This is a genomic window from Pelomonas aquatica (genome assembly GCF_026712205.1).
Lineage (GTDB): Bacteria > Pseudomonadota > Gammaproteobacteria > Burkholderiales > Burkholderiaceae_C > Pelomonas > Pelomonas aquatica.
Genome location: NZ_JAPPUW010000014.1, coordinates 1 through 110,798, shown reverse-complemented (window position 1 = coordinate 110,798; position 110,798 = coordinate 1). Strand labels below are relative to the sequence as shown.

The window sequence follows — 110,798 nt, the reverse complement described above, 5'->3', positions numbered from 1 at the left end:
GGCCAGGTGCAGGTCGTCGACGGGCTGGCGGTCGTCGGCCACCAGCCGGTGCTGGCGCCGGGCCAGAGCTTCCAGTACAGCTCCTGGGCCCAGATCGGCACGCCCCAGGGCACGATGCGCGGGCGCTTCCTGTGCGTGACCGAAGGCTGCGAGGTCTTTCATGCCGAGGTCGACGAGTTCCTGCTCGCCGACAGCGCCTCCCTGCATTGAGCTGGGACCTCACCGCCCTGCTCAACGCGGCCGATCCTCAGGCCGCGCTGGCCGAGCGCAACCTGTGGCTGGTGCGGCTGCTGGAATGGCTGCGCCATGCCGCGCCGCGCGAGCAGATCCCGTCGGGCACGCTGCGGCCGGTCGTGCGCCTCAAGCATCTGCTCAACGTGCTGGAGCGCCACCCCGACCACGCCCGCCGCTTCTCGGCCGTCATCGCCGGCGTCTGGAACGACGTCGACGCGGTCAGCCTGTTCGCCGAGGTCGGCTTTGCGCCGCGCATGGCGCTGTGGCATGAGTTCCTGGGCCGGCTGCGCCGCCGCCTGCTGCCGGCCACCACCGACACGCGCGACCTCGCGGCGCTGTTCGAGCTGCTGTTCGGCGACCGTGCCGACGAGGACTGGATCGCCGCCATCGACGACGAGCTGCTCGGCCGGCTGAGCCTGCTGTTCGCCGCCACGCCGGACGACGGCTGGCGCGTCGAGGCGCGTGCCGCGGTCACCGTGCTCGTCAGCAGCGTGCATGCGGCCGGCCTGTCCGGGATGCTGCGCGTGCGCATGGACGAGCCGCTGCTGCAGGACCGGCCCTTCCACCAGCTGCCGGCGGCCTGGGAGGCCGTCGAGCGCGCGCTGCAGCCGGGCGCGGCCGACGCGCCCGGGCCGCCGCTGCAATACCTGCGCGCGCTGCTGGACCGCTGCCGTGCCGCCGCGCTGACCGTGCCCGAGCACCTCGAGACCCATGGCGTGTCGGTGGACCTGATGTTCACCGTCGAGCAGCTCACCGCGCGGCTGGACCGCATCGAGGCGCTGCTGGCCTGCCTGGTGTCGCGCGAGCCGCAGCGCGAGCTGCTGCGCCTGGTCGCCGGCCTGGTGCGCGTCGTGCACGAGCGGCGCAGCCTGCGCACGCTGTTCGCGAGCCACTACTCGCTGCTGGCGCGCAAGCTGGCCGAGCGCAGCGCCGAGACCGGCGAGCACTACATCACCCGCAACCGCGACGAATACCGCGACATGCTCGGGCGCGCGGCCGGCGGCGGCGCCGTGATCGCCGGCACCACCTTCGTCAAGTTCTTCATCGCGCTGCTGGGTTTCACGGCCTTCTGGGGCGGCTTCTGGGCCGGCGTGAACTACGCGCTCAGCTTCGTCCTCATCCACCTGCTGCACTGGACCGTGGCCACCAAGCAGCCGGCCATGACGGCGCCGGCCATGGCCCACAAGCTGCTGCACATCGAGCGTGACGACAACCTGCAGGGCTTCGTCGACGAGGTGGCCCACCTCGTGCGCTCGCAGGTGGCCGGCATCGTCGGCAACCTCGCGCTGGCGGCGCCCGTCGTGCTGGCCGTGCAGCTGATCTGCCGCGCCGCCTTCGGCGCGCCGCCGGTGGGCGAGAGGGAGGCCCACTATGTGCTGCAGTCGCTGAGCCTGGCCGGCCCCTCGCTGCTGTTCGCGGCCTTCACCGGCGTGCTGCTGTTCGCGTCCAGCCTGATCGCCGGCTGGGTGGAGAACTGGTTCGTTTTCCACCGCCTGGACAGCGCCATCGCCTGGAACCCGCGCATCGTCGCCACGCTCGGCCGCGCCCGCGCGCAGCGCTGGTCGCGCTGGTGGCGGGCCAATATCTCGGGCCTGGCGGCCAACACCAGCCTGGGCCTGATGCTGGGCCTGGTGCCGGCGCTGACCGGCTTCTTCGGCCTGGCCCTGGAGGTGCGCCACGTCACGCTGGGCACCGGCCAGCTTGCCGCGGCCGTCGGCGCGCTGGGTTTCGGCGTGATGACGACCTGGGCGTTCTGGTCCTGCGTGATCTGCATCGCCGGCATCGGCGTGCTCAACGTCGGCGTCAGCTTCTTCTGCGCCTTCAAGGTGGCGCTGCGCTCGCGCGGCATCCGCCTGGCCGACCGGCGGCGCGTCAATGCGGCGATCCGGGCGCGGCTGTGGCGCGAGCCGCTGAGTTTCCTGATTCCGCCGCGCTAGTCCTCGCGGCGCTCGCCCTTGTCGCGGCCGGAGAACATGGTCCACCAGACGATGAACACGAAGATCAGCAGCGCGCCGAGGGCTTCGAGGGCGAGGAGCAGCATGGGGTGGTGGGCGCGTGGGGGACTGGCCGCGATTCTAGGAAGCCTGGCGGCCTGTTCGTCGCCGCCGCTGCAGGCACCGCCCGCGGCGGCGCCCATGCCGCGGGCGAGCGCGGCGCGCTGGGCCGCCGTCGACTGGCGGGACCTGCCCGGCTGGGGCAGCAGCGACGACCTGCTCGCCGCCTGGCCGGCCCTGCTGGCCAACTGCCAGCGCCCCGCGCCCGGCTGGGCCGAGTTCTGCGCCCGCGCCGCACAGCAGGCGCCGGCCGACGCGACCGAGGCCACGCTCTTCCTGATGAAGCATCTGCGCCCCTGGCGGCTGGCCGCCGACGGTGGCGAGGCGACCGGCCTGCTGACCGGCTATTTCGAGCCCCAGCTGGTCGCCAGCCGCGTGCGCCAGGGCGTCTTCCAGTGGCCGCTGCTCGCGCTGCCCGCAGACCCCGCGCTGCGCCGCCTGCCGCGCCGCGACAGCGACGCCGACCCGCGCTTCGCCGCGCTGGCCTATCTCGACGACCCCTTCGCGCTGCTGCAGCTGCAGGTGCAGGGCTCGGGCCGCCTCGTCATGCGCGACGCGAACGGCGGCGCCGAACGCGTCAGCCGCGTCGCCTTTGCCGGCCACAACGACCAGCCCTTCCAGTCGGTCGTGCGCGCGCTGCTGGAGCGCGGCGAGGTCGGCGATGCGACGCCGCCCAGCCTGCGCGACTGGGCGCGCCGCAACCCGGGCCGGGTGCGCGACGCGCTGGCCGTGAACCCGCGCGTCGTCTACTTCCGCGAGGAGGCGCTGGCGGACGCGTCGCAAGGCCCGCGCGGTGCCCAGGGCCTGCCGCTGGTGCCGGGCCGCTCCGTCGCGGTGGACAGGGCCGTCATCGGCCTGGGCACGCCGCTGTGGCTGGACAGCACCGAGCCCTGGTCGCCGGGCGCCGCCGCCGCGCCGCTGCGCCGCCTCGTGCTGGCCCAGGACACCGGCGGCGCCATCCAGGGCGCCGTGCGCGCCGACCTGTTCTGGGGCTGGGGCGACGATGCCGCGCTGCGCGCCGGCCGCACCAAGCAGCCGCTGCGGCTGTGGGCGCTGCTGCCGCAGGGGCTCACTCCGTGACCTTGACGCCCTTCCAGAACGCGTAGCGGCCCTTGATCTCGGCCGCCGCGGGCAGCGGGTCGGGGTAGTACCAGACCGCGTCCGGGTTCATCTCGCCGTTGATCAGCAGGCTCAGGTATTTGGCCTCGCCCTTCCAGGGGCAGCGGCTGACGTGGTTGCTGAACGTCGTGTACTGCTTGTTCAGCGCCTCGGCCGGGAAATAGTGGTTGCCTTCGACGACGACGGTGTCGCTGCTCTCGGCCAGGGTCACGCCGTTCCAGACTGCCTTCATGGCGGGTCTCCTTGAAAATGAAGTCGATGAAACGCTACCACTCCCACCTCGGCCGCGACATCGTCATCACCGGCGGCAGCGCCCGGGATCTGCTGCCGGGCCAGTTCGGCGTGCTCGCCATCGACGGCGGCGCGGGCGGCTGGTCCGTCGTGCACAAGGGGCCGGACGGCGACGTCGTCGAGCTGAACAACGAGATGCACTTCGAGCTGCCGGAGGAGGCGCTCGCCTTCGCCAAGGAGCTGATCGGCCTGATGACGCCGGAAGGCGATGAAACTGCCCCTCGCCCAATCTCGCCACGCTGAACGCGGGCGAGCCTGGTCGGTCCCCCGCGGGGACAAGGCTGTTTGCGGCATTGAGCCGCAAACAGCCTCAGGCGGGCCGGCTTGGGAGCGGCCCGGCGCTCGGCCCGAAATACTCCCGTTCTATCCGTTGCGGACCTCAGGCCGCCGCCACTGCCCTCGCCGCCAGCTCGGGAATCAGCGCGGCGCGGTAGTCGGCCGTGCCGTGCAGGTCGTGGTTCAGCCCGGCGGCATCGACCTTGACGGCGCGCGCGGCGGCCGGGCTCCAGTCGCGGGCCAGCGCCGTCTCCAGTTCGCGGCAGCGAAACACGCCCGGCCCGGCGCCGGTGACGGCCACGCGCACGCCGGCGTCGAAGCGGGCGACGAACACGCCCACCAGCGAGAAGCGCGAGGCCGGCTGCTTGAACTTCTGCCAGCCGGCCGCCTTCGGGCAGGGGAAGCTGACCGCGGTGATCAGCTCGCCGTCTTCCAGCGCGGTCGTGAACAGGCCCTGGAAGAAGTCGTCGGCCGCGAGGTCGCGGCGATTCGTGTGGACGGTGGCGCTCAAGGCCAGCACCGCGGCCGGGTAGCAGGCGGCCGGGTCGTTGTTGGCGAGGCTGCCGCCCAGCGTGCCGGCATTGCGCACCTGGCGGTCGCCGATGCGGCCGGCGAGGTCGGCCAGGGCCGGGATGGCCCGGCCCACGTCGGCCGATGCGGCCACCGTGGCATGCGTCGTCGCGGCGCCGATGCGGACGGCGCCACCACCCACCGTGATGCCCTGCAGCTCGGGCAGGCGGCGCACGTCGACGAGGCCGGCCGGTGCGGCCAGGCCCAGCTTGATCGCGCCGAGCAGCGACTGGCCGCCGGCCAGGAATTTGTCGTCGGCGCCCAGGCGGGCCGCGGCGACGGAGGATGCGGCTTGGTAGTTCATCGTCATCTCCTCAGTTGGCCGTCTGCAGGGCCGTCCAGACCGTGCAGGGCGTGGCCGGCATGGGCAGGTCCTTCACGCCGATGGCGTCGCAGATCGCGTTGACGACGGCGGCCGGCGAACCGATGGCGCCGGCCTCGCCGCAGCCCTTCACGCCCAGCGGGTTGTGCGTGCAGGGCGTGCCCTTGGCGGTCTGCACATTGAAGCTGGGCAGGTCGTCGGCGCGCGGCATCGCGTAGTCCATATAGCTGCCCGACAGCAGCTGGCCGGATTCCGCGTCGTAGACGCCGTGCTCCAGCAGTGCCTGGCCGATGCCCTGGGCCAGGCCGCCGTGCACCTGGCCCTCGACGATCATCGGGTTGACGATGTTGCCGAAGTCGTCCACGGCGCTGAAGCGGTCCACGCGCACGACGCCGGTGGCCGGGTCCACCTCCACCTCGCAGACATAGCTGCCGGCCGGGTAGGTGAAGTTGCTGGGGTCGTAGAAGGCGTTCTCGTTGAGGCCCGGCTCCAGCTTGTCGAGCGGGTAGTTGTGCGGCACATAGGCCGTCAGCGACACCTGCGCGAAGGGCACGACGCGGTCGGTGCCGGCGACGCGGTATTCGCCGTTGCTGAACTCGATGTCGCCCTCGCCGGCCTCCAGCAGGTGGGCCGCGATCTTGCGGCCCTTGGCGATGACCTTGTCCACCGCCTTCAGGATGGCCGTGCCGCCCACGGCCAGCGAGCGGCTGCCGTAGGTGCCCATGCCGAACAGCACCTTGCCCGTGTCGCCGTGCTGGATGTCGACGTCGTCCAGCGGGATGCCGAGGCGGTCGGCCACGACCTGGGCGAAGGTGGTCTCATGGCCCTGGCCGTGCGAGTGGCTGCCGGTGAAGACGGTGACCTTGCCGGTCGGGTGCACGCGCACCTCGCCGGCTTCGAACAGGCCGGCGCGCGCGCCCAGAGCGCCGGCGATGTTGGACGGCGCCAGGCCGCAGGCCTCGATATAGGTCGAGTAGCCGAGGCCGCGCCGCAGGCCCTTGGCGGCGCTCACGGCCTTGCGCGACGCGAAGCCGGCCACGTCGGCGATCTTCTGCACCTGGGTCAGCGTCGCGTCGTAGTCGCCGGTGTCGTAGGTCAGGCCCACGGGCGTGGCGTACGGAAACTCCTTGATGAAGTTGCGGCGGCGCAGCTCGGCCGGGTCGATGCCGAGCTCGTGGGCGGCCGTCTCCACCAGGCGCTCGACGACATAGGTCGCCTCGGGCCGGCCGGCGCCGCGGTAGGCGTCCACCGGCGCGGTGTTGGTGAACACGCCGGTGACCTCGGCGTAGATCCTGGGCGTCTTGTACTGGCCGGCCAGCAGCGTCGCGTAGAGGATGGTCGGCACGCAGGACGCGAAGGTGGACAGATAGGCGCCCAGGTTGGCCGTCGTGTGCACGCGCATCGCGAGGAAGGCGCCGTCCTTGCCGGTGGCCAGCTCGGCCGTCGTGACATGGTCGCGGCCATGGGCGTCGGACAAAAAGCTCTCGCTGCGCTCGGCCGTCCACTTGATCGGCCGGCCCAGCTTCCTGCTGGCCCAGACCAGCGCCGTCTCCTCGGCGTAGAGGAAGATCTTGGAGCCGAAACCGCCGCCCACGTCGGGCGCGACGACGCGCAGCTTGTGCTCGGGGATGCCGAGCACGAAGGCGCACATCAGGAGGCGCTCGACGTGCGGGTTCTGGTTGGCGACGTAGAGGGTGTAGGCGTCGTCCGCCGGATTGTAGCTGGCGTTGGCCGCGCGCGGCTCGATGGCGTTGGGGATCAGGCGGTTGTTGCGGAACTGCAGCCGCGTGACGTGGGCGGCGCCGGCCATGGCGGCGTCGGTCGCGGCCTTGTCACCGCAACCCCAGGTGTAGCAGCGGTTGTCCGGCGCCTCGTCGTGCACGCGGCCGGCATGGCCGGCGGCGGTGGCAGTGTCGGCCACGGCGGGCAGCTCGTCGTAGTCCACGTCCACCAGCGCCGCCGCGGCCTTGGCCTCGGCCAGGGTCTCGGCCACGACCAGGGCCAGCGCGTCGCCCACGTAGCGCACCTTGCCGTCCGCCAGGATGGGGTGCTTGGGCTCCTTCATCGGCTGGCCGTCGGTGCTGGTGATGAGCCAGCCGCAGGGCAGGCCGCCGACGGCGCGGAAGTGCTCGCCGGTGTAGACGCCCAGCACGCCCGGCGCGGCCTGGGCGGCGGCCGTGTCCACGCGCCTGAGCCGCGCATGCGCGTAGGCGCTGCGCACGAAGACGCCATAGGTCTGGCGCGGCAGCACGATGTCGTCGGTGTACTGGCCGCGGCCGGTCAGGAAGCGCGCGTCCTCGCGGCGCTTGACGCTCTGGCCGATGAGGCCGGTCTTGTCGGGCGCGTTCATGCTCAGGCCTCCTTCATCGCCTGTGCGCCGGCCTGCACGGCCCGCACGATGTTCTGGTAGCCGGTGCAGCGGCAGAGGTTGCCCTCCAGCCCCTCGCGGATGGCGGCCTCGCTGCCGCAGTCGTGGTGCTGCACCAGGTCCACGGCGCTCATGACCATGCCCGGCGTGCAGAAGCCGCATTGCAGGCCGTGGCAGTCCTTGAAGGCGGCCTGCATGGGGTGCAGCGCGCCGCCGGCGGCGGCCAGGCCCTCGATGGTGGTGATGCCGGTGCCGTCGGCCTGCACGGCCAGCAGATTGCAGGCCTTCACGGCGCGGCCGTCGAGGTGGACGGTGCAGGCGCCGCACTGCGCGGTGTCGCAGCCGACATGGGTGCCGGTCAGGGCCAGGTCTTCGCGCAGCAGCTGCACCAGCAGCCGGTCGGGAGTCACGTCGCGGCTGACGGCACGGCCATTGACCGTGAGCTGGATCTTCATCGCTGGTCTCCGTGGTTGTGGGGACGATGCTGGCCCGGCCGGCAAGGCTTGTGATTGCCGATTACCCTAGTGGAAATACATGCTGGGGATAAGCAAGCCATGGACAACCTCGATCTCGGCGTGCTGCGCACGGCCGCCGGCTGGCGGGCCGAGGCGCGCGGCGTCGTGCTGGGCACCATCACCCGCACCTGGGGTTCGGCGCCACGGCCGGTGGGCTCGCTGGTGGCCGTGCGGGACGACGGGCTGATCGCCGGCTCGGTGTCCGGCGGCTGCATCGAGGACGACCTCGTCGCCCAGCTGCGCGCCGGCAGCCTGAAGCTGGACAGGCCCACGCCGCTGCGCTATGGCGTCGGCGCCGAGGAGGCGCGCCGCTTCGGCCTGCCCTGCGGCGGCACGCTGGAGCTGATGCTGGAGCCGCTGGGGCCGCAGTCGGCCGTCGACGAGCTGCTCGCGCGGCTGGAGCACGGCGAGCGCGTGCGGCGCATGCTGGATCTCGCCAGCGGCGCCGCCACGCTGGCCGACGCCGAGCCGGGCGCCGACGCACTGGTGCTGACCGCCACCCGACTCGTCAGCCACCATGGCCCGCAATGGCGGCTGCTGGTCATCGGCGCCGGCCAGATGACCGACTACCTCGCGCAGATGGCCCTGGCCCTGGGCTATGGCGTGACGGTCTGCGACCCGCGTGCCGAGTACGCCGACGGCTTCGTGATCGCCGGCGTCACGCTGACGCGCGACATGCCGGACGACGTCGTCACCGCCTTCAAGCCCGACGGCGCGACCGCCATCGTGGCACTCACCCACGACCCCAAGCTGGACGACCTCGCGCTGATGGAGGCCCTGCGCGGCGCGGCCTTCTACGTCGGCGCCATCGGCTCGCGCGTGAACCAGGCCAAGCGGCGCGCGCGGCTGGCCGAGCATTTCGGGCTGACGGCCGAACAGCTCGACCGCCTGCACGGCCCCGTGGGCCTGGACATCGGCGCGCGCACGCCGCCGGAGATCGCGCTCAGCATCCTGGCCGAGATGACGGCGGTGCGCTATCGCGCGGCCGGCGCTCGGCCCGAGGCCGGCTGCGCGGTCTAGCGGGCTGGCCGTGAATGGTGCCGCGTAAAGTCCGTTGCTTTTACGCAAGCCCGCCATGATCGAACTGCACTACTACCCCAGCAACGCCAGCTTCGCGCCCCATCTGCTGCTTGAGGAGATGGGCGTCCCGTTCACGCTGCGCAAGGTCGAGCGCGACAGCGGCGAGCACAAGTCGCCGGCCTATCTGAAGCTGAACCCGAACGGGCTGATCCCGGTGCTGGTGGACGGCGACCTCGTGCTCTACGAGACGGCCGCCATCCTGATGCACCTGGCCGACTGCCATCCGGGCTTTGCGCCGGCGCCCGGTACGGCCGAGCGGGCCCAGTATTACAAGTGGATGGTCTGGCTGACCAACACGCTGCAGGCCATGCTGATCCACTACTTCTACCCGGACCGCATGGCCTCGGACGCCGCCGAAGTGAAGGCGCGCGCCGAGGCCCAGGTCGCACCGATGCTGGACCAGATGGACGCCGAGCTGGCCCGCCACGGCGGCCCCTGGTTCCTGGGCCAGCACTACACGGCGGTGGACCCGCTGGCCTTCATGCTGTGCCGCTGGACGCGCATGCAGGCCCACCCGGCCAAGGCTCGGCCGGCTCTGGGCGCCTACCTGGCGCGCGTGTTCGAGCGGCCGGCGACGCAGCGCGTGGTGGCCAAGGAGAAGTTGCCGGACCCGGTGTATTGAGATCGGTGCCGGGTTGGGGTGCTTTTGCGGGAAGCCCCCTAACCCAACAACTTCAAGGCGCCCCGCACAGGCAGTGCACCGCGGCCGCCCGCTCCCAGTGCCCCTGCGCCGACATCTTCGCCAGCTCCTTCAGCGTGGACAGCTCCTCGACGACCGGCGCCGGCAAGGCGGCCAGCCCCAACGACTGCACGAGTGACGGCGCCAGCGTGTCGCTCAGCGAGGCGAGCAGGCGCTCGCTGCGGCTGAGGTCGCGCTCGACATAGCTCAGGCGCGGCTTCTCGCCGGCCTTGAGCTCCAGCTTGGCCAGCCTGGCGGCCGCCTGCACGGCGTCGTCGAAGCTGCCCAGGCGGTCCACCAGGCCGCGCGCCTTGGCCTGGGCGCCCGTCCAGATGCGGCCCTGGGCCACCGTGTCGATCTGCTCCGGCGTGCTCTTGCGCGCCTGCGCGGCCAGGCCGGTGAAGCGGGCGTAGGTGCTGTCGATGCCCGACTGCACGGCCGCCTGCAGCCGCGGGTCCAGCGGGCGGCGCGGGTCGTAGCCGCCGGCCAGCCAGGTCGTCGTCACGCCGCCGGTGTGCAGCGAGAGCTTGTCCATCAGGCCCTCGGCCGTCGGCAGGATGCCGAAGACGCCGATGCTGCCGGTGACGGTGCCGGGGTCGGCGATGACGGCGTCGCTGCTCATCGAGATCCAGTAGCCGCCCGAGGCCGCCACGTCGCCCATGGACACGACCACCGGCTTGCCGGCCCGGCGCGTCAGCTCCAGCTCGCGGCGGATGACCTCGGACGCGAAGGCGCTGCCGCCGGGCGAGTTGACGCGCAGCACGACGGCCTTGATGGCGTCGTTCTCGCGGGCCTTGCGGATCAGGCGCGCCGTCGAGTCGCCGCCGATGCGGCCCGGGCCCACGTCGCCGTCGACGATCTCGCCCTCGGCCACGACGACGCCCAGCCCCGGCTGCAGCCCGTTCGGCGTGCCGGCGTCCTTCACATAGGCCAGGTAGTCGGCCAGCGAGACCTGGCGGAAGCTCTTGCTCTGCTCATCCCGGGCGCCTTTGGCCGTCAGCAGCTCGCGCATCTGGTCGCGCGTCTTCAGCCCGTCCACCAGCCTGGCCTGCAGGGCCAGCTGGGCCGGGTCGCCCTTGACCGCGGCGAGGCGCTGCGGCAGCTCGGCTATGCCCTTGGCGATGCTGCCGGCGTCGAGCTTGCGCGCGGTCTCGATGGCGGCCGTGAAGCCGCTCCACAGCTCGCCATAGACCAGGCCCTCGGCCTCCTGCGTCGCGGCGCTGGGGCCGTTGGCCGTGTAGGGCTCGGCAAAGCTCTTGTAGGTGCCCACCTTGAGGACGTGGGCCGTCACGCCCAGGCGGTCCAGCGCGTCCTTGTAATAGGTGCGCCAGCGGCCGAAGCCCTCCAGCATGACCATGCCCATGGGGTGCAGATAGACCTCGCCGGCCTGGGCGGCCAGGAAATAGCCGCGCTGGCTGTAGTTGTCGGCATAGGACAGCACCGGCTTGCCGCTGGCCTTGCGGAAGCGCTGCAGCGCCGCGCCCACCTCGTGCAGGCCGGCCTGGCCGGCGCCCTGCAGCTCCTCCACGTCCAGCAGCACGGCGCCGATCTTGTCGTCGCGGGCGGCCGTGTCGAGCGCGGCGAGCACGTCGCGCAGCCGCGTCTGCTTCGGCATCCCGCGGCCTTCGGCCTGGGCCACCAGCTGCTCGCGCGGGCTGCCGGAGAACTGCTCGACGAGATCGCCGTCGAGCTTGAGCACCAGCGTGGTCTTGTCGGCGAGCGGCCTCGGGCCGCGCGACAGCAGGGCCGCCGCGACGGCGACGACGAGCAGCAGCACGAGCAGGTTCATCAGCGCCCGGCGCGTGCCGTCGAGCAGCCACCAGGCCTTGGAGAACAGCCAGCCCATCGCGGAGAACACGGATTTCATCGGACCTGCCTTGCGGGATTGATGCGGGCCGATTGTGCAGACTCCTCGCTTAGCATCCGCCGGTCATGGTTTGCGAGGACGCCTCATGCTTGCTTGGCCCGGTTGGTTGCGACGCCTCAACGAGCACTTGCCGCTGCGCTATCTGACCTGGATGTGCTGCGGCGCGCTGGCGCTGTACTTCGCCGCCAGCTGGACGGCCGGCATCGGCGACGGCCTGTTCGCGCTGCTCTTCCTGGCGCTGACGCTGCTGGGCCTGCGCGACGCACGCCAGACGCGCCACTCCATCCTGCGCAACTACCCCGTCATCGGCCATCTGCGCTTCCTGTTCGAGTTCATCCGGCCCGAGATCCGCCAGTATTTCGTCGAGGGCGACAACGACGCCGCGCCGTTCTCGCGCGCCCAGCGCTCCATCGTCTACCAGCGCGCCAAGGGCGACCCCGACCAGCGCCCCTTCGGCACCCAGCTCGACGTCGGCGCGCGCGGCTACGAGTGGATCAACCATTCGCTGGCGCCCACCCACCTGCTCGGCCACGACTTCCGCATCACCATCGGCGCCGGCCGGGCCCAGCCCTATTCGGCCAGCGTCTTCAACATCTCGGCGATGAGCTTCGGCGCGCTCAGCGCCCGCGCCATCCTGGCGCTGAACAAGGGCGCCAAGATCGGTGGCTTCGCCCACGACACCGGCGAGGGCTCGATCAGCGTGCACCACCGCGTGCACGGCGGCGACCTGATCTGGGAGATCGGCTCGGGCTATTTCGGCTGCCGCAACGATGACGGCTCCTTCAGCGCCGACAAGTTCCAGGCCGCCGCGGCCGACCCGCAGGTCAAGATGATCGAGCTCAAGCTCAGCCAGGGCGCCAAGCCCGGCCACGGCGGCGTGCTACCCGGCCCCAAGGTCACCGCGGAGATCGCCGCCGCGCGCGGCGTGCCGGCCGGCCAGGCCTGCATCTCGCCGGCCCGCCACAGCGCCTTCTCGACGCCGATCGAGATGATGCAGTTCATCGACCGGCTGCGGAACCTGTCGGGCGGCAAGCCCACCGGCTTCAAGCTCTGCATCGGCCACCCCTGGGAGTGGTTCGCGCTCTGCAAGGCCATGCTGGAGACCGGCATCACGCCGGACTTCATCGTCGTCGACGGCGCCGAGGGCGGCACCGGCGCGGCGCCGCTGGAGTTCACGAACAACGTCGGCGCGCCGCTGCAGGAGGGCCTGCTGCTGGTGCACAACACGCTGGTCGGCCTGAACCTGCGCGACCAGATCAAGATCGGCTGCGCCGGCAAGGTCACGACGGCCTTCGACATCGTGCGCCTGATGGCCCTGGGCGCCGACTGGTGCAACGCGGCGCGCGGCTTCATGTTCGCCCTCGGCTGCATCCAGGCCCAGGCCTGCCACACCGGCCACTGCCCCACCGGCGTGACCACGCAGGACCCGCAGCGCCAGCGCGCCATCGTCGTGCCCGACAAGGCCCAGCGCGTCGCCAACTTCCACCAGGGCACGCTGAAGGCGCTGAAGGAGCTCGTCGAGGCCGCCGGCCTGTGCCACCCGCAGGAGATCACGGCCCAGCACATCGTGCATCGGCTCGACAAGCACGAGGTGAGGCTGCTGGCCAATCTGCTGCCCTTCGTCGAGCCCGGCGCCGTGCTGCGCGGCGAGCTGCCGCACAACACCTTCCGCGTCTACTGGCCGCTGGCCAGCGCGCACAGCTTCTCGCCCCAGGGCCGCATCGAGCGGGCCGCCTGAGACCTTGAACAGGTTCTGCCCCCGCCGGGATGCGGGGGGTGGCGCCTACGAACTAGGGGGGAGAGGGCCGGAACGCGCACAATGCGCGGCGGTCCCCAGTGCCGCTCCCGCCATGCCCACCGTCTACCTCCTCCGCCATGGCGAGCCCGTGCTGCAGCGCACGCGCTCGCTGCTGTTGCAGGCCGGTGGCGTCCGGCTCTGCGGCAGCAAGGCCCTGCTGGCCGATGCGCTGGACGAACTCGCCACGCTGGCGCCCGACATCGTCGCCAGCGACCTGCGTCTGGTGGACAGCCATGCGATGCGCGTAGCCCACGAACTCGGCCGCCTGCCGGTGCGGCCCCAGCTGCTGCTGCTGACGCCGACGGCCGACGACCTGCAGCTGTTCGCGGCGCTGAGCGCCGGCGCCAACGCCTATCACGTCGACGACGGCAGCGGCAGCAGCCTCGCGCAGGCGCTGGCGCGCCTGCACGAGCGCCGCGCGATGCTCAGCCCCCAGCTCGCGCGCCAGGCGCTGGCCGCCTTCGGCATCGAGCGCAGCCCGCTGGCCACCGCGCGCCAGGCCGCGGCCGCGCTGGACGCCAGCCCCGCCGGCCGCCAGATCGACCAGGCCAGCCGCCATCTGCTGACGCTGCTGGCCCAGGGCCTGCTGCTGGCCGAGATCGCGATGCTGTGGAAGCTGGAGGTCGCCGAGATCGAACGCCGCATCTGGCGCCTGGTGCGCCTGCTGCACGTCCGCTCGCGCGAACTGCTGATCGCCTGATCAGGCCGGTATGGGCGCCGATGGCGCCGTGTCGATGAAGCTCTGGCGCTGCGAGAGCTTGTCCATGTGGCGGGCCAGGTTGGGGTGGGCCTCGCGCCAGCCGATCTCGGGGAAGCGGAACTCCAGCCAGCCCAGCGCGCAGCCGACGGCGATGTCGGCCAGCGAGAAATGGTTGCCCGAGCACCAGGCCTTCTCGCCCAGGCCCTGGCTCATCGCGGCCAGCGCGGCGTTCACCTTCACGACATGGCGGTCGATCCAGGCCTGGCTGCGCTGCTCCGGCGGGCGCTGCGCCCAGGTGCGCTCGAGGCGCACGAGGACGGCGGCGTCCACCAGGCCATCGGCCAGGGCCTCCCAGGTGCGCACCTCGCAGCGCTCGCGGCCGCGCTCGGGGATGAGCTTGCCCACCGGCGACAGCGTGTCCACGTATTCGACGATGACGCGCGAGTCGAACACGGCGCCGGTGATCGAGTCCTGGCCCTCCATGACCAGGCAGGGCACCTTGCCCAGCGGGTTCATCTTCAGGATGGCGTCGCTGCCCCAGACGTCTTCGAGCACCAGCTGGTAATCGAGCTTCTTCTCGGCCATCACGATGCGCACCTTGCGCACATAGGGGCTGGCGAGAGATCCGATCAACTTCATCGCGGTCATAGAGGCAAACAACGGGGTCACAGGTCGAAACGATTCTAGCCAGCGGCCCCCTTCGGACCGGCCGTGAAAAAGCCCTGTCGGGTCGGGCCGACAGGGCCTGGGAAGCAGGGGTTGCCAGTCACGCGCGGCACCCCCAGAGTGTCGGCCGGTCCGTCGCGATCCCGACGCATCCGGCCGACGAAGAGCGGGCCAAGTTCCCCAGCGAACGCCAAAAACTAGAATCGCGGGTTTTCCACGATCCGCCCGGCTGCCATGACCACCACCGACTTCAACCCGATCAGTGCCCTGTCGCCGCTGGACGGCCGCTATGCCGCCAAGGTGAGTGCGCTGCGCCCGCTGCTGTCCGAGTACGGGCTGATGCACCGCCGCGTGCAGGTCGAGGTGGAGTGGTTCATCGCGCTGTCGGACGCCGGCTTCAAGGAGTTCAAGCCGCTGAGCAGCGCCGCGCGCGCGCGCCTGCGCCGCCTCGTGAAGAAGTTCAGCGAGGCCGACGCGGAGGAGATCAAGGCCATCGAGCGCACGACCAACCACGACGTGAAGGCGGTCGAATACTGGATCAAGCGCAGCTTCGAGGGCAATACATCCGTGCACGGCGAGCTGCTGACGGCCTCGGAGTTCGTGCACTTCGCCTGCACCAGCGAGGACATCAACAACACCAGCCACGCGCTGATGCTCAAGGCCGCGCGCGACGAGGTCATGCTGCCGGCGCTGGACGGCATCGTCGCGACGCTGCGCAGGATGGCCCACCAGTTCGCCGCCGTGCCGATGCTGAGCCGCACCCATGGCCAGACGGCCAGCCCGACGACGGTGGGCAAGGAGATCGCCAACGTCGTGGCCCGCCTGCAGACGGCGCGCGCTCGCATCGCGGCCGTGAAGCCGCTGGCCAAGATGAACGGCGCGGTCGGCAACTTCAACGCCCATCTGTCGGCCTGGCCCCGCCACGACTGGGAAGCCTTCTCCAAGGCCGTCATCGAGAAGCAGCTGAAGCTGACGTTCAACCCCTACACGATCCAGATCGAGCCGCACGACTACATGGCCGAGCTGTTCGACGCGTTCACGCGCGCCAACACCATCCTGATCGACTGGGCGCGCGACGTCTGGGGCTATATCTCGCTGGGCTACTTCAAGCAGCGCACCAAGGCGGGCGAGATCGGCAGCTCGACGATGCCGCACAAGGTCAACCCCATCGACTTCGAGAACGCCGAAGGCAACTTCGGCCTGGCCAGCGCGGTGCTGACCCACCTGAGCCAGAAGCTGCCCGTGAGCCGCTGGCAGCGCGACCTGACCGACTCCACCGTGCTGCGCAATATGGGCGTGGGCCTGGGCTATGCGCTGCTGGGCTATGACTCGCTGGCCAAGGGCCTGGGCAAGCTGGAGGTGAACGAAGCGGCCCTCGCCGCCGACCTCGACGCCGCCTGGGAAGTGCTGGCCGAGCCCATCCAGACCGTCATGCGCCGCTTCGGCCTGCCCAACCCCTACGAGCAGCTCAAGGAGCTGACGCGCGGCAAAGCCATCACGCAGGAGTCCATCCGCGCCTTCATCGAGGGCCTGGACCTGCCCAAGGCCGAGAAGGCCCGGCTGCTGAAGCTGACGCCGGGCGGCTACACCGGCCTGGCACAGGAGCTGGCCAGGCGAATCTGAAGGCTTTGCGGGACAGACCGATCGAGCGCAGCGAGTAGCTCTGTCCCCAACTGACTACAGCGCCAGCTTGAACACCCTCGACGGCTCGTTGTAGCCGTCGAGTTGTTCCTGACCCTGTTCGACGAAGCCCAGCTTGCCCAGCAGCGCGATGCTGGGCGGGTTGTCGAGCGCCGTGATGGCCATCAGCGTCTGCCAGCCCAGCATGGCCTTCGCATGTGCCACGCAGCCGCGTGCCGCTTCCAGCGCATAGCCGCGGCCCTCGTGCTCGGCCAGCAGCGCATAGCCGAGGTCGGGCTCGGGCAGGGCCGGGCGCTTGAACAGGCCGCACATGCCGACCAGCATGCCGTCCTCGCGCCGCACCACGGCCCAGAAGCCGTGACCGAGTTCACGGTAGGCCGTGAACAGCCGGCCCTCGGCCCAGGCCAGCGCGTCGTCGACGCTGCGCACGCCGGGGTCGTTGATGTTGCGGATCCAGCCCGGTTCGTTGACCAGGCGCAGCAGGAAGGGCGCGTCTAGCGGTGTGAATTCACGCAGCGACAGGCGTTCGGTGTCCAGGATGTGCATGGAACCACACAATAACCGGTCAACCTTCCGGCCCGACATCCGACTGCCTGCCGCCCCTCCGCGACATGAGTTCCGCGCCCCCTTCCAGCACCAACCCCGCGCTCAGCCAGGCGCTGCGGGAGCTGGACGTCATCCTGGCCAATGCCGGCGTGGGCATCGTCTTCGTGAAGGCGCGCAAGCTGGTGCGCTGCAACCAGCGCTATGCCGAGATCTACGGCTTCGACAGCGCCGAGGCCGCCGTCGGCCACAGCAGCGTGGAGCTCTATGCCACCGCGCAGGAGGCCCGCGGCCTGGGCGCGCGCGCCTACCCGGTGCTGTCCAGCGGCGAGACCTTCCGCGGCGAGCAGATGATGCGGCGCCAGAACGGCGACATGTTCTGGGCCCACCTGACGGGCCGCCTCATCAACGCCGACGACCCGGCCGACGGCTCGATCTGGATCGTCGACGACATCAGCGAGCGCAAGCTGGCCGACGCGGCCCTGGCCGACCTGCATGCCGAGCAGCAGCTGATCTTCGACCACGCGATGGTCGGCATCGTCTTCCTGCGCGGCCGCCGCGTGACGCGCTGCAACCGCGCCTTCGAGCAGCTGTTCGGCTACGGCCCCGGCGAGCTGGACGGCCAGCTGTCGCGTGCCTGGTATCTGAGCGACGAGGACTGGAAGGCCGCCGGCGATCTCTGCTACGAACCGCTGTCGCGCGGCGAGTCCTTCCACGCCGAGATGCTGCTGGGCAGGAAGGACGGCACGCCCGTCTGGTGCGAGGTGCGCAGCAAGGCCATCGACCGCAGCGACCTGTCGCGCGGCTCGATCTGGATCACGCAGGACATCACCGCGCGCAAGCGGGTCGAACAGGAGCTGGTCAACGCCAAGAGCCAGCTGGAGGCGCTGGTGGAGCAGCGCACCCAGCAGCTCAGCCAGACCGTCGCCGCGCTGGAGCAGAAGGTGGCCGAGCAGCAGGCCGCCGAGGCCCACATCCAGCGCCTGGCGCTGTTCGACGGCCTGACCGGCCTGCCCAACCGCCATCTGCTGGCCGACCGCGCCAGCCAGGCCATCGACATCGCGCGCCGCAACGACGAGCCGGTGGCCGTGCTCTTCCTGGACCTGGACCACTTCAAGAACGTCAACGACTCGCTGGGCCACCGCGTCGGCGACTCGCTGCTCATGCAGCTCGCGTCGCGGCTGCGCGGCACGGTGCGCGAGCAGGACACCGTGGCCCGCACCGGCGGCGACGAGTTCGTCCTCGTGCTGCCGCAGACCGACGTCGCCGGCGCCGCCCACCTCGCCGCTAAGCTGATGGCCCTGGCCAGCGCGCCCTTCCAGGTCGACCAGCAGGAGCTGACCGTCACGCCGTCGATGGGCATCGCGATGTTCCCGACCGACGGTGACGATTTCGACACGCTGTGCAAATGCGCCGACGCGGCCATGTACCGCGCCAAGCGCGACGGCCGCAACGCCTACCGCTTCTTCACGAGCGAGATGCAGGCCCAGTCGGCGCGCGCGCTGCTGCTGGAGAACGCGCTGCGCCGCGCGCTGGAGCGCCGGCAGCTCAGCCTGCACTACCAGCCGCAGTTCGCGCTCGACGCCGGCGGCGCGGCCCGCATCGTCGGTGCCGAGGCGCTGCTGCGCTGGCAGCACCCCGAGCTGGGCTGGGTGTCGCCGGTCGAGTTCATCCCCATCGCCGAGGCCTCGGGCCTGATCCTGCCCATCGGCGAGTGGGTGCTGCGCGAGGCCCTGTCGCAGCTGCGCCGCTGGGACGAAGCCGGCCTGCCCCAGCTGACCATGGCCGTGAACCTGTCGGCCGTGCAGTTCCGCCACGACGACCTGCCCGAGCTCGTCGGCCGCGTGCTCGCCGGGACCGGCGTGCCGGCCTGGCGCCTGGAGCTGGAGCTGACCGAGGGCGCCGCGATGGACAACCCCGCGATGGCCATCGCCGTCATGAACGAACTGGACGCGCGCGGCGTGCGCCTGTCCATCGACGACTTCGGCACCGGCTACTCGTCGCTGAGCTATCTGAAGAAGTTCCGCGTCGGCAAGCTCAAGATCGACCAGTCCTTCGTGCGCGACCTGACCGAGGACGCCGAGGACCGCGCCATCGTCGACGCCGTCATCCGCATGGCCGGCGCACTGGGCCTGCAGACGCTGGCCGAGGGCGTCGAGACCGAGGGCCAGCTGGCCTTCCTGCGCCGCCAGGGCTGCCAGGCCGTGCAGGGCTATCTGTTCAGCCGGCCGCTGCCGGCCGATGCCTTCGCCGAGTTCGCGCTGGCGCGGACCATGGTGTCCGTTTGAACCCGCCCCGGCCGAGGGCAAGCGGCAATGCCGCTGTCGCGAGCCAAGCCCGACAATCCCGCGCCATGACCTTCACCGCCCAGCTCCAAGCCCTCTCCCATTCCCGCCTGTGCGTCGGCCTCGACCCTGAACCGGCCAGGCTGCCGGGCGCCTGGGCGGGCGACGCGGCCAAGATCTTCGACTTCTGCGCGGCCATCGTCGACGCGACCCACGACCTCGTCTGCGCCTTCAAGCCGCAGATCGCCTACTTCGCCGCCCACCGCGCCGAGGACCAGCTGGAGCGGCTGATCGACCACATCCACGCGGTCGCGCCCGGCGTGCCCGTCATCCTCGACGCCAAGCGCGGCGACATCGGCTCCACGGCCGAGCAGTACGCCCGCGAGGCCTTCGAGCGCTACCGGGCCGACGCGGTCACGCTGTCGCCCTTCATGGGCTTCGACTCGGTCGAGCCCTATCTCGCCTACGAGGGCAAGGGCGCCATCCTGCTGTGCCGCACCTCCAACAAGGGCGGCGACGACTGGCAGATGCAGCGCCTGGCCGACGTGCCGGGCCAGCCGCGGCTGTTCGAGCACCTGGCCCGGCTCGCCGAGACGCAGTGGAACCGCAACGGCCAGCTCGGCCTCGTCGTCGGCGCGACCTATCCCGGCGAGATCGCCCGCGTGCGCGAGCTCGCGCCCACGCTGCCCCTGCTGGTGCCCGGCGTCGGCGCCCAGGGCGGCGATGCCGCGGCCGTCGTGCAGGCGGCCGGCCGCACGGCGCCGCTGGTCGTCAATTCGTCGCGCGCCGTCCTCTATGCGAGCAGCGGCGCCGACTTCGCCGCCCGCGCCCGCGCCGTGGCCGAAGCCACCCGCGCCAGCCTGATCTGAGCATGCCCCGCGGCGGCGACGACGACCTCAGCAGCCTGGTCGGCCACGCGGAGCCGCCCGAGCAGCAGCGCGCCCGCCTCGCGACCAGCATGCGCTGGCATGCGGCGCGCATCTTCCTGCTGGCCTGCGGGCCCGTCTTCCTGCCCGTCGCCGGGCTGCTCTGGGCCACGCGCCAGCCGGGCGAGTGGCTGGACGGCTGGCTGCCGCCGCTGCTGTCGTTGCTGATCTCGCTGCAGGCCTTCGCGCGGCTGCTGGTGCTGGCGCGCAGCCCGCGCCGCGAGGCCGGCCAGGCCGTGGCGCTGCTGACGATGGCCCTGGTCGTCGCGCTGCCGGTGGCCGTCGCCGTGTCGCGCGACGTCGGCCTGTGGGCGCTGTGCCTGGCGCTGGCGGGGCCGGTCGTCGCCTTCGCCACCGGCATGCTGGGCCTGCGCTCCGGCCTGGTGCTGACCCTGCTGGCCGGCGGCGCGCTGGCCGGCCTGGCCGGCGCCGAGGCCCTGGGCTGGGCCACCCACCCGATGGCCTCGAACAGCCTGCTGCTGCGCGCCGTCATGCAGTTCGGCCTGCTCGGCGCGGGCCTGATCGCCGGCTTCGGCCTGCTGAAGATGCTGCAGCGCTCGCTGGCCGAGGCCGACGAGCGCACCGCGCGTTTCCGCGGCCTGCTCGGCATGGCCGCGGACTGGTACTGGGAGATGGACCGCGAGTTCCGCTTCACCCACATCGCCGAGGAGAGGGCCGGCAGCTCGGGCCTGGACCTGGGCTCGCGCATCGGCAAGACGCCGTGGGAGATCGACGGCATGGGCCTGAGCGACGACGAGCTCGACGCCCACCGCGCCGACCTCGAATCGCACCGCCCCTTCCACGGCATGGTGGCGCGCCGCGTCGGCGTGGACGGCACGCCGCGCTGGGTGTCGATCAGCGGCGAGCCGCGCTTCGACGCGCAGGGCAATTTCCGCGGCTACTGGGGCGTGGGCCGCGACGTGACGCAGGAGGTCACCGCCGAGCAGACCGTGCACGCGACCGAGACGCGCTACCGCGAGCTGTTCCGGCGCTCGCCCAGCCCGCTGGTGCTGCACCGCTGGGGCCGCGTCGTCGACGCCAACCCGGCGGCCATGGCCATGTTCGGCTATGCGCAGCGCTCCAGCATGATCGGCCAGGACCTGTTCAGCCACTACGAGCCGGGCGACGACGAGGCCGCGCGCCAGCAGGCCGCGCGCCTGGAGAGCCTGCCGCCCGGCGCGATGCAGCCGGTGACGGAGTACCGGCTGCGCACGCTGTCGCGCCGGCGCCGCCTCGTGCAGGCCACCAGCGTGCGCGTCGAGACCGCCAGCGGCCCGGCCACGCTGACCTTCTTCACCGACCAGACCGAGCAGAGCCGCGCCCAGGACGCGATGCGCCGCAGCGAGAGCCTGCTCTCCCAGCTCGTCGCGATCAGCCCGGACGTCATCACGCTGTCCGAGGCCGAGACGGGCCGTTTCGCGATGGTCAACCCCGCCTTCGAGGCGCTCAGCGGCTGGAGCCGCGACGAGGTGCTGGGCCGCAGCTTCCAGGAGATCGGCCATTGGTCCGACCCCGCGGAACGCCTGGTGATGCGCGAGCTGCTGCAGCGCAACGGCGTGATCCGCAACATGCCCATGACCTTCCGCCGCAAGGATGGCAGCCTGTTGCCGATGCTGATGTCGGTCGCGCCCTTCGTGCTGGACGGGCAGCAATACCTCGTGGCCTTCGTGCGCGACATCTCGGAGAGCGAACGCAGCCGTCTGGTGCACAGCGCCATCCTGGAGAACGCGTCCATCGGCATCGCGCTGACGCGCGACCAGCATTTCGTGCTGGCCAATCCCTGCGTCGAGACGATGTTCGGCTGGACGCGCGGCGCGCTGGTCGGCCAGCACGGCAGCGTCGTCTGGCCCTCGACGGAGGACTGGCAGGCCGTCGGCCGCGACCTCGGGCCGCAGCTCGCCGCCGGCCAGCAGATCGAGGCCGAGCGCAGGATGCGCCGCCGCGACGGCTCCACCTTCCTGGCACGGCTGCTGGCCCAGGCCGTCGACCCGGCCCACCCCAGCCGCGGCGGCACGATCTGGATCATCGAGGACGTCACCGAGCGCCGCCGCGTCGACGCCGCGCTGGCCCAGGCCAAGGACGAGGCCCAGGCCGCCAGCCGCGCCAAGAGCGCCTTCCTGGCCAACACCAGCCACGAGATCCGCACGCCGCTCAACGGCCTGCTCGGCCTGGGCCGCCTGGCCCAGCAGCCCGACATCCCCGAGGCGCAGCGGCGCGAGTTCCTGAACCAGATGATGGACAGCGCCGAGAGCCTGTCCGGCCTGATCTCCGACATCCTCGACCTGTCCAAGATCGAGGCCGGCCGCCTGACGCTGGAGACCCAGCCCTTCTCGCTGCGCGAGCTGCTCGGCTCCATCCGCCTGGCCTATCTGACGCTGGCGCAGGCGCGCGGCCTCACGTTCGCCCTCGAGATCGACCCGGCCCTGCCCGTCTGGGTCTTCGGCGACCCGCTGCGCACGCGCCAGATCCTGTCCAACTACCTGACCAATGCGCTGAAGTTCACCGAGGCCGGCGGCATCACCGTCAGCGTGAAGGCGCTGGCGCGCAACGCCCAGGGCAGCGCCGGCGAGTGGGTGCACATCGAGGTGCGCGACACCGGCCCCGGCATCGCGGCCGAGCAGCAGGCCCGCCTCTTCCAGCCCTTCACGCAGGCCGACGAGTCCACCACGCGGCGCTTCGGCGGCACCGGCCTGGGCCTGTCCATCTGCCGCGAGCTGGCGACGCTGATGGGCGGCGAGGTCGGCGTGCAGAGCCGGCCCGGCGAGGGCGCGACCTTCTGGGCCGAGCTGCCCCTGCCGGCCGCGCCGGCGCCGCTGGCCCACCAGCCGCGCGAGGCCCGCAGCAGCGGCGCGGGCCTGCAGGGCCGGCGCGTGCTGATCGCCGAGGACCACCCGGTCAATATGCTGATCGCCGTGGCCCAGCTGGAGCAATGGGGCATGGAGGTCGCCCAGGCCAGCGACGGCCGCCAGGCCATCGAGGCCGTGCGCGCCGCGGCCAGCGTCGGCAAGCCCTTCGACGTCGTGCTGATGGACGTGCAGATGCCCGTCATGGGCGGGCACGACGCGACCCGTGAACTGCGCAAGCAGTTCTCCGCCGCCGAGCTGCCCATCGTCGCGCTGACGGCCGCGGCCCTGGTCTCCGAGCGCGACGACGCCTTCGCGGCCGGCATGAACGACTTCCTGACCAAGCCCATCGACACGCCCAAGCTGCACCAGACTTTGCTGAGGCTGACCCAGCCGAAAAACGCCTGAGAAGGTGTGAACGGAGCCCGCATGCCACAGGAACCGCGCGTCTTCAAGTATTACGACCTGATCATGGCGGCCTTCGTCTGCGTGCTGCTGTGCTCCAACCTGATCGGCGCGGCCAAGGCGGCCCAGCTGACGCTGCCCGTCGTCGGCACGGTCACCTTCGGCGCCGACCTGTTCTTCTTCCCGATCAGCTACATCTTCGGCGACATCCTGACCGAGGTCTACGGCTATGGCCGCGACCGCCGCGTCGTCTGGGCCGGCTTCGGCGCCCTCGTGTTCTCGGCCTTCATGGCCTATGTCGTCGTGCACCTGCCGCCGGCCCGCAACGACTTCATGGCCGCCTACCAGGGCCATGTCGAGGCGGTGTTCGGCAACACCTGGCGCATCGTCGCCGGCTCGATGATCGCGTTCGCCTGCGGCAGCTTCGCCAACAGCTTCGTGCTGGCCAAGATGAAGGTCGCGACCCAGGGCCGCTTCCTGTGGGCGCGCATCGTCGGCTCCACCGTCGTGGGCCAGCTCGTCGACACCAGCTTCTTCTTCCTGATCGCGTTCTCGGGCATCTGGCCCAACGAGCAGCTGTTCGCCGTCATCGTCACGCAGTACCTCTTCAAGACGATCTGGGAGGCCGCGATGTACCCGGCCACGGCCCGGGTCGTGCGTTTCCTGAAGCGGGTCGAAGGCGTGGACCACTACGACCGCGGCACCGACTTCAACCCGTTCAAGATCAGGGTCTAACTGACAAGCGGCAGGCTGCGCCGGCGCTCGCCGGTCAGCGCGAACCAGGCGTTCGCGATGGCCGGCGCCAGCGGCGGCAGGCCCGGCTCGCCGACGCCCGTGGGCGGGCCGTCGCTGGGCACGAAATAGGTCTCGATGGCCGGGCACTCGGCCAGCGTCACGAGGCCCAGGTCGGGGAAGCTCTTCTGCTGCACGACGCCGGCCGCGATGTCGATGCGCCCGCGCAGCGCCGCGCTGAGGCCGAAGACGACGCAGCTCTCCATCTGGCGCACGACGATGCCGGGGTTGACGACGGTGCCGCAGTCGATTGCGCAGACGACGCGCTTCACGCGCGGCTGGCCCTGCTCGGCAACGACCTCCACGACCTGCGCGACGACGCTGCCGAAGCTCTCGTGCACGGCCAGGCCGCGGCCCGTGCCTTCGGGCAGCGGAGCGCCCCAACCCGACGCCTCGACCGCGCGCCTGAGCACGGCCTGGTGGCGCGGCAGGCCGTCCAGCAGCTTCAGCCGCAGCGTGGCGGGGTCGGCGTGGGCCGCGTGGGCCAGCTCGTCGATGAAGCTCTCGCGGAAGAAGGCGTGGTGGGAATGCCCGACCGAGCGCCAGTTGCCCACCGGCACGCCGCTGCGCGTGGCGACATGGGCCACGCGGGCGTTGGGGATGGCATAGGGCAGGTCGAACAGGCCCTCGGAGGCCGGCTTGTCCGGCGCGTCGCCGGATGCCGTCAGCGCGGCCAGCGCGCGGCCGTCGGGGAAGGCGTTGCGGTTGATCAGATCCAGCCAGGGCGCGCGGCCCGGCGCGATGCGTGCCAGCCAGCGCGGCCCGATGGCGTCGCCCGCGCCGGTGATGGACAGGGCGGTCACGCCGCCGGCATCCACGCCGCCGCGCAGCACGGCCACCTCGGCGGGGCGGTAGAAATCGTGCGTCGTGTCCTCCTCGCGCGACCAGACCAGCTGCACCGGCGCGCCGCCGCATTCCATCGCGACGCGCACGGCCTGGCCGATGAAGTCGATGTCCAGGCGCCGGCCGAAGCCGCCGCCGAGATAGGTCACCTGCAGGTCCACCGCGTCCAGCGCCACGCCGGCCACGCGCGCGGCCAGTTCGCGGGCCAGGCCGGGCACCTGGGTCGGCGCCCAGACCCTGACGCGGCCGTCCTTGACCTGGGCCGTGCAGTTCTGCGGCTCCATCGTCGCGTGGGCGAGATAGGGCGCGCTGTAGACCGCCTCGATGTGCTGCGGGGCCTGGGCGAGGGCCCGCTTCGCGTCGCCCTGGTCCAGGAAGGCGAAGCCCTCGCCGGCGGCATCGGCCGCGCGGGCGCGGCGCTCCAGCGCGGCGTGGATGGCGGGGGTGTCCGGCGCGCCGTCGGGGGGCGCCTGCCAGGCCACGTCCAGCGCCCGGGCGGCTTCCAGCGCGTGCCAGGTCGTGAGTGCGACGACCGCGTAGGCGGCCGTCGAGCCGGCCACCGGCCCGAGGGCCACGACGCGCAGCACGCCGGGCCGCGCGAGCACGGCGTCGACCTTGGCCGGCCCCAGGCCGCCGCCCAGCGCGGGGCAGTGGCGGATGGCGGCGAACAGCTGGCCGGGCTGGCGCACGTCCAGGCCGAAGCGGGCGCTGCCGTCCACCTTGGCGGCCAGGTCCAGGCGCGGCCGGGCCTGACCGATCTGGGTCCACTGCTGGGCGGTCTTCAGCCTGACCTCGCCCGGCGGCGTCTGCGCGGCCTCGGCGGCGACCTCGCCATAGTGGCCGAGCGCGGCGCCGCCATGCTGGATGACGCCGGCCTTGACCGTCAGCTCGGCCAGCGGCAGCTTGTGCTTCAGCGCCGCGGCGCCCAGCAGCTGGGCGCGCGCCGTCGCCGCGGCCAGGCGCAGCGGCTCCCAGGCATCGGCCGTGGACGAGGAGCCGCCCGTCAGGTTGAGCCCCAGCTCGCGCCCGATCTTGGCTGTCAGCCAGGCCGACAGCCGGTAGGCCGGCCTGTCGTGGTCGCGCGGGCCGAAGGGCATATTGCCCAGCACCGCCGCGACATTGCCGTAGATGGCGTCATGGCCCGCCGGCGTCAGGCTCACGCGCGCCAGCGGCACGTCCAGCTCGTCGGCGACGAGCTGGGCCAGCGCCGTGTGCACGCCCTGGCCCATCTCGCTGCGGTTCATCGCCAGCACGACGCCGCCGTCCGCGGCGATCTTGATCCAGCCGTTCAGCGCGACCTCGCCGTCGACCGGCGGCAGCAGCTCCCTGGCGCCCAGGCGCGAGCGCGGCGGCAGCGCGCCCCAGCCGACGATGAGGGCGCCCGCCGCGCCCAGGCCGGTCAACAGCAGCGTGCGGCGCTTCATGCCCTGACTCCCTTGGCCGCCTGCTTGATCGCCGCCCGCACGCGCGGGTAGCTGCCGCAGCGGCAGAGGTTGGTCATCGCGGCGTCGATGTCGGCGTCGCCGGGGTTGCTGTTCTTCGCCAGCAGCGCCGCGGCCGCCATCAGCATGCCGCTCTGGCAGTAGCCGCACTGCGGCACCTGCTCGGCCAGCCAGGCGAGCTGGACGGCATGCGGGTGGCCGGGGCTGCCCAGGCCTTCGATGGTGGTGACGGCCTTGCCCTGCACGCTGCCCAGCGGCGTCACGCAGGACCGGACGGCCTGGCCGTCCACATGCACGGTGCAGGCGCCGCAGGCGGCGATGCCGCAGCCGAACTTGGTGCCGGTCAGCTGCAGGCCATCGCGCAGCGCCCACAGCAGCGGCATCGCGGGGTCGCTCGCGACCTCGGGCAGGGCCAAGTCTTTGCCATTGACGTTCAATTCCATCGGGAGGGGCTCGGTGGCAGAAACCGCCGCAGGATAGCCCGGACGGCCCACAATTCCGCCATGACCTCCCCTGCCGAAGCCGGCCCCACCGACCTGCTCTTCGTGCTGCTGCCCGACAGCGGCATCGCCCCCGACGGCCCCGACACGCTGGCGCCGTTGGCCGCGGCCCTGCAGGGCCAATACCCCCAGGCCGCGACGCTGACCGTGCACCCGCCGTTGCGCGACGCCGAGGGCCGCTGCCGCTGGTGGCCCGGCGAGCAGCCCAGCCCCGACGCGGTGGCGGCCGCGCTGCCGCATCTGCTGGACCGCCTGCGCCTGGAGGCGCGCAAGCTCGACCTGCCCTGGCAGCGCGTGGCCCTGGCCGGCGTCGGCGACGGCGCGCTGCTGGCGCTGGAGGCCGTGCAGGCCGAGGCGGCCCTGGTCGGGCGCGTGCTCGCCTTTGCCGGCGGCTATCTCGCACGGCCCGAGGCCGCGCCGCAGGACGTCTGCGTGCACCTGCTGCACGGGCTGGAGGACAGGCGCTTCCCCTACCGCCACGTCGTCGACGCGGCCCAGGCCCTGGTCGACCTCGGCGCCGACGTGACCGCCGACCTGCTGCCCCACCTGGACCACGGCCTGCACCCGGCGCTGATCGACAAGGCCATGGAGCAGCTGCGCAGCTTCATCCCGGCGCGGCTGTGGCGCGAGGCGCTGCAGGCGGCGCAGGAGAACGAGCGTCCGGTCGGCTGAAGCCCGGGCCTCAGAGCTTGAGAGTTTTGGCGTGCAAGGCGGGCATGGGTGAAAGACTCTCAAGCTCTCAGTCCAGCACCACCTCCGTCCTCACCACCCCCGCCCGCTCCGCGCTCGCGCTCAGCGCCAGCCGCGTGCCCACCGGCGCGCGCACGACCCATTCGGCCACCGCGCGGTCGCCGGTGGCGTGCTTGTCGGGCAGGAAGGCGAGCTGGCTCTGCCTGGGTGCATGGCCTTCGAGCTGGGGGCCTTCCATGCGCTCCTTGCCGCTGACGAGGCTGATGCCGGGCTCGCCCGAGGGCATGTGGATCTCGAACATCACGCCGCGCACGGTCTTGCGCTCCAGCGCGCGCTGCGTCACATAGGCCGGCAGATAGCCGGCGTTGGCGACGGCCAGGCGCACGCGCCACATGTCGGGGCCCAGCGCACGCACCTCGGTGCGGACCAGCTCCAGCTGCGGCAGGCTCATCGCCACCTGGGTCAGCCAGGGCGGGAAGCGCGCGGCCTCGCGCTCGCGCAGGGCCGGCGGCGGGTTGCGCCAGTAGTTCATCTTGTCCCAGCCGCCGATCTCGACGGCGCCCAGCTGCGGATGCTGGAAGGGCGTCCAGTCGACATGGGCCTTGCCGCCGCAGTGCTCGTCGCTCCACTTCAGCAGCTTGAGGTCGTCCTCGACCGGGTGGGTCCGGTACCAGTCGATCCATTTCTCGACCTCGACGCCGGCCTCCCGGTTCGGCGACCACAGCTCGACGACCCAGAACAGCGCGCCCAGGTGCTCGTAGACCCAGTCCTGCGTGCCGGTGACGACGTCCTTGGGGTGGTAGCGGAATTCCTCGTAGATGCTGACGGCCGGATAGCCGCTGTGCTTCTCGCCCAGCGCCGAGAACTGCTGGAACAGCCACAGGTCCTCGGGCGTCATGTCCTTGTCGCTGCGCGTGCCGCAGGGTCGCAGGATGACGCCGCTGTGGGTGTGGAAGCTGATGGCCGCGCCGATGTTGGGGTGGCCGGTGATGAAGTCGACCATCGCGCGCACCTCGGGCTCGCTGGTCGGGTAGGGGCCGGCGCCGAGCTGCTGGTACTCCTGGCGCCATTCGCCGGGGAAGTTGCGGTTCAGGTCCAGGCCTTCGCGGTCGGGGTTGATCTTGAAGCTCAGCCCGTCGTGGTGCTTGATGAAGCCCTCGGGGATCAGGCGGTAGTAGTCGCCGCCCTGCTCGCCGGGTTCGCGCGCCACCATCAGCCGCGGGTCGGCGGGGTGCTTCTTGTAGCCGCCGTGGGGGTCGGGCACGCGCATCGTCAGGATGCGGCCGTCGCCGTCGATGTCCTCGAGGGTCAGGCCGTCGACCGGCTCCTCGGTATAGGGGTAGGGCCGGGTCGAGCTGCGGATGTGGCGCGGCCGGTCGGCCAGGGCCAGCTCGGCGCCGTCGGGGTTCAGGCGCGGCACGAGGTAGACGGTGCGCGTGTCCAGCAGGCGGTTGACCTGGGCGGCCTCGGGCGACGTGCCGCCGTGTTCCTTCAGCAGCTGGTGCAGGTAGTAGAGGCAGGTGGTGGACGCGGTCAGCTCGGCCGCGTGGATGTTGCCGTCCACCCAGAGGGCCGGCTTGTCGAGGTCCATGCCGCTGGCCAGGTTGGTGACGACGACGACCCAGATGTCGCGGCCCTCGTAGCTCTTGCCGATGGAGCGCAGCGACACGAGGTTGGGGCGGGCCTCCGCATAGGCGAAGAGCAGGGCGGTCAGCTCCTCGTAGCGGTAGAAGTGGTCGAAGCGCGGCGCGGGCAGGGGGCTGGACATGGCGGCTGAGCCTCGGGGCGCTCCCGGGACTTGGGGTTGACGGGGCAGGCGGCGATTGTGAAAGCGGCCCGCCGCAGCGTGCTGGCCCACCCCCGGGTTGCGGGGCGGGTTTGCCCTGGCTACTGCCCCTTGAACAGCCCCTGGAACTGGCGCGACACCGGCAGCCTCTCGTCGCGCCCGCGCAGCGTGACGACCATCGTGCCCTCGTCCACGCGGATGGCGCGGGCGATGCAGCGGCTGTTGACGAGCACGCTGCGGTGGATCTGCCAGAACTGCTCGGGGTCGAGCTGGGTCAGCAGCTCGCGCAGCGGCGTGCGGATCAGCGCGTCGCCGCCCTGGTGGACGACGCGGGTGTAGCGCTGGTCGGCCTCGAAGTAGACGATCTCCTCCGGCGGGATCAGCACGACCTCGCGGCCCACGCCGGCCTGGATGGGCCGCGGCGCGGGCCGGGCCGGCGCGAGGCCGGCGAGCAGGCGCGCCAGCGCGGCAGTGTCTGGCGCCGTGGATTGGCTGGTGCGGGCGCGCAGCCGAGCCAGGGTCTGGGCCAGGCGCGCGTCGTCGACCGGCTTGAGCACATAGTCCACCGCGCCGGCCTCGAAGGCCGCGAGCGCATGGTCGTCGTAGGCCGTCACGAAGACGATCAGCGGCGGCGCGGCCAGCGCGGCGAGCCGGCGTGCGACCTCCAGGCCGGTCAGGCCGGGCATGCGGATGTCGAGGAAGGCGATGGCAGGCTCGTGCGCGAGGCAGTCGTCCCAGGCTTCGGCGCCGTTGCTGCTGGCGGCGACGATGGCCAGCTCGGGCCACAGGCGCGCGAGCGCGGCGCGCAGTTGCTCGCGGGGGGCTTCCTCGTCGTCGGCGATCAGGGCGGTGATGGGGATCATTGGTGCACCCTTCGGCCTGCGGCCTGTCCCGCCGAGCGGGAGCGAGCTTGCTTGGGGTGGCCCGGCGCGGCGCTCATAGCGTCAAGGTGGCGAGGCAGCCGGGGTGGGCGTCGGTCAGGGCCAGGGTGGCCGTGGGGTGGGCCTGCAGCAGGCGGCGGCGCGTGTTGGCCAGGCCCACGCCCTCGGCCCAGCCGGGCGCGAGGCCGGGGCCGTCGTCGCGCACCGTCAGCACGAGGCGCTCGCCGTCGCGGTGGGCGGCGATGGCGATGCGGCCGCCGCGCAGCTGCGGTTCGATGCCATGGGCAATCGCGTTTTCCACCAGCGTCAGCACGATGCCCGGCGGCAGTTGTGTCGTGGCATCGGCGGGCACGGCGATGGCGAAGCCCAGCCGCGGCCCGAGCCGGGCCTGCATGATGGCCAGGTAGCGGCGCACCATCTCGATCTCGTCGGCCAGCGGCTGCAGCTCGCGCTCGAACATCGGCAGCGTGGCGCGCAGATAGGCCGTGAAGTCGCGCAGCAGCGGCGCGGCGCGCTCGTCCCGCGTGTCCACCCAGTGCTGCAGCGAGGCCAGCGTGTTGAACAGGAAATGGGGCTGGATCTGCGCGGCGGCCAGGCGGGTGGACAGGCGCAGCGCGGCGTCCTGGTCGTGCAGCTCGCGCAGCCGGGCTTCGATCTGGTGCACGCGAAACACCGTCAGCATCCACCAGGCGCTGAGCACGCCGGTCATGCAGGCGATGAGGGTCACGTTCTCGCGCAGCACCCAGTCGCGAAAGCCGTTCTTGCCCAACAGGATGCCCGCCGCTGCGAGCGTCAGTGCCGTCGCGTAGCAGTACAGGTTCAGCCGGTGCCGCGTTGGCCGCCGCCACAGCGCGCGGGCGATGAGCAGCACGGCGACCGCAAGTGCGCACCACAGCCCCCACCAGAGCGCCTGAGTGGCCCAGCCGGTGCCTTGCCTGGTGAACAGCATCGCCGGCAGCAACACCAGCAGGTTGATGGCCACATAGCTGTCGACCGCCACCGGCCAGGGCTGCATGCCCGCCTGGGCCATCTCCTCGGGCGTGAATACGCGCATCGGGCCGGGGTAGAGCCACTGGCGGCAATGCAGGGCGTTGAGCAGGGAGGGCATGGCGGGCGAGTCTAGGGGTGCCATGTGCGGGCGGGAGCGGCTTGCGGCGAATGGCGGCCTGGGGCGTCCGAATGGCTCAATCGACCGATCGGTCGGGAAAAGTGCAGAATGCCGGGATGCCCTCGTGGACCTCCCTCGATCTCGAACGCCGGGACAGCGGCGTCGCCGTGCTGACGATGAACCGGCCGGCCGTGTTCAATGCCTTCGACGAGACGCTGATCGCCGAGCTGGACGCGGCCTTCGCGCTGCTCGGCGCCGACGCCGGCGTGCGCGCCATCGTGCTGGCCGGCGCGGGCAAGCACTACAGCGCCGGTGCCGACCTGCAGTGGATGCAGCGCGCCGCTGCGGCCTCGCAGGACGACAACCGCGCCGATGCGCGGCGCTTCTCGGCCATGCTGGCGCGCATCGCCGAATGCCCGAAACCGACCTTGGCCCGCGTGCAGGGCGCGGCCCTGGGCGGCGGCGTGGGCCTGGTGTGCGCCTGCGACATGGCCGTCGCGTCCGAGGCCGCGAGCTTCTCGGTCAGCGAGGCGCGCATGGGCATCCTGCCGGCCGTCATCGGCCCCCACCTCGTCAACGCGGTCGGCCTGCGCGAGGCGCGCCGCCTGGCGCTGACGGCCACGCGCATCGGCGCCGACGAGGCGCTGCGCGTGGGGCTCGTGCAGCGCGTCGTGCCGGCCGAGGGCCTGGACACCGCCGTCGAGGCCCTCATCGCCGACCTGCTCGCCTGCGGCCCGAACGCCCAGGCCGAGATCAAGCAGCTCTATGCGCGCTTCGCGGTCGGCCCGGTGACGGCCGAGGTGCGCGAGCTGACCGCGCAGACCATCGCCCGCGTGCGCACGACACCCGAGGCCCGCGAAGGCTTCGCGGCCTTCCTCGGCAAGCGCAAGCCCAACTGGACGCCTCCCGAATGACCCTGAACGACTCCCGCATCCTCGTCGTCGGCGCCGGCCTGATGGGCGCCGGCATCGCCCAGGTGGCCGCCCAGGCCGGCCACGCCGTGCAGCTCTACGACAGCCGCGCCGGCGCCGCGGAGGCCGCCAAGGCCAAGCTGGCACAGACGCTGGACGGCCTGGTGGCCAAGGGCCGGCTGACGGCCGACGCCGCGGCGGCCACGCTGGCCCGCATCACGCCGGTGGACGCGCCCGCGCCGGCCGAGCTGGCCATCGAGGCCATCGTCGAGAACCTGGACCTGAAGCGCGCGCTGTTCGCCGAGCTGGAGGCGCTGCTGCCGCCGGAGGCGGTCATCGCGACCAACACCTCGTCCATCTCGGTCACGGCGCTGGCGCGTGGCATGCAGAAGCCCGAGCGCCTGGTCGGCATGCACTTCTTCAACCCGGTGCCGTTGATGAAGCTGGTCGAGGTCGTGTCGGGCCTGGGCACGGCGCCCGAGGTGGCGCAGGCCGTGTTCGACCTGGCGACGCGCTGGGGCAAGACGGCCGTGCATGCGCGCTCCACGCCGGGCTTCATCGTCAACCGCATCGCCCGGCCTTACTACGCCGAGGCGCTGATGCTGCTGCAGGACCGCGCGGCCGCGCCGGAGCTGATCGACGCCTGCCTGCGTGCCGCCGGCTTCCGCATGGGCCCCTGCGAGCTGATGGACCTGATCGGCCACGACACCAATTTCGCGGTGACGAACTCGGTGTTCGCCGCCAACTTCTTCGACCGTCGCTTCACGCCGTCGCTGGTGCAGCAGGAGCTGGTGGATGCCGGCTTCCTCGGGCGCAAGAGCGGGCGGGGCTTCTACCGCTACCCCGACGGAGCGCCGGCATTGCCGGCCGTGAACCTGCCCCGACCGGCGGCGGCGCAGATCGTCGTGCATGGCCGCGGGCCGGCGGCCGAACGCTTTGCCGCCGCGCTGCCCGAAGCGGTGCGCGAGCTGGACGGCGACTGGATCGGCCTCAGCGTCGACGGCCGCCAGCTGCGCCTGACCGACGGGCGCCGTGCGGCCGAGCTGGCGCGCGGCGCGGCCGTCTTCGACCTGCCGCTGGCCGCATCGGGCGACATCGCCTATGCCGGCGACGCGGCGACCGCGAGCTGGCTGACCCTGCTGGGCCTGACGCCGCGCGCCGTGGCCGACGTGCCAGGCCTCATCGTGGCGCGCACGATCGCGATGCTGATCAACGAGGCCGCCGATGCCGTGCAACAGGGTGTCTGCGACGAGGCCGGCGCCGACGCGGCGATGAAGCTCGGCGTCAACTACCCCGCCGGCCCCTTCGAGTGGCTGGCGCGCTGGGACCGCCGCGCCGTCGTCGCGCTGCTGGACCGGCTCGATCAACACCACCGCGGCGAACGCTATCGCGTCAGCCCCTACCTGAAATGACCCAAGCCTTCATCTGCGACGCCATCCGCACGCCCTTCGGCCGCTACGGCGGCGCGCTGTCCTCCATCCGCGCGGATGACCTCGGCGCCCTGCCCATCAAGGCGCTGATGGCGCGCAATGCCGGCGTGGACTGGGCCCAGGTGGCCGACGTCATCTACGGCTGCGCCAACCAGGCCGGCGAGGACAACCGCAACGTCGCGCGCATGGCGGCCCTGCTGGCCGGCCTGCCGGTGGAGGTGCCGGGCAGCACGGTGAACCGCCTGTGCGGCTCGGGCCTGGATGCCATCGGCACGGCCGCGCGCGCCATCCGCGCCGGCGAGGCCGGGCTGATGATCGCCGGCGGCGTCGAGAGCATGAGCCGCGCGCCCTTCGTGATGCCCAAGGCGGAGAGCGCGTTCAGCCGCACCAATGCCGTCTACGACACGACCATCGGCTGGCGCTTCGTCAACAGGCAGATGAAGGCGCAGTACGGCGTCGACTCCATGCCCGAGACGGCCGAGAACGTCGCCACCGATTTCGGCATCGAGCGCGAGGCCCAGGATCGCATGGCGCTGGCTTCGCAGACGAAGGCCATCGCGGCGCAGCAACGCGGCTTCTTCGAGCGCGAGATCGTGCCCGTGGACGTGCCGCAGAAGAAGGGCGAGCCGCTGCGCGTGCGGCTGGACGAACACCCGCGCGAGACCAGCCTGGAGGCGCTGGCCCGGCTCAAGGGCGTCGTGAAGCCCGAGGGCAGCGTGACGGCCGGCAACGCCAGCGGCGTCAACGACGGCGCCTGCGCGCTGCTGCTGGCCAGCGAGGCCGAGGCCGCGCGCCAGGGACTCAAGCCCCGTGCCCGCGTCGTCGGCATGGCCACGGCGGGTGTCGCGCCGCGCATCATGGGCATCGGCCCGGCGCCGGCCACGCGCAAGGTGCTGGCGCTGACGGGCTTGAGCCTCGCGCAGATGGACGTCATCGAGCTGAACGAGGCCTTTGCGGCCCAGGGCCTGGCCGTGCTGCGCGACCTCGGCCTGGCGGACGACGACGCCCGCGTGAACCCCAACGGCGGCGCCATCGCGCTGGGCCACCCACTGGGCGCCAGCGGCGCGCGGCTGGCGACGACGGCGATCAACCAGCTCGAAGTGACCGGCGGCCGCTATGCGCTCTGCACGATGTGCATCGGTGTGGGCCAGGGCATCGCGATGGTGATCGAGCGCGTCTGACGCCTCATTCGAAGAACAGCCTGGAGAGTCCCTTCAGGCTGACGAGATTGCCGGGATTGCTGGTCTCGTTGAGCACGCCGGCCATGCGCTTGAGCAGCCGCTGGCTTTTCTTCGCGCGCCAGATCAGCAGGTCGGCCAGCCAGGGGTGGGCGTTGACGCGGTTGGCGCGTTCGTAGAGGTCGAACTTGGGCTTGAGCGCGGTCAGCGCGGCCTCGTAGGCGGTCCGTGCGGCCCCGTCGTCCTGGCGGTGAGCCAGGATGGCGTCGGCGGCCAGCATGCCGGTCTCCATCGCCTTGCCGATGCCCTCGCCGGTGAAGGAATAGGTGGAGCCGGCGGCCTCGCCCGTGACGAGCAGGCCCGGGCGCGTCCATCTGGCGCCCTTGAGCGTGCAGCGCAGCGGCGCGCCCTTGAGCTCGCCCACCAGTTCGCCGACGCGCATCAGCTCCGCTGCCGGCGCGTACTTGGCGACGAAGGCGTCGAAGATGGCTCGCAGGTTGACGTCCTTCTTGCGGCCCTTGCCGCCCAGGTCCTGGTGCGAGTCCGTCACGCCGACGCCGATGTTGAAGTGGCCGTCCGGCGCCGGGAAGATCCAGCCATAGCCCGGCCGCACCGACTTGTCCCAGACGACTTCCAGCGCCTTGATCCTGCCGACCATCTGCGGCGCCTTCACATAACCGCGCAGGGCCACGCCGCTGGGCGTGTGGCGCTCGCACATGCCGGCCGCGCTCAGGGCCTTGGGCACGGCGCCGGTCGCCAGCACGACCCAGCGCGCGTGGACCTCAACGATCTCGTCGCCCTTTTTCAGCCGCGCACCGATCACGCGGCCGTCAGCTTCCAGCGGCGCCTCGAAGCGCGCCTGCTCGAAGCGCGCTCCGGCGTCGCGGGCGGCCTGCAGCAGCAGCGCGTCCAGCTCGCGCCGCGGCAGCACGGCCAGCGACCCCGGGACGTCGATGCGCCCGCCGCGCGGCCCGATGCAGCCCACATGGGCCACCGGCTGCGCCCGGCGCATGACCTCGTCCAGCAGCCCGAGGCGGGCCAGCGCCTTGTGGGCGTCGGGGATCAGTCCATCGCCGCAGGTCTTGTCTCGGCCGGGGGGGTGCTGGTCGACGAGCAGCACGTCGATGCCGGCGCGAGCCAGCACACGAGCGCAGGCACTGCCGGCGGGGCCGGCGCCGATGATGAGGATTTCAGCGAGCATCGAAACGAAATGGGTAGGGCGCAGTGGAGCCCGGCATTGTCGAGCAGGCGCCCGTGCCAATGAAAAAGGCCCGCCGAAGCGGGCCTTGGATTACGGCAGCGCGAGACTGCCTCGTCATCAGAAGTTGTAGCTGCCGGAGACGTAGACGGTGCGCAGCATCGGGCTGGCGTAGCGCGGGTCGTAGCCGACCTGGTGGCCGGACGAATCGCGCAGCGTCAGCGGCGGCTTTGCGTTGAACAGGTTGATCACGCCCAGGCGCACTTCCGCGGCCTTGTTGAACTTGTAGATGCCCTGGTAGTCGAACGTGAAGTACTCGGGCACGGTCAGCTGGATGGTCGTGTTCTTGCCCGTGGACAGGTCGCGCACGGTCTGCCGCTTGTCCAGGTAGCCGGAGCGGTACTTGAACGTCAGCGTGTTCGTCAACGCGCCGGTCTGCAGCGAGGTTTGCGCAGTGAAGATGTTGCGGAACGACACGGCACTGTTCTCGCCGTAGTGGCCCATGCTGTCGGTGAAGTCGTCGCTCGTGCCCGGGCGGGTGTACGACGATTCGATCAGGTAGGTGCCGCTCAGCGACGTGGTCAGGCGGCCCAGGCCCTCGATGTTGGTGCGGCCGGCGAATTCCCAGTCGATGCCCTTGTTGATGGCCTTGCCGATATTGGTGGACAGGGCCTCGAACGCATAGAAGGGCTGTTGTTCAGCCGGCTGCTGGTAGGTCGTGAACAGCGAGGCGTACTGCGTTGGGTTGCCGAAGGCCTGATCGGCCGACACGCCACTGACCGCGTCGCGCAGCTTGACTTGCCAGTAGTCTGCGGCCACCGAGAAGTTGCTGGTGGGCTCGAAGCGGAAGCCGATGGTGCCCTGCTTGGACTTCTCGGGCTTCAGATTCTCGTTGCCACCGCTCAGCTGGGTGTACTGGGCCTTGCCGGGCTTGCACGGGGGCGAGCCGCTGCCGTCGCCAGGGAACGGGCAGTCATAGTTGGCGGCGGTCACGCCGTTGCTGACGAGCGGCTGGGCGATGTCCAGCATGTTCGGCGCCTTGAAGCCGGTGCCGTAGGAGCCGCGCAGCAGCAGCCGGTTGGAGACCTGGTAGCGGGCGGAGAGCTTGTAGGTCGCCGCGCTCTCGGTCTTGCCGAAATCGCGGTTGTTCACCGAATCCTTGATCTTGCTGATGGTGTCGTAGCGCAGCGAGGCGTTGGCTTCCAGGCCCTTGATGACCGGGATCAGCGTTTCAGCGAACACGCCGTAGTTGTCGCGCGACAGGTCGTACTGCGGGTTGGCTGAGAAGTTGTAGATCACGCCATTGACCGCGTCGGCGGACGGCGTCTGCTTGTAGTGGTAGTTGCGCAGGTCTGCACCGACGCCCAAGTTGACGGCACCGGCCGGCAGCGTGAACAGGTCACCGGAGGCGCGGATGTCGCCGCCCTTCATCGTCGTGGATGCGGTGCGGATGCTGCCGTGGTAGATCGAGTCACGGATCTGCTGCTGCGTGGCCGCGCTCTGGTTGCCCGAGGGCACGAACGGATCCAGCGCTTGGGAGGCGATCAGGCTGGTGAACTCGGCGGCCTTGAAGTAGCCACCGATGTAGTGCTCGTCCAGCGCGTTCTGCGACCAGGTGACCGCGCCGTTGATGTTCCAGGAGCCGATATCGGCTTCGCCGCCCAGCACGATGTGCTTGGTGTCGGTGATGGTCTGCGAGTTACGCGTGCCGAAGTCCGTAGCGCGATAGCCGGCCGTCACGGTCCTGACGCGGGCCTGCTGGGCCGCCGTCAGATAGGGTTGCGCGTACTTGGCATACAGCGGCGAGGTCAGCGGCACCGCGACCGGCACCGGGTTCGGCGCGATGCGTGCCGTCAGGTCGTAGCGCGCGTAGACGACGTCGGAGAACAGGCGCACAGCGTCGCTGGCCTTGAACTGGCCGCTCAGGAACAGCGAGTCCCGCTTGGATTCGGGGTAGATGTCGATCGTGCTGACGAAGTCAAACGCGCACTGGGCCGTGCCGGCAGTGGCCGTACCGCCCACCGGAATGGTGTTGGCCAGGCTATAGAAGTTGTTCGGCGCGCACTTGCCGTTGACCTTGTTGAAAGGGTTGAACGAGTAGGCGCCGAGCGTGCTGGTGTCGCCGGCGATCTTCTGGAACGTGACCTGCGCGTTGGCCGGATCGGCATAGCTGCTGGTGCGGTCATAGACGTAGTTCTTGCCGTCGAGCGACACCGGCAGGTAGGCAGAACGCGCGAAATCGCGGTCGCCCGACTTCAGCTGCTTCTGCTCGTCGTGGCGGAAGGACGCCATCAGGTTGAAGCGGTCGCGTTCCACATCGCCGAAGCCGTAGGTGACCGAGGCGTTGTACGACCGGCCGCCGCCTTCCGTCGGGCGGTTGTAGGTGGCCGTGACGTTGCCGCCCTGCGCGTTGCGCTTCAGCACGAAGTTGACGACGCCGGCAATGGCGTCGGAGCCGTACAGCGCGGAGGCGCCGTCGGTCAGCACTTCGATGCGCTCGATGGCGCTCATCGGGATGGAGTTCAGGTTCACCACGGAGCCGTCGCCGGTGGGTGCCATGCGGCGGCCGTTCAGCAGCACCAGCGTGTAAGAGGCGCCGATGTCATGCAGCGAGGCGGTCACGATGCCGCCGGAATTGCTGCCGATGGCGATGTCTGCCACCTGGAAGCCCTGCATTGCGGGCAGGCGCTGCACCAGGTCGGCGACGCTGGTGGCGCCGCTGGTGCGGATCTGCTCTGCGGTGACCACTTGGACGGGCAGCGCGCCTTCGCTGGCAATGCGCTTGATGCTGGAGCCGGTGATCTCGACGCGTTCCAGCTGCTGCTGCTGGCCAACTGCCTGCATGGAGGCAAAGGTGAGACATGCCAGTGCTGCTGCGCTGACAGCGTGACGTTTGAACATTGAATGAACTCCTGGTCGACAAAGTACCGCCCGGCCGGGTTTGGAAGGGTCGGCGACAGCGCAGCATCCGGGTAGGGCATGCGCGAAAGCGCGCAAGTGTGAAGGAACGTGTCTGGCGACAATTCCGGGTTCACCCCAATTGAACCTTTGCCTCAGGGTCGAGTGGGGAGGGCCTTCCCCGAAACAAGCCCATCCCTAGCGTTGAAGTCCCAGGAGATTTTTGAAAGGTCGCTGTTTTGCAACGATATTGTGGGCCGGGCGACCTGAAACCGGCTCTCGTACCGCCCAGGTCGATACGGATTAAGAGCGTTGGCTACTGCTGGCAGCAAACGGACGATGATGACCATCACATGAAGTGTGATGGTCGTTTGTATGTTTTTGGCAACGCTCTGCGGATTTTATTTCCCTGTGGAGTTCGTGGCCTTCACCCTCAACCGCCACGCATGCAACAGCGGCTCCGTATACCCGCTCGGCTGGGCCTCGCCCTTGAACACCAGGTCCAGCGCCGCCTGCATGGCCGCGCCTTGCGGGTTGGCGGCGAGTGACTGGTAGGCCGGGTCGCCGGCGTTCTGGCCGTCGACGACCTGGGCCATGCGGGTGAAGGTCTCGCGCACCTGCTCGGCCGACACGACGCCGTGGCGCAGCCAGTTGGCGATGTGCTGGCTGCTGATGCGCAGCGTCGCGCGGTCTTCCATGAGGCCGATGCCGTTGATGTCGGGCACCTTGGAGCAGCCCACGCCCTGGTCCACCCAGCGCACGACATAGCCCAGGATGCCCTGCACGTTGTTGTCCAGCTCCTGCCGGCGCTGCTCGGCGGTCCAGTCGGCCTTGGGGGCGACGGGGATGGTCAGCAGCGCATTCAGGATGCCTTCGCGTTCGGCCGCGAGGTCGACCTTCTCCAGCTCCTGCTGCACGGCGGCGACGCTGACCTGGTGGTAGTGCAGCGCATGCAGCGTCGCGGCGGTGGGCGAGGGCACCCAGGCGGTGTTGGCGCCGGCCTTGGGGTGGCCGATCTTCTGCTCCAGCATGGCCGCCATCAGGTCGGGCATGGCCCACATGCCCTTGCCGATCTGCGCGCGGCCGCGCAGGCCGCAGGCCAGGCCGGTCAGCACGTTGCTGCGCTCGTAGGCCTGGATCCAGCTCGAGGTCTTCATGTCGCCCTTGCGCAGCATCGGGCTGGCGCGCATGGCGCTGTGCATCTCGTCGCCGGTGCGGTCCAGGAAGCCGGTGTTGATGAAGGCGACGCGGCTGGCGGCCGCGGCGATGCAGGCCTTCAGGTTGACCGAGGTGCGGCGCTCCTCGTCCATGATGCCCAGCTTGACCGTGCTGTCCGGCAGGCCCAGCAGCTGCTCGACGCGGGTGAACAGCTCGGCGGCAAAGGCCACCTCGGCCGGGCCGTGCATCTTGGGCTTCACGATGTAGACCGAGCCGGTGCGCGAGTTGCCGCGGCGCTTGAGGTCGTGCATCGCGATGGTCGTCGTGATGATGGCGTCCATGATGCCCTCGGGGATCTCGCTGCCATCGTCCAGCAGGATGGCCGGGTTGGTCATCAGATGGCCGACATTGCGCACGAACATCAGCGAGCGGCCGTGCAGCGTCACGCTGCCACCGGCCGGCGCGGTGTAGACGCGGTCGGCGTTCAGGCGGCGCGTGAAGGTCTTGCCGCCCTTGGCGACTTCCTCGGTCAGCGTGCCCAGCTGGATGCCCAGCCAGTTGCGGTAGGCCAGCAGCTTGTCCTCGGCGTCGACCGCGGCGACGGAGTCTTCCAGGTCGAGGATGGTGGACAGCGCAGCCTCCAGCACGACGTCGGCCACGCCGGCCGCGTCGCTCCTGCCGATGGGCGTCGAGCGGTCGATGCGGATGTCCAGATGCAGGCCGTGGTGCACCAGCAGCACGCTGCTCGGTGCGGCGGCATCGCCCTGGTAGCCGGCGAAGGCGGCCGGGTCCTGCAGGCCGGTCGTCGTGCCCGAGGCGAGCGTGACGAGCAGCTGGCCGCCTTCGACGCGGTAGCCCGTCGCGTCGGCATGCGAGCCCGAGGCCAGCGGCGCGGCCTGGTCCAGCACCTGACGGGCGAAGGCGATGACCTTGGCGCCGCGCACCGGGTTGTAGGCGCCCCCATCAACATTCCTTTGCGTGGCGCCGTCGGTCTCGGGGATGGCGTCGGTGCCGTAGAGGGCGTCGTACAGCGAGCCCCAGCGCGCATTGGCCGCGTTCAGCGCATAGCGGGCATTCAGGATGGGCACGACCAGCTGCGGGCCGGCCTGCCGGGCCAGCTCGGCATCGACGTTGGCCGTCGTCGCCTGCACCTGGGCCGGCGCCTCGACGAGGTAGCCGATGCGCTTCAGGAAGGCCTGGTAGGCCGGCATGTCGGCGATGGGGCCGGGGTGGGCCTCGTGCCAGGCGTCCAGCTCGGCCTGCAGGCGGTCGCGCTCGGCCAGCAGCGCGCGGTTCTTCGGCGCCAGCTCGTGGGCCAGCTTGCTGAAACCGGCCCAGAAGGCCTCGGCCGCCACGCCGGTGCCGGGCAGCACCTCGGTGGCTATGAAGCGGGCCAGATCGGCATCGACCTGCAGGCGGTGGAGCGTGGTGCGGGACATGGGGGCCTCCAGGGAGGGAAGTTGACGGATTGCTGCACATCTTGCCTTCGCGCGAGGCGCGATTCGCATGCGGCGGCGCAAGGAATCTGTGACTGGGGCGCAAAGATCTCGCGTGAAACCGCCGCCTTTGTATTGGTCGGCCGGCACAATCCGCACATGGACAAGCTCAAGCAGATCGAGTCCTTCGTCCTCGTGGCGGCCAAGGGCAGCCTGACGGCGGCGGCCCAGGCCGAGGGCGTCGCGCCGGCCGTCATGGGCCGCCGGCTGGACGCGCTGGAGGCGCGCCTGGGCGTCAAGCTCATGCTGCGCACGACGCGGCGGCTGACGCTGACGCCCGAGGGCCAGTCCTTCCTGGAAGACTGCCAGCGCCTCGTCACCGCGCTGGCCGACGCGGAGGCCGCCGTCAGCGCGGGCGGCCTCAAGGCCAGCGGGCATCTGCGCATCACGGCGCCGGCCGGCTTCGGCCGCCGCCATGTCGCGCCGCTGGTGCCGGGCTTCCTGGCCGGGCATGCGGAGCTGAGCCTGTCGCTGAACCTCAGCGACCGCGTCGTCGACATCGTGCATGAGGGCTTCGACTGCGCGGTGCGCGTGGGCGACCTTCCGGACTCCAGCCTCGTCAGCACGCGGCTGGCCGACAACCGGCGGCTGTGCGTGGCAGCGCCAGCGTATCTGAAGCGTGCCGGCACGCCCAGGCATCCCGACGAGCTCGGCCGCCATGCCTGCCTGACGCTGAGTTCCGAGGCCAGCCAGACGCGCGGCTGGGCCTTCCAGATCGACGGCGCGGTGCAGCATCTGCGCCCCGAAACCCGGGCCCAGGGCCGGCTGGACTGCAGCGACGGCCAGGTGCTGCACGACTGGTGCGTGGAAGGCCTCGGCATCGCCTGGCGCAGCACCTGGGAGGTTGAGGCCGACCTCGCGGCCGGGCGCCTGGTCAGCGTGCTGGACGAGTTCGCGGCGCCGCCCAACGGCATCTACGCGATCTTTCCGCAGTCACGCCATCTGCCGCTGCGGACGCGGCTGTGGGTGGAGCATCTGCGTGCCCACTACGGCCGCGCCGGCTACTGGCGCGGTTGATGTCGGGGGCGTTACGCCCGGCCCGCCCGCTGGACCACGGTCACGTCGTGGCGCAGCACCTCGCGAGACCGCTCCAGCGCGACCTTGATCTCCAGCGGAGCGTGGACGAAGACCTGCGTGCCGGGCCGTGATAGATCCTGGGCGCCGTGGGCGACAGGGCCAACAAAATAGGCATGGCCCGCCTTCAGGCGGAAGGTCGAAACGAAATGGACGCCGTTACCCCAGTCGGCGATGTTGAAGCGCAGCTCGGCGTCTAGCACGGAGGTTGGCTTCTCAAGCGAGAAGAACCCCGAGCCCCACTCGCTGCTGTGCGACCCCCAGGCGCGATACATCACCAGCCCTGCCACTGGTGCGGTCTTCACCTCAGGCGCTGCAGCAAATCCCTTGTCCTTCCAGTCGATGCTAGTGACCATGCGCCCTCCTTCAGGTGAGACTGCCTCATTGTTCCGTTTCGTGTCGTCGAGGCATCCTCAGCGTTGAGGGCCTTCAGTCACCAAACTGCACCTTGGCGCGTTTGCCCACCCAGCCCTCGAACGCGGCCCCGTAGGCCTCATCGACGCGGTTGCGCCTGACCTTGAAGGTCGGCGTGATGAAGCCGTTGTCGACGGTCCAGGGTGTCTTGATGAGGACCAGGGTGTCGAGCTGCTCGTGCGGGTCCAGGCGGGCGTTGACGTCGTCCAGGTGCCGGCTCAGCTCGGCCGTCAGCGCGGTGCGCTCGGCCTCGGTCGTGGCGCGCTGCAGGCCCTGGGGCGACAGCATCGCGAGGCCCAGCGGCTGGCCCATGTTGGCGCCGGCCACGCAGCAGGCCTCGATGTTGGGGTTCATGCCCAGCCTGTCCTCGATGGGCGCGGGCGCGACGTATTTGCCCTTGCTGGTCTTGAACAGGTCCTTCACGCGGCCGGTGATGCGCACGCAGCCGTCGGCGTCCTGGCTGGCCTTGTCGCCGGTGCGCAGCCAGCCGTCGGCGGTGAAGGCCTCGTGGGTCTGCTCAGGGGCCTTGTAGTAGCCCAGCATGACGGCCGGGCTGCGCATCTGCAGCTCGCCGCTGTCGGGGTCGATGCGCACCTGCACGCCCTCGTAGGCCGGGCCCACCGTGCCGCGCTGGTTCCTGCCCGGCACGGTCAGGTGGGACAGGGCCAGGTTCTCGGTCATGCCATAGCCCTCGTTGATGGCCAGGCCCAGACGGGCATACCACTCCAGCAGCGCCACCGGCATGGGCGCGGCGCCGCCGGCCGCGAACTGGCACTGGTTCAGGCCCAGCGCCTTGAGCACCTTCTTGCGCACCAGGCCGCCGATGATGGGCAGGCGCAGCAGCCGGTCGAGCTTGTGCTGCGGCAGCTTGGCCTGCACGCCCTGCTGGAACTTGACCCACAGCCGCGGCACGCTGAAGAACACCGTCGGCAGCGCGCGCTGCAGGTCGGCGGCGAAGGTGTCCAGCGACTCGGCGAAATAGACCCGCATGCCGGTGGCCAGCCAGCCGTGCTCGACCAGCGTGCGCTCCACCACATGGGCCAGCGGCAGATAGGACAGCATGCGGTCGCGGCCCGTCATCGGGATGCGCTTCAGGCCGGCGTCCACCGCCCAGGCAAAGGCGCCGAAGTTGTGCATCACGCCCTTGGGCAGGCCGGTGGTGCCCGAGGTGTAGATCAGCGTGCAGAGCTCGTCGGCCGCGCGCACCACGTCGCCCTTCAGCGGCTCGGTGCGGGCGCAGATGGCGTCCCAGTCCTCGTAGGTGCGGCGCGCGTCGTCGGGCGACAGCGCATAGCTCGCGCCGGGCAGGCCGGCCGGCACGCCGGGCTTCATGCCCTCCCAGCCGTCGAGCTTGCCGATGAAGACGAAGCGCGCCTCGCTGTGCGTGAGGATCTGGTTGACGGTCTCGGGTGCCAGCGTCGGGTAGAGCGGCACGGAGACATAACCGGCCATCCAGATGGCGAGGTCGCTCATCAGCCACCAGGCGCAGTTCTTGGACAGGATGGCCACCTTGGCGTCGGCCGGCCAGCCCTCGGCGGCGCCCCTGGCCTTCAGGAAGGCCGCCATGCGGCGCGCCTGGTCGCCCACCTGGGCCCAGCTGAAGTCCTTGACGACCGAGCCGCCCATCGGCTGGGTCAGCGTCACCGCGCTGGCCGCCGTGCGCTCCCAGTGGTAGAGGCGCTGCAGGGCGAGCTGGTCGGTGGCGATCGTGGCCATGGAGGTCTCCTCGGAGATTCTTGTTCGGGAGCCGCGAACTTAACCGCGCGTCAAGCGCGCCCCGCTACGGGTAAACACCTTGCGGCGTGATGCCTTGCTAGGGTGAGGCCTCTAGAACTGGCCGTCCCAGCCCCAGGCGCGGCCGCGCCTTCGAGTTCGTGGCACGGCCGGTCCAGCGGGTGGCGCAGCGTCGCGGCGTCCGCCAGCACCGCATTGCGCCGCTGCCAGTCCTCGGCCCGCAGCCGGGCTGCATCAGTAGACCGTGTCCGGCGGGTCGCCGAGCAGCTCCTGCAGCAGTGCCCGGGCCTTCAGCAGCTCGCGGTTGATGCTGCGCGTGGACAGGCCGCGCACCGCGGCGACCTCGGCGATGGACAGGCCGGCGAAGCCGATCATCTCGATGAGCTCGTACAGCCCGGCGTCGAGTTCGCGCATCCGCGCCAGGGCCTGGTCCAGGCCAATCAGGTCGACGACCTGGCTCTGCGCGGCGGCCACGTCGCCGGCGGCCGACAGCGTGACCATGACCGCGTCGCCGCCGCGCTTGTCGCGGCCCTCGCCGCGCAGGTGGTCGATGACGACGGAGCGCAGCACGCGGCCGACATAGGCGAAGAACTGGCCGCGCGTCTCGCCCTGCAGGCCCTGCTGGTCGGCCATGCGCAGGAAGCCCTCGTGCACCAGGGCCGTCGTGTCCAGCCCGGCCATGCGACCGCCGGGGCCGCTCTGCGCCAGCCGCAGCCGTGCGACGCGCTTGATCTCCGGGTAGAGCATGGCGTAGAGCTGCTGCAGCGAGGCCGCGTCGCCGCGCGCCGTGCCCGCCAGCAGCTCGGTGATGGCGGGCTGGGCGCTCACGTCAGGCGTCCTGCAGCGCGGCCAGCGCGGCGGCGATGTCGGCTTCCGCGCCCGCGCGCTGCACCGGCGCGCCGGCGGCCAATGCGGCCAGGCCCTCGCGCTTCAGCCTTGCGACCCACTGGCCGGCATCGCGGCCCTGCTCGAAGCCGCTGCTCTGCAGCAGCAGCTCGCCGCCGGCCGACAGCAGCTTGAAGTAGAACCTGCCGTCGGCCTCGCGGTATTGCTTGAAGACCGGCAGCGCCGCCTTCCCGGCCTTGGCCGCGGCCGTCGCCGCGGTGGCCGTGTAGGGCCGCAGGCCCACGGCCGCGCGCAGCTGCTTCAGGAAGGGCGCCGCGATGGCGCGGGCGCGCGCCGCACCGGCCTGCAGGATGGCTTCGAGTTGCTCGGGGTGGGCCATCAGCTCGTCGTAGCGGGCGCGCATCGGGCCGATCTGGCCTTCGATCAGCGCCACCAGCTGCTGCTTGGCCTCGCCCCAGCCCAGGCCGCCGCGCAGGGCCGCGCGGAAGGCGGCGCGCTGCTCGGGCGCTGCGAAGGCGTCGTAGAGGGTGACCAGGGCCTGGCCCTCGGGGTCCTTGGGTTCGCCGGGCAGCTTGCTGTCGGTCACGATGCGCGCGACCGCGTCCTTCAGTGCCGCGCTGCCGCCGTCGAACAGCGGGATGACGTTGTCATAGCTCTTGCTCATCTTGCGGCCGTCCAGGCCGGGCAGCAGCTCCATCTCGGCGTCCACCTGGGCCTCGGGCAGCACGAACGGCTCCCGGCCCTGGCCGAACAAGTGGTTGAAGCGCTGCGCGATGTCGCGCGTCATCTCGATGTGCTGGACCTGGTCCTTGCCGACCGGCACGCGGTGGGCGTTGAACATCAGGATGTCGGCCGCCATCAGCACCGGGTAGCTGAACAGGCCCATGCTGACGTTGGCATCGGGCTCCTCGCCGGCCGCCACGGCGGCGTCCACGGCGGCCTTGTAGGCATGGGCGCGGTTCATCTGGCCCTTGGCCGTCACGCAGGTCAGCAGCCAGGTCAGCTCGGGGATCTCGGGGATGTCGCTCTGGCGGTAGAGCGTCACGCGCGCCGGGTCCAGGCCGGCGGCCAGCCAGGTCGCGGCGATCGCACGGCTGGAGCGGGCGATGCGGTCCGGCTCGTCGCACTTGATCAGCGCGTGGAAGTCGGCCATGAAATAGAAGCTCTCCACCCCGGGCGCACGGCTGGCCTCGATGGCGGGCCGGATGGCGCCGACGTAGTTGCCGAGATGCAGGGTGCCGGTCGTGGTGATGCCGGTCAGGACGCGGTGGGACATGGCTGAGATGAAAAATAACCTGGCCGGATTGTGGCCTCAGCGGCCGGCCGCAGTGCCCGGCGGGACGAGCAGGGTTTGGTCGAGGCCCGTCGGGAACGGGTGCCTGCGCTCAGCCGCGCCGGCGCGAGGCGGGCGCCGCGACCGAGGCGCGCCAGGTCACCGAGATGTCGAACTGCCGCGACACCGGCAGCGCCATGCCGTAGCAGCGGTTCAGCAGCCAGCTCAGGCCGGCCAGCGTGACCTCGTGGCTGGGGATGTGCACCGAGGTGAGGCGGGGTGCGGTGAATGCGGCGCCGGGCGAGTCGTCATAGCCCAGCACCGACACCGCCTGCGGCACCGACACGCCGCGCTCCTGGAAATGCGCGAGCAGGCCGATGGCCGTCTCGTCGTTGGCGCAGAACACGGCGGTGGGCAGGCGCTTGCGCGCCAGCAGCGCGTCGGCGGCGTCCCAGCCGGCCTGGTTGGAGAAGTCGCCCGGCAAGGTGACGATCTTGCTCACGTCCAGCCCGCGCTGCGCCAGCTCGCCCATGAAGCCGGCCAGGCGCACGACGTTGTCGGGCGAGGTGGTGGGGCCGGACACCACGGCGATGTCCTTGTGCCTGTGCTGCAGCAGCGCGCGCGCCGCCTGCACGCCACCCTGCACATGGTCGGCCGTGAAGCACTGCTCCCTGATGCGGTCGAAGTGGCGGTTCAGCACGACCACCTGGCGCTGGGCCGGGCCGAGGGCCCTGATGTCCTCGTCCTGGATGGCGTTGGACAGCACGACGAGGCCGTCGCAGTCGCGGTCGAGCAGGAAGCGCATGCCGTCGTTGGCCTCGACGCGCTCGTCCTCAATGCCTTCGCCGAAGGCCACGACCATGTGCAGGCCCTTGCCGCGCAGCAGGGTGTCGATGACGCGCAGGATGGGCGTGTAGTAGGTGCCGCGCAGGAAGGGGATGTAGACGCCGATCAGCCTGGACGTGCCGGCACCCAGCGAGCGTGCGGTCTGCGAGGGCCGGAACTTGAGCTGGGCGATGACCTTGCGCACGCGCTCGGCCGTGGCCGGCGCGACGGAACCGTTTCCGCTGATGACGCGCGAGGCCGTTCCCACGCCCACGCTGGCCAGCCTCGCCACGTCCTTGATCGTTGCCATTCGCCCTCTAGGTCTGCCGGGGGCGGATTGAATCACAGTGGGCAGATGGGCTGCGGGTCGGCTGGCTCGGGGAGCGGCTTGGTGTTCGCCGGCACTTCCTTGCCGCTCAGGCCGCCGCCGAGCGGCCACCAGGGCCTGGCCTCGTGGCTGCTGAACTGGCAGGGGCCGGCGGGCCAGGGGAAGGGCAGGCGGCCCGTGAACCCGGCCCAGGGCCCGCCATCGGCGGCGGCGACGAGCACGTCGGCCAGGCCGGCGCCCTCCGTGCCCGGCAGCCAGGCGGCGACGAAGGCATCGCTCAGGTTGGCCAGGTCGTTCACGTACAGCGGCCGGCCCGAGTACAGCAGCGTGATGACGGGCGCGCCGCGGCCGGCGACGCGCCGCAGCAGTGCCAGATCCTCGGGATGGCGGCGGCTGTGGCGCAGGTTGTCGGTCATGCGGATGTCGCCCTCGCCCTCGGCATAGGGTTGTTCGCCCAGCACGGCGACGACGGCGTCGAAGCGGGCCGGGTCGCTGTGCGTGCCGTCGGCGTCGAAGCCGACCTGGGCCGCGCCCAGGCGCCGGCGCAGCGCGGCCAGCAGCGTCGTGCCCTGCGGATAGTCGGCATTCGTCGTGTCGCGGCCCTGCCAGGTCAGGCTCCAGCCGCCGCTCTGCAGGGGCAGGCTGTCGGCCGCCGCGCCGACGACCAGCACGCGCGACCGGGCCGGCAGCGGCAGCAGCCCGGGCCTGTGCTTCAGCAGCACCAGGGACTCGCGAACCGCGCGCCGCGCCAGCTCGGGCGCCTGCGTGGCCTCGACGGTGGCGGGTACGGCCGACGGCATGCCGACGCTGAACTTCACGCGCAGGATGCGGCGCACCGCGTCGTCGATGCGGCCCATCGGGATGCGGCCCTGCTCGACGGCCCGCACGGTGTTGGCGATGAAGGGCTTCCAGTGAAAGGGCACCATGACGACGTCGATGCCGGCATTGATGGCGGCGGGGCAGTCCTCGGGGATGCAGCCGGGCAGCTGGGCTATGCCGTCCCAGTCGCTCACCACCAGGCCGTCGAAGGCCAGGCGGTCCTTGAGCACCTCGGTCAATAACGTGCCGTTGCCGTGCATCTTGCCGTGCTCGACGTAGCCGGCACCGTCGGTCCAGCTGCTGAAGGAGGCCATCACGGTCAGCACGCCGGCGTCCAGCGCGCCGAGGTAGCCGGCGCCGTGCACCTGGGCGAGTTCGGCCGGCGTCGCGTGGCTGACGCCCTGGTCGATGCCGCGGCGCGTGCCGCCGTCGGCGACGTAGTGCTTGGCCGTGGCCAGCACGCCGCGGCCGTCCTTGAGCCCGTCCTGCAGGCCCTCGACCTCGGCCTGACCGAGGCGCCTCACCAGGGCCGGGTCGGCGCTGAAGCTCTCGTAGCTGCGGCCCCAGCGCAGGTCCTGCACGACGGCCAGCGTGGGCGCGAAGGTCCAGTGCAGGCCGGTGGCGCGCACGGCGCGGGCCGTGGCGCGGCCGATGTCGCGCACGAGGTCGGCATCGCGCGTGGCGCCCAGCGCGATGTGGTGCGGGAACAGGGTGGCGCCGCGCACGTTGTTGTGGCCGTGCACGGCGTCGGTGCCCCACAGCAGCGGCACGCCCGGCGTGGCCTGCCGGGCCGCGGCCTGGAACTGGTCGGACAGCGCCCGCCATTGCTCGGGCGTCGCGCTGCGGTCCTGGCCCGGCCAGCCGCCGCCGCCGTTCAGCACCGTGCCGATGGCGTAGTCGCGCACCTCGTCGGGCGTGATCGCGCGGATCTCGGGCTGGGTCATCTGGCCGATCTTCTGGCGCAGGCTCAGGTCCTTCAGCGCGGCCTCGACGCGGGCTTCCAGGGCCGCGTCGCGTGCGGGCCGGCGCGCCGGCCAGGCCTGCACGATGGAATCGGTTCCGGCGGCGTTCGCCGGGTGGGCGGCAGCGCTTGCCAGCGCGATCAGGCAGGCCAGCAGGCCGGCGCGAGGGGAGGTGTTGCGTTTCATCGTCGTCTCGGGCTTGAGGTCGCGACGGTAGGTGTTGGATAAATCAAGCGTCAATCCCGGGGCGACTTCGGTTGACAACTCCGAGGGCGCCGAATTAGATTTGCGCCGCACATGGAACCGATTCCATCTTTGCGACCGCGACCCGGCCGACGAGCGAACTGGACGAACCAGGAGGCACGACATGCCCGGCACCGAGCGCAGCGCCGGCGCCGTCACCCGAACGCGCCTTGTTGTCACTTCGATTGCAACCCCGTATGAAACCGCCGGCTTCGCTGCCGGTGCCACCCTGTCCGCCTGATGAGCTCCAGCAAGGCCCCGACCCGTCAAGACTTCCCCGCCGACTTCCGTTGGGGCGTGTCCACCTCCTCGTTCCAGATCGAAGGCGCCGGCCAGGAAGACGGCAAGGGCGAGTCCATCTGGGACCGCTTCTGCCAGCAGCCCGGCCGCATCCGCGATGGCTCCGACGGCCTCGTCGCCTGCGACCATTACCACCGCTGGCCGCAGGATCTCGACATGGCGAAGCAGCTCGGCGTCAACGCCTACCGCTTCTCCGTCGCATGGCCGCGCATCCTCCCGCAAGGTCGCGATGCGGTTAACGAGGCCGGCCTGGCCTTCTACGACCGGCTGGTGGACGGCATGCTGGAGCGCGGCCTCGACCCCTGGGCCACGCTCTACCACTGGGATCTGCCGCAGGCGCTGCAGGCCGGCGGCGGCTGGACCTCGCGCGACACCGTCGCGGCCTATCTCGAATACACCGATGCCGTGACGCGCCGCCTGGGCGACCGCGTCAGGCACTGGATCACGCACAACGAGCCCTGGTGTTCCTGCATGATGGGCTACTGGGAGGGCGTGCACGCTCCCGGCGGCACCAGCCTGGCCGATGCGATGCAGGCCTGCCACCACGTGCTGCTGTCCCACGGCCAGGCGGTTTCCCTGATCCGCCGCAACTCGCCCGGCGCCCAGGTCGGCATCACGCTGAGCCTGCACCCCATCGCCGCGGCCTCCGGCAGCGCCGAGGACGTCGCCGCCGCCGCTCGCCACGACGGCCTGCGCAACCGCTGGTTCCTGGACCCGCTGTCCGGCCGCGGCTACCCCGCCGACACGCTGGCACTGCTGGGCGAGGCAGCACCGCGCGTCGAGGCCGGCGACCTGGCGGCCATCGCCACCGCGACCGACTTCCTCGGCGTGAACTACTACTTCCCCGAGAGGGTCGCCGACGACCCGGCCGGCGGCCCCATGCGCGCCAGACTGGTCGAGCGCGAAGGCGTGGAGCGCACCGGCTTCGGCTGGGAAGTGTCGCCCCAGGGCCTCGTCGACCTGCTGACCCGCATCCAGCGCGACTACGCACCCGCCGCCATCCAGCTCACCGAGAACGGTTCCACCTTCGAGGACGTGCCGACCCCCGAGGGCCGCGTGCACGACAAGGAACGCCTGTCCTATCTGCAGCGCCACCTGGCCGCGCTGCGCCGGGCCATGGACGCCGGCGTGCCGGTCAGGGGCTATTTCGCATGGAGCCTGCTGGACAACTTCGAATGGGCCGAAGGCTATCTGCGCCGCTTCGGCCTGGCCTATGTGGACTATGCGACGCAGCAGCGCACGCTGAAGGACAGCGGCCTCTGGTACGGCCAGTTTCTGAATGAATGATTAACCTATGGATGACTACATTCAAAGGGGAGAGAACAATTTCTAAATGAAAGATTACAGGGTCGTCCCTCAGGCGCAGCCGCGCCCGACGCGAGACACTGCGCGCGCCGCCCCACAAGACCCGGAGACCGGATGAAGCCCCCCCGCCACGCCCTGGCCGCCGCCGCGCTCGCCGCCGCGGCCCTCCTGCCCGCCACCGCGCAGCCGCCGCTGAAGGCCGAGGTCATCCACTGGTGGACCTCGGGCGGCGAGTCCGCCGCCGTCAAGACGCTGGCCGAGGCCTATCGCGCGCAGGGCGGCGTCTGGGTGGACACCGCCGTCGCTTTGGGCGAGCAGGCCCGCTCGGTCGCCATCAACCGCATCGCCGGCGGCAACCCGCCGACGGCCGCGCAGTTCAACACGACGCAGCAGTTCCGCGACATCGTCGACCAGGGCATGCTGAACAACGTCGACGCCGTGGCCCAGCGCGACGGCTGGGACAAGTTCCTGCCCGAGACCGTCCTGCAGGCCATCAAGGTCAAGGGCCACTACTACGCCGCGCCGGTCGACATCCACAACATGACGTGGTTCTGGTACTCCAGAGCCGCGTTCAGGAAGGCCGGCATCGCCGCGGAGCCCAGGAGCTTCGACGAGCTCTTCGCCGCGCTGGACAAGCTCAAGGCCGCCGGCCTCGTGCCGCTGGCCCACGGCGGCCAGCCCTGGCAGGACGGCATCGTCTTCACGGCCACGCTGGCGCACTACGGCGGGCGCGAGCTCTACCTGAAGGTCTTCCGCGACCGCGACCCCAAGGCCATCCTGGGCGAGGACTTCAAGAAGGTGCTGCTGGCCTTCAAGCGCCTGCAGGGCTACACCGACAAGGGCTCGCCGGGCCGCAACTGGAACGACGCGACCGCCCTGCTCATCAATGGCCGTGCCGGCGTGCAGATCATGGGCGACTGGGTCAAGGGCGAGTTCGCGCAGGCCCGGCAGGAGGCTGGCAAGGACTACGGCTGCAGCCCCGGCTTCGGCCCCAACGCGCCCTACATCGTGCAGGGCGACGTGATGGTCTTCCCCAAGACCGACAAGCCCGACCAGATCAAGGCCCAGCAGCTGCTCGCCAGCGTCATCACGCAGCCGGCAACCCAAGTCGCCTTCAGCATCAAGAAGGGCTCCATCCCGATCCGCACCGACGTGGATGCCAGCAAGATGGACATCTGCGCCCAGATGGGCGTGGCCGCGATGAAGGACAAGTCCCGCCAGCTCGGCAACGGCGAGATCTACATCACGCCCGACCAGAACGGCGCGCTGCAGGACGTGCTGACCGGCTACTGGAACCGCAACGTCCCGGTCGAGAAGGTCCAGAAGGACATCGTCAACGCGCTGAAGTCCTGACGATGAAACGACCTTCCCTCGCAGCCTGGGGAGCACTGCTGCCGCTGACCGTCATCGTCGTCGTCGGCTATGTCGGCACGGCGTTGTGGACTGCGAGGACGTCGGTGTCCAGCTCGCGCACCTTCCCGAACAACGACTTCGTCGGCCTGCAGCAGTTCGCGCGCCTGCTCGACAACGAACGCTGGCAGCAGGCCATCCACAACCTCACGGTCTACGGCGTGCTCTACATCGCCGCGGCCATGCTCATCGGCTTCCTGCTGGCCGTCTTCATCGACCGGAAGGTGCGCGGCGAGGGCGCGCTGCGCACGGCCTTCCTCTACCCCTACGCGATGTCCTTCGTCGCGACCGGCCTGGTCTGGCAATGGGTGCTCAACCCCGACAGCGGCCTGCAGAACGCGATGCAGCAGCTCGGCTGGAAGGACTTCCAGTTCGACTGGATCGTCGACCAGGACAGGGTCATCTACACCGTCGTCATCGCCGGGACGTGGCAAGGGGCAGGGCTCGTCATGGCGCTGATGCTGGCCGGCCTGCGCGGCATCGACGAGGAGATCTGGAAGGCCGCGCGGCTGGACGGCGCCCCGACCTGGCGCGTCTACCTCAGCGTGGTGCTGCCGATGATGGGGCCGACGCTGGCCACCGTCTTCACGCTGCTGGCCACCGGCGTCGTCAAGGTCTTCGACACCGTCGTCGCGATGACCCAGGGCGGCCCCGGCACGGCCAGCGACGTGCCGGCCAAGTTCATCATGGACCACCTGTTCGGCCGCGCCAACCTCGCGCTCGCGTCGGCCGGCGCGGTGATGCTGTTGATCACGGTGCTCGCCCTCGTCGCGCCGCTGGCCTATCTGCGCAGCCGCCGGAGAGATCGGGCATGAAGCGCAGGGCCACCCAGACCTGGGCGCGTCTCGGCATCTACGCCTTCCTGATCTGCGCCGCGGCCTTCTTCCTGCTGCCGCTCTATGTGATGCTGGCGACCTCGCTCAAGAGCATGGACGAGATCCGCCTCGGCCAGCTCTTCGCGCTGCCCGCCGCGCCCAGCTTCGACGCCTGGCGCGCGGCCTGGAGCGAGGCCTGCACGGGCGTCAGCTGCGAGGGCATCCGCGGCGGCTTCTGGAACTCGGTCGCCATCACGGTGCCCTCGGTCGTGCTGCCCATCCTGCTCGGTGCCATCAACGGCTATGCGCTGAGCTGGTGGAAGCCGCGCGGCGGCGAGTGGCTGTTCGGCACGCTGATGCTGGGCGCCTTCATTCCCATCCAGGTGATGATCTACCCGCTCGTCAAGCTGGAGGCCGCCATCGGCATCTACAGCAGCCTGCCCGGCATCGTCGTCGTGCACATCGTGTTCGCGATGCCCATCATGACCCTGCTGTTTCGCAACTACTACGCCGGCCTGCCCGGCGAGCTCTTCAAGGCGGCGCGCGTGGACGGCGGCGGCTTCTGGCGCATCTTCGTGCAGCTGGTGCTGCCGATGTCCACGCCCATGCTCATCGTCGCGGCCATCATGCAGATCACCGGCGTGTGGAACGACTACATCCTGGGCCTGACCTTCGCCGGCCGCGACCACCTGCCGATGACGGTGCAGCTCAACAACGTCATCAACACGACGACCGGCGAGCGCCTCTACAACCTCAACATGGCCGCGACCATGCTGACCTCGGCCGTGCCGCTGCTGGTCTATCTGATCTCCGGCCGCTGGTTCGTCCGCGGCATTGCTGCGGGAGCCGTCAAGTGAGTGGCGTCGGCATCCAGGGCCTGGACCTGCAGGCCCGCGCGGCCGGCGTCTTCCTGTTCGACGAGCCCCTGCTGAGCGCCTTCGATGCCGCCGGCGAGCTTCGACCGAGCCGAGCCATGGGGTGGCTCCCTTGGGCGGTGGCGGCCGCCTTCGCCGTGCAGGCGCCGGGGCTCGCGTCGGAGGGGGCATCCTGGCCACGATGCCCCCATGACCGGGTTGTTATTGATCAGCACCAGCCTGATCGCGCTGCTCGGTGCGACGCTGCTGGTGCTGGCCCGTCTGGAGCCGCAGCACCGGCACATCGGCGAATGGGGCTGGAGCCATATCTGCCTCGCGGCCGGCGTGGCGCTCGCCCCGGCCTGCGCGCGGTCGCTGCACTACCGCGCAGGCCGTCGCGGCCACGGCCGTCATCATCGCGTCGCTCGCGCTGCAGCTGGCCGGCGCCGCCCACTAGGCGCGCCGCCCCTGGCCCGCTCCGTGTTCACCCACGTCTTCGGCACCTATGTGCAGGGCATCCTCGCGACGGCGCTGATCCTGCTGCCCGTGCGCCGCGCCCACCGCGAGACCGAGCGCGCCACCGAGGCGCTGCGCCGTCAGGCCCTGCACGACGAGCTGACCGACCTGCCCAACCGCCACGCGGCGCTGGACCGGCTGGCCGAGCTGACGCGCCCCGGCAGCCCGGGCTTTGTGCTGCTGTCGGCCGACCTGGACCGCTTCCAGCTCGTCAACGAGAGCCTGGGTCACGAGGTGGGCGACGCGCTGCTTCAGGCCATCGCGCGGCGGCTGCGCGAGGCCCTGCCCCCGAGGCCCTGCTGGCCCGCCTCGGCGAGGACCAGTTCCTGCTGCCGGAGGCGGCGGGGGCGCTGCTCGTCAGCGCGCCATCCACTCACCCATCCTGATCGCGCCGCCGGGCTGCCAGGCCGGGTTGAACTGCAGGCCGCGGTGCTGGAACAGCATGACGACCGTCGAGCCGAGCAGGAAGCGGCCCATCTCGGCGCCCTGGGCCAGCGTGACCTGGCCGGGCGCGTAGTCCCACGCCCGCACCGGGCCGCCGCGCTTGATGAGACCCTGCCAGACCGTGGCCATGCTGCCGACGATGGCGGCGCCCACCAGCACCAGCACCCAGCGGCCCAGGGCCTCGTCGTCGAACACGCAGACGACGCGCTCGTTGCGCGCGAACAGCCCCGGCACGCCGCGCGCCGTCGTCGGGTTCACCGAGAACAGCTCGCCCGGCACATGCACCATGCGCACCAGGCGGCCGGAGGCCGGCATGTGGATGCGGTGGTAGTCCCGGGGGCTGAGGTAGAGGTTGGCGAACAGGCCGTCCTGGAATTGCGCGGCCAGTTGGGCGTCGCCGCCGACCAGGGCAGCGGCCGTGAAGGCCCGGCCCTTGGCCTGGAAGATCTGGTCGCCGGCGATGCGGCCGACCTGGCTGATCGAGCCGTCCACGGGGCAGACCAGCGGCGCGGTGGCGATGGGCCGTGCGCCGGGCTTCAGTGCCCGCGTGAAGAAGTCGTTGAAGGTCGTGTAGGCGCCGATGTCGGGCTGGGCCGCCTCGGCCATGTCGACGCCGTAGCGCACGACGAAGCGGCGGATCGCCGAGGTCGTGATGCCCCCCATGGGCTTGGCCGCGAAATGGCCGGCGAGGCGGGTCAGCGCCAGTTTCGGCAGCAGGTATTGGGGCAGGACGGCGAGGCGGTCGGACATGGCGCGGCAGTGTACGGGTCGACAATTCGCCCTCATGGCCCTGCTGCACAGCTCCTTCTACCGTTTTACCCCGATGGCGGACCCCGGCGCCTTCGCCGGCTGGCTGCGCGAACGCGGCGCGGCGCTGGCCCTCGGCGGCGTCGTGCTGGTGGCCAAGGAGGGCCTCAGCGCCGCCATTGCCGGCGCGGCCGAGGCCGTGCAGGCCCTGGAGGCCGAGCTGCAATTGCAGCCCGGCCTGGCCGGCCTGCACTGCAAGCACAACGCCTGCGAGCGCCGGCCCTTCAGCCGCTTCAAGGTGTCGGTCAAGCGCGAGATCGTCGCCTTCGGCGTGGCGGGGGTGCGCGGCGACGCGACCGACACCCACGTCGGCCCGCAGCGCTGGCGCGAGCTGCTGGCCGACCCGGACACCGTCGTGCTCGACAACCGCAACACGTTCGAGTTCAGGCTCGGGCGCTTCCGCGGCGCCATCGACCCCGGCGTGGCCCACTTCCGCGACTTCCCGGCCTATGTCGAGGCCCACCGCGAAGAATGGCGGGGCAAGACCGTCGCGATGTACTGCACCGGTGGCATCCGCTGCGAGAAGACGGCGGCCTGGATGCAGGCCCAGGGGCTGCAGATCGCCCAGCTGGACGGTGGCATCCTGAACTTCCTCGAGACCTTCCCCGACGCCGCAGCCGATTGGGAGGGTGAGTGCTATGTCTTCGACAAGCGCATCGCCATCGACGCGGCCGGCCGCGAGACCGGCACGACGGCCGAGGCCGTGTTCACCGACCCGGCCGACGCGTGGCGGCTGAACCGGGCTCGACGGCTGGACCCGGCGGCGGAGGATTGATTCCCACAGATCGGAACAAAGCTTCCGGGCCGCGGCCGATGCGCCGCGCAGCAAACGCCGACAATGCCAACGCGCGCCGCTTGCGCGCACCGAAATTCCCTCATTCGATGTCCCATCTGATCGTCCACGGCGGCACGCCCCTCTCCGGCCGCATCGTCCCCTCGGCCAACAAGAACGCCGTCCTGCCCATCCTGTGCGCGACGCTGCTGACCAAGGCTCCGGTGCGCCTGCGCGGCGTGCCCGAGATCACCGACGTGAAGAAGATCGTCGAGGTCTTCCGCAAGCTCGGCTCCAGGGTCGAGCTGGACTTCAAGACCGGCATCCTCGACGTCCATCACGAGCACACCCGCTTCGACCCCAACGCCGACCGCCTGCCCGAGGAGATGCGCTCCTCCATCATGCTGGTGCCGGGCCTGATGGCGCGCTTCGGCGCGGCGCGCATCGAGGACGACGTCAAGGGCTGCACGCTGGGCGCACGCGAGATCGACCCGCACGTCGAGGTCTTCGAGCGCTTCGGCGCCCAGGTCGAGCGCCTGCCCGACGGCCTGATCCTGCGCGTGCACCGGCCGCTGACGGCCAACGCGCACTGGACGGACTACGCCTCCGTCACGACGACCGAGAACTTCGTGCTCTGCGCGGCCCTGGCCGACGGCGTCTCCACGCTGACCAATGCCGCCAGCGAGCCGCATGTGCAGGAGTTCTGCAACTTCATGTCCATGCTGGGCGCGAAGATCGAGGGCCACGGCACGTCCAAGCTGAAGATCACCGGTGTCGATGAACTCGGCGGCGCCGACTACACGTTCACGGAAGACTTCCACGAGATCGTCACCTTCCTGGCCCTGGGCGCCATCACCGGCGGCGACGTGCGCGTGAAGAACGGCGCGCCGGAGATGTTCCCGCTGCTGGACCGCACCTTCGCGAAGTTCGGCGTGCTGGTCAATCACGAGGACGGCTGGAGCCGCGCGATCACCGACGGCCCGCTGAAGGTCAAGGAGCCCTTCACGCGCACCATCCTGCAGAAGGTCGAGGCGGCGCCCTGGCCCTATGTGCCGGTGGACCTGCTGCCCATCTTCGTGGCCCTGGGCGTCAGGGCCGAGGGCAGCGTGATGTTCTGGAACAAGGTCTACGACGGCGCGATGGGCTGGACCAGCGAACTCGCCAAGTTCGGCGCCCACGCCTTCCTGAGCGACCCGCACCGCATGATCACCTTCGGCGGCAAGCCGCTGAGCCCGGCCGAGGTCGAGAGCCCCTACATCATCCGCGTCGCCATCGCGCTGCTGATGGTGGCCGCCAGCATCCCGGGCCGCAGCGTGATCAGGAATGCGACGCCGATCCGCCGCGCCCACCCCAACTTCGTCGAGCACATCGGCGAGCTGGGGGCGCGCATGGAGTGGGTGGACGGCGACTGAAGATGAATTTCAAAGGCAACCACAGAGGCACGGAGGCACAGAGCAAAGTTCTCTGTGTTTCCTCCGTGCCTCCGTGCCTCTGTGGCTGCATTTCTGCATTTCACTGAAATGCGCTCCGCGCTGGCCCTGGCCGCCTTGATGACGGTCGTCGTCGCGGCTCATGCCGCGCCGCCCGTCGACACCATCCGCTGGGTGGCCCAGGACGTGCCGCCCCACTTCAGCTTCGTGCAGGGCCGTGCGCCGCGCACGGTTGCCGAGCTCGGCGGTGGCGAGGTGGACGGCTTCATGCGCGTGCTGCTGGCGCGCATGCCCGGGTTCCATCACGAGTTCGTCGAGGCCAGCACGACGCGCTACGAGGCCGAGAGCCGCCGCGGCGAGACGCTGTGCTCGGCGCTGCATGTGCGCACGCCGGCGCGCGCCGGCTGGCTCTATTTCTCCCACCTCTATCCGGCACTGGCCTCGCGCGAGATCCACGTCATCGTGAGGCGCGGCGCGCTGGCCCAGCTCGGCCAGGGCAGGCTGCAGGACGGCCGCATCGTGCTGGCCGACCTGCTCGGGCGCCCGGACCTGAGCCTGCTGCTGGCGCGCGACCGCGCCTTCGGCGCCCAGATCGACAACCTGCTGGCCCAGCATGTCGTGCCGCGCCTGGCCGTCGGCGCCCAGCACAGCCACCGGCTGCTGGACATGCTGCGCGCCGGCCGCATGGACTACACGCTGGAGTACCCGGCCGTCGCCGCGGACTACCTCAGGCGGGTCGGCGAACCGGACGCCCTTGTCGCGCTGCCGGTGGTCGAGGGCCTGAGCACGCTGCTGTCCTATGTTTCCTGCAGCCGCACGCCCAGGGGCCGCCGCCAGATCGAGGCCGTCGACGCCGCCGTGCGCGCCCTCGCGCGCGAGCCCGACCGCGCGGCCTGGGTGAGGCAATGGCGCGGCGACAGCGTCGACCCCGCCGACCTGAGGCGCCTGAACGCCTACATGGACGAGCGCGCCCGCGGCGGGCCGCGCATCGAATAGGCTAGGCCATGGCCAGGCCGCCCAAGCCCGCCCTGCCGCTGCGCGATGGCGTGGCCGCCAGCGCCGTGTTCTGCCCGGCCGGCCCGTGGCCGAGCTACAGCGCCTTCCTGAACGAGCGCCTGCCGCGCGTGCTCGACTGGCCCGAGCGCATCGCGCGCGGCGACGTCGTCGACGACGCGGGCCGGCCGCTGCCGGACTCGCCCTACCGCGCCGGCCGACGCGTCTACTACTGGCGCTACCTGGAGGCCGAGCCCGAGGTGCCCTTCGACGCCCGCATCGTGTTCCGGGACGCGCACCTGCTGGTGGCCGACAAGCCCCACTTCCTGCCCGTCACGCCCGGCGGCCTGTATGCGCGGCAGACGCTGATGGCGCGGCTGCGCCATGCCACCGGCCTCGAGGACCTGATCCCCGTGCACCGGCTGGACCGCGAGACCGCCGGCCTCGTCGTGTTCAGCCTGCGGCGCGACGAGCGCGACGCCTACCACCGGCTGTTCCGCGACCGCGCCGTCGCCAAGGTCTACGAGGCCGTCGCGCCGCGGGGCGAGGGCCCCTGGCCGCGCACCGTGCGCCACCGCCTCGCCGAGCCCGACGGCGAGAACTTCATGCAGATGCAGGTCGTCGACGGAGCGCCGAATGCCGAGACCTGGATCGACCTCGTCGAGCCCCTCGCGAGCGGCCTGGCCCGCTACGAGCTGCGCCCGCACACGGGGGTGCGCCACCAGCTGCGCGCACAGATGAACGCGCTCGGCCTGCCCATCGCCGGCGACCGCATCTACCCGCTGCTGCAGCCGCACGAGAACCCGCCGCGCTTCGACGCGCCGCTGCGGCTGGTCGCGCGCGAGATTTCGTTCACGGACCCGGTCACCGGCACGCTGCGCAGTTTTTCACGCAGCGCCGCGACAATGGCGCCGCCATGATCTCGCCGCCCGACACCCAGGCCCAAGTGCAGGAACTGCGCCGCCGGCTGCAGTCGCTGCTGGACGCCGCCCATGCCAACGAGCGCAAGCTGGACCGCTTCGACGCGCTGGAGCGCCGCCTCGTCGCGGTGAGCTCGATGGAGGAGCTGGTCAACCTGCTGCTGGTCGACTGCCGCGCCGAGTTCGGGCTGGACGCCGCCGAGCTCTGGCTGCTCGACCCCGACGACGAGCTGCGCCGCTCGCTGCCGACGCTGCCCATGACCAAGGCGCCGCGCCTGCTCGACGGCCACGGCCCGCTGAAGGAGATGTTCGGCGCCGCGCGCACGACCCGCCTCATTGGCCCCGGCCCGCATTCGGGCCTGCTGGACGGCGCCTTCGAGCCCGACGCCGGCGTGCGCTCGGCGGCCCTGCTGCCGCTGATCCGCCAGGGTCTGCTGATCGGCAGCCTGCACCTGGGCTCGCGCGACCCCGAGCGCTACGACGCCAGCTCCGGCACCAAGTTCCTGGACCGGCTCGCCGCCATCGCGGCCATCGCCATCGAGAGCATGCTCAACCGCGAGCGCCTGCGCCGCGCCGGCATGACCGACGGCCTGACCGGCGTGCACAACCGCCGCTACTTCGACCACCGCAGCCTCATCGAGTTCAGCCAGGCCGTGCGCCACCGCTACCCGCTGGCCTGCCTGTTCCTGGACATCGACCACTTCAAGGCCATCAACGACGGCCACGGCCACCCGGCCGGCGACGAGGTGCTGCGCCAGGTGGGGGGGCTCATCCAGCGCTCGCTGCGCACCGGCGACCTGGCCGCGCGCTACGGCGGCGAGGAGTTCGTCGTGCTGCTGCCGCGCACCGACCTGGCCGGCGCTCGCGAGGTGGCCGAGCGCATCCGCCAGATGGTGCAGGAGGCGCCCTTCATCACGCCCGACGGCGGCACCGTCGGCGCGACGCTGTCGGTGGGCCTGGCCATGCTGCCGGCCGGCGCGACCAGCTTTGCCGACCTGCTTTCCCTGGCCGACCGGGCGCTCTACGATGCCAAGCACGCTGGGCGCAACCGCACGGTGTCCGTCACGGACTAGGGTGGCGCCTCCCCTGGCCCGTCATGGGCGCATCTGGGGCTCACAATCCTCGGCCATGAAAATCCTCACGCCGCTCATCCTCGCCCTCGGCGTCAGCGCCGCCGGGGCCGGCCCGGCGCTGGACCGCATCCAGTCCAGCGGCCGCATCGTGCTCGCCCACCGCGAGTCCTCCGTGCCCTTCAGCTATCTGCTGCCCGACGGCCGGCCCGTCGGCTATGCGGTCGACCTGTGCCTGAAGCTGGCCGAGGCCGTGCGCCAGCGCCTGAAGCTGAAGACGCTGAGCCCGCAATTCCTGCTCGTCACGCCGGCCAACCGCCTCCAGATGGTGGCGGAGGGCAAGGCCGACCTGGAATGCGGCTCGACGACCAACAACGCCGAGCGCCGCCAGCAGGTCGCCTTCACCGTGCCCCACTACATCACCGGCGCGCGCTACCTCGTGCGGGCCGACAGCGGCATCGGCGACCTCGTGCAGTTCGAAGGCAAGACCCTGGTGTCCACCAAGGGCACGACGCCGCTGAAGTCCATCACCCAGGCCAACGGCGAGCGCGCGCTGCACATCAACATCGTCGAGGCGCCCGACCACGCCAAGGCGATGGAGATGCTGGCCGCCGGCCAGGCCGACGGCTTCGTCATGGACGACGTGCTGCTCTACGGCATGGTCGCGGCGCGGCCGGACGCGGCCAGGTTCCGCGTCGTCGGCAAGCTGCTGACCATCGAGCCCCTGGCCATCGTGCTGCCCAAGAACGACCCCGAGTTCAAGGCCATCGTCGACGACGAGATGAAGCGCCTCATCGCCAGCCACGAGGCGAACGCCATCTACGAGCGCTGGTTCATGAAGCCCATCCCGCCCAAGAACACGGCGCTGAACCTGCCGATGAACTACCTGCTCAAGGACTTCTGGAAGTACCCGTCCGACCAAGTCCCGTATTGACCCACCCCCTGCCGGCTTCGCGGCGCCCAAACGCCCAGACAAACCCCGAGCGAACTGGGACCGAAGGCCCTGACAATTTGTGGCGCAGTCCCCGCGTCACCGATGAGCACCGAAACCCTCGCCGAACCCCTCTCACGCGCCGGTCCGCGCCGGCTGGGTTCGCTGAGGCTGCGGCTGATGCTGGGCGTGCCGCTGCTGAGCGGCCTCGTCGTCGCGGTCTTCGAGTGGAGCCTGGGCGGCTTCGAGTCGCTGCGCGAAGGCCTGGCGCGCACGGGCCTGCTCGTGCTGCTGCTCAGCGCGGCGCAGCTGCTGTTCGTCGAAGCCCTGCTGCTGCGCCCGCTGCGCCGCCTGGCGGCCGGCTGCGAGGCGATGGAGTCGGCGCCCATGCCGCTGACTCCCGCGGCCGACCTCCCCGCGTCCGGCCTCGCGGCCGAGCTGGACCGCATCGGCCATGCGATGCGGCGCGCACGCGGCTCGCTGTGGCAGCAGGACCAGGACGCCCGCGAGCTGCGCCGCGAGCTGGCCCAGCAGCGCCATCTGCTGGAGCAGGCCCGCTCGGCCCTGGACGCCAACCAGCGCGAGCTGGCCAGCCTCGCGCGCACCGACGCGCTGACCGGCATCGCCAACCCGCGCGTCTTCGACGAGGCCCTGCGCCGCGAGTTCAAGCGCGCCCAGCGCCAGCGCGGCCTGCTGGCGCTGGCCGTGCTGGACCTGGACCAGTTCAAGCAGTTCAACCTCGCTCACGGCAGCGTGGTGGGCGACCGGGCGCTGCAGCGCGTGGCGGCGCTGCTCAACGAGCGCTTCAAGCGCGACACCGACGTCGTTGCCCGCCTGGGCGGCGAGGAGTTCGTCGTGCTGCTGCCCGGCTTCGGCATGGCCGAGGCCCAGGGCGTGCTGGAGCTGCTGCGCGACGAGCTGCGCGCGCTGCGCCTGCCCGACGGCCAGGGCAGCCTGACGCTGAGCGTCGGCCTCGCCGCGGCCAGCCCGGCCCATCCCTATCTGAGCGCCCAGGCGCTGATGCAGGCGGCCGACGAAGCCCTCTACATCGCCAAGCACGCCGGCAGGGACCGGCTCAGCCTGGCGGCCTGAAGGTCAGCGCCCGTGCTCTTGCGCGGCGAGCAGCTGCTCGTTGACGCGCCGCGCGGCGCGCAGCACCAGGGTCTCGTCGAGCTGGGCCTGGGGCGCGATCTGGCTGGCGATGTCGTCGAGCTGGTCGGGGTGGTTCAGCAGCGCCCAGGCCACCGTCGAGATCGCGCAGACGCTGCGCCGCGCCAGGCTCTCGGGCATGGTCAGCGTCGTCTGCACCTCGACGTGATGGCGCACGCTGGCCACGGCCGCCGGCGCCAGGCCCCAGCTCTCGCACAGGGCCGCGCCCAGCGCGTCGTGGCTGACGCCGAAGGCCGTCCTCTCGAGCTCGATGAGCTCGGCGTCGCGCGTGGCCGCGCGCAGCATGGCCGGGTAGTGGGCCGGCGCATGGCGGTAGAGCACCGCCTTGCCGCATTCCTCGAACAGGCCGGCCGAGTGCGCGGCCCAGGGGTCCACGCCCAGCATCTGGCCCATGCGGCCCATCAGCAGGCCGCGCTGGGACGCGCGCGTCCACACCGCTTCCAGCTCGACCGCGGCGGGGAAGGCGGCGCGCAGGCCCATCTCGAAGGTGATGGCCGCGACCTCGCGCATGCCGAGGTAGGTCAGGGCCTGGTGCACCGTCTGCACGCGGCCGCGCAGGCCGTACAGCGACGAGTTCACCGCCTTCATGACGGCGGCGGCCAGCGCCATGTCGGTCTCGACCAGCGAGGACATGGCCTGCAGGTCGATGTCCTCGGCCGCCATCAGCAGCGAGAGCTTGACCAGGACCTCGGGCTGGGTCGGGATCTCGATGTCCAGATTGCGCAGTTGAGGATCGACGGGCATGGTGGGTGGGGGCGCTGGGGGATGCCCGATGGTAGTTCAGCGCAGGAAGGCGTCCCAGGCCGTCTTGAGGATCAGGCCCCCGACGACGGCGACGAAGACGCCGCGCACGAAGCCGGCGCCGTGCTTGAGGGCCAGCCGCGTGCCGAGCAGGCTGCCGGCGACGTTGGTCACGGCCATCACCGCGGCGACCTGCCACCAGATGTGGCCCTTGCCGACGAACAGCGCGATCGCGAAGGCATTCGTCAGCAGATTCATCAGCTTGGCCGTGGCCGACGCGTGCAGGAAGTCGTAACCCAGCAGGCGCACGAACAGGAAGACGAAGAAGCTGCCCGTACCGGGCCCGAAGAAGCCGTCGTAGAAGCCCACGGCCAGCGCGATGCCGGCGGCCGCCGCGGCCTCGGCGCGGCCCGTGAAGCGCGGACTGTGCTCGCGGCCGAGGTCCTTCCTGGCCAGCGTATGGGCCAGCACGGCCAGCAGCACCAGCGGCAGGGCCTTGCGCAGGCCGTCGGGGCTGGCCAGCGTCAGAGCCCAGGCGCCGGCGAAGCTGCCCAGGCCGGCCAGCACGGCGGCCGGCATCAGCCGGCGCCAGGGCAGGTCCACGCGCTTCGCATACTGCAGCGTGGCCCAGCCCGTGCCCCAGACGGACGCGCCCTTGTTCGTGCCCAGCAGCGTGGCCGGCGCGGCGTTCGGGAAGGTGCCGAACAAGGCCGGCACGAGGACCAGCCCGCCGCCACCCGCCACCGCGTCGATGAAGCCTGCGAGCAGGGAGGCGAGGGCGACAGTGGCGAGTTCGATCATGTTGGATTCCATCAGCACGCGTCGCGGCCGTCGTGCCTTCATCGGGCCGAGCGCCGGGCCGCCCCAAGCCGGCCCGTCGGGCGATGTGCTTGCGGCTCAATGCCGCAAGCATCGCCGTCCCCACGGGGGACCGGCCAAGGTAATCCTTGGACGAGGGGCTTCTGTTCGCACAAAATAAAACGGCCACCAAGGGGTGCCTTGGTGGCCGGTGTGATTGTCTTCGGGGTTACGAAGCAACCTTCTGCGCTGCGCGCTTGTCTTGTCTCCTCACAACCCGCCCGGCGGTCCGAAACCGAGGCCCGGAACCGCGTCGAGTGGCGAGAATGTATTGCCCTGCCCCGGTGCACGGCACTGGGGTAAGCCCGGGTTCGCTGGGTGCGAAAGGTGCGTTTCGCACCAGACGGGTGCCGCTTGAGGGCCTGCCGGCCCGGGTCAGAATGGCCCCATGCGCCGCGCCTTCCGCCTCTTGTCCCTTTGTCTGCCGCTGTTGCTGGACGCCTGCGGCGGCGGTGGGGGCGGGGCCGGCGGCAGCGCAACGACGGGGACTTCAGGCGCCGCCGGCGGCATCGGGCAGACGCTGACACTGTCGCTTCCGGCCAACGGCCTCGCGCCGGCCGACCTGGCCGTCATCGTCGCCGAGGGCGATGCGCTCAGCGAGGCGGTGGGCGCGGCCTATGTCGCGGCGCGCGGCGTGCCGGCGGCCAACCTCGTCAAGGTCAAGCTCGGCACGGCCAGCGACGTCATCAGCGCGGCCGATTTTGCGACGCTGAAGGCCGACATCGAGGCCAAGCTGCAGGCCTCGGCTCCAGGCGTCCAGGCCACGCTGCTGGCCTGGGCGGCGCCCAGCCGCGTCGCGGGAGCCTGCAGCATGGGCATCACGAGCGCGATGACGCTGGGTTACGACACCAGGTATTGCAATGCGACGGCGGTGGCCTGCGCGGCGACGGCCGCCTCGCCGCTGTACGACAGCGAGTCGCACCGGCCCCAGGCCGAGCTGCAGTTGCGCCCGTCGATGCTGCTGGGCGCACGCACGCTGGACGCCGCCCAGGCCCTCATCGGCCGCGGCGTGGCGGCCGACGCGACGCTGCCCGCGGGCGACGGCTGGCTGGTGCGCACGAGCGACGCCAATCGCAATGTGCGCTGGACGGACTTCGCCGCGCTGCCCGCCGCCTGGGGCGATGCGCTGGCGCTGAACTACGTCGACAACGGCGCCGGCCCGGCCAGCGCCGATGCGCTGTCGGGCAAGTCCGGCGTGCTCTTCTACCTGACCGGCCTGGCCAACGTCGCCAACCTGCCGACGCTGCAGTTCCGCCCCGGCGCGCTGGCCGACACGCTGACCTCCACCGGCGGCCTGCTGCCCGGCGCCAACGGCCAGATGCCGGTCACCGCCTGGCTGGACGCCGGCGCGACCGCCAGCTACGGCACGGTGGAGGAGCCCTGCAACTTCCAGCAGAAGTTCGCGCGCGCCTCGGTCCTCGTCGACCAGTATTGGCGCGGCGCGACGGCCATCGAGGCCTACTGGAAGGCGGTGCAGTGGCCGGGCCAGGGCCTGTTCGTCGGCGAGCCGCTGGCCCAACCCTTCCGCGACGGCCCGAGCTTCGCCATCGTCGGCGGCGAATACCGGATCAGGACGCGGGCCCTGCGCCCCGGCGGCCAGTACCTGCTGCAGTACCGCCTGTCCGGCGCCACCGACTGGACGACGCTGGCCAGCTTCACCGGCGTGCGCGGCCAGGCGCTGGACGGCCGTGCGCCGCTGCCGCCGGCCGCGGCCGTGCAGATCCGCTGGCAGGGCCCATGCCCGGACAACGCGGCCAACCGCTGCACGCTGGCGCAGTCGGGCTGAGCGCCGGATCCCGGGCCTGTGGCTCGGTCAAATCCTGATTGCCGCGGCCGGCCTGCTGATGAACAGTCGCCCTCCCGTCGCCTGTCCTGCCATGCCCCGTCCTCTCCCCGTCCGCTCCCGCGGCTTCACGCTGCGCGAACTGCTCGTCGCCGTGGCCCTCATCGGCCTGCTGGTCGCCTACGTCGGCCCCAGGTTCTTCGGCCAGGCCGACGGCAGCGAGGTCAAGGCGGCGCGGGCCCAGATCGACGCGCTGCAGAAGTCGCTCGACCGGTACCGGCTCGACGTCGGCCACTACCCCAGCACCGAGCAAGGCCTGGCCGCGCTCTTCACCCGGCCCCGCGGCGAGCCCGGATGGGCCGGGCCCTATCTCGCCCAGGCCGTGCCCAAGGACCCCTGGGGCCGCGACTACCAGTACCGCAACCCCGGCCGGCATGGCGAATACGACCTGCTCAGCTATGGGCGCGACGGCCGCCCCGGCGGCGAGGGCGATGACGACGACCTCACCTCCTGGTGACGGGGGCCGGCGCCGCCGGCTGGCAGCGGCCGGCCTGGCAGACCGCGCCCGGGTCGGCGACGAAGGCGCAGTTGGAGCGCAGCCCGCCGGCCACGATCTCGCGCTGCTGCGCTGCCGTCAGCCGTGCGGCTAGATCCTTCACGCGCGCCGCATCCGTGCCCACGGACGACCAGGCCAGATAGCCGGCCGGCCCGCCGCAGGCCTTGGCGCCCACGGCCAGCGAGCTGCACTGGCTGTCGGCCGTGCAGGCGGCCGTGCCGACCAGCGCCCGCAGTTCGCGCGACAGGCGTTGCGATTCGGCTTCCGGGGCGCCGGGCGGCGTCTGGGCACAGCCGGCCAGCGTGGCCGAGACGAGCAGGGCGGCAAACAGAGGTTGCGGTTTCATGCGGGCATGGTCGCCTCTGACGTAGGCCTTGGCAACTAGGATGCCGGCATGCGATTGCTGCTGCCCCTGTTGCCTCTGCTGCTCGTCCTGTCCGGTCCGGCGCCCGCCGCGCCGGACGGCGGCTGCCAGCCCGAGCTGCAGGCTGCCGCCGCCGTGCTGAATGCGCTGCGCGCCCAGGCCCGCCAGTGCGGCGGCCACGTCTGGCCCGCCGCGCCGGCGCTGCGCTGGCAGGCCGTGCTGGGCGAGTCGGCGCGGCGCCATGCGCTGGAGCTGGCGCGGCGCGACCGCATCGAGCATGTCGGCGAGGCCGGCCAGTCGCTGCGCGCGCGGCTGCACGAGGCCGGCTATCTGCAGCGCCTGGCTGGCGAGAACCTGGCCGGCGGCCCGGAGACGCTGGACGAGGCGCTGGCGCAATGGCTGGCCAGCGCCACGCACTGCGAGAACCTGATGGCGGCCGAGTTCCAGGACTTCGGCCTGGCCTGCGTGACCGGCCCCGGCCACTGGCAGCGCTACTGGGTGCTGCAGCTCGCAGCCCCGGCGGGCCGGCCTGAGTTCAGATCCAACCCAGATCGATAGCCCGCAGCACCGCCTGCGTGCGGTCGCGCACGCCCATCTTGGAGAAGATGGCCGAGCAGTGGTTCTTGATGACGCCCTCGCTGTTGCCCAGCAGGCTGGCGATCTCGGTGTTGCTGCGGCCGCTGGCCACCAGGCGCAGCACCTGCAGCTCCTTGGGCGACAGCGGGTCGGGATGGTCGGCCGCCGTGAAGGCGCGTTCGCCGCCGCGGGCTTCCATGCGGGTGGTCAGGGACGGGCGCAGCGCGGTGCCGCCGCCGTGCACGTCGCGCAGCGCCTGGGCCAGCGTCTCGGGGCTGATGGCCTTCAGCAGAAAGCCCTTGGCGCCGGCGCGCACGGCCTCGTCGAAGGCGGCCGTGTCGTCGAAGGTGGTCAGCAGGATGACCGGCAGGCGCAGCGCCCGCGCGGCCAGCGCGCGGATCAGGCCGACGCCGTCCAGCCGCGGCATGCGCATGTCGGACAGGATGACGTCGGGCATGGACGCCGCGACGTCGTCGGCCGGGATGGCCGACAGCCATTCCAGCGCCTCGGCGCCATCGCTGGCCTCGCCGACGACCTTGAGCTCGTCGTGCAGCGCCAGCAGCCCCTTCAGGCCCTCGCGCACCAGTTGCTGGTCCTCCACCAGCAGGATCTTGATCACAGCCATCTCGGACATCTCAATTCGATTCGGAACCCCGGGCTCGTGCGCGTCACGCGCATCTGCCCGCCCAGCTCGGTCATGCGCTCGGCCATGCCGGAGAGGCCATTGCCGGCCCGGCCCTCGTGCCAGCCCGGCGCGCCCCGCCCATCATCGTCGATGCTGACGGCGACCTCATCCCCATCTCCCCGCAGTTGGACCTGAACGCGGCGCGCGCCGGCGTGGCGCACGCTGTTGGTCACGCCCTCCTGCACGCTGCGCAGCAGCGCATGCGCGGCGCGCGGGCCGAGGTCGCGGGCGGCGTCGTCCAGGGCCAGCTCGATGCGCGTGCTGGCGATGCCCTTCTCGATGCTGTCGGCCAGGGCCTGCAGCGCGGCGGACAGGTCGATGCGCTGCGAGCTGCGCTGCTGCGACACGGCCTCGCGCACATCGGCCAGCAGCTGGGCCGCCACGCCCTGGGCGCGGGCGAGCGCCTGGCCGGCGCCGGGCTGGTCCTGGCGCGCCAGCAGCGCGCCGCCGAGCTGCAGCTGCAGGTTCAGCGCGGTCAGGTGGTGGCCCATCAGGTCGTGCAGCTCGCGGGCGATCTGCATGCGCTCGCTGTAGCGCATCTGCTCGGCCAGCAGTTGCTCGCCCGACAGGCGCTCGGCCAGCACGGCCTGCAGCCAGCGGCGCTTCTCGGCCTCGGCGGCGGCCATGCGCCCGAGGCCGAAGGCCAGGCCGTGCAGGGCCAGCATGGACGACAGCAGGCCGAACTGGTCCAGCCAGGCCGTGTCCGACGGCGCGGCATAGATGCCGGTGTTCAGCAGCACCTGGGCGAAGCCGAAGCCCAGCGCCAGGCGCGCCGGCAGCAACACGGCGGCCAGGGCCGTGACGAGGAAGGGCAGGCCGGGCGTCACGCCGAAGGCCAGCAGGTCGACGAGCAGCAGCCAGGCCAGGCGCCGGTCCACGGCGACGACGCGCGTGCCCTGGCTGGCCAGCCGCCACATCAGCGCGACGAAGACCAGCAGCAGCGCCACGCAGATCAGCAGCAGCGTGCGGTCGTCGGCCTGGCCGCCGAGCTGGCGCCAGAGCTTGGCGACGAGGCCGTCGTAGGGCTCGGTGCGCGCGCCCAGCAGCGCCGCGCCGGCGCTGACCAGCTCCATCGCGCAGACCACCAGCGCCGCCAGGCGCAGCACGACGCCGGGCTCGGCCAGCCGCGCGAGCAGCCGATCGAGTTTCGTCATTCGGTTAGCGCTGCGGCGATGACGCCGCCGCCCAGGCAGACCTCGCCGTCGTAGACCACGGCGCTCTGGCCCGGCGTGACGGCCCATTGCGGGTCGGCAAAGCGCAGCGCCAGCCGGCCGGCCGCGTCGAAGCCGACGCTGCAGGGCGCGTCGGCCTGGCGGTAGCGCGTCTTGGCCGCGGCGTGGCCGGCGGCGGGCGCGCGGCCGGCGATCCAGCTCAGGTCGTCGGCCGCCAGCGCGGGGCTGAGCAGCAGCGGATGGTCGTGGCCCTGCACGGCGATCAGCGTGTTGCTCGCGATGTCCTTGGCCGCGACGAACCAGGGCTCGTGCTCGCCGCTGCCGCGCGGCGCCCCTTTCTCCTTCACGCCGCCTATGCCCAGGCCCTGGCGCTGGCCCAGCGTGTAGAAGCTCAGACCGACGTGCTCGCCGAGCTTGCGGCCGCGCTCGTCCCTGATCGGCCCCGGCTGGTGCGACAGGTAGCGGTTCAGGAACTCGCGGAAGGGCCGCTCGCCGATGAAGCAGATGCCGGTCGAGTCCTTCTTCTTCGCGTTCGGCAGGCCGATCTCGGCCGCGATGCGGCGCACCTCGGTCTTGGGCAGGTGGCCGACCGGGAACATGGCCTTGGCCAACTGCGCCTGCGTCAGGCGGTGCAGGAAATAGCTCTGGTCCTTCAGCGGGTCCAGGCCTTTCAGCAACTGGAATGCGCCGCCGACCTCACGGACGCGGGCGTAGTGCCCCGTGGCGATCTTCTCGGCGCCGAGGCGCATCGCGTGGTCGAGGAAGGCCTTGAACTTGATCTCGGCATTGCACAGCACGTCCGGGTTGGGCGTGCGGCCGGCCTGGTATTCGCGCAGAAAGCTCTCGAACACGCGGTCCTTGTACTCGGCCGCGAAGTTGACGTGCTCGATCTCGATGCCGAGCACGTCGGCCACCGAGGCGGCGTCCAGGAAGTCCTGGCGCGACGAGCAGTGCTCGTCGTCGTCATCGTCTTCCCAGTTCTTCATGAAGATGCCGATGACCTCGTGGCCCCGGGCCTTCAGCAGATGAGCGGTCACGGCCGAGTCCACGCCGCCGGACAGGCCGACGACGACGCGGTGCTTCTTGTGGGAACTCATGGGGCCGATTGTCCCAAAGCCCCACCCGGCCCGGGTCGCACGGGCTTTCAGCGCGGCTGCAGCGGCGCGGCCAGCGAGCCGTGCGCCTGCACGCTGTCCAGCGGCAGCCGGCGGCCGGCGGCGTGGTCCGCGATGCAGCTCAGCACCAGCGGGCTGCGATGCCGGTCGCGGCAGGCGCGCAATTCGTCCAGGCCCAGCCACAGCGTGCGCCGGATGCCCTCGTCCAGCGCGCGGCCGGCGATCGCCTCGCCGACCGAGCCGCCGAAGGCCAGGCGGACGTAGGTGACGTCCTCTAATTGCTGTGGACGCTGGAAGCGGGCCAGGTAGACGCCCAGGAAGGCCTCGGGCACGAAGACCCGCGCGGTCTCCTCCAGTGCCTCGCGCACGACGGCCTCGACGGGGCTTTCCCCCTGTTCCAGATGGCCGGCCGGGTTGTTCAGCCGCAGGCCCTCGGGCGTCTCCTCCTCGACCAGCAGATAGCGGCCGTCGCGGGCTATCACCGCCGCGACAGTCACGCTGGGGCGAAACCTCTCTGTACCAGCCATGAAACTTCCTCTCGAATTCCCGCACCGGGATGGCGCAGGCATTGTGTAAGCTGCCGCGCACCCCAGCCCCGCAAGGAAATTCCATGCAGATCGGCGTCCCGCGCGAGCGCGCGGCCGGAGAGACCCGCGTGGCCGTCACGCCCGAGACGGCCAAGAAGCTCAAGGCCCAGGGCCACGTGCTGCGCATCGAGAGCGGTGCCGGCGTCGCGGCCAGCGTCACCGATGCCGCCTACGAGGCCGCGGGCTGTGAGATCGTCGACCAGGCCGCCGCCCTCGGCAGCGAACTGGTGCTGAAGGTACGCGCCCCCGGCGCCGACGAGCTGGCGCTGATGAAGCCCGGCACGGCCCTGGTCGGCATGCTCAACCCCTTCGACCGCGACGGCCTGGCCGCCCTGGCCGCGGCCGGCCTGACCAGCTTCGCGCTGGAGGCCGCGCCGCGCACCACCCGCGCGCAGAGCATGGACGTGCTGAGCAGCCAGGCCAATATCGCCGGCTACAAGGCCGTCATGATCGCGGCCGACCGCTACCAGCGCTTCTTCCCGATGCTGATGACGGCCGCCGGCACCGTGAAGGCCGCGCGCGTCGTCATCCTGGGCGTCGGCGTCGCCGGCCTGCAGGCCATCGCGACGGCCAAGCGCCTGGGCGCCGTCATCGAGGCGTCGGACGTGCGGCCCTCGGTGAAGGAACAGGTCGAGTCCCTCGGCGCCAAGTTCATCGACGTGCCCTACGAGACCGTCGAGGAAAAGGAAGCGGCCGAAGGCGTGGGCGGCTATGCCCGCCCCATGCCGCAGAGCTGGCTGGACCGCCAGAAGGCGGAAGTCGCCAAGCGCGTGGCCCAGGCCGACGTCGTCATCACGACGGCGCTGATCCCCGGCCGCGCGGCGCCGGTGCTGGTCACCGAGGACATGGTCAAGGCCATGAAGCCGGGTTCCGTCATCGTCGACATCGCGGCCCCGGCTGGCGGCAACTGCCCGCTGACCGAGGCCGGCAAGACGGTCACCAGGCACGGCGTCGTCATCGTCGGCGAGACCAACCTGCCGGCCCTGGTCGCGGCCGATGCGTCGGCGCTGTACGCGCGCAACGTGCTGGACTTCCTGAAGCTCGTCATCACCCAGGAGGGCGGCTTCGCCGTGCCGCTGGATGACGACATCGTCGCGGCCTGCCGCGTCACGCAAGACGGCCTGGTCACGAGGAGCTGAACCATGGAAATGGTCGACCACACCATCATCAACCTCATCATCTTCGTGCTGGCCATCTACGTCGGCTACCACGTCGTCTGGACCGTCACGCCGGCCCTGCACACGCCGCTGATGGCCGTCACCAACGCGATCTCGGCCATCGTCATCGTCGGCGCCATGCTGGCCGCCGCGCTGACCGAGACGCCCTTCGCCAAGGGCATGGGCGTGCTGGCCGTGGCACTCGCCGCGGTCAACATCTTCGGCGGCTTCCTCGTCACGCGGCGGATGCTGGAGATGTTCAAGAAGAAGGACAAGCCGGCCAAGAAGGAGGGCAAGTGATGATGCAAGCAGCGAAGTCGGGCCTGAGGGCCGTTGCGTGGGTGTGGCTGGTGGGTGAGGCCCTGTTGATTGGTGCGCTGGCGGCCGCGACGTTCGGCTCTGCCGCCGGCCTCGCAGCCGGCGTTGCAGCCGGGGCGGGCGTGCTGGCGGTCTGGTGCCTTGCCATCAAGCGCAGCAGCTTCATCAAGCTCCTGAAGGGCGATGCACTGGGAGGCCGGGAATGAGCCTCAACCTCGTCACGCTGCTCTACCTGATCGCCAGCGTCTGCTTCATCCAGGCGCTCAAGGGCCTGTCGCATCCGACCACCTCCATCCGCGGCAATGTCTTCGGCATGACCGGCATGGCCATCGCCGCCTTCACGACGGCGGCGCTCATCGTCAAGCTCGCCGGCACCGGCGTGGGCCTGGGCTGGGTGCTGCTGGGCCTGATCGTCGGCGGCGGCTTCGGCGCCTGGAAGGCCAGGACGGTCGAGATGACCAAGATGCCCGAGCTGGTGGCCTTCTTCCACAGCATGATCGGCCTGGCGGCCGTGGCCATCGCGGTGGCCGCCGTCGCGGAGCCGGCGGCCTTCGGCATCACGCCGGCGATGGACGCGGCCCTGGCCGCCATCCCGCCGGAAGACGGCATCGCGCCGCGCACGCTGGCGCCCATCCCGGGCGGCAACCGCATCGAGCTGGCGCTGGGCGCCTTCATCGGCGCGATCACCTTCACGGGCTCGGTCATCGCCTGGGGCAAGCTGTCGGGCGGCCACAAGTTCCGGCTGTTCCAGGGCGCGCCGGTGGTCTTCAAGGGACAGCATGCGCTGAACGCCGTGCTGGGCCTGGCCGCCGCCTTCTTCGTGTTCGGCTTCTGGCATTCGCAGTCGGCCGTCGACTTCGGCCTCGTCATCGCCCTCGGCTTCCTGCTGGGCGTGCTGCTCATCATCCCGATCGGTGGCGCGGACATGCCGGTCGTCGTGAGCATGCTGAACAGCTACTCCGGCTGGGCGGCGGCGGGCATCGGCTTCTCGCTGAACAACGCGATGCTGATCATCTCCGGCTCGCTGGTGGGCAGCTCGGGCGCGATCCTGAGCTACATCATGTGCAAGGCGATGAACCGCTCGTTCTTCAACGTGATCCTGGGCGGCTTCGGCGGCGAGGCCGGCGGCCCGGCGGCGGGCGCGGCTGAAGCGCGCAACGTGAAGAGCGGCAGCGCCGACGACGCGGCCTTCGTGCTCGGCAATGCCGAGACCGTCATCATCGTGCCGGGCTACGGCCTCGCGGTGGCGCGCGCCCAGCATGCCGTGAAGGAGCTGGCCGCCAAGCTGACCGAGAAGGGCGTGACGGTGAAGTACGCCATCCATCCCGTGGCGGGCCGCATGCCCGGCCACATGAACGTGCTGCTGGCCGAGGCCGAGGTGCCCTACGACCAGGTCTTCGAGATGGAGGACATCAACGCCGAGTTCGCGCAGGCCGACGTGGCCATCATCCTCGGTGCCAACGACGTCGTGAACCCGGCCGCGCATGTGAAGGGCAGCCCCATCTACGGCATGCCCATCCTGGAGGCCCACAAGGCCAAGACCGTGGTCGTCAACAAGCGCTCCATGGCAGCGGGCTATGCCGGCCTGGACAACGAGCTCTTCTACATGGACAAGACCATGATGGTCTTCGGCGATGCGAAGAAGGTCGTCGAGGACATGCTGAAGGCGGTGGAGTGATCTAGACGCGTGGCCCTAGGGCCGCTATCGAATCCCCTGACCCGTCCGCTGCCAGCCATCGGCCAGAATCGCTGCCAACCAAGAAGGAGACAAGGCCATGGAGTCGATCTGGCTGAAGCATTACCCGGCCGACGTGCCGCGCGACGTGAACGTGTCGCTCTACCCCAGCCTGGTCGACCTGCTGGATGGCTCGTTCAAGAAGAACGCCGCAAAGCCCGCCTATCACATGATGGGCAAGAGCCTGAGCTTTGCGCAGATGGACGAGGCCTCGCGGGCCTTCGCCGCCTATCTGCAGGGCCTGGGCCTGGAGAAGGGCGACCGCGTGGCCCTGATGATGCCCAATCTGTTCCAGTACCCGGTGGCCGTGGCGGCCGTGCTGAGGGCGGGCTATGTGGTCGTCAACGTGAACCCGCTGTACACGCCGCGCGAGCTGGAGCACCAGCTCAAGGACTCGGGCGCCAAGGCCATCGTCATCATCGAGAACTTCGCCTCGGTGCTGCAGCAGGTCATCCAGCACGTGCCCACCAAGCATGTCGTGCTGGCGGCCATGGGCGACATGCTGGGCCTGATCAAGGGCAGCATCGTCAACTACGTCGTGCGCAACGTGAAGAAGATGGTGCCGGCCTTCGAGCTGCCGGGCGCCGTCAAGTTCAACGACGCGCTCGCCAAGGGCCGCAGCCTGACCTACCAGGCCCCCAGGCTGGGCCCGGACGACATCGCCGTGCTGCAGTACACCGGCGGCACGACCGGCGTGTCCAAGGGCGCCGTGCTGCTGCACCGCAACCTCGTCGCCAACATCCTGCAGTGCGAGGCCTGGTACCAGCCCGCGCTCAAGAAGATTGCCAGGGACGAGCAGGTCGTCACCGTCTGTGCGCTGCCGCTGTATCACATCTTCGGCTTCAACACGAACATGATGCTGTCCCTGCACATGGGCGGCGCCAATGTGCTGATCCCGAATCCGCGCGACCTGGCCGCGGTGTTCAAGGAACTGGCCGCGCACCGCTTCCACAGCTTCCCGGCGGTCAACACCCTCTTCATGGCCATGGCCAACCACCCCGACTTCGGCACGGTGGACTGGAGCCGCCTCGTCATCTCGGTGGGCGGCGGCATGGCCGTGCAGCAGGCCACGGCCAAGCTGTGGCTGGAGAAGACGGGCTGCCCCATCGTCGAGGGCTATGGCCTGTCCGAGACCTCGCCGACCGCCACCTGCAACCCGACGGACAGCGCCGCCTACAGCGGCACCATCGGCCTGCCCGTGCCGTTGACCGAGCTCAAGCTGCTGGACGACGACGGCAACGAGGTGCCGATGGGCCAGCCGGGCGAGATCGCCATCCGCGGCCCGCAGGTGATGGCCGGCTACTGGCAGCGCCCGGACGAAACCGCCAAGGTCATGACGGCCGACGGTTATTTCCGCACCGGCGACATCGGCACCGTCGACGAACGCGGTTATTTCAAGATCGTCGACCGCAAGAAGGACATGATCCTCGTCAGCGGCTTCAACGTCTATCCGAACGAGGTCGAGGACGTGCTGACGCAGATGCCCGGCGTGCTGGAATGCGCGGCCGTCGGCGTGCCCGACGCCAAGGCCGGCGAGGCGGTGAAGGTCGTCATCGTGAAGAAAGACCCGAATATCACCGAGGCCGACGTGCGGGCCTATTGCGAAGCCAACCTGACCGGCTACAAACGGCCCAAGATCGTTGAGTTCCGCACCGAACTGCCCAAGACGCCCGTGGGCAAGATCCTGCGCAGGGAACTGCGGGACAAGCGCTGACGTCACCCCTGACCCGGCCCGCACGCGGGCATGGCCCGACACAACGTGCTCGACCAGTTGCATTCCAAAACCGAGGCCGGCCGCGCCGAGATCCGCGCGCGGGCGCTGCCCTTGTCGCGCGCGGCGCGCAACCTGCTGCTCGTGCTGGACGCCAGCAAGACTGCCGGCGACTGGCTGCGCCTGGTGGCCGGCGCCACCGAGGCCGACCTCACGACGCTGCGCCAGCACGGCCTGATCGCGCCGCAGGGTGCCGGCGGCCCGCCACCCGTCGCCACCACGGCGCCCGCGGCGCCGGCAGCCATTGCCGCGCCACCGGCCGGCGGCGCGCCGCTGCTGGACCGCGCGGCCCTCTACGCCTATCTGAGCGGCGAGGCGACCAAGCTGCTCGGGCCCTTCAAGGGCTATGCCTTCGCGCTGGAGGTCGAGCGTGCCGACAGTCTGGCGGCGCTGCAGGCCCTGGCCCTGCAACTGGTGGAGCGCGTGCAGAAGGCCAAGGGCGAGGACGCTGCCGCGGCCGTGCGCGAGGCCCTGGGCCTGCGCTGAGGGACACTTGCGGCTTGTCCGCTGACCGTGCCCGCCTTGCCCCGCTTTTTTGTCGACACCCCACTCCTCGCATCCGGAGAAATCGCCCTGCCCTCTGGCGCCGCCCGCCATGTGCAGGTGCTGCGCCTGCAGCCCGGCGACGCGCTGACCCTGTTCGACGGCAGCGGCCCCGAGTGGCAGGCCGAGGTCACGGCCATGGGGCGCAGCGAGGTCAGGGTGCGCCTGCTGGCCGCCGCGCAGCCGCAGCGCGAACTGGCCCGTGCCGTGACGCTGGCCGTCGTCATGCCGGCCAACGACCGCATGGACTTCCTCGTCGAGAAGGCCTCCGAGCTCGGCGCCGCGGCGCTGCAGCCGCTGGTTGCGGAGCGCTCGGTGCTGCGCCTGGCCGGCGAGCGGGCCGACAAGAAGCGCGCCCACTGGCAGGGCGTGGCCGTCGCCGCGGCCGAGCAGAGCGGGCGCACGGTGCCGATGCGCGTCGAGCCCGTCATGGCCCTGGGCGCCTGGCTGGCCGCGTTGCCCGAGCCTTCGGGCGATGAATGGCGCGGCCTGCTGAGCCCGCGCGCGGCCGCGCCGATCGCGCCCTTTGCGCAGCCGCAGGCCATCTTCCTCAGCGGCCCCGAAGGCGGCCTGAGCGATACCGAGGAAGACGCTGCCCGCACCCGCGGCTTCGCGCCGGTCACGCTCGGCCCGCGCATCCTGCGCGCCGACACCGCGCCGCTGGCCGTGCTGTCCTGGCTGGCTCTGGCATGAACCGCAAGCTCGCACTGCTGGTCCTGGTCCAGGGCCTCTTCCTGACGAACAACATCTGCTTCATGGCCATCAATGGCCTGGTGGGCCTGGCGCTGGCGCCGCTGCCGTGGATGGCGACGCTGCCGATCTGCGCCTATGTGGCCGGCGGCGCGCTTATGGCCCGGCTGGTGGGCCGCCACCAGCTGCGCTTCGGCCGCCGGCGCGCCTTCCAGATCGGCCTGGGCGTGGCGCTGCTGAGCTGCGCCATCGCGCTGTGGAGCGTGCTGAACGGGCAGTTCTGGGGCGTCGTCGCGGCGACGCTGGTGGCCGGCTACTACAACGCCAACGCGGCCCTCTACCGCTTCGCGGCGGCCGAGCTCGTCGCGCCCGCGAAGCGCGAGGCCGCGATCTCCTGGGTGCTGGCCGGCGGCTGCCTGGGTGCCATCCTCGGCCCGCTGCTGGCGCGCGCGAGCCGCAACCTGCTCGTCGCGCCGTTCGCGGGCGCCTATCTGCTGCTGATGGGCGTGGCCGTGGCCGGCCTGGCGCTGATCTCGATGATCGACTTCCCGCCGCTGGCCCGGCCCGCGCCCGGCGCCGGCGGGCGCTCCAGCGCGGAGCTGGCGCGCCAGCCCGTCTTCCTCGTCGCGCTGGCCGCGAGTGCGCTCGGTTACGGCGTCATGAACCTGCTGATGGCCGCCACGCCCATCGCGATGGGCCAGTGCGGCCTGCCGTTTGCCGACACCAGCATGGTGCTGCAGTGGCATGTGCTGGGCATGTTCGTGCCGAGCTTCTTCACCGGCGCGCTGATCCGGCGTTTCGGCGTGCTGCCGGTCATGGCGGCCGGCGTGCTGCTCAACCTCGGCTGCGTCGCGTTCGCGCTGTCGGGCCAGGACTTTGCGCATTTCCTCGGCGCGCTGCTGCTGCTCGGCATCGGCTGGAACTTCCTCTACATCGGCGGCACGACGCTGTTCACCCAGGCCTACCGGCCCGAGGAGAAGACGCGAGCCCAGGGCCTGCTGGACACCGGCGTCTACGCGACGATGACGCTGACGGCCTTTTCCTCCGGCGCGCTGGTCACGACCGGCGGCTGGCAGTGGATGAACTGGGCCAGCCTCGTGCCGCTGGCGCTGTGCGCCGCCGCGCTGGCCAGCCTGACGCTGCGGCGGCCCGCCAGGGCCGGCTGAGCGCGCCCGCCCCTGCCGCTCAGCGGCCGTCGTGCTGCAGGTATTCGGCCGCCATCTGCGCGGCCAGCTGCCCGGGCCCGAGCCGCGGCAGCGTCGACAGCACCAGCTCGCGCTGCGTGACGAACAGCGGCGCGCCGATGCGCAGGCCGGCGATGCCGCCGCCATCGAGCTGGGGCAGCAGCGGGTAGGCGCGCAGCCTCAGCACCAGCACGTCCTGCTCGTCGGCGAACACGCTGGTCTCGACCAGCGTGCCGCAGCCCGATGCGTCGGCACGCTGCAGCAGCGCGAGGCCGGTGGCCTGCGGGTCGATCCGCGCGCTGGACGCCGTCATCGCGACGACGCGGCGGCCGCCTGCATCCAGCGCGTCGGCGACGGCGTTGCTGAACTGCGTGTTCAGGCCGTCCCAGTCCGGCGCATCGGCGGCCGGCGGGTTGCGGCCCTGGCCGAAGACCAGCGTGCAGGGCGTGAGCGCCGGGGCGGCCGTGGCGGCCAGCGCGAGCAGGGCGGCGGCGACGCGCTCAGGCCGGCGCATCGCCTTCCGCCGGCTTGCGTGCCGAGCCCTTGACGAGGTCGAAGCGGAACAGCCGGCACTCGATCGGGCCGTTCCACATCGGCACGCGGCGCGACTCCTTCAGCCGCATGCGGCCGGGCAGCTTCATGTCGGGGCTGAGCATCCAGGCCGTCCAGCCGGCGGGGTTCCCGGTGTACTGGCGCTTCCAGTGCGCGGCCAGGCGCGGGAAGAAATCGTCGCCGGCGTCCCTCTCCTCGCTGCCGCCGGCATCGCGCGTCATCGCCGCCTTGCCGCGCACCTCGATGCGCTCGCCATAGGGCGGGTTCATGACGATGCTGCCGGGCATGCCCTCGGGCAGCTGCGGCGCCGGCCGCTCCAGCGCGTCGCCGCCGTTGAACTGGATGTACTGGGCCACGCCGGCGCGCTCGGCATTGCGGCGCGCGAAGTCGACCATGCGGAAGGCCACGTCGCTGGCATAGATGGGCACGGCCGGCGGGTGGATGCGTGCGCGCGCCGCCTGGGCCATCTCGCCCCATGTGGCCTTCATCGCCGGCGTGGCGAAAGGCAGCTGGTGTTCGAAGGCGAAGCGGCGCTGCAGGCCGGGCGCGGCGTCGCAGGCGATCAGCGCCGCCTCGATGGGGATGGTGCCGGAGCCGCAGCAGGGGTCGTGCAGCGCACCCCCTTGCTCGTTGGTGCCGCGCCAGCCGGCGGCGGCCAGCATCGCGGCGGCCAGCGTCTCCTTCAGCGGCGCATCGCCCTTGTCGATGCGCCAGCCGCGCTTGAACAGCGGCTCGCCGGAGGTGTCCACGTAGAGGGCCGCGCGTTCGGGGCCGACGTGCAGCACGACGGGCAGGTCGGGCCGCTGCGTGTCCACGCTGGGCCGCTCGCCGGTGTGCTCGCGGATCTGGTCGCAGATCGCGTCCTTGATGCGTAGCGCGGCGAAGTTCAGGCTCTTCAGCGGCGAGCGCTGCGCGGTGGTGTCGATGCGCAGCGTGTGCCGGGGCGTGATCCAGTCGCGCCAGTCGACGCGCCGCGCCAGTGCATAGAGGTCGTCCTCGTGGCGGTAGGGGCCTTCGATGATCTCGACGAGGACGCGCTGGGCCAGGCGGCTCTCGAGATTGATGCGCATGACGTCCTCGGCGGTGCCGAGCACGCCGCAGCCGCCGCGCAGCGCCTCGACCTTGCTGCGCACGCCGGGCGGCAGGAAGCGCTTGAGCTCATCCTCCAGCAGCGGCTCGACGCCACCGGGGCAGGACACGAAGAGGGACAACTTGTTGGGCAGGCTCACGGGGCGGATTGTCGCCGCGGCGGCCAACCTCAGCCCAGCACCTCAGCGAGCAGAGCGTGCTCAGCCGACGTGGATGCGCCTACAGCGCCTTGCGCAGATTGGCCGGCGCTATCTTCATCGCCTCGCGGTACTTGGCCACCGTGCGGCGCGCGCACTGGATGCCTTGCTCCTCCAGCATGCCGGCCAGCGCGCTGTCCGACAGCGGCTTCCTGGTGTCCTCGGCGGCGACGAACTGCTTGATGAGGGCGCGCACGGCCGTGCTGGAGGCCTCGCCGCCGGCTTCGGTGCTGAGGCCGGAGCCGAAGAAATACTTCAGCTCGAAGGTGCCCCAGGCCGTGGCCATGTACTTGGCCGTCGTCACGCGCGAGATGGTCGATTCGTGCAAGCCGAGCTCGTCGGCGATCTCGCGCAGCACCAGCGGCTTCATGGCCAGTTCGCCATGCGTGAAGAAGCCGCGCTGGCGCTCGACGATGGCCTGGCTGACGCGCAGGATGGTGTCGAAGCGCTGCTGGATGTTCTTGATGAACCAGCGCGCCTCCTGCAGCTGTCCGCCCAGCGGCGAGTTGCTGATGCCGCCGCGCGTCGCGCGCAGCGCGTTGGCATAGAGCTCGTTGATGCGCAGCTTGGGCGCGACCTCGGGGTTGAGCATGACGCGCAGCTCGCGGCCGACCTTGCGCACGATGACGTCGGGCACGATGGCCGCGGCCGCGCCCTGCGCGAAGCGCCGGCCCGGCTTGGGTTCGAGCCGCGTGATGAGGGCCTGCGCCTCGCGCAGCAGGCCCTCGTCGGCGCCGGTCTCGGCCATCAGCCGGCGCATGTCGCGGCGGGCCAGCAGCTCGAGGTGGCCCTTGCAGATCAGGATGGCGATGACCTGGGCCGGGCTCTTCGGCTGTGCGCGCAGCTGCAGCACCAGGCATTCGGACAGGCTGGCCGCGCCGATGCCGGCCGGCTCCAGGCTCTGCAGCAGGCGCAGCGCGAAGCGCAGCCGGTCCAGCAGCTCCTCGCGGTCCTCGGCCAGGGCGGCGGCGATGTCGTCCAGCGGGTCTTCGAGGTAGCCGTCCTCGTCCAGCGATTCGATCAGCACCTGCACGGCGGCGCGGTCCTCGGGCGACAGGCTCATGCCGGCGAGCTGCTGGGCCAGGTGCTCGGCCAGCGAGGTCTCGGCGAACTCCCGGCTCTCGCGCTCGCCGTCCTCGTCGCTCGCGCTGCCGCTGCTGCTCGGCAGTTCGCGGATGCCGTCGAAGTCGTCGCGCTCGGTGCCGTTCTCCCAGTCCTCGCGTTCGGTGCCGCCGAAGTCCTCGGCGCTGAGCTCGGGCGCGTCGCCGTTTTCCGATTCGCCGGAGGACGATTCCGTGCCGCTCTCGGCCGGTGCATTCGAAGCCAGCTCGGGCGCGCTGACGGTGATTTCCTCTTCGGTCTCGAGCAGCGGGTTGCTTGCGAGCATCTGCTCGACTTCCTGGTGCAGCTCCAGCGTGGAGAGCTGCAACAGACGGATGGACTGCTGCAGCTGGGGCGTCAGCGCGAGGTGCTGACTGAGCCGGACCTGGAGCGTCTGTTTCACCGCTACATCCGAAAATGTTCGCCGAGATAGACCTTGCGCACGTCGGCGTTGGCCACGATCTCGTCGGGCGTGCCTTCGGCGAGCACGGCGCCCTCGCTGATGATGTAGGCGCGATCGCAGATGCCCAGCGTCTCGCGGACGTTGTGGTCGGTGATCAGCACGCCGATGCCGCGGCCCTTCAGGAAGCCGATGATGCGCTGGATCTCCAGCACCGCGATCGGGTCGACGCCGGCGAAGGGCTCGTCCAGCAGGATGAAGCGCGGCTGCGTGGCCAGCGCGCGGGCGATCTCGACGCGGCGGCGCTCGCCGCCCGACAGCGCCGGCGCCGGGCTGTCGCGCAGGCCCTCGATGGAGAGGTCGTGCAGCAGGCCGTTCAGCAGCTCGTCGATGCGCGCGCGGGACAGGGCCCGGCCGCGGTCGTCCTGCTGCAGCTCCAGCACCGCGCGGATGTTCTGCTCGACGCTCAGCTTGCGGAAGATGGAGGCTTCCTGCGGCAGATAGCTCAGGCCCAGCCGCGCGCGCTGGTGGATGGGCAGGCGCTGCACCTCGGCGCCGTCGATGCGGATGATGCCGGCGTCGGAGCGCACCAGGCCGACGATCATGTAGAAGCTGGTCGTCTTGCCGGCGCCGTTGGGGCCGAGCAGGCCGACGACCTCGCCGCAGTCCACGCGCACATGGACGTCCTTGACGACCTTGCGCACGCCGTAGGTCTTGGCCAGGCCCTCGGCTTCGAGCCGGCTGCCGCAGGTCGCCGCCGTAGCGATTTGTGCACCCTTCGCGCTGCGCGCTGTCCCGCCGAGCGGGAGCTGAGCCCCTTCGGGCGGCCGTGCGGTGCTCATGACGGCTTGCGCGGCGGCGTGATCGTCGTGGACGGCTGCAGCGGCAGCGTGGCCGGCGGCGCGGAGGCGGCCGCCGAGGCCGGCGCATCCGGCTGCGTGCGCGGCATCAGCACCATGCGCACGCGGCCGTTGGGGTTGGGCGACGCGTTGCCGCCTTCCAGCGCGAAGACCTCGGTGCGGCTGTCGTAGACGATGACGGCGCCGGTCACCTCGTCGGCCACCGTCGTGCCGCGCGTGCGGCGCACGGTGGCGTTGCCGATGAAGCGCACGGTCTCGGTGCGGGTGTCGTATTCGAGCTGGTCGGCCACGCCCTCGATGGCCTCGCCGGGCACGTCGCGGGCCTGGCGGAAGCTGACCGGCTGGCCGCTGCTGCCGCTGGCATAGGCCTGGTGGTAGCCGTCGCGGGTCTCGCGCACGTCCACCTTCTCGGCATGCAGCACCAGGCTGCCCTTGGTGATGATGACGTTGCCGAACAGCTCGGTGCGCTGGTTCACGCCGTCCAGCCGGCCCTGCTTCTCGGCCGTGAAGACCATGGGCTTGAGCCGGTCGGCCTTCTCCGCCAGCACGGGTCCGGCGGCGAGGGCGATGGCGATCAGGAAGGGCAGGCGCTGCAGCATGGAGGCACGGAAGTTGCAGGCCATTCTAGGGGCCTGCCGCCTTCGTCAGCCTTTCCCGCGCGGCAACGCGATCAGGAAACCCGCGACGGCCGGCACGAGGGCCGCGTCGCGGCGCTTCATGCCTTGCTGCGCGCGCGCTGGATCAGGAAATCGGTGACCTGCAGCGCCTTCTGGCCGAGCTCGATCTCGGTCACGCGCTGGCCGGCGCCGGCCTGGCCGGGCGATGTCAGGAAGCGGCCGCCGACGCCGATGCTGGGCACGCCGTCGATGCGATAGGCCTCGGACAGCTTCTCGGCCTGGCCGCATTTGGTCACGACGCCGAAGGAGTTGTAGGCCTCCTGGTACTTGGCCGCGTCGATGCCCAGATTGCCCAGGAACTTGGCCTGGCTCTTGGGGTCGTCCAGGGCCAGGCCCTGCTGGTGCATCGCGTTGAAGATGGCCGGGCGGGCCTGGGCTTCCTTGCCCAGGGATTCGAGCGCGTAGAACATGCGCTGGTGGATCTTGACGTTGGCGCGGAAGGCGACGTGGACCTTGCGGAAGGCGACGTCGGCCGGCAGCTGCTTGGCCCAGGCCTCGATGGCGGGCTCGAAGGCATAGCAGTGCGGGCAGCCGTACCAGAAGAACTCGACGACCTCGATCTTGCCCGGCGTCGTCGGCAGCGCCTGGCTCAGGGTCAGGTATTGCCGGCCGTCGACCGGGCCGCCCTGGGCGAGGGCGGGGGCGGCGCCACCCAGGACGGGGGCGGTGGCGAGCAGGGCGGAGAAATCGCGGCGCTTCATGGCGGCAGTCATCCTTCAGGCGGTGGTCGGGCGGTGCGGGAATTCAGCGTTGTACACGAACGAGATTGGCCTCGAAGCCGGCCCCCTCGATCTTGCGCTGCAGCTCTTCGGCGGCGTCGCGCGTGTCCATGGGGCCCAGGCGCACGCGGTAGACGGTGCGGCCGTTCTGCTCGCGCTCCATGGTCTTGGCCGTGAAGCCCTGGATGGCCAGCCTGGCCTTCTGGCTCTCGGCCTCCTCGGGGCGCGTGAAGGCGCCGGCCTGCACGAAGTAGACATAGGCCTCGGCGGCGGCCGGTGCCGAGGCGGCGGCGGGCGGCGCGGCCGCGGCGGCAGGCGGTGCCGCGTCTGCCTTGGCCTTGGCGGGCGGCGTGACGGCGGCCACGGGGGCCACGGGGGCGGCTGCGGAGGCGGCCGGCGGCGGCGCGTTGACGACGCCGCTGGCGCTGCGCGCGGCCTTGCCGGCCAGCGGCGCGTTCGGGTCCCAGTTCTTGTTGCGCTCGGCCTCGGCGGCGTCCTGCTCGGCGGTGCGCTGCGGCACCTTGTTCACGAAGGGGATGGGCACCTTGGTGATGTACAAGGCCACGCCCAGGGCGACGGCCAGGCCGACGAGCAGCCCGACGATGAGGCCGAGGACGAAGCCGCCCTGCTGGTTCTTGTTGCCGGCGGGCTTGGATGCGGAACTCATTCGGTCTCCGGTTGGTCCTGAGCCTCGCGGCTCATCTGTTCGGGGGCGCTGACGCCGAGCAGGGCCAGCGCATTGGCGAGCACCTGGCGCGTGGCGGCCAGCAGCGCGACGCGGGCGCGGCTCAGCTCGGGGGCCTGGCCCAGCACGCGCTCGGCGGCGTAGTAGGAGTGGTAGGCGCCGGCCAGGTCGCGGGCGTAGAAGGCCACGTCATGCGGCGCCAGGCCGGCGGCGGCGCCGCTCAGCATGTCGGGGTAGGCGGCAAGCTTGAGCATCAGCGCCTCTTCCGTCGGCGCGGTCAGCAGGCCGAGGTCGGCAGCGGCGATGGCCGCGATGTCGCCGCCCATGTCGGCGGCCCATTTGCGGATCACCGAGCAGATGCGCGCATGCGCGTACTGCACATAGAACACCGGGTTCTCGTCGTTCTGCTTCAGCGCGAGGTCGACGTCGAAGACGAACTCGGTGTCGGCCTTGCGGCTGATCAGGAAGAAGCGCACCGCGTCGCGGCTGGTCCAGTCGACCAGGTCGCGCAGCGTCACATAGCTGCCGGCGCGCTTGGAGATCTTGACCTCCTCGCCGCCCTTCATCACCGTGACCATCTTGTGCAGCACATAGTCCGGGAAGCCCTGGGGGATGCCGAGGTTCACCGCCTGCAGGCCGGCGCGCACGCGGGCGATGGTGCCGTGGTGGTCGGTGCCCTGGATGTTGATGCACTGCGTGTAGCCGCGCTCGAACTTGTTGATGTGGTAGGCCACGTCGGGCACGAAGTAGGTGTAGCCACCTTCCTTCTTGCGCATCACGCGGTCCTTGTCGTCGCCGTAGTCGGTGGTGCGCAGCCACAGCGCGCCGCCCTCCTCGTAGGTCTTGCCGCTGGCCACCAGCCGCTCCACCGTCTTTTCCAGCTGGCCGCCCTTGTAGACGCTGGTCTCGAGGAAATAGCTGTCGAACTTCAGGCCGAAGGCCTGCAGGTCCAGGTCCTGCTCGTGGCGCAGATAGGCCACGGCGAACTGGCGGATGCCGTCGAGGTCGTCCACGTCGCCCGAGGCGGTGAACTCGCGGTCGTCGGCCTTGACCGACTCCTTGGCGCAAAAGGCGTCGGCGATGTCCTGGATGTAGTCGCCGTTGTAGGCCGCCTCGGGCCACTCGGCGTCGCCGGGCTTGAAGCCCTTCAGGCGCATCTGCGTGGAGTTGGCCAGCGTGGCGATCTGCACGCCGGCGTCGTTGTAATAGAACTCGCGGGTCACGTCGTGGCCCTGGGTCTTGAACAGCGAGCACAGCGCATCGCCCAGCGCCGCCTGGCGCGCGTGGCCGACGTGCAGCGGGCCGGTCGGGTTGGCGGACACGAACTCCACCATCACATGCTTGGCCGTCGCCGCGCGGTGGCCGAAGGCGGCGCCGGCGCCCAGCACCTCGCCGACGACGGCCTGCCTGGCGGCCGGCTTCAGGCGGATGTTGATGAAGCCGGGGCCGGCGATCTCCAGTGCCTGCACCCAGGTCCGGAAGGCGGGCTTGGCTTCGAGGGCGGCGATCAGGCGCGTGGCCAGTTCACGCGGGTTGGCCTTCAGCGGCTTGGCCAGTTGCATGGCGGCCGTGCAGGCGAAGTCGCCATGGGCGGCCTGCTTGGGGGACTCGAAGGCCGCGACGGCGTTCGAGCCGGGGGCAATCTCGTGGAGGGCTTCGGCGAGTGCAGCGAGCAGCGCCTGCTTGGCTTGGATCATGGGCGCGATTTTAGGAGGCGTGCTCCGGCCCGGCTGAAACGCATGGGCCGCTCACGGCGCCGACTCAGCCGGCCGTCGCCGCGTTGGCGTCGGCCGGGTCATGGCAGGCCACGCAGAGCTTATTGCCGTCGGGGTCGCGGAAATAGGCGCCGTAGTAGTGGGCGTGGTAGTGCGGACGCCGCCCCGGCGGGCCTTCGCAGCGCCCGCCGTGGGCCAGGGCCGTCGCATGGGCCTGGTCGACCAGGGCGCGGCTGGCCGCCAGCAGGGCCACCATCTGGCCGTTGCCGGGCTCGTGCCCGCCGTCGAAGGGGCGGCCCAGCAGCAGCAGCGGGCGCGGCCCCGGGCTGCTCTGCCAGCCGGCCCAGGGGCGGGACGGGTCGCAGAAGCGCTCGGCCAGCCCGAGGCCCGCCATCAGCGGGCGGTAGAAGGCCAGCGCGCGCTCGAAGTCGCGGGTGCCCAGGAAAACGTGGGAGAACATGGGATCTCGGCTCCAGGAAGCGGCCCGTATCATGCCGCGCGTGACCGCCCTCGCCGACGACCTCCCTTCGCATATCGGCCGCTACCAGGTGCTCAAGCGCCTGGGCGAGGGGGCGACCAGCGACGTCTTCCTGGCGCGCGACCCCTTCCAGGGCCAGGACGTGGCCATCAAGCGCATGCGCGCCTGGGCGCCGCCGCCGGATGCGCCCGGCAGCGACTTCAGCAACCGCTTCTTCAGCGCCGAGGCCGCGCTGGCCGGGCGGCTGCACCACCCCAATGTGGTCGCCATCCTCGACGCGGTGGCCGAGGGCTCCGCGCCCTACCTCGTCATGGAGTACGTGCCCGGCGTCACGCTGAAGCACTTCTGCCGCAGCGACCGCCTGCTGGCGCTGGACCAGATCGTCGAGCTCGGCTTCAAGTGCGCGATGGCGCTGAGCTATGTCTACCGCCAGGGCGTCATCCACCGTGACGTCAAGCCCGCCAACCTGCTGGCCGTGCTGGACAACGGCCAGGTCGTCGACGTGAAGGTCAGCGACTTCGGCTCGGCGCTGAACCTGAACGCCGACTCGACCCAGATCCACCGCGTCGGCTCGCTGGCCTATATGCCGCCGGAGCAGATCGAGGGCGGCGACGTGGACTGCCGCGCCGACATCTACGCGCTGGGCGCCGTGCTCTACCACCTGATCGGCGGCCGGCCGCCCTTCGACGCGCCGCACCAGATGGCGCTGATGCACCAGATCTACCACCAGCCGCCGCTGCCGCTGATGGGCCAGCGCGAGGGCGTCACCGAGGCGCTGGACGCCGTCGTGCTGCGCGCGCTGGCCAAGGGCCCGCACGACCGCTTCCCCGACTGGGACAGCTTTGCGCAGGCCCTCTCCAGCCTGGTCGCCAGCCAGCAGGTGCCGCTGAACCGCCTCGGCGAGGTGCGCGACTCCGAGCGCTTCAACCTGCTGCGCTCGCTGGAGTTCTTCGCGGAGTTCGGCGACGTGCAGCTGTGGGAGGTCGTGCGGCGCGCGCGCTGGAAGCGCTACCCGCAGGGCTATGCGCTGTTCAAGCGCGGCCAGGAGGGCAACAGCTTCCACATCATCGCCCAGGGCGAGGTGGAGGTCTTCCGCGACGGGCGCCTCGTGGCGACGCTGGGCCGGGGCACGTCCGTCGGCGAGATGGCCTACCTCGCGCCCAACCCCGACCTGCGCCGCCACAGCACCGACATCAAGGTCAGCCAGGAATGCACGACGATCTCGTTCACGCCCGAGTCCATCGGCCAGCTCAGCCCCGAATGCCAGCACCGCTTCGACCGCGGCTTCATCCGCGTGCTGGTGCGGCGCCTGCACTCGGCGCACGAGGCGCTGGCCCATCCGCGGCGGATCTTGTGAGGCGCGCTGCGCGTCAACCGATGGCGCGCAGCCGGCGTTTGCGGCGTGCATCCCGGCGCAGCCAGCCTTTTGTGACGCCGATGAAACACGGCTTGGCAGTGTCACGGCCGCGTGCTTGAATCCATTCGCCCACCACTTTCCCGAGGAAGGAATCACCGATGAAACGAATCGCCATCCTGCTGGCCTGTGCCGCTCTCGCCCTCGGCGCCCAGGCCACCACGCAGCAGGACAAGATGAAGTCCTGCAATGCCGAAGCCAAGGGCAAGAAGGGCGACGAGCGCAAGGCCTTCATGAAGGAATGCCTGTCCGCCGGCGGTGCCGCCTCGGCCCCCGCGGCTCCCGTGGCCGACGCCGCCGCTGCGGCCTGCGACAAGTCCGCCGCCGACAAGAAGCTGCACGGCGCGGCCGCCAAGAGCCACGTCAAGAAGTGCATGGCCGACGCGGCCGCGGCACCGAAGTGATCGCCCTCTGACCCCAACGGGTTCCAAGACCGCCTGAGGGCGGTTTTTTCATGGGCGGCAAGGCAGAGGGCCGGCAGCGGGCCGCGTCAGACCTCGTGGCAGGCCACCTGCCGCCCGTCCACCTCGCGCAGCGCCGGCGCTTCTTCCGCGCAGCGCCGCACGGCCAGCGGGCAGCGCTTGTGGAAGGCGCAGCCGCTGGGCGGATTGAGCGGGCTGGGCAGCTCGCCGTGGATGACGATGCGCTCGCGCCGGTCGGCTGCGCGCAGCGCCGGCGCCGCGCTCATCAGCGCCCGCGTGTAGGGGTGCAGGGGCGCCGCGAACAGGCGCCGCTTCGCGCCGATCTCGACCGCCGCGCCGAGGTACATCACCATGACCTCGTCGGCCACATGCTCCACGACCGACAGGTTGTGCGAGATGAACACGTAGCCGGTGCCGAACTCCGCCTGCAGGTCCATGAAGAGATTCAGGATCTGGGCCTGGATGGACACGTCCAGCGCGCTGACCGGCTCGTCGGCGACGACGATGCCGGGGTTCAGGATCATGGCCCGCGCGATCGCGATGCGCTGGCGCTGGCCGCCCGAGAACATATGCGGGTAGCGGCGCAGGTGCTCGGGGCGCAGGCCCACCTTGGTCGCCAGCGCCTCGACGCGCTCGCGGCGTTCGGCGGCGGACAGCGGCGTGTTGATGAGCAGCGGCTCGGCCAGCGTCGTCGCGATGGTCTTGCGCGGGTTCAGCGACGCAAACGGGTTCTGGAACACCATCTGCACGTCGCGGCGCAGGCCTCGCAGCGTAGCGACATCGGCCGTGGCCGCATCGGCGCCGCGGAGCTTCAGCGTGCCGCGCGTGGGGCGCTCGATCAGCGTCAGCTGCCGCGCCAGCGTGCTCTTGCCGCAGCCGGATTCGCCGACGACGGCCAGCGTCTTTTTCGGCGCCAGCGTGAAGCTGACGCCGTTGAGCGCCTTCACCGTCGCCTTCGGGCGGAACAGGCCGCGGCTGACGCCGTAGTGCTTCGTCAGCTCATCGGCTTGCAGCAGGAGTTCAGACATGTGCCGACGCCTCGATGGGGAAGAAGCAGCGCACACCGTTGTCGAGCGTGGGCCTTTCGGCGACGCAGCGCGGCTGCACACGCGGGCAGCGCGGCGACAGCAGGCAGCCCGCGGGCCGGTCCAGCGCGCCGGGCACGATGCCGGGCAGGGCGGACAGGCGTTCCGCACCCTTGTTGTGTTCGGGGATCGCGGCGAGCAGTGCCTGCGTGTAGGGGTGGCGCGGCGCGTCGAACAGGCCTGGCACGGGGCCGGTCTCGACGATCTGGCCGGCGTACATGACGGCAACGTTGTTCAGCCCGGGCTGGGCCATCTCGGCCACCACCGCGAGGTCGTGCGTGATCATGACGAGGCCCATGCCCTGTTCGCGCTGCAGCTTCAGCAGCAGGGCCATGATCTGGGCCTGGATGGTCACGTCCAGCGCCGTCGTCGGCTCGTCGGCGATCAGCAGCTTGGGCGCGCAGGCAATCGCCATCGCGATCATCACGCGCTGGTTCATGCCGCCCGAGAGTTGGTGCGGGTAGGCGTCGGCGCGGTTCGCCGCGTCGGGGATCTCGACCTGCTCCAGCAGCTCGATGACGCGTTTTCTGGCGGCGCCGCCACGCAGGCCGAGGTGGGCGCGCAACACTTCGGCGATCTGGGCGCCGACGGTGTAGCTGGGGTTGAGGCTGGTCAGTGCGTCCTGGAACACCATGGCGACGTCGCGGCCGATCAGCTGGCGGCGTTCCTTCGGCGTGAGCTTGAGCAGGTCGCGGCCCTGGAACTCGATGGCGTCAGCGCTGACCTTGCCTGGGGCGTCGATGAGGCCCATCAGCGCGAGCATGGTGACCGACTTGCCGGAGCCGGATTCGCCGACGATGCCGAGGAGTTCGCCGGGTTCGAGGGTGAGGTCAATGCCGTCGACGGCGGGGAAGGTGCCGAAGTGGACTTTGAGGTTCTTGATGTGGAGGAGGCTCATCGCTGCTTTAGTTTGTTGGCGAGGCCCGTGCCGGGAGTTCGCCCCGGCGGGCGACCTACTTTCTGAGCGACCAGAAAGTAGGCAAAGAGTCGCCCCCGAACCGCCCGGCCCTTTGCTGCGCAGCGGGCTGCCCTGCGGTGCTCGGACTTCAAGCCCGCGCGCCGAACTCGCGCCGCTACGCTCTGCTCAAACAAGCGTCGCGAGTCAGTTCTTGAAGTTCGCTTCGCGAACGGGCTTGAAGTCCTGCGCTCCTCGGCGGGCTCAAAGGGGGGGTGAAGGAACAGCCGGCGCCAGCCGGCTTGCGGGTTTGGCTGTTGGCTGCTCGGCTGTTTGGGGTCTCCCCTTCTAAACCGCCGAGAAGCGCAGGAGCCCGGGGCGCGTGCGAAGCACGCATCAACATCTGACTTCGCGTCCCTTTGTCTGAACGGAGCGTAGCGAAGTGAGTTGGGCGCGGCCCCGGGTTCCGAGCATCGCAGGGAACCCCGCAGGGGCGGTTTTGCAGGGGCGCTTTCTTTGCTTACTTTCTTGTGCGCACAAGAAAGTGAGTCGGCTGCCGGGACGAAATCCCGGCTGTGCCTTGCCAGCAAGCCAAAGCAACGAGCGAGCATCACGCCACCTTCTTCAACTTCGGATCCAGCGCATCCCGCAACCCATCCCCCATCAGGTTGATGGCCAGCACCGTCACCAGAATCGTCAGCCCCGGCAGCGTGACGACCCACGGCGCCCGCATGATGTAGTCCCGCGCTGCCGACAGCAGCGTTCCCCACTCCGGCGTCGGTGCCTGCACGCCCAGGCCCAGGAAGCCCAGGCCCGCGGTCTCCAGGATCGCCGATGAAAAGCTCAGGGTCGCGTTGACGATCAACGGCGCCATGCAGTTGGGCAGCACGGTGACGAACATCAGCCGCCACACGCCGGCGCCGGCCACGCGGCTCGCGGTCACGTAGTCGCGCCCGATCTCGCCCAGCGCTGCTGCGCGCGTGAGCCGCACATAGCCCGGCAGCGCGCCGATCGCAATCGCGATCACCGTATTCACCAGCCCAGGCCCGAGCACCGTGATGACGCAGATGGCCAGCAGCAGCGCCGGCAGCGCCAGCACGATGTCCATCACGCGCATGATGGCCGGCGACAGCCAGCGCTGGAAGAAGGCCGCCGCGAGGCCCAGCAGCACGCCGGGCACGAGCGACATCGCCACCGCCGCGAGGCCGATGCCCAGCGACACGCGGCCGCCGTGCAGCAGCCGGCTCAGCATGTCGCGGCCCAGTTCGTCGGTGCCGAGCAGGAAGCGCGTGCCGCCGCCGTCGGCCCAGACCGGCGGCGTCAGCATGAAGTCGCGGTATTGCTCGATGGGGTCGTAGGGCGCGATCAGCGGTGCGAGCAGCGATGCGAGTGCGATCAACGCGAAGACGATCAGCGCGACGAAGGCGCCGCGGTTGGCGGTGAAGCCGAGCCAGAACTCGCGCAGCGGGCCGGGCGGTTCGGTGAGCGTCAATCGGGAGGAGGGACTATTCATCGGCAGTCGGCGCGTAGATGTCCAACGAGAGTGCGATACCACGCGCACCCAGTGCCAGAAGAGTTGCGGGCGAAAGCTCTGCGCCGTCATTGGTCTGACCCATGAACCAGCCGCAGAACAGATCGATTTCAAAGCGACGGGCCATGTCATGCCACACCGTCAGATCCGCGGTGAGCTTCGATAGCAACTCCTGCACCTGCGCGTTGGTGTCCTCGGGTTCCATGTTCGCGGCGTCCAGTCGCCACGAACCTTGCTTGGCAACGCGCTCGCGACCATTCCGCGAGCGAAGCACTTCCCCACGAGTCTCGGACTTCGTGGGTGCAGCGCCCAGCGCGGCAGTGATCTCCTCGGGGATCAGATCGTCGCCAAAAATTCGCAAGCAGGCCCGGGAATGGTCAATGACGGACATGTTCAATGCCCCCCGCCGCGGATGCGTGGATTCACGACGCCGTACAGCACATCCACGACGAGATTCACGCCGATGAACGTCAGCGCCGAGATCAGGATGCCGGCCTGCACGACGGGATAGTCGCGCCGCGCGATCGAGTCGATCAGCCATTTGCCGATGCCGGGCCAGCTGAAGATGGTCTCGGTCAGCACCGCGCCGGCCAAGAGGCTGCCGGTCTGCAGGCCGACCACCGTCAGCACCGGGATCAGCGCATTGCGCAGCGCGTGCACGACGACCACGCGTGCCGGCGACAGGCCCTTGGCGCGCGCGGTGCGGACGTAGTCCTCGCGCAGCACCTCCAGCATCGACGAGCGTGTCATGCGCGCCACCACGGCCAGCGTGCTGGTGCCCAGCACCAGGGCCGGCAGGATCAGGTGCACGACGGCCGACCTGAAGGCGCCCTCTTCGCCCGACAGCCAGGCGTCGACGAGCATGAAGCCGGTCACGCGCTCGGGGTCGAACTCGATGCCGATGCGGCCCGACACCGGCGTCCAGCCGAGGTTGACCGAGAAATACATGATGAGGATCAGCCCCCACCAGAACACCGGCATCGAATAGCCCACCGTCGCCAGGCCCATGACGCCCTGGTCCAGCAGCGAGCCGCGCTTCAGCGCCGCGCAGACGCCCAGCAGCAGCCCCAGGCCCACCGCGAAGACCAGCGCCGCCGTGGCCAGCTCGACGGTGGCCGGGAACAGCGCCGCGAATTCCTTGCCGACCGGCTCGCGGCTCACCAGGCTCTGGCCCAGGTCGGCGTGCAGCAGCTTGCTCACATAGTCGGCGTACTGGACCGGCAGCGGCTGGTCCAGCCCCATGCGCTTGACGAGGGCGGCATGCGCCTCGGGGTCCAGGTGGCGCTCGCCCATCATGACCTCGATGGGGTCACCGGGCACGAGGCGGATCAGACCGAAGGCGACGATCGTGATGCCGACCAGCGTCGGCACCAGCGTTGCCAGGCGTTTGAGCAGGAAGCCGAGCACGGGCGGTCTTTACCAGCGCGAGGTGTAGGGCCGCGTCTGCGCGTCGCTGCTGCCCGTCACGTGCATCGCGCTGGGCGTGGCGGCCACGTCGATCAGCGCGGCCGTCTCGGCGTCGGGCTGGCCGGAGATGTCGCTCGGCCGGTACTTCATCTGGAAGGTGGAGATGACGTCCTTGGTGGCCGTGTCCAGCTGGCCCGAGCGCGACAGGTTGTAGCCGATGCGCGCCAGGCGCTCCTGCAGCCAGGCCACGTCGTGCGGCGCGACCTCGTTCTCCAGCGTCCGGAGCGCGACCAGCGGGCCGTCGGGCCAGGGGATGAGGCCGGCGTCGGCCAGCTGCTTCCACGGGAACATCGGGCCGGGGTCCTGCTTGCGGCCGGGCGCGATGTCGGCGTGGCCGATGATGCGCTCGGGCCGCACCTGGTGGCGCTGCTGGATGTCGCGCACCAGCGCGATGACCTCGTCGACCTGGGCCTGCGGGAAGGGCGCGTAGACGCGGCCGGCCGCCGTGTCGACAAAGCCCGGGTTGACGATCTCGATGCCGATGGAGGCCGAGTTCAGGTTGGTGTTGCCGGCCCAGAAGCTGGCGCCGGCATGCCAGGCGCGGCGGTTCTCGTCGACGAGGGCATAGCTCGTCGCCGGGTCGTCGCGCACCAGGTAGTGGGCCGACACCTGGCCGCCGGTGGTCAGCACCTTCAGCGACTTCTCCCAGTCCAGCACCGTGTAGTGCAGCACGATGTAGAGGGCGCGGCTGTCCTGGTTCTGCGAGGTGTAGCTGCGGTCGATGCGCGGCGGGCGCACGGCGATGGCCGGCGGCGTGGCCGCGGCCGTGGGCGCGGTGGCCGACGGCGGCTGGGCAGGCCGGGCGACGGGCGGCGTGGGCGCCACGCTGGCGCAGGCGCTGAGCAGCAGGGCCAGCAGGGCAGCCGTGGCTGCGTGGAGGTGAGAGGCGGTGGGCTTCATGCGTGAGGGGGCGTGGCCAGGCCCGGATTGTTGCAGCGCCCCCGGCCGACCGATCGCGGGTGAGCCCGCAGACGATGGCCCCGGGGCCGCGGGCGTCAGCGCCGCCGCGCTGGCGCCTTCTTCGCCACGGGCCGGGCGGGCTTGTCGGCCGCGGCCTGTGGCGGCGCCAGCGCGGCCAGCGTGTCCAGCCCGGTCAGCAGGCGCTGCAGATAGTCGGGCGACAGGGCCTGGAGCTGCTGCAGTGCGCGCGCCACCAGCACCTGGCTGTTCAGCGGGCCGAGGTGCTCGGGCACCGGCACGCTGACCTCGGCCATGCGGCGGCTCAGGCGCAGTGCGCTCCAGGTGCGGTGATGGGCCTGCACATGGCGCAGCTCGGGGCTGGCGCCGGCCCGCAGGCGGGCGACGAGTTCGGTCAGCGGACTTGCGGAGTTCGTGGCCCGCCGCACCGGCAGCGGCGCTGGCTCGGCTCGTGCTCGCCGAACGAGCTTGGCGACCAACTGCTCGCGCAGCGCCCCCGGCGGCAGCGCGGCGGCGCGCCGGGCCAGTGCCTCCAGCACGCGGCGGCGCACCGGGTCGGCAGCCGCCTGGGCCGCGGCCCAGCCGATGGGGTCGTCCAGCGCGCCCATCGTCACGGCGCGGAGGCCGCGGCGCGGCGTGGCCGCGGCGTCGGCGCGATCTCCACGCGCCGGTTCAGCGCGCGGCCCGAGGCGTCGTCGTTGGACGCCACCGGCTGCTGCGGCCCGAAGGCGGCGGCGAACACGGCGTCGGGCGGCAGGCCCTCGGCCATCAGCGTGCGCGTGACGGTCAGCGCGCGCTGGGCCGACAGCTCCCAGTTGTCCGCAAACCTGCCGCCGAGCAGGCCGCGGTCGTCGGTGAAGCCGCTGACCATCAGGATCTCGTCGCGCTGCGCGAGATAGGTGCGCAGCGGCACGGCCAGGCTCTTGATCAGCGCGCGGCCCTCGGCGTGCAGCTGGTCGGAGCCGGTCGCGAACAGCACGGCGCCGCTGATGCCGATGCGGCCCTCGACCAGCGTGATGCGGCCCGACTTCAGAGATTCAGCCAGCGGCCCCGCCAGCGCGCGCTCCAGCGCCTCGCGGCGGGCCTGCTCGGCCTGGCGCTGCTGCACTTCGGCCTCCAGCTTGTTGGCCAGGTCCAGCTGGCCGACCAGGGCCGCGGCCAGCACCAGCACGAAGGCGCCCAGCACGCCGGCCATCAGGTCGCCGAACGCCGCCCAGGCCGGCGTGCCAACGCCTTCCTGCTCGATCTCCAGCGGCTCATCCATGTGCGGAGGCCCCCTGCAGCGCGTCCAGCACCTGCTTCTGCGAGCCCAGGCAGAGGTCGATGACCTCGCGCGCCTGGGCGACGTAATAGCCCAGCTGCTCGTCGCTGCGCGTCATCGTGCTGCTCAGCCGTTCCTCCAGCGCGGCCAGGTGCTGCACCAGCTGCGCGTTCGCGCCCTGGAACTGCTCGACGGCCGCGCCGAAGCCTTCGCCCAGGCTGCCCATCTCGGCCGCGCTGGCGGCCAGCTGGGTGGCGGCGTCGGCCAGCGTCTGGCCGGTCGCGCCGGCCTGGGCCGCGAAGCGCTCGCCCAGCGATTCGAGCTGGGTCGCCGAGCGGTCGACGAGAGCGTCGATGGCCTCGCGCTGCTCGCCGGCGGCCTGCTGCAGCGAGGCCAGCAGCGTCGACACGGTCTGCATCAGCTCGGCGCGCTCGGCCAGCGCGGCGCGGTCCTGGGCCTGGCTCTGGGCCAGTTGCTCGCGCAGCGCCGAGACGACCTCGACGGCCGCGCGCGGCGCCTCGCCGGCGGCCTTCAGCAGCGCGCCGGCCTCGGCCAGCGTGCTGCGGGCCTGGGCCTCGTTCTGCGCGACGAGCTCGCGGGTGTGCTGCAGCAGGCCGTCGGCCAACTGCTGCTGCCGGGCCAGCTGGGCGGCGCCGGCGGCCTGCAGCTCGGCGCGCCAGGCGGCCAGGCGCTCGGCGTCCTGGCCGGCGTGGGCCGCCTGCAACTGGCCATGGGCCTCGGACAGCGCGGCGATGGCGGCCTGGGTCTGCGCGGCGAAGCGTTCGGCCGTGTCGGCGATGGCCTGGCCGGCGGCGGCGCGCTGCTCGGCCAGGGCGGCGACCTGGCTGTGCAGCGCGGTGGCGCGGGCGGCATCGGCCTCGGCCTGGGCGGCCTGCTGGCGGTTGGCGTTGGCGTCGAGCGCGGCCAGCAGGGCCTGCGCTTCGCCGGCCCAGCGCTCGCCGAGCTGCTGCACGGCCTGCTGCGTGGCGGCGCGGGTGTCTGCCAGCTGCTGGAGTGCGGCCTCGCGCTGCCGGGCCAGGCCCTCGGCCTGGGCCGTGGCGGCGGCCTCGTGCTGCTGCCCGATCTGGGCGATGCCAGCCTCGAAGGCCGTGCTCAGCGCGCCCAGCTGGCCGGCCACCTGCATGCCCACGCGCTCGTGCAGGGCGGCGGCCTCGCGGGCGATGCCGGCCATCGCGGCCTCGGCGGCGGGGCGGATGGCGGCGCCGGCCTGGGCGACGCTCTCGGCCAGGCTGGCGCGCAGCGTCGTGTCCACGCTGGCGGCCAGCGCGGTGTAGGCCCGGCTCGTCTCGCCGTGGAAGCGGTCGTTCTGCGCCGCGAGCCGGTCGGCCATCGCTTGGGCGAACTGCTGCAGCTGGCCGACGAGTTCTAGCTGGTTCTGCCGGGCGGCCTCGGCCGCGGCGGCGTCGGCGACCTGCTGCGCCAGCGCGCGGCGGTACGCGGCCGTCAGCGGGCGCAGGCGGCCCAGCAGGGCCGCGTCGAGCCGGCCCGACACGGCGGCGCGCTCGCGGCGGGCCAGGGCCACCATCAGGCCCAGCATGGCCGAGCCGGTCACGCCGGCCACGCTGGCGCTGAAGGCCAGGCCCAGGCCCTGCACCGGCGCGCCCAAGGCGTTGCGCAGCGCGGCGAGGTCGGCCGTCTGGCCCAGCGCATTGGCCGTGCTGCCGAGCGTGATGACGAGGCCGATGAAGGTGCCCAGCATGCCCAGCAGCACCAGCAGGCCGGCCAGCGCGGGCGCCAGGCTCAAGGGCGGCAGGGCCACGCGCAGGCCTTCCAGGCGCTGCTGCACGCCGGCGCGCAGCGTTTCTGGCAGCGTGCCGACCCAGGCCTCGTCCGGCTCGGCGGCCAGCGCGGCAGCCAGCGCGCCGCTGGCGCGGCGGAAGGCACGCAGCTCCATGACGCCCAGCAGGAAGAAGGCCGCGATCAGCAGCGTCATCAGCAGCGCCACGGGGTGGTGGCGCGAGGCGGCCAGCGCAGCGCCGGCAATGCCCGCGAGGCCGGCCGCGAGGGCGAGGGGGTAGAGGGCGTTCAGGAAGCGGTTCATCGGGGCCTGTCGTCGTGCAGGGCCTCGATCAGGCCCAGCACCGGTTGAAGTCGGAGGTCCAGCTCGGCCCGCAGCAGGCGCCGCAGGTCGGCCCAGAAGCGGTGGCGCCAGCGGCGCGGGTCGGCGGCCTGGTGGGCCTCGGCGCGCGCCGTCAGCAGGGCGGCGAGGCCGGCGAGGCGCTCGCGCTCCTGCGCGGCGACGGCACGCTCTAGCAGCGCGTCCAGCTGAGCGAGGCGCGCCAGCGGCCCGGAGGCCTCGGCCAGCCGCGGGCGCAGGCGCTCGCGCAGGCTGGCGATGCGCGCGGCCATGCTGCGCTGCTGCTGGCTGTGGTGCAGGCGGAAGGGGGCCAGCAGGTCGCCCAGCGGCAGGCCCTCGGGCGCGGGCTCGGCGGCGTCGCGGGCCAGCTCGGCATCGTCGAAGGCGGCGAGCAGATCGGCCTGCACGCGCTCCAGCGCGGCGCCGGCCCAGTCGCGGGCCTCGCGGCGGGCGGCGGCATCGGCGCTGGCCGCGGGCGGCGTGGCCAGCACCTGGGACAGGCCGATGGCATCCGCCCAGCCCAGCCAGCCGCCCAGGCGCTCGGCCACCGGCGCCGCGGGCAGGGGCGCGACGCCCCATTGCAGCAGCAGCCGGGCCAGGGGCTCGGCGGCGAGGGGCTGCGGAGGGGCTGCTTGCATGGGGGGCGGCGCGCCCGTGGGCGCGCGAGGAAAAAGGGCGGGATTTTAGTGAGGCCCGTGGCGATGGGCCCCGGCGGCCCACGCGGCGACACTCCGCCCCATGCCCGCCACCCGCCCCGCCCACGCCGAAGTCGAGCTGCGCAACCGCTGCAGCCGCTGGCTCAATGCCCACCGGCCGCCGTGTTCGATGCGCGAATCCCTGCTGGCCCTGGCCGAGCTGCCTGAGGCTGCGCTGCCGCCGGACGTCTATGGCGAAGGCGAGGCCATGCAGGCCCTTGAGGCCGAGCTGGCCACCTTGCTCGGCAAGCCGGCGGCCCGCTTCTTCCACAAGGGCGTGGCCGCGCAGCTGGCGGCGCTGCGCCTGGCCTGCGGCGACGGTACCGGCCCGGTGGCCCTGCACCCGCAGAGCCATATCGCCATCGACGAGGCCGAGGCCTTCGAGACGCTGCTGGGCCTTCGCGGCCTGCGGGTCGGCGCGCCCGACACGCCCTTCACGGCCGCCGGGCTGGCGGCCCTGCCCGAGAAGCCGGCGGTCGTCGTCGTCGAGCTGCCGCTGCGCCGCGGCGGCTTCCGGCTGCCGGACTGGGAGCAGCTGGCCGCGATCAGCGCCTGGTGCCGGGCCGAGGGCGTGTGGCTGCATTTCGACGGCGCGCGGCTGTGGGAGGCGGCGCCGCACTACGGCCGGCCGCTGGCCGACATCGCGGCGCTGGCGGACTCGGTCTATGTGTCCTTCTACAAGGGCCTGGGCGGCCTGGCCGGCAGCGTGCTGGCCGGGCCGGAGGACTTCATCGCCGCGGCGGCGCCCTGGCAGACCCGGCTGGCCGGCAATGTCTACACCCTCTACCCGATGGTGCTGTCGGCCCTGGACGGCCTGCGCCGCCGGCTGCCGCGCATGGGTGCCTGGCGCGAGCGGGCCCGCGCGCTGGCCGCGCTGCTGGCGGCCGAGCCGGGCTGGCAGGTGGCGCCCGAGCCGCCGCAGACCAATTCCTTCCAGCTCCACCTGCCGGTCGCGCCGGAGAAGCTGCGCGAGGCGCTGCTGGAGTTCGCGCGGCAGCAGGGCTTCTGGCTGGGCGCGCGCGCCGTGGGCTCGGGCCGCATCGACTGCGGCGCGATGGTCGAGATCGTCATCGGCGAGGCGGCCGACGACTGGACCGACGCCGAGGCGCTGGACGCCTGGCGGGCGGTGCTGGCCTTGTCAGCTTCCCTGTAAGCCTGCGGTCCTAGGCTGCGTGGCAACGCCCGCACCCCAGGACCGCCCATGACCCGCCCCAGCCCCTATCAGACCGGCCTCGACAGGAACGTCGCCAATCATGTGCCGCTGTCGCCGCTGAGCTTCCTCGGCCGTGCGGCGGCCGTCTTCCCGGACCGGGTGGCCCTCGTCCACGGCGAGTTGCGCCAGACCTGGCGCGAGACCGAGGCCCGCTGCCGCCGCCTGGCCAGTGCGTTGGCGGCCCACGGCGTGGGCCCCGGCGTGACCGTGGCGGCCATGCTGCCCAACACGCCGGCCATGTTCGAGGCCCACTACGGCGTGCCCATGGCCGGCGGCGTGCTGAACACGCTGAACACGCGGCTGGACGCCGAAGCCATCGCCTTCATGCTGGAGCATGGCGAGGCGCGCGTGCTGCTGGTGGACCCGGAGTTCGCGCCGACGGTCGGCCGCGCGCTGCAGGCCGTGGAGCCGCGTCACCGCCCGCTGGTCATCGACGTGCTGGACGCCGGCGCGCCCGAGGCGCCGCGGCTGGGCACGCTGAGCTACGAGGAGCTGCTGGCCGGGGGCGACCCGCAGGGCGCCTGGCAGCTGCCGGCCGACGAGTGGGACGCCATCGCGCTGAACTACACCTCGGGCACGACGGGCAACCCCAAGGGCGTCGTCACCCACCACCGCGGCGCCTACCTGAACGCGGCCAACAACGTCATCGCCTGGCAGCTGCCCGACCACCCGGTCTATCTGTGGACGCTGCCGATGTTCCATTGCAACGGCTGGTGCTTCCCGTGGACGATGGCGCTGGTGGGCGGCACCAGCGTCTGCCTGCGCCGCGTCGACCCGGCGCTGGTCTGGCAGCTGATGCACGAGCATGGCGTGACGCATCTGTGCGGCGCGCCCATCGTCTACGGCATGCTGATCAACGCGCCGGCCGACGTGCGCGGCCAGCTGAATCGCGTCGTGCGCGGCCTGATCGCCGGCGCGCCGCCGCCGGCCGCCGTCATCGAGGGCTGCGAGGCCGCGGGCATCGCCATCACCCATGTCTACGGGCTGACCGAGGTCTACGGCCCGGCGGCCGTCTGCGTGCAGCAGGAGCACTGGGCCGGCCTGCCCGCCGCGGAGCGCGCGCGGCTGAACGGCCGCCAGGGCGTCAGCTACCCGCTGCAGGAGGCGGTGACGGTGCTCGACCCCGACACGCTGCAGCCCGTGCCCGCCGACGGCGAGACCATGGGCGAGATCTGCTTCCGCGGCAACGTCGTCATGAAGGGCTATCTGAAGAACTCGCTGGCCACCGAGGAGGCCTTTGCCGGCGGCTGGTTCCATACCGGCGACCTGGCCGTCGTGCAGCCCGACGGCTACATCAAGATCCGCGACCGCAGCAAGGACGTCATCATCTCGGGCGGCGAGAACATCAGCTCGGTCGAGGTGGAGGACGTGCTGCACCGCCACCCGGCGGTGCTGATCGCCTCCGTCGTGGCCCTGCCCGACGCGAAGTGGGGCGAGGTGCCCTGCGCCTATGTCGAGCTCAAGCCGGGCGTGGCCGTGACCGAGGCGGAGATCATCGAGTTCTGCCGCAGCCAGCTGGCACGCTTCAAGGTGCCCAAGCGAGTGGTCTTCACCGAACTGCCCAAGACCTCGACCGGCAAGATCCAGAAATTCGTGCTGCGCGAGCGCGCCAAGTCGGCCAGCGCCATCGAGTGATGGCGCTGCGGGGGCTCAGCGGCCGGCCGGCGCCTGGCGTGGGGCGCCCAGGTGGCGGAAGGTGATGCGGCCCTTGCTCAGGTCGTAGGGCGACATCTCCAGCGACACGTTGTCGCCGGCCAGGATGCGGATGTGGTGCTTGCGCATCTTGCCGCCGGTGTAGGCGATGACCTTGTGGCCGTTCGTCAGCGTCACGCGGAAGCGCGAATCCGGCAGGATTTCGTCGACGACGCCATGCATTTCGATCAGTTCTTCCTTGGCCATGGGGGCTCCGTTCTTCAGTATTGATCCGGGATGCCGGCGCGGGCGCCGCACCGGCATTCGTGTGGGTCGGGCGCCGCTCAGTGCCTGCGCGCCGGGTTGACAAAGGCGCCGCATGCGGGCTGCGGCCCATGCGGCGAACACTCCACCGGCGCCACGCCACGCGGAGACAGATGCACGAAAGAACACTCGCCGGGAGTTGTTGCTGTAGCGAGCCGCTCGCGGGAACGGGCCAGGGGGTGGCCAGCGGGGCTGCAGTGAGACCTTGAGAAAACGGTCTTGCGCGAATCTATGGCCGGCATTCTACCCGGCGGGGGCCGGGCATCGCCCGGTGGCGCGGGCCCAAGCCCTTGATGCGCAAGCCTTTGTACCGGTTTCAGCCGTAGGCGTAGAACAGCGCGGCGAAGAAGTGGCAGACGCTGCCGCCCAGCACGAACAGATGCCAGACGAAATGCGCGTAGCGCAGCCGGTTGTCCAGCAGGAAGACGAAGGCGCCCAGCGTGTAGCTCAGGCCGCCCGCCACCAGCAGCGCCAGGCCGCCGGCCGGCATGCGCTCCAGCAGCGGCCCGGCCGCGAACACCACCACCCAGCCCATGGCCAGGTAGAGGGCCGTGGACACCAGCGGGTGGCGCAGCCGGTTCAGCAGCTTGATCGCCACGCCGAAGCCCGCCGCCGCCCAGACGGCGACCAGCAGCGTCAGGCCCGGGCCGCTGTGCAGCACGCCCAGCGTGAAGGGTGTGTAGCTGCCGGCGATGAAGACGTAGATGGCGGCGTGGTCCAGCCGCATCAGCCAGGCCTTGGCGCGGCCGCGGGCCAGCGAGGCCGGCAGCGCGTGGTAAAGCGCCGAGATGCCGTACAGCAGGACGGCCGTGGCGCCGAAGATGGCCGCGGCCACGACGTCGGCCACGCTGCCCTGGCCCACCGCGCGGATCACGAGGATGGGCAGGGCCGCGACGGCCAGCAAGGCGCCCAGGCCGTGGCTGATGGCGTTGGCGATCTCCTCGCCCAGGGTCTGGGGGCGGTCGGCGGCGGTGGTGCGGGGCATGGTCGGCTCGAACTGCGGGCGGATGGGCGAAGCATGCCAGTTTGACAGGGCACGGCGCCCAGGCAGGCCCGCCTTCGCCTTTGCGGCGGCCAGGCTTTTGCCGAGCCGCCGGGTCGCCGTCACGAAGTGGCACCCAGGGATTGGGCAAAAGTGGCTCTTGATCGTGCCGATGCGCATATCCAGACTGGTCTTTCAAGTGCCGGAAGGCCGGGGCGCGCGTGATCGATTCACCGGCCGGCATGCGCGTGGCCGACGTGCAGGCGAAGGCAGTCCTTGCGCGGGGAGGATCGGTGGATTCCTCACTCGTCGTGTGGTTACTTCCGCGCATGACTTTGGTTAGCGACCCGATTGCGAAAGCACTCTTTGCGTTGGAACGGACCGGTTGACTCCAGAGCAGAGCGCGTGGTCCTTCCCGGCCATTTCATTGGTGATCAACCATATCCACGCAGGAGACCCTATGTTCCACAAGACCAAGGTCTGCAAGAGCCTGATGCTCGCCTTTGGCGGATCCATCGCTCTCGGCGCCCTACCGGTGCTGGCCCAGCAGCCGCAAGATCAACAGCAAACGCAGCCCCAAACGCAACAACTGATGCGCGTCGAGGTGACCGGCTCGTCCATCAAGCGCATCGAAGGCGAGACCGCGCTGCCGGTGCAGGTGCTCACGCGCAAGGACATCGAGAGAACCGGCGCCACGACCGTTGAGCAATTGCTGCAGACGGTGACGGCGGCGTCCAGCTCCGGCGGATTGACCGCCTCATCGATGTCGGGCGCTACCACGGGCGGCATCTCGGCCGTCGGCCTGCGCGGCCTGAGCTCGCTGCGCACGCTGGTGCTGATCAACGGCCGGCGCATCGCGCCCTACGGCATCGGCTTCACCAACGACTCGGTGTCGGTCGACGTCAACAGCATTCCGCTGAACGCGGTCGAGCGCGTCGAGGTGCTGAAGGACGGCGCCTCGGCCGTCTACGGCTCCGACGCGGTCGCCGGCGTCATCAACTTCATCCTGCGCCGGGACCTGCAGGGCGGCGACATCTCGGCGCAATACGGCGACAGCGCGAAAGGCGGCGCGGCCTTCAAGAAGATCAGCGGCGCCTGGGGCATGGGCGACCTGACTACCGATCGCTACAACCTGATGCTGGTGGCCAACTACCAGAAGGAGGAGCCGCTCTTCGGGCGCCAGCGCGCGTTCGCCGATCACTCCGCCAACGTCGACCACCTGAACGACACCTCTTCCAGCGCGAGCTTTCCGGCCAACTTCTTCACCTTGACGCCGGGGGCCGGCAACCCCATCCCCATCGTCAATCCCACCGCGATCGGCCCCGACACCAAGGCCAACCCCGGCGCGCCGGCCTGCCCGGGCCCCTGGTCGTACAGCGATCCGCTGTCGGGCGGCGACCGCGCCGGCCTGACCTGCCACTTCAATCCGTCGCCCTTCGTCCAGCTGGTGCCGAGCGCCGAGCGCATCAGCCTCTTCGCGTCGGGGCGCTTTGCCTTCACGAACGAGATCGAGGGCTATGTCGAAGCCTCGTACAACCGCAACAAGCAGGACAACGTCATCCAGCCCTCGCCGCTGGGCTTCGCCTACGGCATCCCGCCCAACAATCCGCTGGCCAATCAGTACCCCTACAACCAGGGCTATCAGACGCCCTATGCCTCCACGATCAACATCACGTCGAGCAGCCCCTACTACCCGACGGCCTACGTGAAGGCTCTCACCGGCGGCACCACGCCCGACCTGACCATCCTCTACCGTGACGTGGCCAACGGCCTGCGCAATCTCAAAGACACTGCCACCGCGCCGCGACTGACCTTCGGCGTCAAGGGAACGGCCGCCGGCTGGGACTTCGACGCGAATTTCCTGCACAGCGAGAGCAAGGTGGTCGAGACCGACATCACCGGCTTTCCCATCCTGTCCAAGATCCTGCCCATCCTGAACAGCGGCAACTTCAACTTCTGGGGCACCAACACCGACGCGGTGAACTCGCAGGTGGCGGCCACCAACTACACCGGCGACGCCTACAGGGTCAAGTCCACGCTGGACAGCGTGCAGGCCCGCGGTTCCCGCGAGCTGATGCAGCTGCCCGCCGGCGCGCTGGCCCTCGCGCTCGGCGTCGAGGCGCGCAAGGAGAAGTACAACTTCGAGAGCAGTGCGCCGCTGGCGGCGGGCGACCTGGCCGGCTACGGCGGCAGCATCGCCAGCGTCAACAGGTCGCGCAATGTGGAAGCGGCATTCGGCGAGCTGAGCATCCCGATCCTGAAGACCTTGGAAGCCGATCTGGCGGTCCGCTACGACCATTACGCGGGCGTGGGCAGTTCAACCACGCCCAAGGCCAGCCTGCGCTTCCAGCCCATGAAACAGCTGCTGATCCGCGGCGCCATCGGCAGGGGCTTCCGCGCGCCCAGCCTGGCCGACCTCTATACGCCGGTCACGACGGGCGTGACGACGCCGGGCCTGAACGACCCGCTGCGCTGCCCGACCACCGGCAACACACCGATCGACTGCCAGACCCAGTTCAACATCACCAACGGCGGCACGGCGACGCTGAAGCCCGAGAAGTCGACCAGTGCCACCCTGGGCTTCGTCGCGGAGCCCACCGGCAATGTGTCGATTGCGGTCGATGCCTTCAAGATCGACCTGACCAACACGATCAACAACGGCGTCCCGGCCAACTTCATCCTGTCCACCCCGGCGCTGGCGACGCAGTACGGCTACCTGATCACACGCAACCCGCCGTCCGGCAGCCTGCCGGGCTCGATCGCCAACATCGACCAGACCAATGTGAACCTCGGTGGTACCAAGCTGTCCGGCTTTGACTTCGACTTCAAGCTGGGCGTGCCCAGCCGCATCGGCAGGTTCACGATGTCCTACACCGGCACCTACTTCATGAAGTTCGACACCCAGAACCCGGACGGCACCTGGACCCCCGGCGTCGATCAGGCCAATACCGTGAACGGCGGCACCACGCCGCGCCTGAAGACCTATCTCATGCTCAACCTGACGAATGGCCCCTGGAGCTACACGCTGGCACAGAACTGGCAAACGGGTTATGCGGACGCGCCCGGCAGCGTCCAGAACGCGCAGTACCCCAATGGCAAGCCCAACCAGACTTCCAATCTCGAGACCTATGACGGCATGATCCAGTACGCCGGATTCAAGGATCTGAAACTGACCTTGGGCGTGAGGGACATCCTCAACCGCAAGCCGCCCTACGCCAACTCACCGGCATCCTTCCAGACCGGCTATGACCCGCAGGTGAGCGACCCGCGGGGCCGTTTCGTCTACGGCGTCGTCGGCTACTCGTTCCGTTGATGCATGGGGGCGGCTGACCTGGAGGTGCTGCCAGGGTCGGTTCGCGCCCCGGTTTTGCCTGTTTGTTGATTTCCTCCGAAACCTGACCCACGTATCAACCTAGCCTGCCGCAATTTGCGGCAGGAGCACTGGAGTGATTGACGTGGCGACACTGAGTGTCATCAGGCGGTAGGCCCTGCGAGAGCAGTTGTCCATCCGCGAGATAGCCCGACGCACCGGCCTGTCTCGCAACACCATCAGGAAGTACCTGCGCAGCGGCGACCAAGAGCCGACCTACGCCAAGCGGGCCAGCAAGAGCCGGCTCGATCCGTTTGCCGAGAAGCTGGCGCACTGGCTCAAGACCGAGGCCGGCAAGACGCGCAAGCGCATCAAAGCGAGAGAACAGGAGCGACGCAACAAGGGCGACGAGGCGGGCTGACGAGCCCACAGTGAATCGCCCCGGGTTTCATAGACACCCGTGAGCCGTTGGGAATGGCGTCGTTCGAACTCGACCGGCGAAGTGTCGCCGGCGGTGCCGTGGCGCCGCTTGTCTACTGGACCTCGGGCGATTCATCGTTCTCGCTAGAAGTCGACTGCCAAGCCCGCGGGGACGCGTGAGAAAGGCGGGTTCAGACATGTAAATCGGCCATCGTGCGCATTGCCTGTTGCGGACCTGGGGGAAACACTGAAGCCGATTCCCTGGCAAAGAAATACCATCGATAGACATTTTCAGGCCCACAGGGGCCCTCTTCTCCCGCCAAATGACTATCGATAGTCAAATCAAGTCGAGGATAGCGTTCTGCGCCGAGGCGGTTGGCATCGGTTGCCGCAGCGCGGGGGCGCGGGGCTTGGCCGCTCGCGCATCTGGCCTAATTGTCCGCCCAAAATGTCTATCGATGGTCAATCGGTTCGGCGGTTTCTCCTTGTTTATCGTTGCCATGGGTGATGCACGTGACCTCATCTGACGACGCCTTGAAGGCCCGCGCTGAAGATGGCTCTCGGCCGGCTCATGCGTCGCTGCGCGATCGCCTGAGGCGCGGCTTCCTGCTCCCTGCTGCGGTGCTGGCATGCCTGACGGGCTCGAGCCCCGTCTTCGCGGCGGCGCGACTGCCCGATGCCGTCGTGCGCGCCGACTTCGATCAGCTCTCGGCCGGAAAGCTGCCGGGTGGTCTGGAGATCAGGACGCAGTTCCCGGCACCTGATGCGGTACCCGGCGTCATCGGCGGCGCGTGGCGTACCGACGGCTTTTCCAGCTACGCGGAGGGGAAGCTCTCCCTGAGCCCGAGCAGCGGCTTCACGCTGTCCCTGTGGGTCGCCCTGGAGAGCTATCCGTCGGACCTGGAAGTACCGGTCAAGGAGATGGTGCCGTCGTCCTTCATCCAGCAGGCCTCTGGCGGAAAGGGCTTCGATCTGTTCATCGATGCCTATGGGCGCTGGGGATTCAAGGTGGCAACCTCTGCCGGCATCCTGCGCATCCCGGCCCAGTCGAGGTTCCCGCTGCGGCGCTGGGTGCACCTGGTGGCCACGGTCGACGTCGCAACCGGCATCGCCTCGCTCTACCAGAGTGACGACCTCATCGGAACGGCACAGGGCGCGCCCGGCATGGCCCTGGAGTTGGCGCAGACACCGCTGCGACTGGCCGCGGCGCCCACCGAGACCAAGATCCTGGACTTCACGATCAATCGGCTCAACGGCGCCTTCGACCAGGTCGCCGTGTATCCCGCTGCACTCAGCGCCGAGCAGCGCCAGTTGCTGTCCGGCCCGTCATCGGTGCCGAGCGCGGAGCCGTCGCTGGTGGTTCCGGCCACGCGCTTCGCCAACGACACGTTGCGCCCCCGCGTGCATCCGCTGCCGCCCGCCAACTGGACCAACGAAGCTCACGGCCTGATCCGCATCGGCGACGCCTGGCACGTCTTCTACCAGCGCACGCCCAACGGCCCGTTCAAGACGTTGATGCACTGGGGTCACATGACCAGCCGCGACCTGCTCGTCTGGGAGAACCAGCCTGACGCGCTGATGCCCGAGTTGCAGAGCGACGACTTCGGCTTCGACATGAAGGGGATCTGGTCGGGGCATGTCATTGCCGATGGCGGCAAGGCCTTCGCCTTCTACACGAGCGTCAACCATGGCGATCGCCTGGCGGCCAGCAACCCGGGCGTGGCGATGGCCGTCAGCGAGGACCCGCAGCTGCGCGACTGGACGAAGGCCGGCCCCATCCTGAATTCACGGGGCGCCCGGGACATGCGCGATCCCTTCCTATGGAAGGAAGGCGGCACCTGGCACATGATCATCGGCGCGGCCCTCGAGACCGGCGGTGGCCTGCTGCACTACGTGCTCGAACCCGGCGACAAGGGCGGACGTTGGCAGCCGCGGCCCCGGTTCACGGATCCCAGCTACCGGATGCTGGACATCGGCTCGGAGATCTGGGAGATGCCGGTCTTCGAGCGGTTGTCGGACGACGTGTGGATCCTGCTGGCCAACCCGATCGGCGGCAAGGTGAGCAAGTACGGCGAGCCGAGCACGCGTGCGGTCTACTGGACCGGCGCCTGGTCCGACGGCACGTTCAAGCCGTTCTCGCCGACGCCCAAGCTCTTGGACCTCGTCCCGGGCCATCTTGCACCGACCGTGAGCCGGGCCGATGACGGCGGCTTGCGGGCCATCGGCATCATCGATGAGCGCCGCACGCCGCTCGCGCAGAGGCAGGCCGGCTGGGCGCACACCTTCAGCCTGCCGCGGGCCTGGTACCTCCTCGGCGACAAACACACCTTGGGGCAACGACCGGCTCCCGAGCTGGCGCGGCTGCGCGCAGGCGCGGTCGTCGACAGATCCGGTGTGGCGATTGGTCGGGATGCGGTCTCGCTCGACGTGGGCCATGGGGCCTACGAGCTGCTGATCGAACTCGCCGACGCGCCATCAGCTGCGGCGCCTGTCCAGCTCGACGTGCTCGCCTCGCCGGATGGCCGGGAGTTCACCCGGCTGATCTTTGATCAGGCGCGCGGCGAGGTGATCGTGGACAAGTCGCGTTCGACGTTGTCCGCCGATGGTGAAGGCCCCCGGATCCTGAAGGGGGGCTACGCCGCGGAATCGTTCGGCGCCATGCGCCGCCTGCGGGTGATCGTCGACGGCTCGACGGTCGAGGTGTTCATCAATGACGCAGCGGCCTACTCGGTGCGCAGCTACCCGTCGTTGCCAGGCAGCACGGGGATTCGGATCGGCGCAGACACCGGGCAGCCCATGAGGGCGGCCGTGAAGGTCTGGCCATTGCGACTGCCGCAATAGATGCGGCAACCGCCCGCACGCCAAGCCGCGGGCATGAACTGTTGATTCTTCGGAAAGGGCGATTCGAGACGGTCAAGGAAAGGCCGGCCGGCTTCGAAGCGCCAAGCACGACAACTAGTGTTCTGTCCCAGTAATACGTGAACAAAGTCGATGCAGCTTCTCGAGGATCGAGTCGGCGGTCGCGGTCCAGCGAAAGGGCTGGCAGTTCTCGTTGTGGGAGGCGACGAAGTGGTC

97 protein-coding genes and 3 pseudogenes (1 of these 100 running past the window's edge) are annotated in these 110,798 nt (G+C 70.9%); 48 read left to right on the top strand and 52 right to left on the bottom strand.

Features of this window, described 5'->3' with window-relative positions; all coding sequences use genetic code 11:
• The 3 genes from apaG to NYP07_RS15985 form a co-directional block, all read left to right on the top strand.
• Positions 1-210 carry the 3' portion of a Co2+/Mg2+ efflux protein ApaG gene (gene apaG / locus NYP07_RS15995; RefSeq protein WP_268152150.1) on the top strand. Its footprint begins 165 nt before the window's first position, so only the last 210 of its 375 coding nucleotides appear in the window; its start codon lies beyond the left edge, outside the window; its stop codon occupies positions 208-210.
• On the top strand, positions 207-2,171 hold the full coding sequence (locus NYP07_RS15990; protein WP_268152149.1) for a site-specific recombinase: 1,965 nt from the start codon (positions 207-209) through the stop codon (positions 2,169-2,171). The genes apaG and NYP07_RS15990 overlap by 4 nt, the downstream gene beginning before the upstream one ends.
• 198 nt (positions 2,172-2,369) lie before the next feature.
• Entirely contained in the window at positions 2,370-3,368 is a 999-nt protein-coding gene (locus NYP07_RS15985) for an MltA domain-containing protein (RefSeq protein WP_268152148.1), read from the top strand.
• Here NYP07_RS15985 and NYP07_RS15980 read toward each other — a convergent pair.
• A complete protein-coding gene (locus NYP07_RS15980; protein WP_268152146.1) occupies positions 3,358-3,639 on the bottom strand; it encodes a DUF427 domain-containing protein in 282 nt (93 codons plus the stop codon). The genes NYP07_RS15985 and NYP07_RS15980 overlap by 11 nt on opposite strands.
• A gap of 26 nt (positions 3,640-3,665) precedes the next feature.
• Here NYP07_RS15980 and NYP07_RS15975 point away from each other — a divergent pair, with 26 nt between their 5' ends.
• Positions 3,666-3,941 carry a hypothetical protein gene (locus NYP07_RS15975; RefSeq protein WP_268152144.1) on the top strand — a complete coding sequence of 92 codons (276 nt, stop codon included), beginning with the start codon at positions 3,666-3,668 and terminating at the stop codon, positions 3,939-3,941.
• A gap of 136 nt (positions 3,942-4,077) precedes the next feature.
• Here NYP07_RS15975 and NYP07_RS15970 read toward each other — a convergent pair whose 3' ends face one another.
• From NYP07_RS15970 to NYP07_RS15960, 3 genes are read right to left on the bottom strand one after another with little or no spacing between them, the layout of a single operon-like run.
• Positions 4,078-4,848: an FAD binding domain-containing protein gene (locus tag NYP07_RS15970; protein ID WP_268152143.1), complete on the bottom strand. Its 771-nt coding sequence runs from the start codon at positions 4,846-4,848 to the stop codon at positions 4,078-4,080.
• Positions 4,849-4,858: 10 nt separating this feature from the next.
• Positions 4,859-7,216, bottom strand: coding sequence for a xanthine dehydrogenase family protein molybdopterin-binding subunit (locus NYP07_RS15965; RefSeq protein ID WP_268152141.1), 2,358 nt, complete (start codon positions 7,214-7,216; stop codon positions 4,859-4,861).
• 2 nt (positions 7,217-7,218) lie between these two features.
• A complete protein-coding gene (locus tag NYP07_RS15960) occupies positions 7,219-7,689 on the bottom strand; it encodes a (2Fe-2S)-binding protein (protein ID WP_268152139.1) in 471 nt (156 codons plus the stop codon).
• Between the two features lie 99 nt (positions 7,690-7,788).
• On the opposite strand from NYP07_RS15960, the gene NYP07_RS15955 reads away from it, so the two are divergent.
• Together NYP07_RS15955 and NYP07_RS15950 are read left to right on the top strand one after the other, a co-directional pair.
• The gene (locus tag NYP07_RS15955) at positions 7,789-8,769 is read left to right on the top strand and encodes an XdhC family protein (protein WP_268152137.1); all 981 of its coding nucleotides are present in this window, start codon (positions 7,789-7,791) and stop codon (positions 8,767-8,769) included.
• Positions 8,770-8,824: 55 nt separating this feature from the next.
• The gene (locus tag NYP07_RS15950) at positions 8,825-9,451 is read left to right on the top strand and encodes a glutathione S-transferase family protein (RefSeq protein ID WP_268152135.1); all 627 of its coding nucleotides are present in this window, start codon (positions 8,825-8,827) and stop codon (positions 9,449-9,451) included.
• Between the two features lie 52 nt (positions 9,452-9,503).
• Here the strand turns inward: NYP07_RS15950 and sppA are convergent, their stop codons facing one another.
• On the bottom strand, positions 9,504-11,375 hold the full coding sequence (gene sppA / locus NYP07_RS15945; protein ID WP_268152133.1) for a signal peptide peptidase SppA: 1,872 nt from the start codon (positions 11,373-11,375) through the stop codon (positions 9,504-9,506).
• An 85-nt stretch (positions 11,376-11,460) separates the two neighbouring features.
• Between sppA and NYP07_RS15940 the strand changes: the two genes are divergently transcribed.
• Positions 11,461-13,113 carry an FMN-binding glutamate synthase family protein gene (locus tag NYP07_RS15940; protein WP_268152131.1) on the top strand — a complete coding sequence of 551 codons (1,653 nt, stop codon included), beginning with the start codon at positions 11,461-11,463 and terminating at the stop codon, positions 13,111-13,113.
• A 112-nt stretch (positions 13,114-13,225) separates the two neighbouring features.
• The gene (locus NYP07_RS15935; RefSeq protein ID WP_268152129.1) at positions 13,226-13,873 is read left to right on the top strand and encodes a response regulator; all 648 of its coding nucleotides are present in this window, start codon (positions 13,226-13,228) and stop codon (positions 13,871-13,873) included.
• Here the strand turns inward: NYP07_RS15935 and NYP07_RS15930 are convergent, their stop codons facing one another.
• Positions 13,874-14,512 carry a glutathione S-transferase family protein gene (locus NYP07_RS15930; RefSeq protein WP_268152127.1) on the bottom strand — a complete coding sequence of 213 codons (639 nt, stop codon included), beginning with the start codon at positions 14,510-14,512 and terminating at the stop codon, positions 13,874-13,876. It abuts the gene before it with no gap.
• Between the two features lie 261 nt (positions 14,513-14,773).
• On the opposite strand from NYP07_RS15930, the gene purB reads away from it, so the two are divergent.
• The gene (gene purB / locus NYP07_RS15925) at positions 14,774-16,162 is read left to right on the top strand and encodes an adenylosuccinate lyase (RefSeq protein WP_268152125.1); all 1,389 of its coding nucleotides are present in this window, start codon (positions 14,774-14,776) and stop codon (positions 16,160-16,162) included.
• A 54-nt stretch (positions 16,163-16,216) separates the two neighbouring features.
• Here purB and NYP07_RS15920 read toward each other — a convergent pair whose 3' ends face one another.
• The gene (locus tag NYP07_RS15920) at positions 16,217-16,726 is read right to left on the bottom strand and encodes a GNAT family N-acetyltransferase (protein ID WP_268152123.1); all 510 of its coding nucleotides are present in this window, start codon (positions 16,724-16,726) and stop codon (positions 16,217-16,219) included.
• Positions 16,727-16,791: 65 nt separating this feature from the next.
• Between NYP07_RS15920 and NYP07_RS15915 the strand changes: the two genes are divergently transcribed.
• The 4 genes from NYP07_RS15915 to NYP07_RS15900 all read left to right on the top strand — a co-directional run bounded on the left by NYP07_RS15915 (position 16,792) and on the right by NYP07_RS15900 (position 23,917).
• Positions 16,792-19,011, top strand: coding sequence for a putative bifunctional diguanylate cyclase/phosphodiesterase (locus tag NYP07_RS15915; RefSeq protein ID WP_268152121.1), 2,220 nt, complete (start codon positions 16,792-16,794; stop codon positions 19,009-19,011).
• Positions 19,012-19,076: 65 nt separating this feature from the next.
• Entirely contained in the window at positions 19,077-19,877 is an 801-nt protein-coding gene (pyrF, locus tag NYP07_RS15910) for an orotidine-5'-phosphate decarboxylase (RefSeq protein ID WP_268152119.1), read from the top strand.
• Between the two features lie 2 nt (positions 19,878-19,879).
• Entirely contained in the window at positions 19,880-23,185 is a 3,306-nt protein-coding gene (locus NYP07_RS15905; protein WP_268152117.1) for a PAS domain-containing hybrid sensor histidine kinase/response regulator, read from the top strand.
• Between the two features lie 21 nt (positions 23,186-23,206).
• Complete coding sequence (locus NYP07_RS15900) at positions 23,207-23,917, top strand: queuosine precursor transporter (RefSeq protein ID WP_268152115.1); 711 nt, start codon at positions 23,207-23,209, stop codon at positions 23,915-23,917.
• Here the strand turns inward: NYP07_RS15900 and NYP07_RS15895 are convergent.
• On the bottom strand, positions 23,914-26,241 hold the full coding sequence (locus NYP07_RS15895; protein ID WP_268152113.1) for a xanthine dehydrogenase family protein molybdopterin-binding subunit: 2,328 nt from the start codon (positions 26,239-26,241) through the stop codon (positions 23,914-23,916). The two genes, NYP07_RS15900 and NYP07_RS15895, sit on opposite strands and share 4 nt — an antisense overlap.
• Positions 26,238-26,702 carry a (2Fe-2S)-binding protein gene (locus NYP07_RS15890; protein WP_268152111.1) on the bottom strand — a complete coding sequence of 155 codons (465 nt, stop codon included), beginning with the start codon at positions 26,700-26,702 and terminating at the stop codon, positions 26,238-26,240. Before NYP07_RS15890 ends, NYP07_RS15895 begins: the two co-directional genes overlap by 4 nt.
• 60 nt (positions 26,703-26,762) lie before the next feature.
• On the opposite strand from NYP07_RS15890, the gene NYP07_RS15885 reads away from it, so the two are divergent.
• A complete protein-coding gene (locus NYP07_RS15885; RefSeq protein ID WP_268152109.1) occupies positions 26,763-27,431 on the top strand; it encodes an alpha/beta hydrolase family protein in 669 nt (222 codons plus the stop codon).
• Positions 27,432-27,498: 67 nt separating this feature from the next.
• Here the strand turns inward: NYP07_RS15885 and NYP07_RS15880 are convergent, their stop codons facing one another.
• The 3 genes from NYP07_RS15880 to NYP07_RS15870 all read right to left on the bottom strand — a co-directional run bounded on the left by NYP07_RS15880 (position 27,499) and on the right by NYP07_RS15870 (position 31,224).
• Positions 27,499-29,217 (bottom strand): M14 family metallopeptidase, encoded by a 1,719-nt coding sequence (locus tag NYP07_RS15880; protein ID WP_268152107.1) that lies wholly within the window; start codon positions 29,215-29,217, stop codon positions 27,499-27,501.
• 119 nt (positions 29,218-29,336) lie between these two features.
• On the bottom strand, positions 29,337-30,098 hold the full coding sequence (locus tag NYP07_RS15875) for a LytR/AlgR family response regulator transcription factor (protein ID WP_268152105.1): 762 nt from the start codon (positions 30,096-30,098) through the stop codon (positions 29,337-29,339).
• 73 nt (positions 30,099-30,171) lie between these two features.
• The gene (locus NYP07_RS15870; protein ID WP_268152103.1) at positions 30,172-31,224 is read right to left on the bottom strand and encodes a sensor histidine kinase; all 1,053 of its coding nucleotides are present in this window, start codon (positions 31,222-31,224) and stop codon (positions 30,172-30,174) included.
• A gap of 116 nt (positions 31,225-31,340) precedes the next feature.
• Here NYP07_RS15870 and NYP07_RS15865 point away from each other — a divergent pair, with 116 nt between their 5' ends.
• From NYP07_RS15865 to pcaF, 3 genes are read left to right on the top strand one after another with little or no spacing between them, the layout of a single operon-like run.
• A complete protein-coding gene (locus NYP07_RS15865) occupies positions 31,341-32,138 on the top strand; it encodes an enoyl-CoA hydratase-related protein (protein WP_268152101.1) in 798 nt (265 codons plus the stop codon).
• Positions 32,135-33,547: a 3-hydroxyacyl-CoA dehydrogenase gene (locus NYP07_RS15860; protein ID WP_268152099.1), complete on the top strand. Its 1,413-nt coding sequence runs from the start codon at positions 32,135-32,137 to the stop codon at positions 33,545-33,547. Before NYP07_RS15865 ends, NYP07_RS15860 begins: the two co-directional genes overlap by 4 nt.
• Entirely contained in the window at positions 33,544-34,746 is a 1,203-nt protein-coding gene (gene pcaF / locus NYP07_RS15855) for a 3-oxoadipyl-CoA thiolase (RefSeq protein WP_268152097.1), read from the top strand. Before NYP07_RS15860 ends, pcaF begins: the two co-directional genes overlap by 4 nt.
• A gap of 4 nt (positions 34,747-34,750) precedes the next feature.
• Here the strand turns inward: pcaF and NYP07_RS15850 are convergent, their stop codons facing one another.
• From NYP07_RS15850 to NYP07_RS15840, 3 genes are all read right to left on the bottom strand, one after another.
• The gene (locus NYP07_RS15850) at positions 34,751-35,944 is read right to left on the bottom strand and encodes an NAD(P)/FAD-dependent oxidoreductase (RefSeq protein WP_268152095.1); all 1,194 of its coding nucleotides are present in this window, start codon (positions 35,942-35,944) and stop codon (positions 34,751-34,753) included.
• A 117-nt stretch (positions 35,945-36,061) separates the two neighbouring features.
• Positions 36,062-38,785: a TonB-dependent receptor gene (locus NYP07_RS15845; protein ID WP_268152093.1), complete on the bottom strand. Its 2,724-nt coding sequence runs from the start codon at positions 38,783-38,785 to the stop codon at positions 36,062-36,064.
• A 455-nt stretch (positions 38,786-39,240) separates the two neighbouring features.
• Complete coding sequence (locus NYP07_RS15840; RefSeq protein WP_268152091.1) at positions 39,241-41,436, bottom strand: malate synthase G; 2,196 nt, start codon at positions 41,434-41,436, stop codon at positions 39,241-39,243.
• A gap of 156 nt (positions 41,437-41,592) precedes the next feature.
• Between NYP07_RS15840 and NYP07_RS15835 the strand changes: the two genes are divergently transcribed.
• On the top strand, positions 41,593-42,510 hold the full coding sequence (locus NYP07_RS15835; protein WP_268152089.1) for a LysR family transcriptional regulator: 918 nt from the start codon (positions 41,593-41,595) through the stop codon (positions 42,508-42,510).
• A gap of 11 nt (positions 42,511-42,521) precedes the next feature.
• Here NYP07_RS15835 and NYP07_RS15830 read toward each other — a convergent pair whose 3' ends face one another.
• From NYP07_RS15830 to NYP07_RS15805, 6 genes are all read right to left on the bottom strand, one after another.
• Positions 42,522-42,923, bottom strand: coding sequence for a hypothetical protein (locus NYP07_RS15830; RefSeq protein WP_268152087.1), 402 nt, complete (start codon positions 42,921-42,923; stop codon positions 42,522-42,524).
• A gap of 73 nt (positions 42,924-42,996) precedes the next feature.
• Positions 42,997-44,697: an AMP-binding protein gene (locus NYP07_RS15825; RefSeq protein ID WP_268152085.1), complete on the bottom strand. Its 1,701-nt coding sequence runs from the start codon at positions 44,695-44,697 to the stop codon at positions 42,997-42,999.
• A gap of 252 nt (positions 44,698-44,949) precedes the next feature.
• Positions 44,950-45,543 (bottom strand): ECF-type sigma factor, encoded by a 594-nt coding sequence (locus NYP07_RS15820; RefSeq protein ID WP_268152083.1) that lies wholly within the window; start codon positions 45,541-45,543, stop codon positions 44,950-44,952.
• Position 45,544: 1 nt separating this feature from the next.
• Positions 45,545-46,837: a tryptophan--tRNA ligase gene (locus NYP07_RS15815; RefSeq protein ID WP_268152081.1), complete on the bottom strand. Its 1,293-nt coding sequence runs from the start codon at positions 46,835-46,837 to the stop codon at positions 45,545-45,547.
• Between the two features lie 109 nt (positions 46,838-46,946).
• On the bottom strand, positions 46,947-47,969 hold the full coding sequence (locus NYP07_RS15810) for a LacI family DNA-binding transcriptional regulator (RefSeq protein ID WP_268152079.1): 1,023 nt from the start codon (positions 47,967-47,969) through the stop codon (positions 46,947-46,949).
• 32 nt (positions 47,970-48,001) lie between these two features.
• Positions 48,002-49,954, bottom strand: coding sequence for a glycoside hydrolase family 3 protein (locus NYP07_RS15805; RefSeq protein ID WP_268152077.1), 1,953 nt, complete (start codon positions 49,952-49,954; stop codon positions 48,002-48,004).
• Between the two features lie 297 nt (positions 49,955-50,251).
• Here NYP07_RS15805 and NYP07_RS15800 point away from each other — a divergent pair, with 297 nt between their 5' ends.
• The 5 genes and pseudogenes from NYP07_RS15800 to NYP07_RS24145 all read left to right on the top strand — a co-directional run.
• Entirely contained in the window at positions 50,252-51,598 is a 1,347-nt protein-coding gene (locus NYP07_RS15800; protein WP_268152075.1) for a GH1 family beta-glucosidase, read from the top strand.
• Positions 51,599-51,730: 132 nt separating this feature from the next.
• Positions 51,731-52,969: an ABC transporter substrate-binding protein gene (locus NYP07_RS15795; protein ID WP_268152073.1), complete on the top strand. Its 1,239-nt coding sequence runs from the start codon at positions 51,731-51,733 to the stop codon at positions 52,967-52,969.
• A 2-nt stretch (positions 52,970-52,971) separates the two neighbouring features.
• Positions 52,972-53,841: a carbohydrate ABC transporter permease gene (locus NYP07_RS15790; RefSeq protein ID WP_268152071.1), complete on the top strand. Its 870-nt coding sequence runs from the start codon at positions 52,972-52,974 to the stop codon at positions 53,839-53,841.
• Positions 53,838-54,698 (top strand): carbohydrate ABC transporter permease, encoded by an 861-nt coding sequence (locus tag NYP07_RS15785; protein WP_268152069.1) that lies wholly within the window; start codon positions 53,838-53,840, stop codon positions 54,696-54,698. Before NYP07_RS15790 ends, NYP07_RS15785 begins: the two co-directional genes overlap by 4 nt.
• A gap of 84 nt (positions 54,699-54,782) precedes the next feature.
• A pseudogene (locus tag NYP07_RS24145) lies at positions 54,783-55,436 on the top strand (hypothetical protein); the annotation flags it as partial.
• 132 nt (positions 55,437-55,568) lie between these two features.
• On the opposite strand, the gene asd reads toward NYP07_RS24145, so the two are convergent.
• Positions 55,569-56,405 (bottom strand): archaetidylserine decarboxylase, encoded by an 837-nt coding sequence (gene asd / locus NYP07_RS15775; RefSeq protein ID WP_268152065.1) that lies wholly within the window; start codon positions 56,403-56,405, stop codon positions 55,569-55,571.
• Between the two features lie 34 nt (positions 56,406-56,439).
• Between asd and trhO the strand changes: the two genes are divergently transcribed.
• The 7 genes from trhO (at position 56,440) to NYP07_RS15740 (ending at position 63,670) form a co-directional block, all read left to right on the top strand.
• A complete protein-coding gene (gene trhO, locus NYP07_RS15770; RefSeq protein WP_268152063.1) occupies positions 56,440-57,237 on the top strand; it encodes an oxygen-dependent tRNA uridine(34) hydroxylase TrhO in 798 nt (265 codons plus the stop codon).
• A 107-nt stretch (positions 57,238-57,344) separates the two neighbouring features.
• On the top strand, positions 57,345-58,646 hold the full coding sequence (locus NYP07_RS15765) for a UDP-N-acetylglucosamine 1-carboxyvinyltransferase (protein ID WP_268152061.1): 1,302 nt from the start codon (positions 57,345-57,347) through the stop codon (positions 58,644-58,646).
• Positions 58,647-58,754: 108 nt separating this feature from the next.
• On the top strand, positions 58,755-59,660 hold the full coding sequence (locus NYP07_RS15760; protein WP_268152059.1) for a hypothetical protein: 906 nt from the start codon (positions 58,755-58,757) through the stop codon (positions 59,658-59,660).
• A gap of 8 nt (positions 59,661-59,668) precedes the next feature.
• Positions 59,669-60,577 carry a pseudouridine synthase gene (locus tag NYP07_RS15755; RefSeq protein WP_268152057.1) on the top strand — a complete coding sequence of 303 codons (909 nt, stop codon included), beginning with the start codon at positions 59,669-59,671 and terminating at the stop codon, positions 60,575-60,577.
• Positions 60,574-61,650: a GGDEF domain-containing protein gene (locus NYP07_RS15750; RefSeq protein ID WP_268152055.1), complete on the top strand. Its 1,077-nt coding sequence runs from the start codon at positions 60,574-60,576 to the stop codon at positions 61,648-61,650. The genes NYP07_RS15755 and NYP07_RS15750 overlap by 4 nt, the downstream gene beginning before the upstream one ends.
• A 55-nt stretch (positions 61,651-61,705) precedes the next feature.
• A complete protein-coding gene (locus tag NYP07_RS15745) occupies positions 61,706-62,581 on the top strand; it encodes an amino acid ABC transporter substrate-binding protein (protein ID WP_268152053.1) in 876 nt (291 codons plus the stop codon).
• Positions 62,582-62,683: 102 nt separating this feature from the next.
• A complete protein-coding gene (locus NYP07_RS15740; protein ID WP_268152051.1) occupies positions 62,684-63,670 on the top strand; it encodes a GGDEF domain-containing protein in 987 nt (328 codons plus the stop codon).
• Positions 63,671-63,673: 3 nt separating this feature from the next.
• On the opposite strand, the gene NYP07_RS15735 is transcribed toward NYP07_RS15740, so the two are convergent.
• Together NYP07_RS15735 and NYP07_RS15730 are read right to left on the bottom strand one after the other, a co-directional pair.
• Positions 63,674-64,492 carry an HDOD domain-containing protein gene (locus NYP07_RS15735; RefSeq protein ID WP_268152049.1) on the bottom strand — a complete coding sequence of 273 codons (819 nt, stop codon included), beginning with the start codon at positions 64,490-64,492 and terminating at the stop codon, positions 63,674-63,676.
• A 36-nt stretch (positions 64,493-64,528) separates the two neighbouring features.
• The gene (locus NYP07_RS15730) at positions 64,529-65,290 is read right to left on the bottom strand and encodes a sulfite exporter TauE/SafE family protein (protein ID WP_276597382.1); all 762 of its coding nucleotides are present in this window, start codon (positions 65,288-65,290) and stop codon (positions 64,529-64,531) included.
• Positions 65,291-65,735: 445 nt separating this feature from the next.
• Between NYP07_RS15730 and NYP07_RS15725 the strand changes: the two genes are divergently transcribed.
• Positions 65,736-67,133: a TIGR03790 family protein gene (locus NYP07_RS15725; protein WP_268152047.1), complete on the top strand. Its 1,398-nt coding sequence runs from the start codon at positions 65,736-65,738 to the stop codon at positions 67,131-67,133.
• 91 nt (positions 67,134-67,224) lie between these two features.
• Positions 67,225-67,647, top strand: a complete 423-nt coding sequence (gene gspG / locus NYP07_RS15720) for a type II secretion system major pseudopilin GspG (protein ID WP_268152045.1) — start codon at positions 67,225-67,227, stop codon at positions 67,645-67,647.
• Here gspG and NYP07_RS15715 read toward each other — a convergent pair.
• On the bottom strand, positions 67,634-68,032 hold the full coding sequence (locus tag NYP07_RS15715; protein WP_268152043.1) for a hypothetical protein: 399 nt from the start codon (positions 68,030-68,032) through the stop codon (positions 67,634-67,636). The two genes, gspG and NYP07_RS15715, sit on opposite strands and share 14 nt — an antisense overlap.
• 48 nt (positions 68,033-68,080) lie before the next feature.
• On the opposite strand from NYP07_RS15715, the gene NYP07_RS15710 reads away from it, so the two are divergent.
• Positions 68,081-68,608 (top strand): CAP domain-containing protein, encoded by a 528-nt coding sequence (locus tag NYP07_RS15710; RefSeq protein WP_268152041.1) that lies wholly within the window; start codon positions 68,081-68,083, stop codon positions 68,606-68,608.
• Here NYP07_RS15710 and NYP07_RS15705 read toward each other — a convergent pair.
• The 4 genes from NYP07_RS15705 to NYP07_RS15690 are packed head-to-tail and all read right to left on the bottom strand — an operon-like array spanning position 68,586 to position 72,125.
• Positions 68,586-69,251: a response regulator gene (locus tag NYP07_RS15705; RefSeq protein WP_268152039.1), complete on the bottom strand. Its 666-nt coding sequence runs from the start codon at positions 69,249-69,251 to the stop codon at positions 68,586-68,588. The genes NYP07_RS15710 and NYP07_RS15705 overlap by 23 nt on opposite strands.
• Positions 69,242-70,465, bottom strand: a complete 1,224-nt coding sequence (locus tag NYP07_RS15700; protein WP_268152037.1) for a sensor histidine kinase — start codon at positions 70,463-70,465, stop codon at positions 69,242-69,244. Before NYP07_RS15700 ends, NYP07_RS15705 begins: the two co-directional genes overlap by 10 nt.
• Positions 70,462-71,580, bottom strand: coding sequence for a tRNA 2-thiouridine(34) synthase MnmA (gene mnmA, locus NYP07_RS15695; protein WP_268152035.1), 1,119 nt, complete (start codon positions 71,578-71,580; stop codon positions 70,462-70,464). Before mnmA ends, NYP07_RS15700 begins: the two co-directional genes overlap by 4 nt.
• Before the next feature lie 47 nt (positions 71,581-71,627).
• Positions 71,628-72,125, bottom strand: coding sequence for an NUDIX domain-containing protein (locus NYP07_RS15690; RefSeq protein ID WP_268152033.1), 498 nt, complete (start codon positions 72,123-72,125; stop codon positions 71,628-71,630).
• Positions 72,126-72,208: 83 nt separating this feature from the next.
• Here NYP07_RS15690 and NYP07_RS15685 point away from each other — a divergent pair, with 83 nt between their 5' ends.
• From NYP07_RS15685 to NYP07_RS15650, 8 genes are all read left to right on the top strand, one after another.
• Positions 72,209-73,324, top strand: a complete 1,116-nt coding sequence (locus NYP07_RS15685; RefSeq protein ID WP_268152031.1) for a Re/Si-specific NAD(P)(+) transhydrogenase subunit alpha — start codon at positions 72,209-72,211, stop codon at positions 73,322-73,324.
• Positions 73,325-73,327: 3 nt separating this feature from the next.
• On the top strand, positions 73,328-73,642 hold the full coding sequence (locus NYP07_RS15680) for an NAD(P) transhydrogenase subunit alpha part 2 (RefSeq protein WP_268152029.1): 315 nt from the start codon (positions 73,328-73,330) through the stop codon (positions 73,640-73,642).
• The gene (locus NYP07_RS15675; RefSeq protein WP_268152027.1) at positions 73,642-73,866 is read left to right on the top strand and encodes a hypothetical protein; all 225 of its coding nucleotides are present in this window, start codon (positions 73,642-73,644) and stop codon (positions 73,864-73,866) included. Before NYP07_RS15680 ends, NYP07_RS15675 begins: the two co-directional genes overlap by 1 nt.
• The gene (locus tag NYP07_RS15670) at positions 73,863-75,338 is read left to right on the top strand and encodes an NAD(P)(+) transhydrogenase (Re/Si-specific) subunit beta (protein WP_268152025.1); all 1,476 of its coding nucleotides are present in this window, start codon (positions 73,863-73,865) and stop codon (positions 75,336-75,338) included. The genes NYP07_RS15675 and NYP07_RS15670 overlap by 4 nt, the downstream gene beginning before the upstream one ends.
• Before the next feature lie 97 nt (positions 75,339-75,435).
• Positions 75,436-77,109, top strand: coding sequence for a long-chain-fatty-acid--CoA ligase (locus tag NYP07_RS15665; RefSeq protein ID WP_268152023.1), 1,674 nt, complete (start codon positions 75,436-75,438; stop codon positions 77,107-77,109).
• 30 nt (positions 77,110-77,139) lie between these two features.
• Positions 77,140-77,652 carry a hypothetical protein gene (locus NYP07_RS15660; protein ID WP_268152021.1) on the top strand — a complete coding sequence of 171 codons (513 nt, stop codon included), beginning with the start codon at positions 77,140-77,142 and terminating at the stop codon, positions 77,650-77,652.
• Between the two features lie 27 nt (positions 77,653-77,679).
• Positions 77,680-78,402, top strand: coding sequence for a 16S rRNA (uracil(1498)-N(3))-methyltransferase (locus tag NYP07_RS15655; protein ID WP_378989512.1), 723 nt, complete (start codon positions 77,680-77,682; stop codon positions 78,400-78,402).
• Positions 78,399-79,565 (top strand): MFS transporter, encoded by a 1,167-nt coding sequence (locus tag NYP07_RS15650; RefSeq protein WP_268152017.1) that lies wholly within the window; start codon positions 78,399-78,401, stop codon positions 79,563-79,565. The genes NYP07_RS15655 and NYP07_RS15650 overlap by 4 nt, the downstream gene beginning before the upstream one ends.
• Before the next feature lie 19 nt (positions 79,566-79,584).
• Here the strand turns inward: NYP07_RS15650 and NYP07_RS15645 are convergent, their stop codons facing one another.
• From NYP07_RS15645 to NYP07_RS15605, 9 genes are all read right to left on the bottom strand, one after another.
• A complete protein-coding gene (locus NYP07_RS15645; RefSeq protein WP_268152015.1) occupies positions 79,585-80,097 on the bottom strand; it encodes a hypothetical protein in 513 nt (170 codons plus the stop codon).
• On the bottom strand, positions 80,084-81,364 hold the full coding sequence (locus tag NYP07_RS15640; protein WP_268152013.1) for a THUMP domain-containing class I SAM-dependent RNA methyltransferase: 1,281 nt from the start codon (positions 81,362-81,364) through the stop codon (positions 80,084-80,086). The genes NYP07_RS15645 and NYP07_RS15640 overlap by 14 nt, the downstream gene beginning before the upstream one ends.
• 79 nt (positions 81,365-81,443) lie before the next feature.
• Positions 81,444-82,925 carry an RNA polymerase factor sigma-54 gene (locus tag NYP07_RS15635; protein ID WP_268152011.1) on the bottom strand — a complete coding sequence of 494 codons (1,482 nt, stop codon included), beginning with the start codon at positions 82,923-82,925 and terminating at the stop codon, positions 81,444-81,446.
• A gap of 2 nt (positions 82,926-82,927) precedes the next feature.
• Positions 82,928-83,764 (bottom strand): LPS export ABC transporter ATP-binding protein, encoded by an 837-nt coding sequence (gene lptB, locus NYP07_RS15630; protein ID WP_268152009.1) that lies wholly within the window; start codon positions 83,762-83,764, stop codon positions 82,928-82,930.
• Positions 83,761-84,405, bottom strand: coding sequence for a lipopolysaccharide transport periplasmic protein LptA (gene lptA / locus NYP07_RS15625; RefSeq protein WP_268152006.1), 645 nt, complete (start codon positions 84,403-84,405; stop codon positions 83,761-83,763). The genes lptB and lptA overlap by 4 nt, the downstream gene beginning before the upstream one ends.
• A gap of 92 nt (positions 84,406-84,497) precedes the next feature.
• Entirely contained in the window at positions 84,498-85,160 is a 663-nt protein-coding gene (locus NYP07_RS15620) for a thiol:disulfide interchange protein DsbA/DsbL (protein ID WP_268152004.1), read from the bottom strand.
• A 43-nt stretch (positions 85,161-85,203) separates the two neighbouring features.
• Positions 85,204-85,845, bottom strand: coding sequence for an SPOR domain-containing protein (locus NYP07_RS15615; RefSeq protein WP_268152002.1), 642 nt, complete (start codon positions 85,843-85,845; stop codon positions 85,204-85,206).
• Positions 85,842-87,560 carry an arginine--tRNA ligase gene (argS, locus tag NYP07_RS15610; protein ID WP_268152000.1) on the bottom strand — a complete coding sequence of 573 codons (1,719 nt, stop codon included), beginning with the start codon at positions 87,558-87,560 and terminating at the stop codon, positions 85,842-85,844. The genes NYP07_RS15615 and argS overlap by 4 nt, the downstream gene beginning before the upstream one ends.
• Positions 87,561-87,624: 64 nt before the next feature.
• Positions 87,625-88,038, bottom strand: a complete 414-nt coding sequence (locus tag NYP07_RS15605; RefSeq protein ID WP_268151998.1) for a VOC family protein — start codon at positions 88,036-88,038, stop codon at positions 87,625-87,627.
• Positions 88,039-88,078: 40 nt separating this feature from the next.
• Between NYP07_RS15605 and NYP07_RS15600 the strand changes: the two genes are divergently transcribed.
• Positions 88,079-89,413 (top strand): serine/threonine-protein kinase, encoded by a 1,335-nt coding sequence (locus tag NYP07_RS15600; protein ID WP_268151996.1) that lies wholly within the window; start codon positions 88,079-88,081, stop codon positions 89,411-89,413.
• A gap of 13 nt (positions 89,414-89,426) precedes the next feature.
• Here the strand turns inward: NYP07_RS15600 and NYP07_RS15595 are convergent, their stop codons facing one another.
• Positions 89,427-89,588, bottom strand: a complete 162-nt coding sequence (locus NYP07_RS15595; protein WP_268151994.1) for a hypothetical protein — start codon at positions 89,586-89,588, stop codon at positions 89,427-89,429.
• Between NYP07_RS15595 and NYP07_RS15590 the strand changes: the two genes are divergently transcribed.
• Entirely contained in the window at positions 89,572-89,874 is a 303-nt protein-coding gene (locus NYP07_RS15590; RefSeq protein WP_268151992.1) for a PsiF family protein, read from the top strand. The genes NYP07_RS15595 and NYP07_RS15590 overlap by 17 nt on opposite strands.
• A gap of 86 nt (positions 89,875-89,960) precedes the next feature.
• On the opposite strand, the gene NYP07_RS15585 is transcribed toward NYP07_RS15590, so the two are convergent.
• The 10 genes from NYP07_RS15585 to NYP07_RS15540 all read right to left on the bottom strand — a co-directional run bounded on the left by NYP07_RS15585 (position 89,961) and on the right by NYP07_RS15540 (position 99,785).
• On the bottom strand, positions 89,961-90,920 hold the full coding sequence (locus NYP07_RS15585) for a dipeptide ABC transporter ATP-binding protein (protein WP_268151990.1): 960 nt from the start codon (positions 90,918-90,920) through the stop codon (positions 89,961-89,963).
• Complete coding sequence (locus NYP07_RS15580) at positions 90,913-91,875, bottom strand: ABC transporter ATP-binding protein (RefSeq protein ID WP_268151988.1); 963 nt, start codon at positions 91,873-91,875, stop codon at positions 90,913-90,915. Before NYP07_RS15580 ends, NYP07_RS15585 begins: the two co-directional genes overlap by 8 nt.
• A 607-nt stretch (positions 91,876-92,482) precedes the next feature.
• Positions 92,483-93,385 (bottom strand): ABC transporter permease subunit, encoded by a 903-nt coding sequence (locus NYP07_RS15575; protein WP_378989506.1) that lies wholly within the window; start codon positions 93,383-93,385, stop codon positions 92,483-92,485.
• Positions 93,378-93,794 carry a DUF4279 domain-containing protein gene (locus tag NYP07_RS15570; protein WP_268151984.1) on the bottom strand — a complete coding sequence of 139 codons (417 nt, stop codon included), beginning with the start codon at positions 93,792-93,794 and terminating at the stop codon, positions 93,378-93,380. The genes NYP07_RS15575 and NYP07_RS15570 overlap by 8 nt, the downstream gene beginning before the upstream one ends.
• Positions 93,795-93,796: 2 nt before the next feature.
• Positions 93,797-94,810, bottom strand: coding sequence for an ABC transporter permease (locus NYP07_RS15565; protein WP_268151982.1), 1,014 nt, complete (start codon positions 94,808-94,810; stop codon positions 93,797-93,799).
• 9 nt (positions 94,811-94,819) lie between these two features.
• Positions 94,820-95,770, bottom strand: a complete 951-nt coding sequence (locus tag NYP07_RS15560) for an N-acetylmuramoyl-L-alanine amidase (RefSeq protein WP_268151980.1) — start codon at positions 95,768-95,770, stop codon at positions 94,820-94,822.
• Between the two features lie 95 nt (positions 95,771-95,865).
• On the bottom strand, positions 95,866-96,396 hold the full coding sequence (locus NYP07_RS15555) for a DUF2894 domain-containing protein (protein WP_268151978.1): 531 nt from the start codon (positions 96,394-96,396) through the stop codon (positions 95,866-95,868).
• 2 nt (positions 96,397-96,398) lie between these two features.
• Positions 96,399-97,052, bottom strand: a complete 654-nt coding sequence (locus tag NYP07_RS15550) for an OmpA family protein (protein WP_268151976.1) — start codon at positions 97,050-97,052, stop codon at positions 96,399-96,401.
• Positions 97,045-99,111: a hypothetical protein gene (locus NYP07_RS15545; RefSeq protein ID WP_268151974.1), complete on the bottom strand. Its 2,067-nt coding sequence runs from the start codon at positions 99,109-99,111 to the stop codon at positions 97,045-97,047. Before NYP07_RS15545 ends, NYP07_RS15550 begins: the two co-directional genes overlap by 8 nt.
• A complete protein-coding gene (locus NYP07_RS15540; protein WP_268151972.1) occupies positions 99,108-99,785 on the bottom strand; it encodes a DUF3348 family protein in 678 nt (225 codons plus the stop codon). Before NYP07_RS15540 ends, NYP07_RS15545 begins: the two co-directional genes overlap by 4 nt.
• 100 nt (positions 99,786-99,885) lie before the next feature.
• On the opposite strand from NYP07_RS15540, the gene NYP07_RS15535 reads away from it, so the two are divergent.
• Positions 99,886-100,995, top strand: coding sequence for a threonine aldolase family protein (locus NYP07_RS15535; RefSeq protein WP_268151970.1), 1,110 nt, complete (start codon positions 99,886-99,888; stop codon positions 100,993-100,995).
• A gap of 48 nt (positions 100,996-101,043) precedes the next feature.
• Positions 101,044-102,690, top strand: coding sequence for an acyl-CoA synthetase (locus tag NYP07_RS15530; protein WP_268151968.1), 1,647 nt, complete (start codon positions 101,044-101,046; stop codon positions 102,688-102,690).
• Positions 102,691-102,705: 15 nt separating this feature from the next.
• Here the strand turns inward: NYP07_RS15530 and infA are convergent, their stop codons facing one another.
• Both infA and trhA read right to left on the bottom strand, forming a co-directional pair.
• The gene (infA, locus tag NYP07_RS15525; RefSeq protein WP_268151966.1) at positions 102,706-102,954 is read right to left on the bottom strand and encodes a translation initiation factor IF-1; all 249 of its coding nucleotides are present in this window, start codon (positions 102,952-102,954) and stop codon (positions 102,706-102,708) included.
• A 373-nt stretch (positions 102,955-103,327) separates the two neighbouring features.
• Positions 103,328-103,996, bottom strand: coding sequence for a PAQR family membrane homeostasis protein TrhA (gene trhA, locus NYP07_RS15520; RefSeq protein ID WP_268151964.1), 669 nt, complete (start codon positions 103,994-103,996; stop codon positions 103,328-103,330).
• Between the two features lie 457 nt (positions 103,997-104,453).
• Between trhA and NYP07_RS15515 the strand changes: the two genes are divergently transcribed.
• From NYP07_RS15515 to NYP07_RS15505, 3 genes and pseudogenes are all read left to right on the top strand, one after another.
• On the top strand, positions 104,454-107,306 hold the full coding sequence (locus NYP07_RS15515; protein WP_268151962.1) for a TonB-dependent receptor plug domain-containing protein: 2,853 nt from the start codon (positions 104,454-104,456) through the stop codon (positions 107,304-107,306).
• Positions 107,307-107,481: 175 nt separating this feature from the next.
• Positions 107,482-107,691, top strand: a pseudogene (locus NYP07_RS15510) (helix-turn-helix domain-containing protein); the annotation flags it as partial.
• Positions 107,692-108,257: 566 nt separating this feature from the next.
• Positions 108,258-110,564 (top strand): GH32 C-terminal domain-containing protein, encoded by a 2,307-nt coding sequence (locus NYP07_RS15505; protein ID WP_268151960.1) that lies wholly within the window; start codon positions 108,258-108,260, stop codon positions 110,562-110,564.
• A 114-nt stretch (positions 110,565-110,678) separates the two neighbouring features.
• Here the strand turns inward: NYP07_RS15505 and NYP07_RS15500 are convergent.
• Positions 110,679-110,798: pseudogene (locus NYP07_RS15500) on the bottom strand (IS630 family transposase); the annotation flags it as partial.

What these genes read in the sequence shown, in the direction of transcription:
- NYP07_RS15985 (WP_268152148.1), top strand. Translation starts at nt 2,370, where the DNA reads ATGCCGCGGGCGAGCGCGGCGCGCTGGGCCGCCGTCGACTGGCGGGAC.
- NYP07_RS15980 (WP_268152146.1), bottom strand. Translation starts at nt 3,639, where the DNA reads ATGAAGGCAGTCTGGAACGGCGTGACCCTGGCCGAGAGCAGCGACACC.
- NYP07_RS15975 (WP_268152144.1), top strand. Translation starts at nt 3,666, where the DNA reads ATGAAACGCTACCACTCCCACCTCGGCCGCGACATCGTCATCACCGGC.
- NYP07_RS15970 (WP_268152143.1), bottom strand. Translation starts at nt 4,848, where the DNA reads ATGAACTACCAAGCCGCATCCTCCGTCGCCGCGGCCCGCCTGGGCGCC.
- NYP07_RS15965 (WP_268152141.1), bottom strand. Translation starts at nt 7,216, where the DNA reads ATGAACGCGCCCGACAAGACCGGCCTCATCGGCCAGAGCGTCAAGCGC.
- NYP07_RS15960 (WP_268152139.1), bottom strand. Translation starts at nt 7,689, where the DNA reads ATGAAGATCCAGCTCACGGTCAATGGCCGTGCCGTCAGCCGCGACGTG.
- NYP07_RS15955 (WP_268152137.1), top strand. Translation starts at nt 7,789, where the DNA reads ATGGACAACCTCGATCTCGGCGTGCTGCGCACGGCCGCCGGCTGGCGG.
- NYP07_RS15950 (WP_268152135.1), top strand. Translation starts at nt 8,825, where the DNA reads ATGATCGAACTGCACTACTACCCCAGCAACGCCAGCTTCGCGCCCCAT.
- sppA (WP_268152133.1), bottom strand. Translation starts at nt 11,375, where the DNA reads ATGAAATCCGTGTTCTCCGCGATGGGCTGGCTGTTCTCCAAGGCCTGG.
- NYP07_RS15940 (WP_268152131.1), top strand. Translation starts at nt 11,461, where the DNA reads ATGCTTGCTTGGCCCGGTTGGTTGCGACGCCTCAACGAGCACTTGCCG.
- NYP07_RS15935 (WP_268152129.1), top strand. Translation starts at nt 13,226, where the DNA reads ATGCCCACCGTCTACCTCCTCCGCCATGGCGAGCCCGTGCTGCAGCGC.
- NYP07_RS15930 (WP_268152127.1), bottom strand. Translation starts at nt 14,512, where the DNA reads ATGAAGTTGATCGGATCTCTCGCCAGCCCCTATGTGCGCAAGGTGCGC.
- purB (WP_268152125.1), top strand. Translation starts at nt 14,774, where the DNA reads ATGACCACCACCGACTTCAACCCGATCAGTGCCCTGTCGCCGCTGGAC.
- NYP07_RS15920 (WP_268152123.1), bottom strand. Translation starts at nt 16,726, where the DNA reads ATGCACATCCTGGACACCGAACGCCTGTCGCTGCGTGAATTCACACCG.
- NYP07_RS15915 (WP_268152121.1), top strand. Translation starts at nt 16,792, where the DNA reads ATGAGTTCCGCGCCCCCTTCCAGCACCAACCCCGCGCTCAGCCAGGCG.
- pyrF (WP_268152119.1), top strand. Translation starts at nt 19,077, where the DNA reads ATGACCTTCACCGCCCAGCTCCAAGCCCTCTCCCATTCCCGCCTGTGC.
- NYP07_RS15905 (WP_268152117.1), top strand. Translation starts at nt 19,880, where the DNA reads ATGCCCCGCGGCGGCGACGACGACCTCAGCAGCCTGGTCGGCCACGCG.
- NYP07_RS15900 (WP_268152115.1), top strand. Translation starts at nt 23,207, where the DNA reads ATGCCACAGGAACCGCGCGTCTTCAAGTATTACGACCTGATCATGGCG.
- NYP07_RS15895 (WP_268152113.1), bottom strand. Translation starts at nt 26,241, where the DNA reads ATGAAGCGCCGCACGCTGCTGTTGACCGGCCTGGGCGCGGCGGGCGCC.
- NYP07_RS15890 (WP_268152111.1), bottom strand. Translation starts at nt 26,702, where the DNA reads ATGGAATTGAACGTCAATGGCAAAGACTTGGCCCTGCCCGAGGTCGCG.
- NYP07_RS15885 (WP_268152109.1), top strand. Translation starts at nt 26,763, where the DNA reads ATGACCTCCCCTGCCGAAGCCGGCCCCACCGACCTGCTCTTCGTGCTG.
- NYP07_RS15880 (WP_268152107.1), bottom strand. Translation starts at nt 29,217, where the DNA reads ATGTCCAGCCCCCTGCCCGCGCCGCGCTTCGACCACTTCTACCGCTAC.
- NYP07_RS15875 (WP_268152105.1), bottom strand. Translation starts at nt 30,098, where the DNA reads ATGATCCCCATCACCGCCCTGATCGCCGACGACGAGGAAGCCCCCCGC.
- NYP07_RS15870 (WP_268152103.1), bottom strand. Translation starts at nt 31,224, where the DNA reads ATGCCCTCCCTGCTCAACGCCCTGCATTGCCGCCAGTGGCTCTACCCC.
- NYP07_RS15865 (WP_268152101.1), top strand. Translation starts at nt 31,341, where the DNA reads ATGCCCTCGTGGACCTCCCTCGATCTCGAACGCCGGGACAGCGGCGTC.
- NYP07_RS15860 (WP_268152099.1), top strand. Translation starts at nt 32,135, where the DNA reads ATGACCCTGAACGACTCCCGCATCCTCGTCGTCGGCGCCGGCCTGATG.
- pcaF (WP_268152097.1), top strand. Translation starts at nt 33,544, where the DNA reads ATGACCCAAGCCTTCATCTGCGACGCCATCCGCACGCCCTTCGGCCGC.
- NYP07_RS15850 (WP_268152095.1), bottom strand. Translation starts at nt 35,944, where the DNA reads ATGCTCGCTGAAATCCTCATCATCGGCGCCGGCCCCGCCGGCAGTGCC.
- NYP07_RS15845 (WP_268152093.1), bottom strand. Translation starts at nt 38,785, where the DNA reads ATGCAGGCAGTTGGCCAGCAGCAGCAGCTGGAACGCGTCGAGATCACC.
- NYP07_RS15840 (WP_268152091.1), bottom strand. Translation starts at nt 41,436, where the DNA reads ATGTCCCGCACCACGCTCCACCGCCTGCAGGTCGATGCCGATCTGGCC.
- NYP07_RS15835 (WP_268152089.1), top strand. Translation starts at nt 41,593, where the DNA reads ATGGACAAGCTCAAGCAGATCGAGTCCTTCGTCCTCGTGGCGGCCAAG.
- NYP07_RS15830 (WP_268152087.1), bottom strand. Translation starts at nt 42,923, where the DNA reads ATGGTCACTAGCATCGACTGGAAGGACAAGGGATTTGCTGCAGCGCCT.
- NYP07_RS15825 (WP_268152085.1), bottom strand. Translation starts at nt 44,697, where the DNA reads ATGGCCACGATCGCCACCGACCAGCTCGCCCTGCAGCGCCTCTACCAC.
- NYP07_RS15815 (WP_268152081.1), bottom strand. Translation starts at nt 46,837, where the DNA reads ATGTCCCACCGCGTCCTGACCGGCATCACCACGACCGGCACCCTGCAT.
- NYP07_RS15810 (WP_268152079.1), bottom strand. Translation starts at nt 47,969, where the DNA reads ATGGCAACGATCAAGGACGTGGCGAGGCTGGCCAGCGTGGGCGTGGGA.
- NYP07_RS15805 (WP_268152077.1), bottom strand. Translation starts at nt 49,954, where the DNA reads ATGAAACGCAACACCTCCCCTCGCGCCGGCCTGCTGGCCTGCCTGATC.
- NYP07_RS15800 (WP_268152075.1), top strand. Translation starts at nt 50,252, where the DNA reads ATGAGCTCCAGCAAGGCCCCGACCCGTCAAGACTTCCCCGCCGACTTC.
- NYP07_RS15795 (WP_268152073.1), top strand. Translation starts at nt 51,731, where the DNA reads ATGAAGCCCCCCCGCCACGCCCTGGCCGCCGCCGCGCTCGCCGCCGCG.
- NYP07_RS15790 (WP_268152071.1), top strand. Translation starts at nt 52,972, where the DNA reads ATGAAACGACCTTCCCTCGCAGCCTGGGGAGCACTGCTGCCGCTGACC.
- NYP07_RS15785 (WP_268152069.1), top strand. Translation starts at nt 53,838, where the DNA reads ATGAAGCGCAGGGCCACCCAGACCTGGGCGCGTCTCGGCATCTACGCC.
- asd (WP_268152065.1), bottom strand. Translation starts at nt 56,405, where the DNA reads ATGTCCGACCGCCTCGCCGTCCTGCCCCAATACCTGCTGCCGAAACTG.
- trhO (WP_268152063.1), top strand. Translation starts at nt 56,440, where the DNA reads ATGGCCCTGCTGCACAGCTCCTTCTACCGTTTTACCCCGATGGCGGAC.
- NYP07_RS15765 (WP_268152061.1), top strand. Translation starts at nt 57,345, where the DNA reads ATGTCCCATCTGATCGTCCACGGCGGCACGCCCCTCTCCGGCCGCATC.
- NYP07_RS15760 (WP_268152059.1), top strand. Translation starts at nt 58,755, where the DNA reads ATGCGCTCCGCGCTGGCCCTGGCCGCCTTGATGACGGTCGTCGTCGCG.
- NYP07_RS15755 (WP_268152057.1), top strand. Translation starts at nt 59,669, where the DNA reads ATGGCCAGGCCGCCCAAGCCCGCCCTGCCGCTGCGCGATGGCGTGGCC.
- NYP07_RS15750 (WP_268152055.1), top strand. Translation starts at nt 60,574, where the DNA reads ATGATCTCGCCGCCCGACACCCAGGCCCAAGTGCAGGAACTGCGCCGC.
- NYP07_RS15745 (WP_268152053.1), top strand. Translation starts at nt 61,706, where the DNA reads ATGAAAATCCTCACGCCGCTCATCCTCGCCCTCGGCGTCAGCGCCGCC.
- NYP07_RS15740 (WP_268152051.1), top strand. Translation starts at nt 62,684, where the DNA reads ATGAGCACCGAAACCCTCGCCGAACCCCTCTCACGCGCCGGTCCGCGC.
- NYP07_RS15735 (WP_268152049.1), bottom strand. Translation starts at nt 64,492, where the DNA reads ATGCCCGTCGATCCTCAACTGCGCAATCTGGACATCGAGATCCCGACC.
- NYP07_RS15730 (WP_276597382.1), bottom strand. Translation starts at nt 65,290, where the DNA reads ATGATCGAACTCGCCACTGTCGCCCTCGCCTCCCTGCTCGCAGGCTTC.
- NYP07_RS15725 (WP_268152047.1), top strand. Translation starts at nt 65,736, where the DNA reads ATGCGCCGCGCCTTCCGCCTCTTGTCCCTTTGTCTGCCGCTGTTGCTG.
- gspG (WP_268152045.1), top strand. Translation starts at nt 67,225, where the DNA reads ATGCCCCGTCCTCTCCCCGTCCGCTCCCGCGGCTTCACGCTGCGCGAA.
- NYP07_RS15715 (WP_268152043.1), bottom strand. Translation starts at nt 68,032, where the DNA reads ATGAAACCGCAACCTCTGTTTGCCGCCCTGCTCGTCTCGGCCACGCTG.
- NYP07_RS15710 (WP_268152041.1), top strand. Translation starts at nt 68,081, where the DNA reads ATGCGATTGCTGCTGCCCCTGTTGCCTCTGCTGCTCGTCCTGTCCGGT.
- NYP07_RS15705 (WP_268152039.1), bottom strand. Translation starts at nt 69,251, where the DNA reads ATGGCTGTGATCAAGATCCTGCTGGTGGAGGACCAGCAACTGGTGCGC.
- NYP07_RS15700 (WP_268152037.1), bottom strand. Translation starts at nt 70,465, where the DNA reads ATGACGAAACTCGATCGGCTGCTCGCGCGGCTGGCCGAGCCCGGCGTC.
- mnmA (WP_268152035.1), bottom strand. Translation starts at nt 71,580, where the DNA reads ATGAGTTCCCACAAGAAGCACCGCGTCGTCGTCGGCCTGTCCGGCGGC.
- NYP07_RS15690 (WP_268152033.1), bottom strand. Translation starts at nt 72,125, where the DNA reads ATGGCTGGTACAGAGAGGTTTCGCCCCAGCGTGACTGTCGCGGCGGTG.
- NYP07_RS15685 (WP_268152031.1), top strand. Translation starts at nt 72,209, where the DNA reads ATGCAGATCGGCGTCCCGCGCGAGCGCGCGGCCGGAGAGACCCGCGTG.
- NYP07_RS15680 (WP_268152029.1), top strand. Translation starts at nt 73,328, where the DNA reads ATGGAAATGGTCGACCACACCATCATCAACCTCATCATCTTCGTGCTG.
- NYP07_RS15675 (WP_268152027.1), top strand. Translation starts at nt 73,642, where the DNA reads ATGATGCAAGCAGCGAAGTCGGGCCTGAGGGCCGTTGCGTGGGTGTGG.
- NYP07_RS15670 (WP_268152025.1), top strand. Translation starts at nt 73,863, where the DNA reads ATGAGCCTCAACCTCGTCACGCTGCTCTACCTGATCGCCAGCGTCTGC.
- NYP07_RS15665 (WP_268152023.1), top strand. Translation starts at nt 75,436, where the DNA reads ATGGAGTCGATCTGGCTGAAGCATTACCCGGCCGACGTGCCGCGCGAC.
- NYP07_RS15660 (WP_268152021.1), top strand. Translation starts at nt 77,140, where the DNA reads ATGGCCCGACACAACGTGCTCGACCAGTTGCATTCCAAAACCGAGGCC.
- NYP07_RS15650 (WP_268152017.1), top strand. Translation starts at nt 78,399, where the DNA reads ATGAACCGCAAGCTCGCACTGCTGGTCCTGGTCCAGGGCCTCTTCCTG.
- NYP07_RS15645 (WP_268152015.1), bottom strand. Translation starts at nt 80,097, where the DNA reads ATGCGCCGGCCTGAGCGCGTCGCCGCCGCCCTGCTCGCGCTGGCCGCC.
- lptB (WP_268152009.1), bottom strand. Translation starts at nt 83,764, where the DNA reads ATGAGCACCGCACGGCCGCCCGAAGGGGCTCAGCTCCCGCTCGGCGGG.
- lptA (WP_268152006.1), bottom strand. Translation starts at nt 84,405, where the DNA reads ATGGCCTGCAACTTCCGTGCCTCCATGCTGCAGCGCCTGCCCTTCCTG.
- NYP07_RS15620 (WP_268152004.1), bottom strand. Translation starts at nt 85,160, where the DNA reads ATGAAGCGCCGCGATTTCTCCGCCCTGCTCGCCACCGCCCCCGTCCTG.
- NYP07_RS15615 (WP_268152002.1), bottom strand. Translation starts at nt 85,845, where the DNA reads ATGAGTTCCGCATCCAAGCCCGCCGGCAACAAGAACCAGCAGGGCGGC.
- argS (WP_268152000.1), bottom strand. Translation starts at nt 87,560, where the DNA reads ATGATCCAAGCCAAGCAGGCGCTGCTCGCTGCACTCGCCGAAGCCCTC.
- NYP07_RS15605 (WP_268151998.1), bottom strand. Translation starts at nt 88,038, where the DNA reads ATGTTCTCCCACGTTTTCCTGGGCACCCGCGACTTCGAGCGCGCGCTG.
- NYP07_RS15590 (WP_268151992.1), top strand. Translation starts at nt 89,572, where the DNA reads ATGAAACGAATCGCCATCCTGCTGGCCTGTGCCGCTCTCGCCCTCGGC.
- NYP07_RS15595 (WP_268151994.1), bottom strand. Translation starts at nt 89,588, where the DNA reads ATGGCGATTCGTTTCATCGGTGATTCCTTCCTCGGGAAAGTGGTGGGC.
- NYP07_RS15585 (WP_268151990.1), bottom strand. Translation starts at nt 90,920, where the DNA reads ATGTCTGAACTCCTGCTGCAAGCCGATGAGCTGACGAAGCACTACGGC.
- NYP07_RS15580 (WP_268151988.1), bottom strand. Translation starts at nt 91,875, where the DNA reads ATGAGCCTCCTCCACATCAAGAACCTCAAAGTCCACTTCGGCACCTTC.
- NYP07_RS15575 (WP_378989506.1), bottom strand. Translation starts at nt 93,385, where the DNA reads ATGAATAGTCCCTCCTCCCGATTGACGCTCACCGAACCGCCCGGCCCG.
- NYP07_RS15570 (WP_268151984.1), bottom strand. Translation starts at nt 93,794, where the DNA reads ATGTCCGTCATTGACCATTCCCGGGCCTGCTTGCGAATTTTTGGCGAC.
- NYP07_RS15560 (WP_268151980.1), bottom strand. Translation starts at nt 95,770, where the DNA reads ATGAAGCCCACCGCCTCTCACCTCCACGCAGCCACGGCTGCCCTGCTG.
- NYP07_RS15555 (WP_268151978.1), bottom strand. Translation starts at nt 96,396, where the DNA reads ATGGGCGCGCTGGACGACCCCATCGGCTGGGCCGCGGCCCAGGCGGCT.
- NYP07_RS15550 (WP_268151976.1), bottom strand. Translation starts at nt 97,052, where the DNA reads ATGGATGAGCCGCTGGAGATCGAGCAGGAAGGCGTTGGCACGCCGGCC.
- NYP07_RS15545 (WP_268151974.1), bottom strand. Translation starts at nt 99,111, where the DNA reads ATGAACCGCTTCCTGAACGCCCTCTACCCCCTCGCCCTCGCGGCCGGC.
- NYP07_RS15540 (WP_268151972.1), bottom strand. Translation starts at nt 99,785, where the DNA reads ATGCAAGCAGCCCCTCCGCAGCCCCTCGCCGCCGAGCCCCTGGCCCGG.
- NYP07_RS15535 (WP_268151970.1), top strand. Translation starts at nt 99,886, where the DNA reads ATGCCCGCCACCCGCCCCGCCCACGCCGAAGTCGAGCTGCGCAACCGC.
- NYP07_RS15530 (WP_268151968.1), top strand. Translation starts at nt 101,044, where the DNA reads ATGACCCGCCCCAGCCCCTATCAGACCGGCCTCGACAGGAACGTCGCC.
- infA (WP_268151966.1), bottom strand. Translation starts at nt 102,954, where the DNA reads ATGGCCAAGGAAGAACTGATCGAAATGCATGGCGTCGTCGACGAAATC.
- trhA (WP_268151964.1), bottom strand. Translation starts at nt 103,996, where the DNA reads ATGCCCCGCACCACCGCCGCCGACCGCCCCCAGACCCTGGGCGAGGAG.
- NYP07_RS15515 (WP_268151962.1), top strand. Translation starts at nt 104,454, where the DNA reads ATGTTCCACAAGACCAAGGTCTGCAAGAGCCTGATGCTCGCCTTTGGC.